The organism is Chryseobacterium lactis (genome assembly GCF_003815875.1).
GTDB lineage: Bacteria > Bacteroidota > Bacteroidia > Flavobacteriales > Weeksellaceae > Chryseobacterium > Chryseobacterium lactis.
Genome location: NZ_CP033924.1, coordinates 2191284 through 2306626, shown reverse-complemented (window position 1 = coordinate 2306626; position 115343 = coordinate 2191284). Strand labels below are relative to the sequence as shown.

At 31.8% G+C, this 115343-nt stretch carries 130 protein-coding genes and 2 tRNA genes (2 of these 132 cut by a window edge); 84 read left to right on the top strand and 48 right to left on the bottom strand.

Annotated elements, in window-relative coordinates; translation table 11 throughout:
• The 8 genes from EG342_RS10135 to EG342_RS10100 form a co-directional block, all read right to left on the bottom strand.
• Positions 1–1020, bottom strand: the 5' portion of a protein-coding gene (locus EG342_RS10135; RefSeq protein WP_103291306.1) for a hypothetical protein. It extends 105 nt beyond the left edge of the window; the window shows 1020 of its 1125 coding nt (coding positions 1–1020); its start codon is at positions 1018–1020; its stop codon lies beyond the left edge, outside the window.
• A gap of 1 nt (position 1021) precedes the next feature.
• A complete protein-coding gene (locus EG342_RS10130) occupies positions 1022–1291 on the bottom strand; it encodes a hypothetical protein (RefSeq protein WP_103291308.1) in 270 nt (89 codons plus the stop codon).
• 403 nt (positions 1292–1694) lie between these two features.
• Positions 1695–2309: a hypothetical protein gene (locus EG342_RS10125; RefSeq protein WP_103291310.1), complete on the bottom strand. Its 615-nt coding sequence runs from the start codon at positions 2307–2309 to the stop codon at positions 1695–1697.
• Between the two features lie 2 nt (positions 2310–2311).
• Entirely contained in the window at positions 2312–3247 is a 936-nt protein-coding gene (locus EG342_RS25350; protein ID WP_185126893.1) for a TM2 domain-containing protein, read from the bottom strand.
• A 254-nt stretch (positions 3248–3501) separates the two neighbouring features.
• Positions 3502–4656, bottom strand: a complete 1155-nt coding sequence (locus EG342_RS10115) for a site-specific integrase (protein WP_103291312.1) — start codon at positions 4654–4656, stop codon at positions 3502–3504.
• 549 nt (positions 4657–5205) lie between these two features.
• A complete protein-coding gene (locus EG342_RS10110; RefSeq protein WP_103291315.1) occupies positions 5206–5613 on the bottom strand; it encodes a hypothetical protein in 408 nt (135 codons plus the stop codon).
• A gap of 11 nt (positions 5614–5624) precedes the next feature.
• A complete protein-coding gene (locus EG342_RS10105) occupies positions 5625–6134 on the bottom strand; it encodes an HAD domain-containing protein (RefSeq protein WP_103291317.1) in 510 nt (169 codons plus the stop codon).
• Positions 6131–6727: a hypothetical protein gene (locus tag EG342_RS10100; protein ID WP_103291319.1), complete on the bottom strand. Its 597-nt coding sequence runs from the start codon at positions 6725–6727 to the stop codon at positions 6131–6133. Before EG342_RS10100 ends, EG342_RS10105 begins: the two co-directional genes overlap by 4 nt.
• A gap of 88 nt (positions 6728–6815) precedes the next feature.
• Here EG342_RS10100 and EG342_RS10095 point away from each other — a divergent pair, with 88 nt between their 5' ends.
• Positions 6816–7046: a helix-turn-helix domain-containing protein gene (locus tag EG342_RS10095; protein ID WP_103291322.1), complete on the top strand. Its 231-nt coding sequence runs from the start codon at positions 6816–6818 to the stop codon at positions 7044–7046.
• A 210-nt stretch (positions 7047–7256) separates the two neighbouring features.
• Here EG342_RS10095 and EG342_RS10090 read toward each other — a convergent pair whose 3' ends face one another.
• Positions 7257–7697, bottom strand: coding sequence for a JAB domain-containing protein (locus EG342_RS10090; protein ID WP_103291324.1), 441 nt, complete (start codon positions 7695–7697; stop codon positions 7257–7259).
• A gap of 122 nt (positions 7698–7819) precedes the next feature.
• Positions 7820–8227 (bottom strand): hypothetical protein, encoded by a 408-nt coding sequence (locus tag EG342_RS10085; RefSeq protein ID WP_103291327.1) that lies wholly within the window; start codon positions 8225–8227, stop codon positions 7820–7822.
• Positions 8228–8480: 253 nt separating this feature from the next.
• Between EG342_RS10085 and EG342_RS10080 the strand changes: the two genes are divergently transcribed.
• The 4 genes from EG342_RS10080 (at position 8481) to EG342_RS10065 (ending at position 16754) form a co-directional block, all read left to right on the top strand.
• Positions 8481–9674 (top strand): hypothetical protein, encoded by a 1194-nt coding sequence (locus EG342_RS10080; protein ID WP_103291329.1) that lies wholly within the window; start codon positions 8481–8483, stop codon positions 9672–9674.
• A gap of 4 nt (positions 9675–9678) precedes the next feature.
• The gene (locus EG342_RS10075) at positions 9679–11937 is read left to right on the top strand and encodes a hypothetical protein (protein WP_103291331.1); all 2259 of its coding nucleotides are present in this window, start codon (positions 9679–9681) and stop codon (positions 11935–11937) included.
• 10 nt (positions 11938–11947) lie between these two features.
• A complete protein-coding gene (locus tag EG342_RS10070; protein ID WP_103291333.1) occupies positions 11948–15172 on the top strand; it encodes an NACHT domain-containing protein in 3225 nt (1074 codons plus the stop codon).
• 88 nt (positions 15173–15260) lie between these two features.
• Positions 15261–16754 carry an SIR2 family protein gene (locus EG342_RS10065; protein ID WP_103291336.1) on the top strand — a complete coding sequence of 498 codons (1494 nt, stop codon included), beginning with the start codon at positions 15261–15263 and terminating at the stop codon, positions 16752–16754.
• 31 nt (positions 16755–16785) lie between these two features.
• Here EG342_RS10065 and EG342_RS10060 read toward each other — a convergent pair whose 3' ends face one another.
• The 9 genes from EG342_RS10060 to EG342_RS10020 form a co-directional block, all read right to left on the bottom strand.
• On the bottom strand, positions 16786–18009 hold the full coding sequence (locus EG342_RS10060) for a DUF3871 family protein (protein WP_103291339.1): 1224 nt from the start codon (positions 18007–18009) through the stop codon (positions 16786–16788).
• Positions 17987–18985 carry an AAA family ATPase gene (locus tag EG342_RS10055; protein WP_246008765.1) on the bottom strand — a complete coding sequence of 333 codons (999 nt, stop codon included), beginning with the start codon at positions 18983–18985 and terminating at the stop codon, positions 17987–17989. Before EG342_RS10055 ends, EG342_RS10060 begins: the two co-directional genes overlap by 23 nt.
• 113 nt (positions 18986–19098) lie before the next feature.
• Entirely contained in the window at positions 19099–21600 is a 2502-nt protein-coding gene (locus EG342_RS10050; RefSeq protein WP_103291341.1) for a DEAD/DEAH box helicase, read from the bottom strand.
• Positions 21601–21653: 53 nt separating this feature from the next.
• Positions 21654–22862, bottom strand: coding sequence for a site-specific integrase (locus EG342_RS10045; RefSeq protein WP_103291343.1), 1209 nt, complete (start codon positions 22860–22862; stop codon positions 21654–21656).
• Between the two features lie 396 nt (positions 22863–23258).
• On the bottom strand, positions 23259–23705 hold the full coding sequence (locus EG342_RS10040) for a JAB domain-containing protein (RefSeq protein ID WP_246008764.1): 447 nt from the start codon (positions 23703–23705) through the stop codon (positions 23259–23261).
• A 24-nt stretch (positions 23706–23729) separates the two neighbouring features.
• Positions 23730–24131 carry a hypothetical protein gene (locus EG342_RS10035; protein WP_103291345.1) on the bottom strand — a complete coding sequence of 134 codons (402 nt, stop codon included), beginning with the start codon at positions 24129–24131 and terminating at the stop codon, positions 23730–23732.
• Positions 24132–24255: 124 nt separating this feature from the next.
• Positions 24256–24504, bottom strand: a complete 249-nt coding sequence (locus tag EG342_RS10030; RefSeq protein ID WP_123868072.1) for a hypothetical protein — start codon at positions 24502–24504, stop codon at positions 24256–24258.
• 446 nt (positions 24505–24950) lie between these two features.
• Positions 24951–25235, bottom strand: coding sequence for a hypothetical protein (locus EG342_RS10025; RefSeq protein ID WP_103291352.1), 285 nt, complete (start codon positions 25233–25235; stop codon positions 24951–24953).
• 11 nt (positions 25236–25246) lie between these two features.
• Positions 25247–25849: a hypothetical protein gene (locus tag EG342_RS10020; RefSeq protein WP_103291355.1), complete on the bottom strand. Its 603-nt coding sequence runs from the start codon at positions 25847–25849 to the stop codon at positions 25247–25249.
• 104 nt (positions 25850–25953) lie between these two features.
• Between EG342_RS10020 and EG342_RS10015 the strand changes: the two genes are divergently transcribed.
• Positions 25954–26175, top strand: a complete 222-nt coding sequence (locus tag EG342_RS10015) for a helix-turn-helix domain-containing protein (protein WP_103291357.1) — start codon at positions 25954–25956, stop codon at positions 26173–26175.
• 350 nt (positions 26176–26525) lie between these two features.
• Here EG342_RS10015 and EG342_RS10010 read toward each other — a convergent pair whose 3' ends face one another.
• The gene (locus EG342_RS10010; protein WP_185126894.1) at positions 26526–26897 is read right to left on the bottom strand and encodes a hypothetical protein; all 372 of its coding nucleotides are present in this window, start codon (positions 26895–26897) and stop codon (positions 26526–26528) included.
• 533 nt (positions 26898–27430) lie between these two features.
• Here EG342_RS10010 and EG342_RS10005 point away from each other — a divergent pair.
• From EG342_RS10005 to EG342_RS09985, 5 genes are read left to right on the top strand one after another with little or no spacing between them, the layout of a single operon-like run.
• Positions 27431–27853, top strand: a complete 423-nt coding sequence (locus EG342_RS10005; RefSeq protein WP_103291360.1) for a very short patch repair endonuclease — start codon at positions 27431–27433, stop codon at positions 27851–27853.
• Positions 27854–29035, top strand: coding sequence for a restriction endonuclease (locus EG342_RS10000; protein WP_103291363.1), 1182 nt, complete (start codon positions 27854–27856; stop codon positions 29033–29035).
• Between the two features lie 2 nt (positions 29036–29037).
• Positions 29038–30954 carry an AAA family ATPase gene (locus EG342_RS09995; RefSeq protein WP_103291366.1) on the top strand — a complete coding sequence of 639 codons (1917 nt, stop codon included), beginning with the start codon at positions 29038–29040 and terminating at the stop codon, positions 30952–30954.
• Entirely contained in the window at positions 30947–32254 is a 1308-nt protein-coding gene (locus tag EG342_RS09990) for an LlaJI family restriction endonuclease (protein WP_103291368.1), read from the top strand. Before EG342_RS09995 ends, EG342_RS09990 begins: the two co-directional genes overlap by 8 nt.
• 21 nt (positions 32255–32275) lie before the next feature.
• On the top strand, positions 32276–32998 hold the full coding sequence (locus EG342_RS09985) for a hypothetical protein (protein ID WP_103291370.1): 723 nt from the start codon (positions 32276–32278) through the stop codon (positions 32996–32998).
• Here EG342_RS09985 and dcm read toward each other — a convergent pair.
• From dcm to EG342_RS09940, 9 genes are all read right to left on the bottom strand, one after another.
• Entirely contained in the window at positions 32984–33952 is a 969-nt protein-coding gene (gene dcm / locus EG342_RS09980) for a DNA (cytosine-5-)-methyltransferase (RefSeq protein WP_103291374.1), read from the bottom strand. The genes EG342_RS09985 and dcm overlap by 15 nt on opposite strands.
• Entirely contained in the window at positions 33945–34505 is a 561-nt protein-coding gene (locus EG342_RS09975; RefSeq protein ID WP_123868071.1) for a hypothetical protein, read from the bottom strand. The genes dcm and EG342_RS09975 overlap by 8 nt, the downstream gene beginning before the upstream one ends.
• A gap of 76 nt (positions 34506–34581) precedes the next feature.
• Positions 34582–35709 (bottom strand): DUF3871 family protein, encoded by a 1128-nt coding sequence (locus EG342_RS09970; protein ID WP_103291378.1) that lies wholly within the window; start codon positions 35707–35709, stop codon positions 34582–34584.
• Positions 35693–36610: an AAA family ATPase gene (locus tag EG342_RS09965; protein WP_123868070.1), complete on the bottom strand. Its 918-nt coding sequence runs from the start codon at positions 36608–36610 to the stop codon at positions 35693–35695. Before EG342_RS09965 ends, EG342_RS09970 begins: the two co-directional genes overlap by 17 nt.
• 113 nt (positions 36611–36723) lie before the next feature.
• Entirely contained in the window at positions 36724–39225 is a 2502-nt protein-coding gene (locus EG342_RS09960) for a DEAD/DEAH box helicase (RefSeq protein WP_103291341.1), read from the bottom strand.
• 53 nt (positions 39226–39278) lie between these two features.
• Positions 39279–40487: a site-specific integrase gene (locus EG342_RS09955; RefSeq protein ID WP_103291343.1), complete on the bottom strand. Its 1209-nt coding sequence runs from the start codon at positions 40485–40487 to the stop codon at positions 39279–39281.
• 350 nt (positions 40488–40837) lie between these two features.
• Entirely contained in the window at positions 40838–41092 is a 255-nt protein-coding gene (locus EG342_RS09950) for a hypothetical protein (protein ID WP_103291383.1), read from the bottom strand.
• Positions 41092–41358 carry a hypothetical protein gene (locus tag EG342_RS09945; protein ID WP_123868069.1) on the bottom strand — a complete coding sequence of 89 codons (267 nt, stop codon included), beginning with the start codon at positions 41356–41358 and terminating at the stop codon, positions 41092–41094. Before EG342_RS09945 ends, EG342_RS09950 begins: the two co-directional genes overlap by 1 nt.
• A gap of 16 nt (positions 41359–41374) precedes the next feature.
• The gene (locus tag EG342_RS09940; protein ID WP_103291386.1) at positions 41375–42097 is read right to left on the bottom strand and encodes a S24 family peptidase; all 723 of its coding nucleotides are present in this window, start codon (positions 42095–42097) and stop codon (positions 41375–41377) included.
• 161 nt (positions 42098–42258) lie between these two features.
• On the opposite strand from EG342_RS09940, the gene EG342_RS09935 reads away from it, so the two are divergent.
• The 16 genes from EG342_RS09935 (at position 42259) to EG342_RS09860 (ending at position 50568) form a co-directional block, all read left to right on the top strand.
• A complete protein-coding gene (locus EG342_RS09935; RefSeq protein WP_123868068.1) occupies positions 42259–42498 on the top strand; it encodes a hypothetical protein in 240 nt (79 codons plus the stop codon).
• Between the two features lie 6 nt (positions 42499–42504).
• Positions 42505–42702, top strand: coding sequence for a hypothetical protein (locus tag EG342_RS09930; protein WP_103291390.1), 198 nt, complete (start codon positions 42505–42507; stop codon positions 42700–42702).
• 55 nt (positions 42703–42757) lie between these two features.
• Positions 42758–43078 carry an FtsZ/tubulin family protein gene (locus tag EG342_RS09925; protein ID WP_103291392.1) on the top strand — a complete coding sequence of 107 codons (321 nt, stop codon included), beginning with the start codon at positions 42758–42760 and terminating at the stop codon, positions 43076–43078.
• Positions 43075–43272 (top strand): hypothetical protein, encoded by a 198-nt coding sequence (locus EG342_RS09920; RefSeq protein ID WP_123868067.1) that lies wholly within the window; start codon positions 43075–43077, stop codon positions 43270–43272. The genes EG342_RS09925 and EG342_RS09920 overlap by 4 nt, the downstream gene beginning before the upstream one ends.
• 107 nt (positions 43273–43379) lie before the next feature.
• Positions 43380–44519, top strand: coding sequence for a hypothetical protein (locus EG342_RS09915; RefSeq protein WP_103291394.1), 1140 nt, complete (start codon positions 43380–43382; stop codon positions 44517–44519).
• Between the two features lie 17 nt (positions 44520–44536).
• On the top strand, positions 44537–44971 hold the full coding sequence (locus EG342_RS09910; protein WP_027378147.1) for a hypothetical protein: 435 nt from the start codon (positions 44537–44539) through the stop codon (positions 44969–44971).
• The gene (locus tag EG342_RS09905; protein WP_103291396.1) at positions 44961–45833 is read left to right on the top strand and encodes a YqaJ viral recombinase family protein; all 873 of its coding nucleotides are present in this window, start codon (positions 44961–44963) and stop codon (positions 45831–45833) included. The genes EG342_RS09910 and EG342_RS09905 overlap by 11 nt, the downstream gene beginning before the upstream one ends.
• A 1-nt stretch (position 45834) precedes the next feature.
• Positions 45835–46146, top strand: a complete 312-nt coding sequence (locus EG342_RS09900; RefSeq protein WP_103291399.1) for a hypothetical protein — start codon at positions 45835–45837, stop codon at positions 46144–46146.
• A gap of 179 nt (positions 46147–46325) precedes the next feature.
• Positions 46326–46772 carry a hypothetical protein gene (locus EG342_RS09895; RefSeq protein ID WP_103291403.1) on the top strand — a complete coding sequence of 149 codons (447 nt, stop codon included), beginning with the start codon at positions 46326–46328 and terminating at the stop codon, positions 46770–46772.
• Positions 46769–46951 carry a hypothetical protein gene (locus EG342_RS09890; protein ID WP_103291406.1) on the top strand — a complete coding sequence of 61 codons (183 nt, stop codon included), beginning with the start codon at positions 46769–46771 and terminating at the stop codon, positions 46949–46951. Before EG342_RS09895 ends, EG342_RS09890 begins: the two co-directional genes overlap by 4 nt.
• A 3-nt stretch (positions 46952–46954) precedes the next feature.
• A complete protein-coding gene (locus EG342_RS09885) occupies positions 46955–47143 on the top strand; it encodes a putative quorum-sensing-regulated virulence factor (protein ID WP_103291408.1) in 189 nt (62 codons plus the stop codon).
• Positions 47140–47892 carry a hypothetical protein gene (locus tag EG342_RS09880; protein WP_103291411.1) on the top strand — a complete coding sequence of 251 codons (753 nt, stop codon included), beginning with the start codon at positions 47140–47142 and terminating at the stop codon, positions 47890–47892. The genes EG342_RS09885 and EG342_RS09880 overlap by 4 nt, the downstream gene beginning before the upstream one ends.
• Positions 47893–47894: 2 nt before the next feature.
• Positions 47895–48152 (top strand): HNH endonuclease, encoded by a 258-nt coding sequence (locus EG342_RS25680; protein WP_103291413.1) that lies wholly within the window; start codon positions 47895–47897, stop codon positions 48150–48152.
• The gene (locus EG342_RS09870) at positions 48149–48358 is read left to right on the top strand and encodes a hypothetical protein (protein WP_103291416.1); all 210 of its coding nucleotides are present in this window, start codon (positions 48149–48151) and stop codon (positions 48356–48358) included. The genes EG342_RS25680 and EG342_RS09870 overlap by 4 nt, the downstream gene beginning before the upstream one ends.
• Positions 48359–49173: 815 nt before the next feature.
• A complete protein-coding gene (locus EG342_RS25370; protein ID WP_213084024.1) occupies positions 49174–50076 on the top strand; it encodes a hypothetical protein in 903 nt (300 codons plus the stop codon).
• Between the two features lie 93 nt (positions 50077–50169).
• Positions 50170–50568, top strand: coding sequence for a hypothetical protein (locus EG342_RS09860; RefSeq protein WP_103291423.1), 399 nt, complete (start codon positions 50170–50172; stop codon positions 50566–50568).
• Here EG342_RS09860 and EG342_RS09855 read toward each other — a convergent pair.
• Positions 50555–50833 carry a helix-turn-helix domain-containing protein gene (locus EG342_RS09855; RefSeq protein ID WP_103291426.1) on the bottom strand — a complete coding sequence of 93 codons (279 nt, stop codon included), beginning with the start codon at positions 50831–50833 and terminating at the stop codon, positions 50555–50557. The two genes, EG342_RS09860 and EG342_RS09855, sit on opposite strands and share 14 nt — an antisense overlap.
• A gap of 272 nt (positions 50834–51105) precedes the next feature.
• Here EG342_RS09855 and EG342_RS09850 point away from each other — a divergent pair, with 272 nt between their 5' ends.
• The 42 genes from EG342_RS09850 to EG342_RS09645 all read left to right on the top strand — a co-directional run bounded on the left by EG342_RS09850 (position 51106) and on the right by EG342_RS09645 (position 82327).
• Positions 51106–51339, top strand: coding sequence for a hypothetical protein (locus EG342_RS09850; RefSeq protein WP_103291428.1), 234 nt, complete (start codon positions 51106–51108; stop codon positions 51337–51339).
• A gap of 97 nt (positions 51340–51436) precedes the next feature.
• A complete protein-coding gene (locus tag EG342_RS09845; protein WP_103291430.1) occupies positions 51437–51853 on the top strand; it encodes a hypothetical protein in 417 nt (138 codons plus the stop codon).
• Positions 51850–52254 carry a YopX family protein gene (locus tag EG342_RS09840; protein ID WP_103291433.1) on the top strand — a complete coding sequence of 135 codons (405 nt, stop codon included), beginning with the start codon at positions 51850–51852 and terminating at the stop codon, positions 52252–52254. Before EG342_RS09845 ends, EG342_RS09840 begins: the two co-directional genes overlap by 4 nt.
• Before the next feature lie 12 nt (positions 52255–52266).
• Positions 52267–52578 carry a hypothetical protein gene (locus tag EG342_RS09835; RefSeq protein WP_103291435.1) on the top strand — a complete coding sequence of 104 codons (312 nt, stop codon included), beginning with the start codon at positions 52267–52269 and terminating at the stop codon, positions 52576–52578.
• On the top strand, positions 52575–52994 hold the full coding sequence (locus EG342_RS09830; RefSeq protein WP_103291438.1) for a hypothetical protein: 420 nt from the start codon (positions 52575–52577) through the stop codon (positions 52992–52994). The genes EG342_RS09835 and EG342_RS09830 overlap by 4 nt, the downstream gene beginning before the upstream one ends.
• A gap of 45 nt (positions 52995–53039) precedes the next feature.
• A complete protein-coding gene (locus tag EG342_RS09825; protein ID WP_103291441.1) occupies positions 53040–53297 on the top strand; it encodes a hypothetical protein in 258 nt (85 codons plus the stop codon).
• A complete protein-coding gene (locus tag EG342_RS09820) occupies positions 53287–53760 on the top strand; it encodes a hypothetical protein (protein ID WP_103291444.1) in 474 nt (157 codons plus the stop codon). Before EG342_RS09825 ends, EG342_RS09820 begins: the two co-directional genes overlap by 11 nt.
• A gap of 2 nt (positions 53761–53762) precedes the next feature.
• On the top strand, positions 53763–54161 hold the full coding sequence (locus EG342_RS09815) for a hypothetical protein (protein ID WP_103291447.1): 399 nt from the start codon (positions 53763–53765) through the stop codon (positions 54159–54161).
• A gap of 9 nt (positions 54162–54170) precedes the next feature.
• Positions 54171–54395, top strand: coding sequence for a hypothetical protein (locus tag EG342_RS09810; protein ID WP_103291450.1), 225 nt, complete (start codon positions 54171–54173; stop codon positions 54393–54395).
• Between the two features lie 2 nt (positions 54396–54397).
• A complete protein-coding gene (locus EG342_RS09805) occupies positions 54398–54799 on the top strand; it encodes a hypothetical protein (protein ID WP_103291453.1) in 402 nt (133 codons plus the stop codon).
• Positions 54800–54865: 66 nt separating this feature from the next.
• Positions 54866–55174: a hypothetical protein gene (locus EG342_RS09800; protein ID WP_103291456.1), complete on the top strand. Its 309-nt coding sequence runs from the start codon at positions 54866–54868 to the stop codon at positions 55172–55174.
• A 67-nt stretch (positions 55175–55241) separates the two neighbouring features.
• Entirely contained in the window at positions 55242–55742 is a 501-nt protein-coding gene (locus tag EG342_RS09795) for a hypothetical protein (protein WP_103291458.1), read from the top strand.
• A 20-nt stretch (positions 55743–55762) separates the two neighbouring features.
• Positions 55763–56008 (top strand): hypothetical protein, encoded by a 246-nt coding sequence (locus tag EG342_RS09790; RefSeq protein WP_123868066.1) that lies wholly within the window; start codon positions 55763–55765, stop codon positions 56006–56008.
• Entirely contained in the window at positions 56005–56418 is a 414-nt protein-coding gene (locus tag EG342_RS09785; protein ID WP_103291466.1) for a hypothetical protein, read from the top strand. The genes EG342_RS09790 and EG342_RS09785 overlap by 4 nt, the downstream gene beginning before the upstream one ends.
• Before the next feature lie 3 nt (positions 56419–56421).
• Complete coding sequence (locus EG342_RS09780; RefSeq protein WP_103291469.1) at positions 56422–56700, top strand: hypothetical protein; 279 nt, start codon at positions 56422–56424, stop codon at positions 56698–56700.
• Between the two features lie 9 nt (positions 56701–56709).
• The gene (locus EG342_RS09775) at positions 56710–57228 is read left to right on the top strand and encodes a terminase small subunit (protein WP_103291471.1); all 519 of its coding nucleotides are present in this window, start codon (positions 56710–56712) and stop codon (positions 57226–57228) included.
• A gap of 169 nt (positions 57229–57397) precedes the next feature.
• Positions 57398–58921: a terminase large subunit domain-containing protein gene (locus EG342_RS09770; protein WP_103291474.1), complete on the top strand. Its 1524-nt coding sequence runs from the start codon at positions 57398–57400 to the stop codon at positions 58919–58921.
• Positions 58922–58983: 62 nt separating this feature from the next.
• Positions 58984–59700: a hypothetical protein gene (locus EG342_RS09765; protein ID WP_103291476.1), complete on the top strand. Its 717-nt coding sequence runs from the start codon at positions 58984–58986 to the stop codon at positions 59698–59700.
• Positions 59700–60392, top strand: a complete 693-nt coding sequence (locus EG342_RS09760) for a hypothetical protein (protein WP_103291479.1) — start codon at positions 59700–59702, stop codon at positions 60390–60392. The genes EG342_RS09765 and EG342_RS09760 overlap by 1 nt, the downstream gene beginning before the upstream one ends.
• 306 nt (positions 60393–60698) lie before the next feature.
• Positions 60699–60772 (top strand) — tRNA-Cys (locus EG342_RS09755).
• 103 nt (positions 60773–60875) lie between these two features.
• Entirely contained in the window at positions 60876–61313 is a 438-nt protein-coding gene (locus EG342_RS09750; RefSeq protein WP_103291481.1) for a hypothetical protein, read from the top strand.
• A gap of 377 nt (positions 61314–61690) precedes the next feature.
• Positions 61691–62287 (top strand): hypothetical protein, encoded by a 597-nt coding sequence (locus EG342_RS09745; protein WP_123868065.1) that lies wholly within the window; start codon positions 61691–61693, stop codon positions 62285–62287.
• Positions 62277–62546, top strand: a complete 270-nt coding sequence (locus tag EG342_RS09740) for a hypothetical protein (RefSeq protein ID WP_103291488.1) — start codon at positions 62277–62279, stop codon at positions 62544–62546. The genes EG342_RS09745 and EG342_RS09740 overlap by 11 nt, the downstream gene beginning before the upstream one ends.
• Positions 62543–63034, top strand: coding sequence for a hypothetical protein (locus EG342_RS09735; RefSeq protein ID WP_103291491.1), 492 nt, complete (start codon positions 62543–62545; stop codon positions 63032–63034). The genes EG342_RS09740 and EG342_RS09735 overlap by 4 nt, the downstream gene beginning before the upstream one ends.
• Positions 63034–64002 (top strand): hypothetical protein, encoded by a 969-nt coding sequence (locus EG342_RS09730; protein ID WP_103291494.1) that lies wholly within the window; start codon positions 63034–63036, stop codon positions 64000–64002. Before EG342_RS09735 ends, EG342_RS09730 begins: the two co-directional genes overlap by 1 nt.
• 12 nt (positions 64003–64014) lie before the next feature.
• Positions 64015–64596, top strand: a complete 582-nt coding sequence (locus EG342_RS09725) for a hypothetical protein (RefSeq protein ID WP_103291497.1) — start codon at positions 64015–64017, stop codon at positions 64594–64596.
• A 44-nt stretch (positions 64597–64640) separates the two neighbouring features.
• A complete protein-coding gene (locus tag EG342_RS09720; protein ID WP_123868064.1) occupies positions 64641–66977 on the top strand; it encodes a hypothetical protein in 2337 nt (778 codons plus the stop codon).
• A gap of 39 nt (positions 66978–67016) precedes the next feature.
• A complete protein-coding gene (locus tag EG342_RS09715; protein ID WP_103291504.1) occupies positions 67017–71996 on the top strand; it encodes a phage tail tape measure protein in 4980 nt (1659 codons plus the stop codon).
• Positions 71993–72628 (top strand): hypothetical protein, encoded by a 636-nt coding sequence (locus tag EG342_RS09710; RefSeq protein WP_123868063.1) that lies wholly within the window; start codon positions 71993–71995, stop codon positions 72626–72628. The genes EG342_RS09715 and EG342_RS09710 overlap by 4 nt, the downstream gene beginning before the upstream one ends.
• Complete coding sequence (locus tag EG342_RS09705) at positions 72591–72824, top strand: MarR family transcriptional regulator (protein WP_123868062.1); 234 nt, start codon at positions 72591–72593, stop codon at positions 72822–72824. Before EG342_RS09710 ends, EG342_RS09705 begins: the two co-directional genes overlap by 38 nt.
• 94 nt (positions 72825–72918) lie before the next feature.
• On the top strand, positions 72919–74055 hold the full coding sequence (locus tag EG342_RS09700) for a Clp protease ClpP (RefSeq protein ID WP_103291510.1): 1137 nt from the start codon (positions 72919–72921) through the stop codon (positions 74053–74055).
• Between the two features lie 17 nt (positions 74056–74072).
• Positions 74073–74462, top strand: a complete 390-nt coding sequence (locus EG342_RS09695) for a hypothetical protein (RefSeq protein ID WP_103291513.1) — start codon at positions 74073–74075, stop codon at positions 74460–74462.
• Positions 74463–74473: 11 nt separating this feature from the next.
• Positions 74474–75487: a hypothetical protein gene (locus tag EG342_RS09690; RefSeq protein WP_123868061.1), complete on the top strand. Its 1014-nt coding sequence runs from the start codon at positions 74474–74476 to the stop codon at positions 75485–75487.
• Positions 75488–75552: 65 nt separating this feature from the next.
• Positions 75553–76122, top strand: a complete 570-nt coding sequence (locus EG342_RS09685; protein ID WP_103291519.1) for a hypothetical protein — start codon at positions 75553–75555, stop codon at positions 76120–76122.
• Between the two features lie 55 nt (positions 76123–76177).
• Positions 76178–76405, top strand: coding sequence for a hypothetical protein (locus EG342_RS09680; protein WP_103291521.1), 228 nt, complete (start codon positions 76178–76180; stop codon positions 76403–76405).
• On the top strand, positions 76398–77759 hold the full coding sequence (locus EG342_RS09675) for a hypothetical protein (RefSeq protein ID WP_103291524.1): 1362 nt from the start codon (positions 76398–76400) through the stop codon (positions 77757–77759). The genes EG342_RS09680 and EG342_RS09675 overlap by 8 nt, the downstream gene beginning before the upstream one ends.
• Positions 77743–78447 carry a hypothetical protein gene (locus EG342_RS09670; RefSeq protein ID WP_103291527.1) on the top strand — a complete coding sequence of 235 codons (705 nt, stop codon included), beginning with the start codon at positions 77743–77745 and terminating at the stop codon, positions 78445–78447. Before EG342_RS09675 ends, EG342_RS09670 begins: the two co-directional genes overlap by 17 nt.
• Positions 78447–79754 (top strand): hypothetical protein, encoded by a 1308-nt coding sequence (locus EG342_RS09665; protein ID WP_103291530.1) that lies wholly within the window; start codon positions 78447–78449, stop codon positions 79752–79754. The genes EG342_RS09670 and EG342_RS09665 overlap by 1 nt, the downstream gene beginning before the upstream one ends.
• Before the next feature lie 3 nt (positions 79755–79757).
• Complete coding sequence (locus EG342_RS09660; RefSeq protein WP_103291532.1) at positions 79758–80915, top strand: glycoside hydrolase family 28 protein; 1158 nt, start codon at positions 79758–79760, stop codon at positions 80913–80915.
• A 29-nt stretch (positions 80916–80944) separates the two neighbouring features.
• On the top strand, positions 80945–81445 hold the full coding sequence (locus tag EG342_RS09655) for a phage holin family protein (protein WP_103291534.1): 501 nt from the start codon (positions 80945–80947) through the stop codon (positions 81443–81445).
• Positions 81417–81917 carry a hypothetical protein gene (locus EG342_RS09650; protein WP_103291537.1) on the top strand — a complete coding sequence of 167 codons (501 nt, stop codon included), beginning with the start codon at positions 81417–81419 and terminating at the stop codon, positions 81915–81917. The genes EG342_RS09655 and EG342_RS09650 overlap by 29 nt, the downstream gene beginning before the upstream one ends.
• Positions 81914–82327, top strand: a complete 414-nt coding sequence (locus EG342_RS09645; RefSeq protein WP_103291539.1) for an N-acetylmuramoyl-L-alanine amidase — start codon at positions 81914–81916, stop codon at positions 82325–82327. Before EG342_RS09650 ends, EG342_RS09645 begins: the two co-directional genes overlap by 4 nt.
• 21 nt (positions 82328–82348) lie before the next feature.
• Here EG342_RS09645 and EG342_RS09640 read toward each other — a convergent pair whose 3' ends face one another.
• Positions 82349–84226 carry an acyltransferase family protein gene (locus EG342_RS09640; RefSeq protein WP_103291542.1) on the bottom strand — a complete coding sequence of 626 codons (1878 nt, stop codon included), beginning with the start codon at positions 84224–84226 and terminating at the stop codon, positions 82349–82351.
• A gap of 214 nt (positions 84227–84440) precedes the next feature.
• On the opposite strand from EG342_RS09640, the gene EG342_RS09635 reads away from it, so the two are divergent.
• Positions 84441–84767, top strand: coding sequence for a hypothetical protein (locus EG342_RS09635; protein ID WP_103291545.1), 327 nt, complete (start codon positions 84441–84443; stop codon positions 84765–84767).
• Positions 84768–84818: 51 nt separating this feature from the next.
• Here EG342_RS09635 and EG342_RS09630 read toward each other — a convergent pair whose 3' ends face one another.
• The 6 genes from EG342_RS09630 to EG342_RS09605 all read right to left on the bottom strand — a co-directional run bounded on the left by EG342_RS09630 (position 84819) and on the right by EG342_RS09605 (position 88515).
• A complete protein-coding gene (locus EG342_RS09630; RefSeq protein ID WP_103291548.1) occupies positions 84819–86051 on the bottom strand; it encodes a tyrosine-type recombinase/integrase in 1233 nt (410 codons plus the stop codon).
• A 327-nt stretch (positions 86052–86378) separates the two neighbouring features.
• Positions 86379–86825, bottom strand: coding sequence for a JAB domain-containing protein (locus EG342_RS09625; protein WP_103291718.1), 447 nt, complete (start codon positions 86823–86825; stop codon positions 86379–86381).
• 43 nt (positions 86826–86868) lie between these two features.
• The gene (locus EG342_RS09620) at positions 86869–87264 is read right to left on the bottom strand and encodes a hypothetical protein (protein ID WP_103291551.1); all 396 of its coding nucleotides are present in this window, start codon (positions 87262–87264) and stop codon (positions 86869–86871) included.
• Between the two features lie 53 nt (positions 87265–87317).
• Complete coding sequence (locus EG342_RS09615; protein WP_103291554.1) at positions 87318–87716, bottom strand: hypothetical protein; 399 nt, start codon at positions 87714–87716, stop codon at positions 87318–87320.
• On the bottom strand, positions 87716–88003 hold the full coding sequence (locus EG342_RS09610) for a hypothetical protein (protein WP_103291557.1): 288 nt from the start codon (positions 88001–88003) through the stop codon (positions 87716–87718). Before EG342_RS09610 ends, EG342_RS09615 begins: the two co-directional genes overlap by 1 nt.
• Before the next feature lie 68 nt (positions 88004–88071).
• Entirely contained in the window at positions 88072–88515 is a 444-nt protein-coding gene (locus tag EG342_RS09605) for a hypothetical protein (RefSeq protein WP_103291559.1), read from the bottom strand.
• Between the two features lie 100 nt (positions 88516–88615).
• Between EG342_RS09605 and EG342_RS09600 the strand changes: the two genes are divergently transcribed.
• A complete protein-coding gene (locus tag EG342_RS09600; RefSeq protein ID WP_103291561.1) occupies positions 88616–88837 on the top strand; it encodes a helix-turn-helix domain-containing protein in 222 nt (73 codons plus the stop codon).
• A gap of 342 nt (positions 88838–89179) precedes the next feature.
• Here the strand turns inward: EG342_RS09600 and EG342_RS09595 are convergent, their stop codons facing one another.
• Positions 89180–89551 (bottom strand): hypothetical protein, encoded by a 372-nt coding sequence (locus tag EG342_RS09595; RefSeq protein ID WP_103291565.1) that lies wholly within the window; start codon positions 89549–89551, stop codon positions 89180–89182.
• Positions 89552–90050: 499 nt separating this feature from the next.
• Here EG342_RS09595 and EG342_RS09590 point away from each other — a divergent pair, with 499 nt between their 5' ends.
• Positions 90051–90578 carry a hypothetical protein gene (locus tag EG342_RS09590; RefSeq protein WP_103291567.1) on the top strand — a complete coding sequence of 176 codons (528 nt, stop codon included), beginning with the start codon at positions 90051–90053 and terminating at the stop codon, positions 90576–90578.
• Between the two features lie 121 nt (positions 90579–90699).
• On the opposite strand, the gene EG342_RS09585 is transcribed toward EG342_RS09590, so the two are convergent.
• The gene (locus EG342_RS09585) at positions 90700–90990 is read right to left on the bottom strand and encodes a hypothetical protein (RefSeq protein WP_103291570.1); all 291 of its coding nucleotides are present in this window, start codon (positions 90988–90990) and stop codon (positions 90700–90702) included.
• A gap of 249 nt (positions 90991–91239) precedes the next feature.
• Here EG342_RS09585 and EG342_RS09580 point away from each other — a divergent pair, with 249 nt between their 5' ends.
• From EG342_RS09580 to EG342_RS09565, 4 genes are read left to right on the top strand one after another with little or no spacing between them, the layout of a single operon-like run.
• Complete coding sequence (locus tag EG342_RS09580) at positions 91240–93399, top strand: sensor histidine kinase (RefSeq protein ID WP_103291572.1); 2160 nt, start codon at positions 91240–91242, stop codon at positions 93397–93399.
• A gap of 10 nt (positions 93400–93409) precedes the next feature.
• Positions 93410–94060 (top strand): response regulator, encoded by a 651-nt coding sequence (locus tag EG342_RS09575; protein WP_103291575.1) that lies wholly within the window; start codon positions 93410–93412, stop codon positions 94058–94060.
• On the top strand, positions 94038–94673 hold the full coding sequence (locus EG342_RS09570) for an HNH endonuclease (protein ID WP_103291577.1): 636 nt from the start codon (positions 94038–94040) through the stop codon (positions 94671–94673). The genes EG342_RS09575 and EG342_RS09570 overlap by 23 nt, the downstream gene beginning before the upstream one ends.
• Entirely contained in the window at positions 94670–96265 is a 1596-nt protein-coding gene (locus EG342_RS09565) for an Eco57I restriction-modification methylase domain-containing protein (RefSeq protein ID WP_103291579.1), read from the top strand. Before EG342_RS09570 ends, EG342_RS09565 begins: the two co-directional genes overlap by 4 nt.
• A 9-nt stretch (positions 96266–96274) precedes the next feature.
• On the opposite strand, the gene EG342_RS09560 is transcribed toward EG342_RS09565, so the two are convergent.
• The 8 genes from EG342_RS09560 to mce all read right to left on the bottom strand — a co-directional run bounded on the left by EG342_RS09560 (position 96275) and on the right by mce (position 102741).
• The gene (locus tag EG342_RS09560) at positions 96275–97390 is read right to left on the bottom strand and encodes a DUF3871 family protein (protein ID WP_103291581.1); all 1116 of its coding nucleotides are present in this window, start codon (positions 97388–97390) and stop codon (positions 96275–96277) included.
• Positions 97374–98285, bottom strand: coding sequence for an AAA family ATPase (locus tag EG342_RS09555; RefSeq protein WP_103291584.1), 912 nt, complete (start codon positions 98283–98285; stop codon positions 97374–97376). The genes EG342_RS09560 and EG342_RS09555 overlap by 17 nt, the downstream gene beginning before the upstream one ends.
• Before the next feature lie 93 nt (positions 98286–98378).
• Positions 98379–99608 (bottom strand): site-specific integrase, encoded by a 1230-nt coding sequence (locus EG342_RS09550; RefSeq protein ID WP_103291586.1) that lies wholly within the window; start codon positions 99606–99608, stop codon positions 98379–98381.
• A 59-nt stretch (positions 99609–99667) separates the two neighbouring features.
• On the bottom strand, positions 99668–100963 hold the full coding sequence (locus EG342_RS09545; protein WP_103291589.1) for a DUF3987 domain-containing protein: 1296 nt from the start codon (positions 100961–100963) through the stop codon (positions 99668–99670).
• Complete coding sequence (locus EG342_RS09540; RefSeq protein WP_103291591.1) at positions 100947–101192, bottom strand: helix-turn-helix transcriptional regulator; 246 nt, start codon at positions 101190–101192, stop codon at positions 100947–100949. The genes EG342_RS09545 and EG342_RS09540 overlap by 17 nt, the downstream gene beginning before the upstream one ends.
• A 102-nt stretch (positions 101193–101294) precedes the next feature.
• On the bottom strand, positions 101295–102119 hold the full coding sequence (locus EG342_RS09535) for a hypothetical protein (protein WP_103291593.1): 825 nt from the start codon (positions 102117–102119) through the stop codon (positions 101295–101297).
• Between the two features lie 87 nt (positions 102120–102206).
• Positions 102207–102280, bottom strand: a tRNA-Ile gene (locus tag EG342_RS09530).
• A 62-nt stretch (positions 102281–102342) separates the two neighbouring features.
• Positions 102343–102741, bottom strand: coding sequence for a methylmalonyl-CoA epimerase (gene mce, locus EG342_RS09525; protein WP_103291595.1), 399 nt, complete (start codon positions 102739–102741; stop codon positions 102343–102345).
• Between the two features lie 94 nt (positions 102742–102835).
• Between mce and rbfA the strand changes: the two genes are divergently transcribed.
• The 6 genes from rbfA (at position 102836) to ribD (ending at position 110031) form a co-directional block, all read left to right on the top strand.
• Positions 102836–103195 (top strand): 30S ribosome-binding factor RbfA, encoded by a 360-nt coding sequence (gene rbfA, locus EG342_RS09520; RefSeq protein ID WP_027373534.1) that lies wholly within the window; start codon positions 102836–102838, stop codon positions 103193–103195.
• A gap of 3 nt (positions 103196–103198) precedes the next feature.
• The gene (locus tag EG342_RS09515; protein ID WP_103291598.1) at positions 103199–104404 is read left to right on the top strand and encodes an ABC transporter permease; all 1206 of its coding nucleotides are present in this window, start codon (positions 103199–103201) and stop codon (positions 104402–104404) included.
• An 81-nt stretch (positions 104405–104485) separates the two neighbouring features.
• Positions 104486–106270 carry an endonuclease gene (locus EG342_RS09510; RefSeq protein ID WP_103291600.1) on the top strand — a complete coding sequence of 595 codons (1785 nt, stop codon included), beginning with the start codon at positions 104486–104488 and terminating at the stop codon, positions 106268–106270.
• A 63-nt stretch (positions 106271–106333) separates the two neighbouring features.
• Entirely contained in the window at positions 106334–107071 is a 738-nt protein-coding gene (locus EG342_RS09505) for a shikimate dehydrogenase family protein (RefSeq protein WP_103291602.1), read from the top strand.
• 74 nt (positions 107072–107145) lie between these two features.
• Positions 107146–108945 (top strand): DUF349 domain-containing protein, encoded by a 1800-nt coding sequence (locus EG342_RS09500; RefSeq protein WP_103291604.1) that lies wholly within the window; start codon positions 107146–107148, stop codon positions 108943–108945.
• Positions 108946–109008: 63 nt separating this feature from the next.
• A complete protein-coding gene (ribD, locus tag EG342_RS09495; protein WP_103291607.1) occupies positions 109009–110031 on the top strand; it encodes a bifunctional diaminohydroxyphosphoribosylaminopyrimidine deaminase/5-amino-6-(5-phosphoribosylamino)uracil reductase RibD in 1023 nt (340 codons plus the stop codon).
• Positions 110032–110088: 57 nt separating this feature from the next.
• Here ribD and EG342_RS09490 read toward each other — a convergent pair whose 3' ends face one another.
• Complete coding sequence (locus EG342_RS09490) at positions 110089–112443, bottom strand: PDZ domain-containing protein (RefSeq protein WP_103291609.1); 2355 nt, start codon at positions 112441–112443, stop codon at positions 110089–110091.
• 302 nt (positions 112444–112745) lie between these two features.
• Here EG342_RS09490 and EG342_RS09485 point away from each other — a divergent pair, with 302 nt between their 5' ends.
• Positions 112746–114779, top strand: a complete 2034-nt coding sequence (locus EG342_RS09485) for a YCF48-related protein (protein WP_103291612.1) — start codon at positions 112746–112748, stop codon at positions 114777–114779.
• Between the two features lie 98 nt (positions 114780–114877).
• On the top strand, positions 114878–115343 hold the 5' portion of the coding sequence (locus EG342_RS09480; RefSeq protein ID WP_103291614.1) for an IMPACT family protein. It continues 140 nt past the right edge of the window; only the first 466 of its 606 coding nucleotides appear in the window; it begins with the start codon at positions 114878–114880; its stop codon lies beyond the right edge, outside the window.

Genomic DNA, 115343 nt, shown 5'->3' with positions numbered 1-115343 from the left:
AAACAAATTCTCCAATTTTTCAATATAGCTATTTCTATTGTTTGTATTTAGAATAGGAAAAGCGAAATCAACAAACTTTTTGATTCCAAAATATTTCAATCCTAGAAATATCAAATAATCGTTAAACGCTTTTACACTTTTACTATTTAATTGTGACTTCACAAGGTACTGATCAATATCTGGCGAAATTTCATCAACAAAAGATATATTAACAAAAAGCTTGTAGAGTTCTTCACCTAACGAATGAAAATTGTTTCTGACAGATTCCAAGGTTTTTATTTTGCTTTTTATTGAAGCTCGATTGAATTGACTGACAGTCTTTACTCTCAACTCAATCCTAACAAAACTATTATTCTTAGCGATTTTTTTCACCAAATGTCTTCTTCTTACCTTATTTGTTCCTTTAAAAACTTCACCCTGCTGAGCTTCTCTACCTAATTTATCATAAATCGCAACTTCATATTTTTGATTTTTAAAGTTAACAGTATTTCCTATTCTTAGTGTATTTTCCATTCCTTTCATTCTTGAAACACTGCTCATAATAGAAGCTATGTTCATATTAAACCTGATATTTACTCCCAATTCCACTTGAGTAATTTTAGCCTTCCAGAATTTTTCTTTTTCAATCCCGAACTCACGTGCATACATTTCGATTATTTCAACAAAATTCAGATAATTTAGGTCAGTAAAAGGGTTTAAATTTTTGATACGAATAAAGTCTTTTCTTACATTTTGGCAAACCGACAATCTTCCTGATTTTGCGTTCAATCTTCTTTTAAAACTGATAAACTTATTCTGATATGACAGCTTTTTTATAATATTTTCTTGCTGAACAACAATTCCATGTTTTGGTAAATTACAGTTTCCAGCTTTTACCTTTTGGGACAAAAAAGAAATCATATCCGGATCAGCTTTAAAAATTTCAAATCCACCTTCCTCTCTTATTTTTATAAATTTTGTCGTTAAGATATAATCACTTAAAGAGATATTTTCAAGATAAAATTTAATTAAATCTACCATACTACTTTTTTTGTAAAAATTTTTCCAGTTCTACTCTACTCACAGAAATCCTTCCATTTCTACAAGGCTGATTAATCTTCAAACCTTTCTTTACATATCTATCGAAAGTTGATCTGCTAATCTTATAATTTTGAATGACCTCATCCACCGTTAATACATCACGTTTTTCAATAACATTGAAAAGCTCATTTTTGAGTATTGCGACTTCTTTCCTCAGTTTGTTCGAGCGGTTTAATAAGTATAAAAAACGCTTCTCATTTAGTTGTTTCATTATGAAAATTTTTAATATTTAATATAAGTAACTGAGGGAAATTCTTAATATAATGTTAACGAAAGTTAAACTTTTGTTAACAAAAAATATAAATCACTAATAATCAATAAAAAAGACGGCTATCAGCCGTCCCATCTTAGATTACATGTAATACCTTATTTTTTCTTATCGAATACTCTATTTTAAAACTTTTTCACTTGTATTACTTAATCTCTAACAGACTTAAAAGTTGTAATTTTCCCTAGTATAAAGGCTTTTTCCACTTCGGACTTCATAATGCTTTTCATGTACCTTATTACTTGTTTCTTCTTGTATTCCGACGTATGCTTTTACTTGATTATTTCAGTGCCAACGTATCATGCTTTTACTTGCTTTCTACTTGTTTTATTTTCCTTCTCAATCTTTATTTGTAATATTTGATTTTCTCAGCCTTCATAAAGCCTTCTAAGTTTCTGAAAGTAATCTTATCTAAACTATTGGTAATACTCTGAATATACGTCTTGCTATTTTTGCACTTTCTGGAAGTAAAATCAATAACATTTCCATTATTATCTTTATATATCTCGGTTTTTTCTAACTTTTCGGCTTTTACATTCATATAAGAAACATAATATTTGACTTGGTTAGCACACGTTGTATCTAACAAAAAGAAATCAAGGTTCTTCTCAGCCCCAACCAAGATTCCTTCTTCATTGAAGTAATAATCATAAGAAGTTTTGCTATCTCCAATATGTCCCCATAAATCATCAGATTTACTGATATAGACAATTTTATTATTTTTTCTGAGAATTTTATAGAACATTTCCCATTGAAGTTCAAATTCCTCCACGGGGTTATCGGTTTTACTTTGCTTTATTCTACCATCAGTTAGTTTAACATATTCGATAACTTTTGACGGTTGATTTTTTAAAGCTCCTTTCACAAACAATTTAGTCTGCTTAAGTTCGTTTTCATAAGAGTTTTGGGAATAAAAAACTGAGAAAATGCACAGATTGATAAGTACGATTAAGTTTTTCATGATTAATTGATTTTGATTGAGTCTTCTTCCAATTTTTCATTTTTCGTATTGTTGAATTCATCCTGATAGATTTCGTTCGATTTATATTTATCAGCAGAATAGTTATATGTATTTTCATAAGTAGGCTGATAGGATTCATTAATTTTAGATGATTGTTTTCTTTCTTTAAAAATTTCCTCATATTTTAGACTTTCATCTTCAAATACAACCTTTGTTAATCCCAATATTCCGTAAGCCGTGATGAGATTTTCTTTTGTATTCTCATCTCTGAATACCAATTTTCTGAGAATCACTAAATCCTCTTCATAAATGCCTATATTTTTATATCCTTTTTTTGAAATACTATTCGTAATAAAATGCTCAGAACCCTTTACGCTAAGCTCTTCACCAATAAAAATATTTTTAACCGTTTTTATGAGTTGAGGTTGGGAGATCATAATTTCATCAACAATCTTATTCTGCATTTTAGCCCTATCAGGCTTCAAGAAGAAAGCAGAAACGCTAAACAAGATGATAATACCAACGATTATATAAAATGAATAACTTTCTCCTGATTGCATTTTTTGAGTGATGTAAAGGTCGTTTACAGCCTTTTTAGAAACATTATTATCATCTGAATTATGTCCTTCATCGGGAAACATGATCGAAATATCCCGTAATATCTCTAAAGCAAGATCATTATTGTATTGTTCAACCATTTTAGGAATTCTGAAGAGGTCAATAATTGCCCAGATAAAAAATCCTCCTGCGGTAAGGATATATAATATCAGCCAACCCCATTTTTTAAGGTAGGCGTAATGCCAACCTAAAAGAAACCAAAGCAGGTAAGATATTCCTACAGATTTCTTTCGTCTTTCAAATTCGCTAATAAAGATTCGTTGTTGTTCTGAATTCAGCTCTCGAAATTTTTTCTGAATCAGATAAGAAAAGTTTCCCATGATTAATAGTCAACCGCCCAGTTCCAAAACGGTAATTTAATACATAGAAAAAGCGTGGAACTTTAAGCCAATCCGTTACAGAGGTACCGCTAAGAACCCTAAACCCAGATATGACTTATCGCCCACGCCAATAGATGACACGGGCGTAAGCCTATCGAATTTGGGTTTATAGAAGATTAGCGGTTTTCTGTAACCAATACGATAGCTTACGCTTTTATGTTAATTATATTTTTATCTTTTACAAATTTATTAATTTATCCGAAACGAACATTACTCATTACACTTTTAAGATTATTAATATTTGAATTCGTATAAATTAAAGTATTGGCAATATTTACATGTCCTAGTAGCTTACTTACAATAGGAAGTGAGATATTACAATTGTTTACCAAATAAGAAGCAAAAGTATGACGCCCAACATGAAATGTTATATTTTTATTGATCTTACACTCTTTTGCTATTTCTTTCAGAATAGAATTTCCTACTTGATTACTAACCTCTCTAAAGATTTTTGTATTGGATTTTTGACTTACCATATATTTCAAGAGTAATGTTTTTATTTGACTATTCATCGGAATATCAATATTATGCTTAGTTTTTAACATCTTCTTTGATATAATTCCCTTGTTAAAGTCTATATCTGATACTTTCAATGAAAACAGGTCAGAATACCTTAAACCTGAATAACAGGAAAGTAAAAACATATCTCTTACTGTATTAGATAAAATACTATCACTTTTAAAACCTCTAAACTTAATGACTTCCTCTTCATCTAAAAAGACAGTTTTATGCTTTGGAGTCTTGATTGTGAACATATCTTTACCATACGGCTGCTCAATTTTTGCTTTCTTATATCTGTTAGCTTCATTTATAATACATTTCAAGCACTTATGATGATTGTAAATACCTCCATCTCCTATATTCAAGTTTTTTAAATAATTATCAAATCTTGTAATAAAAGCAACATCAATATTTGAAGTAGATATTCTCGGTTGAAATGCTTTTAATCTGCTACGCAAAGTATCATACTTATACTTAGTATCATCACAAATTTTGGGTTTCTTTATTTCCATCACTGAATCGAAAATATCATAAAAACTACTATTCTTTGTCCCATTTAAAAATTTATCTATATCAGAAAATGATAATTGATACCCTGCTATAATAGTATCTGCGCAAAATTCCTCTAAATCGTTTTTTCGCTTATCAATCATCTTATTCAGATTTCCATATCCTTTACCTATTGCACGACCTGCATCCGTATCCCAATGCGAAGGATGTATTTTTTCTCCGATTGAAATTCTTTTTTTATCTCCATCTATTCTGATTTGAATACATATAGGACATTCGCCCGTTTTTTTATCAGCCTTATCAGTTCTAATGATTGCTTTAATAATTGGCTTTCTCATTTTATAATATTTAATTGTTATTCCTTATTCATACATCGGTAACAATTAAAAAATCAGCTAAGATAGATAAAAATATCGAATTATCAAATCAATTGATTGATTTTCAATTAATTACAATAAAGTTAAAATATGTTAACTTCTCGTTAATGTGATTAATTAATCTGATTTATACAACAAATTAATTATCATTTATTTGCACTGGTACAATTTATCAAAAAGAGAGAGGGGGGCGAAAAGGGGGACGATTTTGTGATGAACCATGACGAATGGTGATGAAACAAAGCATAAAAAAAGCCCCTAAAATAGAGGCTTTGTAATTTTTTGAAGAAATCTATTCTTCACTTTCGTGGTCCCACCTGGGCTCGAACCATGTACATCTGGGTTATCACCCAGTATCTCTAACCTACTGAGCACACAGTATATATAATTCAATTATCAAGAGTGCTCTTTTAAGGGTCTGCCTAAAACTATGCCTTTTAATCTAAAAACTCCTAACATAATAGAATATAATTAAGAAATCAAATTATCATGATAGGATTTGTAATAATATTACAGAGCAATATTTAAAATCTTATATGACAAGTAGGAGTCTTCTACCTTCTTTTTATTTAACAGTATTAAAGTTCCATTTTCCTTAATCTTATCAGAAACATAGTAGAAGTCTTCAGACTTATTCATGTCTTGCATCAAGAATGTGCCTTTATCTGTAGTATTAATATATTGCACGCCAAATCCTGTAGAACCTTCTGGCATTTGAAATAAGATATAATAACTTTTATAAAAAGTATCATATTCTATTGAGAGAATTTTGCCATAAGGTTTCTCAAAGAGAACTTTTTTAGTTTTAGCATCTTGTGCTACTAAATAGATATCTCCTTTCATATAGGTGATTTTATCTGTTTGAGCTTTAATAAGAATTGTAAGAAAAAACAAGAATAGTAATGTAGCTTTTTTCATGATATATAATTTTATGGTAAATTTTCTTTTGGAACTTGATATGAGTTTAAAAACTCAATAACTAGGTCTGCATCTTTTTCTGACAGCCCCACTCTATCATCTATCTGAAGAAAATGTTTCTCCTGAATATCTAGAATATCATCTTCATCATCAATAATAATAAAGTTCTCTAATCCTCCTTTTAATGTTTTGTGATAATCTCTTATCCACTTAAAGATTTCTAAACCTCTTGGAGCTAATTCAAAAGTGGTTTTGTAGTGAAGTGATTCTGTTACACCAATAACTTTTCCTGTAATACCTACTATATTAAAGAGTTCATTAATTTCTTCTATACTCTTTAGCAGCCTCCAAGCTGATGATAAGACTATCTCTGCTTTTGTATTGTCAATTATCCTATTGAGAGCATGAATATTATTGCTATCAAAATGGGAAGTTTCATTTTGATGGGTGGCTAAGTTTTTACCTCTATAGTAATCAGCATTATTTAGTACCCCATCTATGTCTAGAAAAATGATTTTCATTTCTTTTTAGTTTTAAGTTTGAATATCAAGAAAAGAAGCCCTATCATTCCTAGACTAATTAATACCCATTTGATAATCCTTTTAGTTTCATATTCTTTCTGCATCTGTTGAAGAGTTATTTCATCAGGCATTGCATAGGGATTAAGACCTTTTGCTTCTGCCATTTCTTCATACTGGCTTGGATAAGCTTTAATATTTTGAGATCCACTTCCAAATAAATCTGTATTTGATTTTGCAGTTTCCTCTATTACTGTACTACCTGAACTATTAGCTTTTTCTCTTAATTCACTCCACAACTTTTCTTTAGAAGTAGCTTCATCATTATCTTTATCCAAAGTTGAATTGTTTCCTATCTTTAATACCTGTTGATAGTTTCTAAATGATTTCACTTTTCCATCTTTAAAAGTGATCGTAGCTACTCCATTCTCTCCATAGCTCCAAACCTCTTCTCCAAAAACATCATAATCTTGAATACTATGTGGCTCTCCCTGAACTTTTTTCACATCTGATTTATTAGAACCAACATTTATATACTGCTGTGCATAAATAACAGCATTACAACTTACTAGCAGTGTTAATAATATTCTTTTCATGTTTGAAATTTTCGCATAGATACAAAATAAAACACAATGTAACGTATGCGTTCCTTTAAAATTCATAACAAAGGTCAAATTTTGACTAATGGATAGAGAGCAAGAACTTATAAAGTTTGGAAAAAGAATTAAGCAAATAAGAGAATCTAAAGATTTAACTCAAGCTCAACTTGCCCACAAGATTGGGAAAGATAGAGAGTCCATTGCCAGATTAGAAAGAGGTGGAATTAATCCTACTTATTTATACTTAATGGAAGTTTGTGAAGGACTTGAAATAAGTATGGAAGAATTAATGAAGTTTTCAACTTTAGATATTTAGCTATCTTATTTTTATTTGATTGGTCCCATACATAAGCATTAAAAATTAGCTATAATATTATATCTTAACATTAAGCATCTCATAAAATTTCTTATGATTTAGCAGATGTTTTAGATCTTATACATTCCTCTTTATCTTTACATTGTAATAGAGCCTTAATATTATCTTTTAAGTTTAAAATGAAATCTTTTAAAGCTTAATGTTAAAGATTTATAATAACCCATCATCAGCAAAACTATAATAAGATTCTTTGTTAATAATTAGATGGTCTAACAGCTTAATCTCTAAAAAACCACAAGCTAATTTCAATTTGCTTGTAATATCAATGTCAGCCTTACTTGGTGTTAAACTTGTACTTGGATGATTATGAATTAATATGATATGAGTGGATATAGATTTTAATGCTATAGAAAGAATTAACCTTATATCTACTACACTCGAAGATATGCCTCCCTTTGATAAATTATAAATACCAATAACCTTAAGTGCATTATTAAGAAACAATACTTTAGCTTCCTCACACATTTCAATAGTATCTAGATTCCAATTGTTGAGAGCTAGCATATATGAGGATTCACTAGTAGAGATAATAGTCTCTATTATGTTAGGAGAATAAGAAACTTGTATTTCTGATACCTGATGATGTTGCATAAATAAAAAGGGTTAAGTGAGTAATTAGAAAATAAAAAACTTCCAACCTCGTATTTACACATTATAGTATACAATACGAAAGTGGAAGTTTTATACAATAGAGTTATGTTAGAACTTTAAAATTAATCTGCTAGAACATGGTCATATTTCCCATTCGTAGAAAAGTTTTCCAGATCTGCCTCAAAGTTATCAGAAGAAGCTCTGTTAGCTTTTATTGAGCTAGAAGGAACAATACTTTCGGGAATATACACGAACCTATGTTGCATAATAATTGATTCTCCTGTTTCTTTGATAACATATTCATAAGGTTCACATTCTTCTTTCTGAACATTACCATGAAGCTCAGTACCAATTAATGCCTTGCAGGTTTCTTCATCAAATGTAGATGAAATAAAAGTTTTCTTTGCAGTAGCATAATACTGATTGGTCTTTTGGCTTAACACCATTTCAATACCTCCTTGAACTTCTAAGGCACAAAATGTTGTACCATCCTCTCTTTGTCTTGCTTTGTAACTGATAATTCTTACCATTGTTTTTAAATTTTTGAGTTAGATTTTTACATTTTCTAAAGAGATGTGTTCAGATTAAACTATAGTTGTAGAAAACAATTTATAGTCTGCCTGAAATTTTATTTCCTAATAAAAAAGGTATGGGGGAGTTTTCTCCAAAAATACGTGGGGGGCATTAGTCTTGAGGAGGAGTGGGTTTTTGCAGGACTTCAAAAAATTTTAAAAAAATTATTTAATATTCCTTATTTTTGAATTATTCCTATAATAAATATTGATGATTGATATAAAAATCCAAAGAAGTTTAACTTCAAAAAAAATAAAAGCTTTATATGATGATTATCTCTATGAGAAAAATTACAGTGGTGAATTTAGAATAGTACTTCCAAAAGAGATAGAAAAATATAGATTTGGTGTGCTGGCTGAATTGTTGCAATTCTTAATAACACTGAATAATAAATATATTGTAAAAGAAATTAAACTCTCAATTGATAGTGCCGAAGACTTAGATAAAGTTTATGAACAAGAGTTTATATACCCTATAGTATCATTATTCTGGAATTCTACAAAGTTTACAAATTCCAAAGGAGATACTATAAAAGATGAATTAAGAAGTTTGCAAAACGATTTTTTTATAAAAATGAATTCATTTCAAAGGCTAAAATCAAACAAATCATTATTGATTAATATTGATCATTTTTCAAATAGTAAAGGATTAGTAAAGCTTTTTGAAAATTCTAATGGTTTTAATGAAAATGAAGAACAAATAATAGATGTTATTAAGAAAATTCTTAAAAAAAATATACTAACATATAATTTTAATAATCTTACAGAATTTGAAAGTATCTTATTAGATATTGGTGCTATAATATATGAGCTAATTAAAAATACTTTTGAATGGGGTAAAACAAATAGAGATAATGTTCCAATTAATCCAAGTATACGAGGACTATACCTAAGATTTCATAGTAATATGTATGAAAATATAATTGAAGACTTTAAAGACACCCCAATTGAGGTTTTTCTAAAAGAGGAAACAATCCAAACAAAGTGCGTTACAGATTATAAGAAAATAGATTATTTAGAAATTAGTGTGTTTGATTCTGGAATTGGTTTTATAGATAAATTTCAAGATAAAGATGACTTAGACGATATTACTATATTAAAAAAATGCCTTGTTAAAAATCAAACCTCCTCTACAACAAATCTAAAGTCTAAAAAAGGTTTGGGATTAGATAGAATCTTAAAAACAATTGACCAAAAGGGATTTTTGAAAATTAGTACAGATAAATATATTGCTTATAGAAATATGATTAAAGATGAGTATACACAAGTAGACATAAATAATCTTACTGATTTAATTATTGAAGATTGGAATAATAACAATTTTAGAAGTACAAGTAATAAAAAATTATCTGGCACTTTTATAAGTATTTTATATCCTTTCAACTATTCATCATATCAAAACTAAGTAAATGAGTCAATTCTACATATACAATGCTAATCTACCATTAAATGACTTCAAGAAAGTAACTGTAATCTTCAACCCGAGTAAAGATTTTAATTACTCTAATTTAAGGGATGAGTTATATGATTTTTTTAAAAATTCAGCTCAATCAGATGGTATTATTTTCTTTTATGGTGAGGATAAAAGTGATTTTGAAAATGAACTACAGGAGAAGATTGATTTAATATTTAAAAGTATTCCTAAAGTTGAAGAAACAACTTTATCTAAAAATTTATTTTTTATTAAGTATAATGAGAATAAAATTCTAACAAGTAGTAAAAAGAAAATTGAAAAGTATATAAAAGAGATAGTACGGCAAGGACTTGTAAATATTTTTATAAAGAATGGAGGATTGGTAGAAAGTAAAGGAATCTCACACCACTTTAAATTTCCTTCGGGAAAACATTCTGCTAAATTTTTAAGAACAGCCAATGTATTATTGAATAAATCAGAAATTGATTTTATTGCAATTAACACCCTACATTTGATTTGTTCAAATGAATTTGAAAATATTTACTGTGATACTTTATCTATAAATGTAATAGGATATTCTATAATAAATTTTTTAAAAAGATTTAATTCAGATAGAGCAATAAATATAGAATCATTTAAGTCATATGATGGACTGTATAATAAAAATACAATCTTTAATACTAATTCCGTTTTTTTAATATCCGCTTCAACATCAGGAGGAATACTAGAACATATAAAGAGAAATCATAGTGAAATTAGTATAAATTCAATATGTTTTCTATTTTATCTACCATTAGAAAAGAAATCTAATGTAACAGTAGAGCAAGTGTTATGCGATTTAACATTTAACAAAGATCTGAATTATGGTATTGAAGAATATGAAATCTATAATACAAGTGTAAAACAATGCAGATTTTGTGAAAATCACTCTAAAGCGATAAATATCATTGGAGATTCATTTAGTATAGATGAACCAATTGTTGAATCAAAACAAATTACTGTTGGTTTTATAAAAAAAGAAATTAAAGATTTTGTAGAATTATTCAAGTTCAAAAATACCAATGATATAGGAACAACACTAAAAGTATCTTATGCTGAAGACACAGCAAACAGAAAAAAATACGACTTATATATTGATTATGAGAAAATAATAAACAATCTTAAGGAGTATCCTAAACATCAAGAAAAACTAGATTCTTACATACAACAATACATACCGGCATCCATAAAATATATTATTCATTTAAATGACAAAGGTTCTCAAGGATTAGCAGAATACATTTCTGATTCTATTAAACCACAAATTGGTGTTGAGCCAACAATTGTTAATCATTCTGAACTTTCTAAATATGATATTCATGAAAATACTGTTGGCTCTATTCTGATAGTAGGATCGTGTATAAGTAATGGTAAAAATCTACTGTATTTGAGTAGATATTTCAGAAATTATGCATCATTAAGACTCATATACTTTATTGGAATTAATAGAGTTAATAATCAAAAACAATATGATGAATTAAGAAGTAATATCAAATATGGGCTATACGGACCTGAAAACAGTACATTCATTGAAATAGAAAAAATTTTTTGTGACAACACAAACACAGAAACATCCTGGATCAGAGAAAGTGATTTCTTGAAGCAAATTTTAGAAGAAAGTGATGAAATTTGTAATGTTATCAAGGAAAGAATAAGTACACTTGACTCGTTTTCCAGTTCACAAGTTAAAGGAGGAAGTAATAATATTTTTTATAATAGTATTGATGGAAAAGAACTAAGGATCAGGCAGAATTCTGCTTTTTTCAATGACAACAGTTACTATCAAAATATCTGTCAATCGGACATCTACTTTACAATTTCTTGTATTTTAAATAATATGAGGACTGATAAAAATAAAGTACTTTATCAAACAAGTTTTGTAAGAAATCTACTTACTCCTCTAGTATTCAATAGATTTAACGATGGAGTTATTCAAGCTTCAATTTTAAGAGCTGCAAAAGATGAGGAATTAAATTATTCCATTAGTGAAAATACTTCTTTGGAAATGTTAAGCTTGCTATTAACTTTTTTAAAACATAAACATGAATATCAGGGAGAGGCTGTTTATGAGTTTTTGTATGCTCTTTCAATAGGAAAACTAAGGCTATTTAAACCTCATTATTTAATATTGATAGGTGAATTAAAAAATCATCAAGATGAGGTAATAAATATTTTTGAGAAAAGTATAACAAAAATATATCAAAAAAGTATTTAAGCCTTTTAGTATGAGAAACGCCTTTAGTGGTTATACTTATCAGAAACATATAACATTACTTTTATTATCTATTATGGATGCTGAAAGAAATATCTCTCGTATTGAAATTGAAGCTAAAGTTGATAACAAATTTGACGACCTTACAGTATCTATTAATAATGATATACTGTACTTTCAGATCAAAGACTTTGAAAATATTAATATAACTGACCTAATTATAAAAAGTGGAGAGCTTTTAATTAAAGGTAAACCACACAAACTTTCTACATATAAGAATATTTTATTCTTTAAACATATCGATATTATTCCAAACTCCAAAATCTTGGATTTTGATTGTTATAAATTAGATGATATTTACATAGTCTCTATGAGTCGCAGAGATGTTGATATTTATATTGATGATTTATATAATGGGAACCTAAACAGAAGATATGAAATTGAAGCCTTTTTAAATGAGCTCCTAGATGAAAGAATATGGAAAATAGACAGAATTAGTTTACCGATATTAAAAACATTTAATATAGACCTACAAGAGACCTCTGTTAATATTAGCCACAAGCTGCTAGAGTTTGAAAAGATACTTCTAATAGAAGGTAAGCCAGGTGTAGGTAAAAGTCACTTTGTGAATTCATTGACTGAATTATATCCTCAAAATATATTGTATAGATTCTGGATTGGAAATCAGGATAGAGATTATCTGGATAGATTAAAGTTTAAGAATTTCATACAAGACATATTCACAAAGACATTCAAAGATTTAAAGGATAGATCTATTTCTGATCTATTTCAAGAATTTAAAAAGAGACAAATTACTTTTATTATAGATGGTCTAGATCATGTTGAAAATTATAATAAACATGAATTAGATAAATTCATAGAGTTTATAAAAGAGTTGAAAGAACACTGTAAAGTAATAGTCCTCTCAAGGCCTTTAGTTACAGAGCTGGAATGGAAGAAACACATCTTAGAAAACTGGAATAAAAATCAAACCGAGCAGGTTTTAGATGAGTTATTCCATATTAGTGATTACAAAACCCAAAATCAAATTTTCTATTTAACACAAGGTTATCCATTACTTGTTAAGTATGTAGCTGAATTTTATAAACTGAATAAAGAACTTCCTGAAATAGAACAATTAAAAGATATTGATAGCTTTTATGAAGGGATCATTAAAAATGAGAAAGGAAAGCATTCTCTTTTATTATTCTTATGTACTGATTCTTATATAATGTTCTCAGAATTGGAAATATTTTTAGGTGAATCAAAATATTATGTTGAAGAGTTTATAAAAGAGCACCCTTACTTATTTGATATCAAATTGAATAGAGTTTCTTTATTCCATGACAGTTTCAATACATATCTCCGTAACAGATCTAATAATTACAAAAAATTAAAGGACAGTGTCAATGAAAAGGTATATAATTCAGTAACTAATTTAGAGAAAAGGTTTCTTTCAAGACTTTCATTGTTTAAATTAGAAGATAATCAGAGAAAACAGATATCAAGAAAGTTCTGTTCTATAAGTACTTTTGAACAAATTATACAGGATAATATAGACATTGAAGCAATACGAGATTTTTATTTTAATATAAGAGATAGCATGTATCAATGTAAATTCAATGATTTTGAGGTATTACATTATTATGAATTATCTTTAATTATAAACCTTTTATATAGAGATCATATTTCAACTCCTAATGGGTTTCTCTATACTTATGTAAAGACATTATTGTTTAATGGCTATACAGAAGAAGATATTACAAGTTCTGGATATTTATTTGGAATGCTTTTCTACTTAAGTACAAATAATCCTATATTACTATACAATAATGTTTCAAATGATAATTACTCAACTGAACACTTTCATAAACAGTTAAATCAAGATGTTAATGAGGAAGAATATTTCTTCATACAGCATGATAAAGCTGTTACTAAAAAGAGAATAAATGAATTATTGAAAAATAGTTTTCATTTTAAAGACTATTTAGTCCTGATAATTGAAAACTTATATATACATCAGAAAAGATATAAGGGGCTTGAAGAGCTATCTGATGCCATAGAAATATATTTAGATGGATTTGAGTCCAGAGGAGCTATTAAATTAACACCATTTTTAGACAAGTATCCCGATTCTTACTATTACGCTAATTGGTATTTAAAAGATGTAAAAGAGAACTTAATAGCCAAAGGTTATGAAGTTAGTAACATTGATAAAAATGATTATAATCATTTAACTCTAAAAGAACTTATACTAAAATATAAAGAAATAGGTAGCTTCAATTTAGGTAATAAAATCCATGAATATATTAGATTGGCATTAAACAGAAAACAACACATAGATATATCAAGTATCTCTGTGTTCTGGACTAAGTACTATAATAGAAAAGATTATACTTTTTATAGTATTCCTATGGCGTTAAAAACCTTAGAATCAAAAGAAATAGTCTCTTTGGAGGAATGTATAAAAGTAATTTCTGAAATTCAGAACATATCTGAAAAAGGATACAGTTATTTACTTGGCGAATTTATTGAGTTGTACCAGCCATCTGAAATAATACCCAAAATAGAAGCCTGTAATTTAGATCATCTTTCATTACAATGGTTTTTACTCCCTACTAAATATATTAATAGCTTCAATAATAAACTATACAATTATGCTATGAACCAACTAACAAGTTTACATAGAAGTGGAAGTATTGAAATTGGAGAAATTAAAAATGCGTTATTATCTAATAAATTAAAGGATATTGAGCTTACATTCAGCATTATTAAACTTAAAATCAGAGTAGAGAAGTCAGATGAAATACTAAAAAAGATAAATGATACCAAGCTTGTTTTTAATATTTACATAGACAATGACAAAAACAAGTATAAAAAAACAAGTGAAGAGAGATTTAAAGAAGGAGTTTTTTATATTGAAGATATTGACTTCATTAAAGACAAGAAACTATGTCCTTCAGAAGTGGCAAAACTTTCAGATGGTAGTTCCTCTTGTTTAGCTGAAATGCAAGTATTTGACATATTTGAAAAGAAAGAAGTAGCTAACCACTTTAAAGAATTATTATACAATGCTATAATAGGCAAAACAAAGAGAATAGATTACAACTATATTCTATACTATACTCCCGGAAATGTTTTATACATGATTGATAAATATGGAAATAAGAAAGATTTTGAAGCTGCAGTTAAGAGCTTTAAAAGATTTATGAAACTATCATTAGTTAGCTTACAATAATAAACAGACATATTAGCAATACTATTTTCATTAATTTAAAGTAAATAATATTATTTTTAAAACTATAACTAAACATATATAAAAACCAATGACAATTCAAGAATTTATAGCAGATTATAAAAATCATCCAGTTTTATTTATTGGTACAGGAATAAGCTTAAGATATTTAGAAAATTCTTATACATGGGATGGGTTATTAGGTAAAATTGCTTTTGAACTATCTGGTAATCAAGAATATTATCTTGATATCAAATCAAAATGTTATATTGATAATAAATTTGATTATTTAAAAATAGCAGAGTTATTAGAACATGATTTTAATAGCCATCTCCAAGAAGATAGAAATGGTAAATTCAAGGAAATAAATGATACTTTTTACAATAATATGCAAAAAGGCATACATCTTAGTCGCTTTAAAATATATATAAGTAAGACCTTTTCCACATTAAAATACAGAAGTGAGTTAGAGGAAGAATTGAAAGACTTCAAAAAGATAAGGAAGAATATTGGTTCAGTTATAACAACTAATTATGATGGCTTAATTGAAACAATATTTGAATTTAATAAACTAATTGGAAATAACATTTTATTAAGTACTCCATATGGTTCTGTTTATAAAATTCATGGATGTCATGAAGATCCATCCAAAATAATTATCACAGATAAAGATTATATTGGATTTGACAGCAAGTATGAATTAATACGAGCACAACTGCTATCATTATTTATACATAACCCTATAATATTTATGGGATATAGTGTAGGTGATGACAATATTAAAAAGATATTAAAGACGATATTTTCCTATGTTGAACCCAACTCTGAATTAGCTACTAAGATCAAAAATAACTTTCTATTAGTTGAATATGACAGAGTGAATAATAATGAAATTATAAGCGAACATGATATTGTCTTAGAAGGAGGATTAACCATTAGAATTAATAAGATAAAAACTAGTAATTTCTCTGCCATATACAATTCTATTTCTAACTTACAATTACCAATAACAGCATTAGATGTAAGAAAGGTACAGAATATTGTTAAAGAAATCTATGCTGGAGGAGATATAAAAGTTACTATAACTGAAGATTTAGATTCACTAAGAAATAGTGACAAAATCTTGGCAATAGGCTCTTCAAAGACAATTCAATATCAGTTTCAGTCAGCACCAGAATTATTAGCCAATTATTTCAATATAATAGATGAGTCAAACTCCCAAATATTAATGTTAATTGACAAGTATAAAATACAGCCAGCCCAGTATTTTCCAATATTTGGGTTTAATAGAATTAATACTGATATTGAAAGTGCTGACAGGCTTATAAGACAGCAAGAGTTAAACATTGCTGAATGTATTAGAAATATACTTCCTGCCTGCAAAAAAGTACATTCTACAATTGATAACATAATGGAAGATGAAAGTGTATCTTCTTCATATAAAACAAATTGTATGATCTGGAATACTCACGAGGGAAACCTTCCCCTTGAAGAAGTTGAACAATATTTAAGAGAAAATACGTCTACAACTGATACAAATTATAGAAAGTTGTTAAGTGTGTATGATCTAAAGAAATATAACTAAAAATAGCCCTATTAAATTAGGGCTATTATAACTAGCTCAAAAACCAATGATAATCAGAACTACCATTGAGTGCTTTCTGAACACCTTTTGAAAACTCAAAAGCATTCAAATTCCTGTCTAGGAAAGTATCTATATATGAAGACTTATTAGCCTGTGTAAAGAGATTATAGACATCCCATAAGTTTACTTTGCCATCCTCTTGCCTACAGAAATTTTTATCCTCATAATAATCTTTAGCCACAGTATTAATATGACTGTCATTAAAATTCAGTAAAGGAATATTCTGTTTCTCAGACTTAGGTAAATGCTGATATAATCTACTTCTCCCAATAAGTTGAGCAAACTGATGTTCAGAAAGAAAATCCTGCGTAAACTCTTTCATTTCCATAAGATGAAGTTCTGCATTATAACTCTGCATAGTTTCTAATGCTTTTGTGTACAAATCTTGTGAACTTCCTACTCTCATGTCCTCTAAAAATCCATCTGTGCTGATACACATGTTCATGCAAATTTGGTTCTGAAAACCTATGAAGAACTTGAACTTTTCCAAAGACTTCTTATTGTAAAGGTTCTCAAGATTATAACTACGTATTCCACCTATACAAAGAGATAGTTCATTACCATTCACAATACCAGTTATACTAGGCACTTTAATAATAAATGCCATTCTTTCATAATAGATAGTTTTCTCATGTTCAAATAGCTCTTTTACAGGTTTATGAATAGCTGAAGGAGTTCTACCCTTAATCTGATGGGAAACCCTAATTTCAGGTTCTGTAATACTTTGATGTGGAAATACTTTCTGAACTGCATTTAGAATAACCTCAATAAACTCTTGATGTGCAATAGTTTTCTCATTGTCCTTACTGAATACAGGTATAATACAATCATTCTGCAAGTGGTGTAATGTAGCTTCTGATGTATTAGCTATGATGAAAGGACTAGACTGATTATTACCATTTTTATATAGTACCAAAGGACTATGAGATATAGTCTGTACTTTAGAATCAGGCATTAAAAAAGCCTGAACCTCATTTGTAAGTTCAGGCTTAGGTACTTCATTTATTCTGCTGGGATAGAATACTTCTGTATCTTTAAAGCTCTCATTATTATGTAGGAAAATACCTCTAAGAGGTTTCTTTTCTATTGAAATAGTATTATTTACACTTCTTAGTTGTAGACCTATAGAAGCTTCTGTTGATTTAGAGCCTACCTTTATAATGTTGGGAGTTTTATTGAAATTTTGAGTGTCCATTTTTACTGAAATTATTGGGGTTATTTAAATTGATAAGTAGTGATTTCTTAGCTTCAAAATCTGGTTTTAAGCTTTCCTGATACTGCGGAAAATATCTGTATAGGGCTAATAATTCAGTAACAGATTTACAGTTCTGAATAGCCTCATATACTTCCTGTTCTATTACATGAGAAAGATTTAAACTTGGATTACTCTCATAAGGAGAAGAGCCATCAAATGCTTCTTTAGGGTCTATTTTAGACATATTCTTTCTTCCACCTGAACTTTGAGTATAGTTTTCAGAAGAATTGTTTTTTGAGCCTGAATTACACCATTTTAAAATCATTTTCCCTATATCAGATGTAATAACAAACTCAGGTTTATTCATAAATAATCCTGTCCTGTCTTTAGAAGCCTTAGCAAGATGATTTTCATTAATAAGCTCGAAGTTTATAGTTAGCTCATACTCAAAACCATCTCTGGTGATTTCTTTAGTTCCATGTTTCACAACTTGGGTTTTACCGTTGCTACCTATATCAAGGGAATAATCTATTTTCCTTCTAGTTGTTGTAATAATATGACAGCTTGATTGTAATATCTTATTAATAAAAGCTTGGTGGCGAGGACTCACGTTTGCCCAATCTTGAAATCTACCTCCTAATTTCTCATGTATTTCTAAACATCCTCCTGTACCATTCCATTCATGACTTGCAGAATCTATGATAATAACTTCAATGCCTGATTTCTCGCATAATTCAATAGCCTGGATATATCTTTCAGGGCTATAAGGTGCTTGTAAGTCCAAAACATTATAATTTCCCAGGTCTGAATATAAGGAAGCAGAGGAATTTTCTGTATCTATAACAGCTATTTTGCTCCAGTCTTGTGTCATTCCATAGGCTAATAATAAGGCTGATTTGGTTTTTCCAAATCCACTTGCTCCGGATAATCCTAATCTGAGCTTTACCTGTTGTCTTTGTGATTGTTTTAATTGCATAATAAATTGATTTAAGGTTAAATAATGAAAAATCCCTACAATTTCTGTAGGGATTTTTAGAAACTTCCAATTTCGTTTTTGTACTCTATAGGGATATATACGGAAATAGAAGTTTAAGAAATGCTAAATGCCTCTCTATCTCCATTTAGATATTGAATAAAAGGGTTTCCATCAGCATCTATTATTAAGGTTGGCATTGCTTCTTCAGGAATACTAAAATCTTCTACACTAAGAAAGTTCATTACTAAATTAGAATCTGGAAGAACCACATCCTCCTCTATTATAAAATAATACCCATTCATTGTTGAGCTTTTAAATTTTTTAGCCTTTCCTTTAAAAAAATCAACTTTCATATAATTATAAAAACCTTTAATTCTTTCAGCTTGTGAATAATTACTTCTTGTAAATAGATTCTTAAAATCAAACAGGTTTTTACTAATAACAGGGTCATAAGTAATTAAGACTTCAATCATTCTACTATACCTGTCCATTTCATCAGGTAAAATAAAATTCTCTGGTACATCATTAGGAAAGCACCTTTGACCTCTTCTAGTTGTGATTATTGAGTTCAACATTTTTTCTCTAAAATAATTTAAGTCCAAATAAGCTTGTACCACTAATTTATCACTGTCTAAAATATCATCTGGAGTTTCATTCATTTTTAAAGCATGTGATATACATGACATTAAATATTCCCCTCTAGGATAAGAAGCATCTATAACAAACCCACTAGTAGAGTAAAACTGAAAATTAAAAATCTTATTTTGGGGATAAAACTTCCTTTGGACAAAAGCTATCAGCTGTTGTTCAAAATTTTTATGAGAATCCTTAATTATCTCTTTTCTTCCAACAGAATCTTTATAGAAAACTTTATAATTACTAAATATCTCATCCTTAAGATAATTATAAAAATACTTTGATGTAGTAGTCTGAAGAAGCCACAAAAAATTTTCATCTAGATACTCTTTTAAAAATTGCTCTAATTTCCATTGAATCTTCCCTTCTTCAAAAATCAAGAGAGATTTAGCATTTGTATCTGCAAGTCTACAATTAACGAATTGATTTGTTAATGCAGAATATAAGATAAATGAAGATAAATCTCCACCAAAAAATTTATGATATTTTGGAAAATACTTTTCTCCCTCCAAAATTTTATAGTTTTTATAACTAGGAAAAGTTAGTGAAAGTTTATTTTCTCTTGATAAGGTTTGTATATGTTGCTCTTCATCTCTAACATTTTCATGAATTACTTCATCATAAAAAGTTTTAAGCAGTTCATCCTGTTGATTAAAAGAATAATATTGTACTAATCTATCATTTGAGGCTTTGTAATCCTGATGTACTTCATAGGAATCCATAAATCTTTCTTTTAATTCCTCAGACATCATTAATGTAGTCGAATCAAACTTATCAGGTGGAGGGAGAACAATATGAATTTCTCCTTTAGTTCTTTGTCTTGCTAAAGCTTGGATAATGGAATTTACTCCATCTGAAAATATTCCATAATTACTTAAATTTCCTTTTGTACCTAATGGAGGAAGAATTATGATTAAAGCATGATCTTCTTTTTCAATACTTACTCCAGATTTAAAGTTTGTCCCTACATTACATTTCTCAGGATTATACCTATTTACGAATATATCTCCAAATGAATATTTACTATCTGAAGTACAATTGTTAATCTCCCCAAAAGCATCAAACAATAACTTACCAATACCTGAATCTATATTATTACATATTTTATCTGCAAGATTTTTAGAATATGAAAGAATATCTATTTTCTTTCCTTTTCTAACTAAATCCTCAACTATTGCTTGTATACCATCATTACTTTCTGAATAACTACTTGCAGTATTAAAATGTAAAAATAATTCTGATTGCTTATCCATAAACACTTTTCTTTCAGATTCTATAATTTGAATTTTATCATCTGTAAGCTCAGCCAGATACTCTATTACAACCTTAGAAGCTTCATTGTAAGTGGCGCTTAATATAAAATTCTTATGAATGACATTTTTCCATTTCCATAAGTTGAAAATATATCTTTCTTTAAAATTATGAATGGAATCATGGATTTCATCATAGATAAAAACTACCTTTTTTCCACTTTCTTCACACATTCGCTTTAAGTAGTTTATATAGTTTCTTTTAGCTTCGCTGTTTATTAAAGATTCCTCTCCTGGATTACCTAATAAACAATTCACTGTAGCAATCTGAACCCTACTATTCCACGCATCTCTAGACATATCCTTACCAATTAGCTCATATCTATAAATATCCTCTTCGGGTATTCCTATACTAGCAGTTTTTTTATAGTATTGCTCAACTAAACTCGTAAATGGTGAAACTATGAATATTAAATAATCAGTATTATCATAATAGTCTTTTACCACTTCCATTATAGCTGTAGTTTTACCCTGACCTACTGCAGCATTAATAACTACTGTATTTTTTTCTTGCAAATCTATATTATCGATAATAGCCTGACCAATAAACCCATCATCGTTTGGACTTATTACTACTTTATCACTCACAGAAAAATCTGGAAAATCCTCCTTATTTATTTCTTTAAAATCTATAGGAAAACCATCAAAATGGCTATTAGTTGACTCCATATAAAATAATATTAAATATTTAGTAAAAATAGAACATAGTAACTAATATTAAGTTATTTCAACTTAGAATTCAATCTATTCATCTGCTCACTAACCTTTTTCTGTACTACCTTAGCATAATGTTGCTGGGTTATAGTAATTTTTGAATGCCCTAAAAGTTGTGATACAATCTCCATAGGGACATCATTAAAAAGTAATACAGTTGTTGCAAAGGTTCTTCTTGCTAGATGATGAGTAAGCCTTTTATTTATTCCAACTATATCAGCTATTTCTTTCAAATAAACATTAAACTTTTGGTTACTTAACTTAGGAAGAACTCTTTTTTCATCAACATAGTCATATTTATCAATGATTCTTTTACTTCTAGTAAACAGAGGTATTGTTAACAAATGCTGAGTTTTTCCTCTCATCATATTAATCCATTCATTACCATCAAATCCCTTTATAATATGAGATTTTTCAAGATTAACCATCTCACTATAAGCCAAACCTGTATAACAACAGAATACAAACATATCCTTAACCATCTGCAATTTTTCAGCTTTAAATTGATATTCCTCAAGCTTAGCTAATTCTTCTTCAGTTAAATAAGTTATTTCTTTTTTAATATGTTTTACTTTATAGTTAGTAAAAGGTTCCTTGTGTAAAATATCTTCTGAGAGAGCAACCTTGACAATTTTCCTGAACCTTTGTATCATCTTATTAGTAGTAGCAATAGCTAAAGACTTTTCTGTTTTTAAATAAAACTCATAATCTTGAATAAATTTCAAGTCTAAATCTTTAAAATGATAATCAGCTTTGTTGAAATGAGATTTTATAAAGTCTTTTAACAACTCTTTCGCTTGTTTAAACTTCCATAAGGTTGCTATAGAATACTCCTTCCCTATTAGTTTTTCAACTCTTATATTATGTTCTTGAAAAAGCTGAAGTATAGTTTTGTCTTGCTTAGGAATATCTCCTTTGTATTGTAAGTAAATATCGTTAATATCAAAATCATTTCCACTAACCTGTAGAAATAAAAAAGCCTGATTAATTCCATTCTTAACCAGACTTAGTGAAGTATTAATAAATGTATTTTCTTCATTAGGAGGCTTAATTAATTGTTGTTTACTATCCCATTGTTTAGAAATAATAAATAATCCTGTAGAAAAAACCTTTCTTTTTCCTGAATAGGTTAACCTACACCTCAATGGAGCTTTACCTTTTGTATTCACATTGGTTTTATCTATCACAAATAGTATATGTAATTTATTGTAATTCATTTAATTAATAAATTTTAAAGGGTATGCCTTTTTAATGATGAAGATGTGCCTTTTTATATGCCTTTTCTCCATCAGAAGGAACTATAGAAACTAGAATTATTGATAAAATGTAAGTATAAAAGACTGAACTACAGTATAGAAATAAAAAAAGCACTCAAATTGAGTGCTTTTCTGTGGTCCCACCTGGGCTCGAACCAGGGACCACCTGATTATGAGACGAAAAAAATTATTTTATATTTTATTATATCCTTTTTCATCATGTTGATTTTCAATAAAATAAAACTTATTCTTTTTTTCATTTCATTACTATATTTTGTTTTCTTCTGACAAAATGTTTCACCTATGTTTCACCTATCTATTTTAGACGATTTGCAGAAACTGCAAGAACTACAACTATTATATTAATCCTTCATCATTAAAACTCACATAATGTTCTTTTGTAATGATGATACTGTCAAGAAGAGCTATGTCAAGTAGCTTACAAGCTGTATTAAGCTTCTTTACTATAGCTAAATCTGCATTACTTGGATTAAGATTGCCACCTGGGTGGTTATGTACCAATATTAATCCAGTTGCTAAGCATTTCAAGGCTACTGATAAAATCAATCTAATATCTACCAAACTACTTGTAATACCTCCTTTGGATAGACTATAGAAGCCAATGACAGTATTTGAAGAGTTTACGAAGAGTATTTTTACCTCTTCTTGCATTTCTATTATTCCATTATCCCAGATTGTCCTGATAATATTTACTACATCACTACTCATGGTGAGCTTAGTTTCAGACATTTTGCAAGGATGGTATGTTACCTTAATCTCTGATACTGTTATTTCTGTATTCATTTTTTTTGGAGTATGTGAGGAAGCTTATTTCACATTTTTTGTAACCCCAAAATCATAAAACTTGTTTAGTACTCTTTTCTGATACATTAAGATAGTTACATCCTCTTCATCATGATAGGAAAGTTTCAGAGTTACTGAGTTAGGAAAATATACTAATAATTCTGTTAGTCTATTTTTAAGATTCTCTACCCTATTCTCTTTGTATTTCAACTCAACCCTCATAAGCCTGTCAGCATTAAAATATAAGAGTATCTGCTTAACTTTTAAGCCAAGAACTTCATTTATCTCTCCAAAGTATTCGTAAGGTACTAAGGAGAGATTATTTTCAATAAACTCATAAGGGGGGATAGATATAATCTCAAACTCGAAGTCATTATGCTCATCATCTAGCCTGAATTTTAAGTGCTCGTATATGTCATTCTTCATTTGTTTTTAGATAGTTAAAGCTAATAGGAATAGCTGATTGTTGTGTATCAAAAGATTTCTTGGTCATATTCTTTAGGAACTTATTTGCTTTGTATATCTCCTATACAACCACTTTTGATTTTAATTAAGAATAATCCCCTTCAGTTTTATTAAAGCCAAGAAAGAGGTTACCTGGGACTAAGATTTCACAATTAATCCAGTCATGAAATACCCTGTTATCATCTTCAAGAATTTGATTAACATAAGATTTCTGATAAACCTCATCGTTAAATCTGCTGTATATCTCACAAATGTATAACTTACCCCTGTTCAGTTCCCAGGTTACAATACTGTTACTAAGGAAGAATGTAGAAGTAGTTATTATGGTAAACATGCTCTTTTTAAGGTTTTCACCAAAGTCAACATTACCTGGAGCACTGTAATAGTGAATAACTTCTAATATCATGCTATCAGAACAATAAGCAAGATAATACTAATCATACTTGTAATTAATGATAGCCTGACATCAACCCTACCTGGGATGTATAATGGTGGTCTTCTAACTATATGATATTTGTACACATAGTTGTTAGCCATTACCATTGAAATCAGTAACCCTGCAACTATGAAGATTATTGCCCAATACCACTTGGTATAAAGAAACATTGTTATTGTGGGTGCTATTAAACCTGTAAGAAAGAACCAAAGATTTAATAGTACTGTATTTGTTCCTCTGTAGATAGTAGGAATATTTCCATCCTCCTCAGCAACATTTTTTGTTGCATTATGTAGGCTAAGGCTTAGAAAAGCCAAAAAACAATAAACTAAGGACATATTATACTAATGCTTTTCATTGGTGTCTTTGGCTGTGCTGTTTGTATTGATTTTCTTACCATGTTCATTATAAAATGCTATGTAGAGCTTGTTCTGTCTCTCGTTATAATAACCAACAAGATGGCTTTCTGGGCTTATTTCTTTATAATCTTCTGGTAGAACCACTTGTACAGGGTAATTGACAAGATTGTACCCTTCTATATTTGATTCTTGATAGAACTTAATCCCAAAAACTGCTAAGAGTATTCCCAGAACGAAAGTGATTGTAATTAGTAATGGCTTTGTTTTCATATTTAAAGTTGTTAAAATGTAAGCTTATTAAGGTTGGATAAAAACTTGTAATGAGGTATCATCAACAACCCAAATACCCCAAAAGATAAAGGAATGCAGATAATACTAAGAATGACTGTATTTGTCCTACTTCTGTTCTTGAATTTCTTAAAGGCAGGAGCATCAATGGTCCCCTCACTGAATTGAAGATATCTCTTGTAAAGTTTTCTAATAGGATTAAACAGTAATGTAAATATTGTTATGTAGAATCCAAAGGTTATTAAACCTGCTAATATTGTCCCTGCAAGGTATGCCCCATCAGTTAAATCATAATTACCTCTTTTGTTAATGGTATAGACCATTGTGAAGAATAGTAAGAATGTAAAGGTTAAGATATACAGAAAGAGATTAGACTTTTCAGAAATCTTTCCATACTTCTCAAGGTTGGTATTAGTTTCTTCATCAATATTTAAGGTTGGATTATCAGTACCAATGGTATTAACTTCAGAAGTCAGCATTAATTTTTTGTCGTTATTTCTTGACTTGATAATTAGATAAATAATCAAGGTTGGTATACCTAGTATAATGAATACAATTACAAGGTGTTGAAAGCTCAATGTTAAGGTTGTTATCATAGTTAAAAATGTTTAGTTAAGATTAGACAAATATATATAATTATCAAAAATGATAACTATAATATTATCATTTTTGACCACTTTTGACATTAGTTATTGTGTTGATGGAAAAAGTAGACTTTCAAATAGCTTTAGGTAAGAGGATAAGACAGCTAAGAGAAGAGAAAAAGATGTCTCAGGCTGAGCTGGCTTTGTTATGCAATTTTGAGAAGTCTAACATGAATAGAATTGAGACAGGCAAAACTTGTCCAAGTAGTTTTACTTTATATAAAATTTCAATCAGCTTAGAGGTTAAGCTCTCTGAAATCACCAATGTTATTGAATAATTCCCACATCTTTAAACATCCCTCTTAACAAAGTCAAAAGTTACTGTCATCTTCTGGTAAGAGGTTACCTGGGGACTCTGATATTATATTCAATACTCTTATAATCAACAGGCACAAATAAAAATTCAGCTATTTAATAAAATCTTACCCAGTCATTAATTATTTTTACAGTCAAAATTACCTGGGTAGATGTAAAGATAAACATCAATAAACAGGAAAAAATAGAGTAAAAGAAAAGGACAAAATTTACTTCCTTTCTTTATAGGCTCCAGGTAAATTTTGTCCTAAATAAGTCCCACTTTTTGTTTCTGTATATATACATTTTACAAGAACTGGGACTTTTAATATTTTTACTGGATAGTACTCACAAGGTTACCTGGAACTGTATAATTCTCTAAATAATTATTTGGGGCTAATTGTGAACTTTCATCAGGAGTGTATTCATACCTGTGATTCAGGGTAATAAGTTCTCCTGTTTCTTTAATGGTATATTGATAAGGTTCACATTCAACCTTGATAATATCTCCTTTCATCATAGTACCTCGAAGACTTCTGCATACAGCTTCATCAAAGGTAGCAGGTATGTAGCATTTCTTGGCTGTTGCATAATACTGACCTGTACTCTGACTTTGTATAAGTTCAATACCACTGTTGATTTCAAGGACACAAAACATAGTCCCATCTTCTCTTTTTCTTTTGGTGTAATTCGTAATCGTTACCATAGTTTTTTTGATTTTGAGTTAATTGTTAATTAATGAAACAAGACACAAACCTTTACACCACCACTATTACCTGGGGTCTAAAGGCTTAATATCTGTTATCTCTCCACAAGTGAGGGTTATTCAGGAGTGTTGTATTGTAAAAGAGAAAGATTTATATTCTCATTTTCCCATCCCAGGTTCAGGAATGGGTGAGATGAGTATAAATCAGTATGGGAAGGTACAGAGAAAGAACATACACAAGATGGTGCAGTGCTATCACAAGTAAAGAACTAAAATTGAAGCTGCAATTGTTCACAGATTTATTAATAGACCTTTGAAAATTTTCTAATTTCTGTAAAGTGGAGGGGGGAATTTTCCATTTACGAAATTGGGGGAGATTGTTGAAAGGTAGAGAAACAAAAGACAGAAAGCCTCATAAAATTTTTAGTAAAATTTTTTTATGAACTGTAAACCATATGTTCTTATACTATGGAGAGATTGAACTAAATGGATTAACTTAGTGCAAATAAAGAATTATAATAAATCTTTACATCATGGATAATTTAACACCAGAACAAAGGAGAAAAAATATGCAAGCAATTAAGAGCAAAGAGACTAAGGAAGAAGTACTGCTTGCAAAAGCTTTATGGAATTTGGGTTACAGATATAGAAAAAATAATAAAAAAATACTTGGAAAGCCTGACATAAGTTTTTCCAAATATAAAATAGCTATATTCGTAGATGGTGAATTTTTCCATGGAAAAGATTGGGAAACTCAAAAAAATAGAATAAAAACTAATAGAGACTATTGGATTCCAAAAATTGAAAGAAATATACAGAGGGATAAAGAGGTCACTGAATACCTACTATCAAACAATTGGAGAGTGATAAGATTCTGGAGTAAAGAAGTTAAAAAAAATCTTTCTTCCTGCTTAGAAATAATTCAACAAGAAATCTCAAAATTAAAGAAGAATTAAATGTTTTTAAATACACAGGCACAGCATAGTATTGAAGAATATCATGAAAAGTTAAAGGCTATAGGAGCTCTCTCGAAGCTTTTTAGTGAATCTGATAAGCCTTATATTCAGTATAGAATTGCTGAAAATATATTTTGTGATGTTTTTAATGCTGAAAATCTTGCTAGAGCTGATGGAGCATATGATGCAGTTATAAATAAATTTGGAATTGGGATTAAAACTTTCGTATTGAATGGTAATTCTAAAGTTGAAAAAGTAGCTGAATTTAATGCAGATAGTTCCCTACTTAGAACACTTAGAGGAATGGAGCTGGCAAAAAAATTGGCTGATCTAAGAAATGAAAGAATCTTAATTGCAGATAGAGCATATGATACTAACAACAGGGTTTATCATATAATTGGAAGAGATAAAGGTGTAATTAAAATCTTTGAAGACAGCTATGATCTAGTAGATAAAGAATCTATTGAAATAATTTCTGATACAGCTGTTACATTAAAATTCAAAGATACCTTTAATGAATATACTTTTAACCACTCAAAAAGTGTATTAATGAAAAGGTTTGTAGTACCTGATAATTGCCAAACTTTGGAAATTGAGATTCTTAATGATCCAATTTCTTTATTGAGAAATGCAATTGCTAATCCAAGCACTTTAATTGAAAGTATCAGTAGCTATACTGAACCAACTAATCAAATTACTCAAAATGAACTAGCTCCAGGTGAGGACTACATTATACTTCCATTATATTCTGCAAAAAGGAAAGCTTCAAGACAAAATCATATAGTTCCTGAAAAAAGCCAATTAAATCAATGGAATGCAGGTGGAAGAGCTAGAGACTATGGGGAAGTATATATACCTATACCTGCAGACATTAGAGATTTAGCACCAAACTTTCTCCCACCAAGGGAAGTTCCATTCACGTTAGTAATTCCTAGTGGAGAAGAGCTCTCTGCAAAAGTCTGTCAGGATAATGGAAAAGCACTAATGACCAACCCAAATAATGCGCTATCAGATTGGATGTTAAGAGATATTCTAAATTTAGGAGAAGGGGAAATTTTAACTTATGATAGACTTATTGAGATTGGTTATGATAGTGTTAAAATAACAAAAACAACAGATAATAAATTTTACATAGATTTTACAAAGTTAGATGAGTATGAAACATTTTTAGAAGCATTTTAATAATGAGACAAGGAGAACAAAAAAAAGAAATGGCAAATTTCTTAGCTGCTGAAAAAACTACAAGAGATATTTATTCAAATGAAGAAAATAGATATGTAATAAGATTTTCAAGTATTCAAAGGAAAAACAATAACTATTGGTTCACTATTAATAGTGATAATATTGATTCTTATAAAGAACATGAGGTAACAGCATTTATTCTTTTTGGACCCAAAGGATATTTCAATATTCCTTCATCTATTATTAATGATCTAATCAATGGATTCCATGGTGTACCAAAGGATGGAAAATATCACTTTCATATTACTCTAGATAATAAAACATTAAAGAGTACTGAAAGTAATTCTTTTGATATTAGTCAATACTTTAGTGAGCTTCCACCTATATTAAAAATATATTATGATATGTATATTATAAAGGATCCTATGGCTATACATTATTACTCATTTAAAACAACTGTTACATCAATAGATAGAGCTAGTCCAGGTGAAGATGAATTTGAATTTGGAGGAATTTATCAGCATGAAGCAATAACTAATACTGGCGATATTGTTTTTTTTAACCAACATGGTGACAATCCTGAGTGGGCTTTTGGATTAAGTGCTATTTGTATTATTACTCATGGACCCTATGCTAAAGGTTATGACACTAACAACCCAAGATATTTCAAAATTAAGTTAAAACCATTGCTTATTTTACCTAAAGTGCTTTCTAGACACGAATTCATTGGTTATTTTAATAGTTATAGCATTCCTTTTATAGGACCAATGATAAAAAATGAGCAAAATCAGGCTAACAGTAGCATAACAATAGAACAAGCCAGAAACTTAATTGGTATTTTACTTGACATCTTTCCAGAACTTGAAGATGAAATAACAACAATTTTTGGAAATAAATTTCACATTACTAATCTTAGAGCTATTGAGGGAGGATTTATGAAACTAAATACGATTTCAAACATAGAAGTAAATCCTAATTCTATTTCAGAAGACTTCCCTAAAAATCTAATATTATATGGAGCCCCTGGAACAGGTAAAAGTTATGAAATGAACAAAAGAGCAAATGAGCTCTTCCCTAATGAACTTTTATACAAAAGAGTTACATTCCACTCGAGTTATTCATATAGAAACTTTGTTGGTTCATATAAACCCAAACCTCTATACAAAGAAACAGGAGTAACAATATTTAATTCTGACAGGGTTACTATTAATGAACATAAGGTTGAACCTGTTATTGAATATACCTTTGAACCTGGACCTTTTTTAATATTGTATGAGAGAGCAGTCAAAAATCCAGATCACAATTTTTTATTACTGATAGAAGAGTTGAATAGAGCTAACACTACTGCTGTTTTTGGAGAGCTATTTCAACTGCTTGATAGAAATGATAATGGAGAGAGTGAATATCCTATTACCTTAGAAACTTCAATATATGATTATCTAAGAGGGAGAAATATTGCTGAGACTGAAATTAAAATCCCTTCAAATCTATATATATGGGCAACCATGAATAATGCAGATCAAGGAGTATTACCTCTTGATACAGCTTTTAAAAGACGCTGGAGCTTTGAACATCTAGGAATTAATAAGAGTGAAATCCATATAAATGATGTTAATATCAATATGCCTTTCCTTGAAGGCAAGCCAGAACTTAAATGGAATACTTTTAGAAGAATCATAAACCAAAAGCTTCTTGAGCTTGGAATTCATGAAGATAAACTTGTAGGTCCTTTCTTTTTAAATAAAAGAGAAATTACAAATCAGAAATCAGTTAAAAACAAACTGCTTCTGTATCTAAAAGAAGATGTTTTAAGATATAAAACTGGAATATTTAAAAGTTCTTTGAAGACCTTTTCTGAAATAGCAGAAGAGTATGATAAAGGAAATAATGTGTTTGATGAAACTTTAGCTTTTGAATAATCCTGTTATTTATATTGAACAAAAGTCATATACTAAGTCTGAATTGTTGATTTCTTTTTCAGAAGAGGAATTATTCACATTAGGCTTAAGAGGTATAATTGAGCAGAGTAATACCTATTATAAGTTTACTTTTGTTGGGGTTGTATCTGTACGAAGTGTCGCATTTGCTGTTATACCTAAAATATACACTAGAGAGCTAAAAGAGTCTGCCTTATTAACAATTAAAACTTTAAAAAGATATACAAAAACCAATAGACATCTATTTGATGGAATTGATTTTTTCAACATAGAGCCTGATAATCCTGAATGTTCTGAATTAGCAATTGCAGAGTTCTTATTAGAGGACTTTCAAAGTAATGGAATTTACACTTACAGAGATAGACTGTACGAAATAAATGGGAATGGAGACATTCACTGGGTTCATACAGTTAATGATATTGATCCAATCTATTCTTCTGGTCAGCCAGTTTATACTGATACTATAAATCACACTATAATTGAAGATATATTTAACTTAACAGCAGCTATTCAAAAGTGGGGGTTAAATTATATTTCAGAAAAATATTCAGTATTTCTAGGAATAGATCTTATTAATTTTGATTTTGATTACGAAGAGAATCTAAGTGAAATAGGAAATCCAGAGCAGCTAATAAATCATCTTCTAAAGTTATTACAAACTGTTTATACTGACAGAGAAATATATTTAATAAAATCATTAATATTCTTAATTAGAAGTAAGACTGGAGCTTTGGAAAATGATATGTCTTTGTATGGTACAAAAGCATATTCAACTATTTGGGAAGACATATGTAAGCAGATATGGAAGTACAAGCATTCAAAAAACTCTTATTTTCCAAGACCTAAATGGGATATTTTAGGTAATAATTATGAATCTAAAAGTATATTATTACCAGATATTATTATAAATGATAATGAAAATAATACCTATCTATTTGATGCAAAGTATTACAGCCTAAAATTTAAAAGCACTCTATCTGGAGAACCAGGATACAAAGACATTTTAAAACAGTTTCAATACCAACAGCATATTGAGAATAAAATAGAAAAAGCAATTGGAAACTTTTTTCTTTTCCCAGCAAATGAGGATGAATTTTCAGAACTTAAAGAAGATGAGCATGCTGTTATAATTAATAATATAATATTGATTGGAGATATTAAATACGAGTTATACCCAGGTAAAAAAATATTAATTATTTTATGTCCATTTAAAGACTGGCAGCAGATGTATCTGGAGAATAAAAGCTTAGAAGTTACAAATTTAAAAGAGCTAATTTCTTAATTTTAACTAAAACTAATACAGATGAGCAGACTTGAATTTAAAGATGGAATATACAGGATAACTAAAAAAATTCCTTTTACTGAAAATATGGTTAAAGAGGAATTTATTAGTATAGCTTTCAAATTTGCATATGAAATGGCATATGGAGAAGGGTTTCACAGAGATCATAGAAGTGGAGGAAGTTTAATTAGGACTCCAGATGAGGTTTTTGCTAACACTTTCCAAGGTAAGCTTGCAGAGTTAATTTTGGATGATGAATTAAAAAAAAATGATATTACAACTTCTGGAGTTGATTTAGGAATATTTGAAAAAGGAATATGGGATCATGGAGACATAGTTGCAAATGGCAAAAATATTAATGTGAAATCTATGGCATTCTTTGCAAATTTATTTTTACTAGAATGTAAAGACTGGGATGAAAATGGAACCTACACACCAGATGGAGGAGCATTTATATATGATTATTTTGTATGTGTCAGAATCAAACCTAACCTAAAAGATCTTTTTAAAAATGGAGATTCTGATATAGAAAAAATGTCTAAGATCTTAAATATGCAGGATTTGTATTTTGATATTCCTGGAGTTCTATCACACGAAACCTTAAAAGAAATAATCAAAAGGGAATACATACTCAAAAAAGGGGATAAACTAAATCAAACCACAATGGATGCTGACAATTATTACATCCAAAGTGGTGATTTAAAAGACATTAACTTGATGTATAATAAATTAAAGGATCTTTGACTCAAGTACATCAAAAATTTTACCTGCAAGTCTTTCAATAACAGGAACACTTACAGAATTACCTGCTTGTTTGTATAAGTGTGAATTTGCAATCTCAGGAAGCTTAAAATCATCTGGAAAACCTTGAAATCTAAAACATTCTCTTGGAGTTAACTTTCTAAAGCCAAATTCTGTTTTAACCATAGGAACATTGTGTCCTCCTGTTCCCATGTTTGCAGTAAGTGTTGGACATACATTAGATTTATTTTCCCTTACATACTGCCTTCTGAACTGATAAATAGTATCTTCTTTTGTCATAGTTTCTTCTAACATGTGATACATATATTTATCTTTTCCATAGTAAAACTTATCATCAACTTTTTCATGAATAATAAGATCTTTTATTTTCCTTTTTAAAGGGTCTTTTTTAGGAAACTGAAACTTAAAATTATCTGGGTACTGTAAAATGTTTTTATCAAAACAAACCATAAAGATTCTCTCCCTATTATGAGGAATATCTCCATAATCTTTAGTGTTTAAAACTTTTGCATCAAATGTATAACCTCTGCTTTCCAAGCTTTCTTGTATAACCTTAAAGGTATTACCATGGTCATGCCCCACTAAGTTTTTTACATTTTCTAAGAAAACTACTTTAGGTCTAATTAGATCAACAATCTCCATTATACGAAAAAAATGGTTTCCCCTATCATCTGTAAATCCTTTTCTATAACCAGCTACTGAAAAGGGCTGACATGGAAATCCTGCAGCTAGCACATCAATTTTCTTTAGCTTATTAATATCAAAAGATATAATATCATTCTCATATAGTTGATGGGAAAAATTCTGTCTATATGTTACACATGCATTCTTATCATATTCATTTGCCCATAAAATATTAAATTTTGCTTTTTTAAATCCTAAACAAATTCCTCCTATACCAGCATACAAGCTTCCTACTGTGAATTTTTTATTCATTTTCTTCTTTTACAATTAATGATAGTTCTTCAAATGAACTAAAGTTTTTTAAATGTTCAAATCCTATAAATTCAACAACTCTTTTGGCTCTTGAACCTATACCTATTGTTCTTTCTTTACCTTGAAACCTGCTTATAGTCTCCTTTCGTGCAAGTCCACATATCCATACTTCTTTTTTATCATCATAAACAAAAAAAATCACAGGTCCATCTATATCTTTCTCAACCTCTGGAGTTTTCCCATATTCACACAGTTTTAAATATACCTTAGTATTTTCAATTGTGAGTATACTCTGGATACTCTTTAGATCTAAATTATCCCAATCAAAAATTCTTTTGGTAAATAGTTTTTCAAGAGCTAAGATTGGTAAACATTTGTGAAGATTATTCTTATAATACTGCTCACCTTCAAATTTATCTCTCAGCTGATTTAAATTATTTAGTTTTAGATCATTAATCACTTTCTTTTGTATTAAATGAATGTCCCTATAAGGAATATCTATGATATGAAATAAAGATTTATATTTGAGTACATTATTTATAAAATGGATCATTAATATGATTTTTTGACTACAAATATAATCATTCATGAGGTTTAAATATGCACCAATAAAAAACTAGGAAGTAAGATCAGCTTAAAAACCAATGATAATTAGAGTTACCATTAAGTAGTTTCTGAATACCTTTTGAAAACTCAAAAGCATTCAAATTCCTGTCAAGGAAAGTGTCTATATAACTGCTCTTATTAGCCTGTGTAAAGAGATTATACACATTCCAGAGGTTAATATCTCCATCATCATTTCTGCAAAAGTTTTCATCTTCATAGTAGTCTTTAGCTACTGTACTAAGCTGACTGTCATTAAAGTTCAGACTTGGTATGGCTAATCTCTCTTTTTTAGGTAAATGTTGATACAGTCTTGACCTGCCTAAGAGCTGGGCAAATTGATGCTCTGTAAGATAACTGTGAGATAATGACTTCATAACCTCCAGATGACTTTTTGCATTGTAGTTTTGAATCACATGGGTAACTTTCTCCTGTAGTTCATGATAATTTCCAACTCTCATTTCTTCTACAAAACCATCAGAACTAACACATAAATTACAGCAAACCTTATTTTGAAAGCCAATGAAGAACTTGAATTTTTCAAAGGTTTTCTTGTTGTAAAGGTTCTCCAGGTTATAACTTCGTACTCCTCCCAAAGTTAGAGCTAATTCATTACCATTGATAGTGTCTACAATAGATGGTATTTGAATAATAAAAGCCATTCTTTCATAGTAAATGGTCTTCTCATGGTCTAATAATTCCTTAGCACTTTTGTATATGGCATCAGGTGTCCTGCCCTTGATTTGATGTGATACCCTAATTTCAGGATTGCTGATACTGTGATGTGGGAACAGCTTTAATATTGTATTCATCACAATATCTATAAACTCTTGATGGGCAATAGTCTTTTCATTGTCTTTACTGAACACAGGAATGATGCAGTCACTTTTAAGGTGGCTTAAATCAACTTGTAAGGTGTTGGCTTCAATGAATGGCTTATGAGCATAGGCAGAGCCTGTTGTACCAATAGTTGTACTGACTGTATCAGAAATCAAAAGAGGTTGAACACTTCTTGGTTCAACCTCCTTACATTCATTCATTTTGCTTGGATAAAACACCTCTGCCTCTTGGATATTTACAGCCTCCAGGTTAAGGTGACTGCTTCTTTGGACATTGTGCAGTTCCATTACTGCTGTATTATCTGTGTATTCCATTAGTTGAAAAGTTTTGAGGGTTGGATAATTTGATTAAAAATGATTTTCTGGCTTCATATTCAGATTTTAAATCTTCCTGATATTGGGGAAATTGTTTGTAAAGAGCCAAAAGGTCATTAATTGTGTTGCAATCTCCAATTTTACTAATCAGAGTGTTAATCTCATTAGCACCCAGGTAACTTTGTTTAGGCATAGAAGAGGTTACCTGGGTTGGGTTAATAGTTCCTGAATTACACCAGTCAAGAATCACCTTACCAGTTTGAGGGGTTATCAGAAACTCAGGTTTATTCATGAATAGTCCTGTTCTATCCTTACTTGCTTTAGCCAAATGATTATCATTAACTAATTCAAAATTGATAGTGAGTTCATATTCAAAGCCATCCCTAGTGATTTCTTTTGTTCCATGTTTCACGACTTTAGTCTTACCATTGCTACCAATATCTAAAGAATAATCCATCTTTCTTCTTGTGGTGGTAATGATATGACAGCTTGACTGTAATATCTTGTTGATGAATGCTTGATGCCTTGGAGTTACATTAGCCCAATCCTGAAACCTGCCACCTAATTTCTCATGAATTTCTAAGCATCCACCAGAGCCATTCCATTCATGGCTAGCTGAATCTATGATAATAACTTCAATGCCTGATTTCTCGCATAATTCAATAGCCTGGATATATCTTTCAGGGCTATAAGGTGCTTGTAAGTCCAAAACATTATAATTTCCCAGGTCTGAATATAAGGAAGCAGAGGAATTTTCTGTATCTATAACAGCTATTTTGCTCCAGTCTTGTGTCATTCCATAGGCTAATAATAAGGCTGATTTGGTTTTTCCAAATCCACTTGCTCCGGATAATCCTAATCTGAGCTTTACCTGTTGTCTTTGTGATTGTCTTAATTGCATAATAAATTGATTTAAGGTTAAATAATGAAAAATCCCTACAATTTCTGTAGGGATTTTTAGAAACTTCCAATTTCGTTTTTGTACTCTATAGGGATATATACGGAAATAGAAGTTTAAGAAATGCTAAATGCCTCTCTATCTCCATTTAGATATTGAATAAAAGGGTTTCCATCAGCATCTATTATTAAGGTTGGCATTGCTTCTTCAGGAATACTAAAATCTTCTACACTAAGAAAGTTCATTACTAAATTAGAATCTGGAAGAACCACATCCTCCTCTATTATAAAATAATACCCATTCATTGTTGAGCTTTTAAATTTTTTAGCCTTTCCTTTAAAAAAATCAACTTTCATATAATTATAAAAACCTTTAATTCTTTCAGCTTGTGAATAATTACTTCTTGTAAATAGATTCTTAAAATCAAACAGGTTTTTACTAATAACAGGGTCATAAGTAATTAAGACTTCAATCATTCTACTATACCTGTCCATTTCATCAGGTAAAATAAAATTCTCTGGTACATCATTAGGAAAGCACCTTTGACCTCTTCTAGTTGTGATTATTGAGTTCAACATTTTTTCTCTAAAATAATTTAAGTCCAAATAAGCTTGTACCACTAATTTATCACTGTCTAAAATATCATCTGGAGTTTCATTCATTTTTAAAGCATGTGATATACATGACATTAAATATTCCCCTCTAGGATAAGAAGCATCTATAACAAACCCACTAGTAGAGTAAAACTGAAAATTAAAAATCTTATTTTGGGGATAAAACTTCCTTTGGACAAAAGCTATCAGCTGTTGTTCAAAATTTTTATGAGAATCCTTAATTATCTCTTTTCTTCCAACAGAATCTTTATAGAAAACTTTATAATTACTAAATATCTCATCCTTAAGATAATTATAAAAATACTTTGATGTAGTAGTCTGAAGAAGCCACAAAAAATTTTCATCTAGATACTCTTTTAAAAATTGCTCTAATTTCCATTGAATCTTCCCTTCTTCAAAAATCAAGAGAGATTTAGCATTTGTATCTGCAAGTCTACAATTAACGAATTGATTTGTTAATGCAGAATATAAGATAAATGAAGATAAATCTCCACCAAAAAATTTATGATATTTTGGAAAATACTTTTCTCCCTCCAAAATTTTATAGTTTTTATAACTAGGAAAAGTTAGTGAAAGTTTATTTTCTCTTGATAAGGTTTGTATATGTTGCTCTTCATCTCTAACATTTTCATGAATTACTTCATCATAAAAAGTTTTAAGCAGTTCATCCTGTTGATTAAAAGAATAATATTGTACTAATCTATCATTTGAGGCTTTGTAATCCTGATGTACTTCATAGGAATCCATAAATCTTTCTTTTAATTCCTCAGACATCATTAATGTAGTCGAATCAAACTTATCAGGTGGAGGGAGAACAATATGAATTTCTCCTTTAGTTCTTTGTCTTGCTAAAGCTTGGATAATGGAATTTACTCCATCTGAAAATATTCCATAATTACTTAAATTTCCTTTTGTACCTAATGGAGGAAGAATTATGATTAAAGCATGATCTTCTTTTTCAATACTTACTCCAGATTTAAAGTTTGTCCCTACATTACATTTCTCAGGATTATACCTATTTACGAATATATCTCCAAATGAATATTTACTATCTGAAGTACAATTGTTAATCTCCCCAAAAGCATCAAACAATAACTTACCAATACCTGAATCTATATTATTACATATTTTATCTGCAAGATTTTTAGAATATGAAAGAATATCTATTTTCTTTCCTTTTCTAACTAAATCCTCAACTATTGCTTGTATACCATCATTACTTTCTGAATAACTACTTGCAGTATTAAAATGTAAAAATAATTCTGATTGCTTATCCATAAACACTTTTCTTTCAGATTCTATAATTTGAATTTTATCATCTGTAAGCTCAGCCAGATACTCTATTACAACCTTAGAAGCTTCATTGTAAGTGGCGCTTAATATAAAATTCTTATGAATGACATTTTTCCATTTCCATAAGTTGAAAATATATCTTTCTTTAAAATTATGAATGGAATCATGGATTTCATCATAGATAAAAACTACCTTTTTTCCACTTTCTTCACACATTCGCTTTAAGTAGTTTATATAGTTTCTTTTAGCTTCGCTGTTTATTAAAGATTCCTCTCCTGGATTACCTAATAAACAATTCACTGTAGCAATCTGAACCCTACTATTCCACGCATCTCTAGACATATCCTTACCAATTAGCTCATATCTATAAATATCCTCTTCGGGTATTCCTATACTAGCAGTTTTTTTATAGTATTGCTCAACTAAACTCGTAAATGGTGAAACTATGAATATTAAATAATCAGTATTATCATAATAGTCTTTTACCACTTCCATTATAGCTGTAGTTTTACCCTGACCTACTGCAGCATTAATAACTACTGTATTTTTTTCTTGCAAATCTATATTATCGATAATAGCCTGACCAATAAACCCATCATCGTTTGGACTTATTACTACTTTATCACTCACAGAAAAATCTGGAAAATCCTCCTTATTTATTTCTTTAAAATCTATAGGAAAACCATCAAAATGGCTATTAGTTGACTCCATATAAAATAATATTAAATATTTAGTAAAAATAGAACATAGTAACTAATATTAAGTTATTTCAACTTAGAATTCAATCTATTCATCTGCTCACTAACCTTTTTCTGTACTACCTTAGCATAATGTTGCTGGGTTATAGTAATTTTTGAATGCCCTAAAAGTTGTGATACAATCTCCATAGGGACATCATTAAAAAGTAATACAGTTGTTGCAAAGGTTCTTCTTGCTAGATGATGAGTAAGCCTTTTATTTATTCCAACTATATCAGCTATTTCTTTCAAATAAACATTAAACTTTTGGTTACTTAACTTAGGAAGAACTCTTTTTTCATCAACATAGTCATATTTATCAATGATTCTTTTACTTCTAGTAAACAGAGGTATTGTTAACAAATGCTGAGTTTTTCCTCTCATCATATTAATCCATTCATTACCATCAAATCCCTTTATAATATGAGATTTTTCAAGATTAACCATCTCACTATAAGCCAAACCTGTATAACAACAGAATACAAACATATCCTTAACCATCTGCAATTTTTCAGCTTTAAATTGATATTCCTCAAGCTTAGCTAATTCTTCTTCAGTTAAATAAGTTATTTCTTTTTTAATATGTTTTACTTTATAGTTAGTAAAAGGTTCCTTGTGTAAAATATCTTCTGAGAGAGCAACCTTGACAATTTTCCTGAACCTTTGTATCATCTTATTAGTAGTAGCAATAGCTAAAGACTTTTCTGTTTTTAAATAAAACTCATAATCTTGAATAAATTTCAAGTCTAAATCTTTAAAATGATAATCAGCTTTGTTGAAATGAGATTTTATAAAGTCTTTTAACAACTCTTTCGCTTGTTTAAACTTCCATAAGGTTGCTATAGAATACTCCTTCCCTATTAGTTTTTCAACTCTTATATTATGTTCTTGAAAAAGCTGAAGTATAGTTTTGTCTTGCTTAGGAATATCTCCTTTGTATTGTAAGTAAATATCGTTAATATCAAAATCATTTCCACTAACCTGTAGAAATAAAAAAGCCTGATTAATTCCATTCTTAACCAGACTTAGTGAAGTATTAATAAATGTATTTTCTTCATTAGGAGGCTTAATTAATTGTTGTTTACTATCCCATTGTTTAGAAATAATAAATAATCCTGTAGAAAAAACCTTTCTTTTTCCTGAATAGGTTAACCTACACCTCAATGGAGCTTTACCTTTTGTATTCACATTGGTTTTATCTATCACAAATAGTATATGTAATTTATTGTAATTCATTTAATTAATAAATTTTAAAGGGTATGCCTTTTTAATGATGAAGATGTGCCTTTTTATATGCCTTTTCTCCATCAGAAGGAACTATAGAAACTAGAATTATTGATAAAATGTAAGTATAAAAGACTGAACTACAGTATAGAAATAAAAAAAGCACTCAAATTGAGTGCTTTTCTGTGGTCCCACCTGGGCTCGAACCAGGGACCACCTGATTATGAGGCAATGCCCCTATACATCATGAATTATTAATCGACTGAAAGATAACCCTTTACGGAATTATTATTTTAAAGATTGTTTGTTTTTTTATTCAAAAGTTACCCGAAAAGTTACCCGAAAATTGCTTAATTTTTATCCTATTTCCGGTACATATTTGTTTCAAATCCATAGATAAAGTTTGCGTTGATTTTATATTGTGTACAAAATAATCTGATATGTTCTGCTGTGAAATGATAATAATTTCTATACTTTTCTAAATCCGGATTTTTGACCTTATGAACATAAACCGTATTAAGATTCATAACCAAGTAAGCTTCAGTTTTGAATTTGATTACCTTCGACTGTTTTAGCATATCAATAGCTTTCAACATATTTTTATCTGATTCAATCATTAGTTTACTTTGAAATTATACTTTCTATAAAACTTTGCACATTCAACAGTTTTATAATTTATTACGTCTCCATTTTTTACTCCTTGAACCTCATCACATTTAAATCTGGATTCAAGAGTTTTTGGAGATTCACCACAACCAACAATACTACATCCGGTTGACCGTGTACAATACTCTGTAACATTCCAAGTTTGAAAACAGGCTGAATCATCATCTTTACTACAACCTAAAAAACATAAGGGAATTAATATAATTACCTTTTTCATATTTATTTGCTTTTAATTATCTATGTCTTCTTTTAGCTTTTCCACTTCTACGATGTTCCACAATATTATACAAGAATGAAACTTCTTTTAAGTTCAAAATAAAATCGCTATTTCTTCCATCGCCATTATTTAGGGAGTGGCAAGTAATTTCTCCAGTTTCTATGTTATGATCTACTATTTCTTTTAACATAATCCCTTTCGTTCCGTGAGCAATTACAAAATCGTACTCTTTAAAATGTAACTTATACTGCCATAAATCCCTTTTAACCTCCCTACATATAACTATATCACCAGGATAATATTCTGGTTCCATACTATCTCCATCAACTTCAAAAGCTAAATATTTGCCTTTATATTCCTTGTCTGCTTCTACTAATACCACTGGCAAATCTTTTAAATACTCATCTGCATAATAACTATCCGTATACCCTCCTCTTGCTTTATTAGTTACCACTCTAACCTCCAAATGTGTTGGATAAATTTTTGGAATAACATCTTTATAAACTTCTTCAACAATAGCATTGCTATTTATATCATAAAGCATCCGACCATCACCATAAATTAACCAATCAATATTTAAATCTGGATACTTTATCTTTATTATAGCAAGTTTATCTGGGGAAATAGATTTTCTGATAGCATTTATATAGCCTTGTGAGGCCCCAATAGAATCAGTAAACTCTATACTCTTAATATCCTTATGATTAAGGTACTTCTTCAACCTTTCTTTAACACTCATTGCCAAATATTTAAAATTTTAACAAAACTTTAACACAAAAACAATAGCTTTGCTATTGTATATATTATAGCAATGCTATACTTTTGTATTGTTATCAGGACAAAAATAAGACAAAAAACAGACATAAAATGAGGAAGCCCGTAAATACCGTAAAAATACCTATGAAAAGTAAGTTTTCCTTGATTCCAGAAAGTGCAGAAGAAAAGAAATATATAAAAAGTCTTGAAGATCTTCTTAAAAAGAAAAGACATGGAGATTGGAAGCTTGTTTCTGAAATGATTGATATTCCTACTGCATCTGTTGAGAAAGCATTTTTCAGAGTTTATCAAAAGAATCACTTTGAAACCGTCTCTGCTCTTGAAAAAGTCATAAACAATAGAAAAGAACTTATTAAACAATAAAAAAATATGACAGAAGAACAAGCGACAGCACTTTTGTCACAACTAGAAAAAATTGAGAAGAGTGTCCTAAGAGACATATCTCATGTTAAAGCTGAAATTATAGCACTCCGGGGAAATGTGGCAATTGAACCGAAGCAACCGAAACAGAACAAGTCTACAAGGCTTGAAGAAATGGAAGCAAGAATAAGAGCTTCATACAAATAAAAAAGCCACCTGCAGCAACAGATGGCGAAATGTTCAACTATTAAAAGTCAAACAAATGAATACAGCAAATTTAACACTATTGGATCCAATCAGCCAAATAAAAAAGCAAAATATGTTAATCAACATAGAATCTGGAAATGATAGATTTTTAGATATCGATGTAACGCTTTTTGAAGATGATGAAATTTCTGTTGATGTAAATCTTGAAATTGAAATAGATCAAAACCCAGAATGGGGAAACTCTGTAAAGCATTTTAAAGTTCATTTTCTATCTGCATATGATAGTATAGAATGTGAAGATCTCCCTTTGATTCTTCGTGAAAAAAGAGAAATAGAAAACCACTTACAAAACCATCTAAACTTTAACATAGTATGAAAACAGCATTAACAATAATTCTTTTTGTCAATACTGCTTATGTATTGGCAATATCAGAAAATCAGAATCCAATAGATTTTATTTTCCCCTTATTCATCTACGTTTTCTTTGGATTCTTCCGGTACTATCATAAAGAATTTACCAACTACTTAAACAGCCCCAACCATGGAAAACACAACAATAGAAATCATTAATGATATGGGCGTGTATTATGTCAATGGTAAAAGACTGGGGCATGATCAACTATCAGGTAGAGAACTAAAAGCACTTAACAAATTTCTAAAAGATAAAAAACTTCAAAATGAACGAACTATTAAAAATTGAAACCTTAGATGTCAGCCAACTTCCAGAATTACAAGGAATGCGCGAAAAACAGCTTCAAATTGTCAAGGAAAACCCTTTCATTGAAATTATAGACAATAAAACTTTTGATGAAGCAAAGAAGGCCAGAACAACCCTTGTCACTGCCAGAACTGAAATTCAGAATCAGGACAAACTAATTGCTTCTAAAATAAAAAAGTTTCGTGAAACCGTTGCAGGGGCTAGTGAAGAACTTATTTCCATTACCCGACCACACGAAGAAAAGCAGCAACAAGAAGTTAAAAGATGGGAAGAATTGAAGGTAAAGGAAAAACAAGAAAAGTTGCGCCTGGAAGAAGAGAGAAAGAATAACATCAAGAATTCGATTAGTTGCATTATTGATGAAGCCTATATGAAAATCAATAAATGTTCTTTTGAAACCATTGAATCATTAAAAGTTGATTTTGAAGAAGGTCTTTATAAAACGGATGTTTCTCAATTTGAAGAATTTGAACTTGACTTTAATGAAAAGTTGATTCAATTCAAAAATGCCTTTTCATCTAAAATCAAAACACTTGAAGAAGCAGAAGCGCAAAGACTTGAAAACATAAGACTGCAGGAAGAAAAAGCAAAATTGGATGCTGAAAAAGCAAAAATGGAAGCTGATCGAAAAGCAGAAGAAGCAAGAGTACAAAAAGAACGCAACAAGCTGGCAGCAGAAAAAGAAAAACATGATGCAGAATTAAAAGCCAAAGAAGAAGATGCCCGAAAACTGCGAGAAGCTGAGGAAGAAAAGTTGAGAAAGCAACGCGAAGAACTGGAAGCAGAAAAAGCACATTTGGCTAAAATTGAAACTGATCGCCTTGCAAAAGAAGATGCAGAACGTAAAGAAAAGGAAGATGCAGAACGTGCTGCAAAAGAGAAAGCAGAAGCAGAAGCAAAGGCAAAAGCAGAATCGGAAAGGCTTGAAGCCTTAAAACCAGAAAAGCAAAAAGCTGTTGAGTTCTTACAAAGCTTACAATATTCAATTGCTGATCCAGAAATAAAAGACGAAAAATTAAAAGCTGAATTCATCAGATCAATGGAAAGAATTCAGGATGCAATTTCAGATGCAGTTTCTGTAATTAAAAATTTCAAATAATATAAAATCATACTACAATGTCAAACGAAAATCAAAATTCAGAACAAAAACCGGAATTATATCCAAAGAACGGTGAAATCACATTTATCATGCCTTCAACAAATGCTATTGGCGCATTAAAGAATGCTGATACTAACAGAAAGTTAACAGTTTCATACCAGAAAAAGGAAGAATGGATTGCTGAACAAGGAAAGCCAGTTGAATGTTTCTTTCTTGGGTTTAAAGAAGCAACAGACGGCAAAGGAAACACTTATTTCCTTGCAAAATTACACGATGGAGCGAAAGCCTTTGTTGCTGGTCAAACAGTTCTTGTACAGGCATTAATGAACACGCAAATCGGTCAAGGTGTTAGGATCACTTGTACTGGATCAACAAAAACAACAGGTGGAAATGATATTCCATTATTCGATGTTGATGAATTAAATATAAATCTTTTCGACAATGCTGACTAAAGATAACATTGTTGTTGATTTTGAAGCATTAAGAGCCGAACACGAGGCGGCTCTTGCTTCAATTGAGCGAACTGCAGAAGCTGAAAGGAAACGTGAAGAATGGTTCAAATCCAGACTTGGAAAGTTTACATCTTCTGATTTAGGACGGTTAATGGCAGATACTGATTATTTGAATTTAACAGATTCAAAAGTTGAAGAAATCAGAAATAAATACAAACCAAGAGGAAATGATAAATATTCGACTTCCGATTTATCAAAAGAATATGGATTTGAAGAATCATTAATAAGAAAAATTATCAAACCGGACTTCCAATTTAGCGAACATTTATCAACAGGAGCATTAACATACATTGAAGAAAAAGCCCTTGAAATTCTTACAGAAGGACAAAGTGTAAAACGATTTTCTAATGATTCAATGGATCGTGGAAATGAAAAGGAACTTGAAGCAGTTTTGATGTTTGAACAAAAGTATGATGTTAAATGTTATGCAACAGGAGAAAATCAAGAATTCGTTGAATTGTGTTCATATTTCGGAGGTACACCAGATGGTTTGATTGATGCTGATGACATGATTGAGGTGAAATGTCCTGACTGCAAAACTCATGCTTTTAGAGTTAAAAAGATCAAAAATCAAGCTGATTTCAAGGAACATGAGAAAGATTATTATTGGCAGATTCAAGGAAACTTTTTAGCAACCGGACGAAAGAAATGCTACTTCATTGATTATGATGATCGATTTACAAAGAAAGAATTACAACTCCATGTGGTCGAAATTCATAGGAATGAAGAAGACATTCAGAAAATCAAAACCCGCCTAAAAATGGCAGAAAATCAAAAACAAATCTTTTTAAACAATTGGTAAAATGGAAAACAAAAATTCTGATTTTGTTCAATTCACAAAAAAAGAATTGAAAAATGGAACTGAAACCATATCAAAAACCGAATACAAGGGATATGTTATCAGATTACGAACCTACAACGGTGCATCCATGAGTATCAGTAAAGAAAATGGAAAAGGTTTTACTGAACTATATAAAAGAAATTATTCTTTCGGATTACTTTCTAATCTACTTCAAAAAGCTAAAGATTACATTGATAATCATGAAGATAATTTAATCAGAAAATTTGAAAGTAAGAATGATAATCTATTACAAAAGGATAATAACATATCATAAATATCCTGACAATGACCAGAAAGATCAAGATTACATTTTATTTTCTACAAGTCTCAAAAAGTTTGATAAGAATGTAATTGAAGGTGTGAAGTTCAATCCAAACACCTCAATAGAAGAAAAAGAAAACTTTCTAAAACAACACTTAAAAATTAAGAAAGTAACTGTAAAAAAGATTTAATATGATTTTCGATACTTCCATACCTGAAATGAAAAAGAAAGCAATCAACAGAATTAAACACCTACTTGATAAAAAAGCAAAAATTGAAGTTTTGGAAAAGAAAAAAAACAGGACTTACAGTCAAAACAATTATCTGCATTTAATTCTTGGATGGTACGCGTTGGAATATGGCGATATGCTTGAAGAAATCAAACAGGAACACTTTAAAAAAATAGTGAATCCGGATATTTTCAAAACGGAGTTTATCAACTACCAGACGGGCGAGGTTCGCGATCGTTGGAAAAGTTCAGCAGAATTGAACACTGAAGAAATGTCTTTAGCAACTGAAAGATTTAGAGACTATTCAATTCGGACATTAAATCTATACCTGCCGGAACCGAAAGATCTTGTGCATCTGGATGAAATCAAAAATCAATTAGAACAATATCACAACAAAATTTACCTATGAAAGAAATAATTCTCAATACAATAGATGATTTATGTTCTGACTTCACTTACTATGACAGGAAAGAAGATGAACAATTAAGCATGGAGCAATTGGATGAAACTGTAAAATCAGGTGAAATCACCATTGATGAAATGGTCGAAAGATTTAGAAAAAATTTAGAAGAAACTTATACTAAATAATTTATGGAAGATACAGACATAATGCCTTACGGAATTCATAAAGGTCGGCAAATGCAAGATGTACCAGCTGAATATCTTATTTGGCTGTATGAAGAAGGAAAGTGTGCCGGACCTGTGAAAGAATACATTGAAGATAACCTTCATGTTCTTGAAACTGAAATTGAACGCAATAAAAAACAATCTAAAAAATGACAAATAAATTAGAAACCAAACATCAAGAGATAAGATTCGTCACATCAGATCTGAAAGAAATGAAAGGGATGTATCTGGCAAAAAGACTGTTAAGAACCTGGAATGAAGATTTTGTTGATGAAGATAGCGGTGAGGTTGTTTCGATCGAACGTAACGAAATAATCCTTGACATAGGAACTCTTTTAGATAATCACAATTTACAAATTGTAGACTTTCATTTAAGTTCTGGTGATATTGCCAGAGTGGATGTAAGTAATCAAAAAAGGGATGGAATATTTTCAGATGAATATCTAACCTCAACTTGGTGTGTTACTGCAGTAATCGGAGGTAAAAAGAAGAATATTTATATGTATGCCAATTCAGTATTTGTTGCATTGGATATTGCCAAAGACTTTATTGAACAATCTTATCCCGGGCACTTTGGAATTGCAGGAGTTAAAGAATTGAATAATGCTGTTCTTATCACAAATGTTTCACAGGAAAATGATGGCGAGCTGAAATTCTACATGATTGAAGTTGAAATTGAAAAGGATGAACACTCATACAACAATGGATTTATTGTGAAAGCATTAAACGCTGAAAACGGAAAAGCATTAATTGAAGCCTTTTTAACCAACAAATTCAAAGAGGAAAATGATCTTGGAGAATTTCATTTAATACTTCAATCTGCAAAAGTAATTCCGTGTGAAGCTGTCATTGATTCAGTTTTCAGTTCAAAATACCTTGATATTGAAAAAGTTGATGGGTAAAAATGGAAAAGCACACGAAAAATTATCTTGCTTTTTTTCCTTCTCATAACGGGTTCTATCATTGCGAAATCTGCCATAAACAAGCAACCGAGATTCACCACATTCAAAGAAGATCAGAGTTCGGCAGCAAAACAAAACATCTACAAGATCAAATTGAAAATCTTATTGCATTGTGTAGAACCTGCCATGAGAAAGCACACGCCAATACACTTACTAAAGAATACCTGACAGAGGTTCATCAAAAAAATATGCAAATATGAAGGTAACAGATTTAAAACTAGAACAGGAAGTGATTATTAACGGATTCCGGTACAAATACAAGGGGATTAATAAAGTTAAGCTGTCCGGTTACAAAGTTCAAAAAATAGTTTTTAAAAGCCTTGAAAACGGTCCTGATAAGTATTTTGACATTACACTTGGCCATAAGGATATTAAAACTTTGAAAATTGAACTTCCAACAAAATGAGACTATCCCATATCATCATTAGGATCTTTATTCCTAAGAAAAACAGAATACTAAAAACTCATTGGTAAGAATGAACTATATCAAAGAAATAAATTCGTTTTACGATTGGCTCGAACTAAATTCCGTTTCTGATTCTGTAATTACTTTATGGCATGCTATGATGCATATAAATAATAAGTCGGGATGGAAAGTAGAATTTACGGTGGCTATATCAACACTACAGGTGAAGACGAGTTTAAGTAAATCTTCGATAATCAGAGCTAGAAACACGCTTAAACAACTTGGCAGACTGGATTTCAAAGAGAGAAAAGGCAATCAAAGTTGTATTTACAAAGTCATTGCGTTTCACAGTGACACGCAAAATGAAACACAATTCGTTACACAAGCCGACACACAAACCGTTACGCAAACCGATACCATTAATAAACTAAACAATACTAAACCAAACTCTATTCTTTTAGAAAAAGAATCAAAACAAGGTTTTATTTCAATTGAAGAATCTAAAGAATTATTTCCACAATCAGATCTGGCAAATCAACAATCAGAAAAAAAAGAAAAAAGTTGCGCAAAAAAAGAAAAATATTTCAATCAGGCAGACTTTAAGAAAAAGCTTATTGGTCTTGGAGCATTAGAAAAACATGCTGATGATTGGATTGAGGCCCGGAAAAAGAAAAGAGCTTCATTTACAGAAAGTGTTATTGATGCTGTTCTCAGGGAATGTGAAAAACATAATTATCCATTTCCTGAAGCAATTAGGCACTGTGCAGAGAATAGTTGGCAGGGATTCAAATATCAATGGGTAGAAAAAGAACAAAATGGAAAATCAAATAGTTACAACTCAAACAACGGAGTTAACAACCGTCCAGAAAATACAATTGGCAAGGGTGGGAAAAGATCCACTGCTGCCATACTTGCCGAACGAGCTCGTAAGCAAGCTGCCGGAAACAGTTACGGCGGAAATTTCACAACCGAAACTTAGATACTGCAATGAAGCCGCACGAATGATTTTCGCAAATAAAGTGGTTTTTGAGATAGATGCTAAAATTGAAGATGATGGCAATGATGATCCGGAAGATGCTTTAAGCCCTACAAACATAGCATTAAACAGGGTTATTGACTATGCAAAGAGGTCAGATCTGACAGAAAAGGAATTCATGATTGCTATTAGTATGGCCCAGAAAGGACTGTTGCAAATTGACGGTGAGAAAGTGAGATTTTTCCGTGAGATTAATCAAGCGCATTTTGCACAATATGAAATGGGTTACATAGATTTCAAAATCCGGGATCAAAAATACCAGAATGCTAAAGATTCAATTCAAAAATTTCTCTCCCCTCCGGAAAAGAAAATGACCCCTGAAGAATACGAAGCTTTAACATTAGAAAACATTCGAAAGGATTATCACAGGTTCAAAGCTGATGGAAAAACTTTAGCTACTCCCATTTTTTACGAATTGATTAAAAAAGATAAAGGCGACCGAGTAAAATTAGTTTTTGTTGAGAATTTTTTAAAAAATTATGCTCCAGAAACTGCAGAAGGCAAACTAAGTGCAGATGGTACTGCCCTACCAAAATTGATTAAAAAAGACGCATATCTGGAATTCCAGAACGAAATGATTAAAAACTATATCATCTATTTAAAACTTCATGAATCATCAGAAGAAATATGGATGCAACATTGGAAACGATTAAATGTTAAAAATGAAACCCGTAAAGATTAAACCAGAATTAAGAAGTCTTATCCAGACTTATCAGAAAAACAGAATTGACAAGACTTTTCATCCTTACAAAAAACGAAAATCAAAATCTAAACCATGAAAAATTTAATTATTAGTTTAATTCTATCGATTCTCTTGGCATCATGTTCATCTGATATTGAAACTTTCGAATATGACCCGAAATATCTAATCGAGATAGACTTTAAATCCGGCCAAATAAAAGAAGGAGGAAAAGTTTTAAAACCTGCAAGCTCAGAGATTTCAGCTATATGTGTAAAAGCAATCAATAACGAACCTCTTCCAGAAGACTACAATGCTAAAATACTTTGTATTGGATCTGGAGGAAATAATGTCGAGTACTTTTATGTTTTTATTTCTTCTTCAACAGTAACCGGATATTTTCTAGTGTCACGTAAAGAAGACAAATATTTGACACATATCGTTAATGCATTTGAGCAAAACAGCTGTCTAAAAAGATGGATTATGAGTTCTTAGACAAGAATCCAATAGACTTAAAAATACCATCCTCTTGCTTAATAAAAAGTTCTTGTAGATTGTTTTCTGGTTTAGTTGGGTAAAAAAGTTCCCGAATATCAATATCAAAATATTCTGCAAGTTTTACAAGCATATCAGCTTTTGGAAACGTGTTTCCTTGATTTAAATTTGAAAGAGTGGTCGTAGTTATGCCTAAATCTTTTGCCACATCCTCTCCTTTCAAATTACGCTCATTAATAATGTCTTTTAATCTTAATAGTTTCATAATATTATTTTATCCTACAAAGATAGAGTATCAAAAGTTTATTTTGATAAAAAAGGTATAAATCCAAAATAAATTTGGATATTATCAAAATTTGTTTTAGATTTGAAACAACTTAATCAAAAGAATGTTTTGATTCAATAATTAAAATTTATCATTTCTACTTAAAATTTGAGCTGACCTAGGCAAGTCAATAAACTACCTATTTAAAATTTGGCTGCCTGGCGGTGGTGGATCGCTGCCGGGCTTTTATTAACAATTAATATTAATTAAAAATGGACTTAGCATTACAAGAATTAGGGTTTATAAAGGTCAAATATTATGAATATACTTTGAATGTAAATAAAGAAGTGCCTACAGATTTAATAGTTTACTTGGGTGTTTCTGATCACAATGGTAAAGTGAGTAATAATGTTTTTCTCGATCAAAGAGGAGTCTCAATATTTTTATTTGACTTTGACAAAATAGAGCAAATAGATAATCTTTTAAAAGCTTTAAAAAAAGGTTGACCACCAATAACGGTCACATGGTTATTAGTTTTTCCGGGTGGCATTTGATCATTTCCGTCACCCGGTTTTATTTTAAACAATTAAAATCAAAAATATTATGAATAAGCAACAATTATTAAACCCAAGATTTAAAGTAATAAACACTTATCCAGGATGTGAATGGGAAATTGATGAAATACTAGATAGAGATTGGGGATTGGATGGAAATGATGAAGATGGCTTTAAACATATAGTTTCAGACTTCCCCCACTTATTTAAACCTTTAAAATGGTTTGAAGAAAGAAAAGCGGATGACTTCCCAATATATGTTGAATTAATCATCGACATTCCTTATTACGGATTAAAGAAAGGACAAATTGCACCAATCTACAAAATTGATGAACATATAAATAATCATATGAATAAAGCTTCTGCAACTCTATTTGGAAAGCCGCTGATAAGTTTAGATTCCGTAGTTCCTATCGATGTTCAATTAGAAGATGGCTTTCAAGATGAAATAAATAGAATGTCATGAGAGAAATAAAATTTAGAGCAAAAACTATAATTGGTGAAAAGTTGGTTACAGGTAATTTAATGTATTGGGGTGGGGATTATCAAATTTGGGAAACCGAAAAAGACGGTGAAACGCACAACTATCAAGTAATTCCCGAAACAGTTGGCCAGTATACCGGGCTAAAAGACAAAAACGGAGTAGAGATATATGAGGGGGATATTCTTGGTATGCCAGAGCATAAACATGAAGTTTGGAGCGGTTCTGTATATTACAAAGAAGGAGGTTTTTACATTACTCCAAATGGTGCCGAATCAATTTTAAATACTTATAGGACAGGAAGAAGTATTGTTATCGGCAACATTCACTCCAATCCTGAACTACTAAACGCGTCAACTTCTGACGCCTCAAACAACAACCTTTAAAGAAAAATAACAATGAGTAGCCACCAAGAGAAACAAGAGATCTTCGACGCTTACGCGAAAAGCAAAAACTTCACAGATTGGCCATCACTTCAGCATGTTTATAAGGTTAATTTGCTTAATAAAGATGAATTCATGTTGCATGTTTTCGCTGCCTGCAATCTAGTCCAGGAGGAACAGCAGAAGAGAATAGCGGAGAAAGCCCGAATTAATTTTCACGATGGCCACTTCAAGACAGATAAGCAATTAAAATACTATCAAGCCGGAGCGGACAATCTTACAGTTGACAAAGACTCCATACTTAACTGCGAAAACTTTATCAAATGAAAGCATTAGAAGAGCTAACAGCCGATATACGGGAGAAGCTGCCGAGGCTGAAAGAATTAGGTATAGGATGTATTTTTTGCTACCCAACCTCAGAAGACATTAGTTATATTGTTACTCAGGAAGAAAAAGAAATGATCTCTTTTAATAGAGTAGAAACATTCTCACAACATAGGGTTGAATATATATCTGTAATTCAAGAAACACGATTAATTATCGGTAAAGAACCAATGCTTAACGATGTGCTGGAATGGTACGATGAGCATGTTGAAATTACCGAGAATAATGGTCAAGGATTTTATACACGCGGATTCTACGATCAATTTGAAAACTGGATCGAATGGGATATGTCAAAACCATTCCTTAAAGACCAATCCCCGGGACTAATAAACTTCCTTAACGGATTGATAAAAAAATAACGTCTTCCTGACATCAGGAAAACTATAATCTAAAAAAACAAAACAATGACAAAAGAAGAGAAAATACCATTTACTAAAAATACAAAAGAAGCGAGACAAGCTTTAGAATCGTTAGGCTTTAGACCTCTATCATTCTTTCAGGGGAAAGAATTCATTTGTGGATTAATTTCAACTATAGCTAACGCTCGCGAATCTTGGAAGGAAAAAGACTATTCAACTTTTGATATAAAAGAAGATTATCATGAAGATAATCCTTGTGACTTAGAAACCTTTATCAAAAAAATAAAAACTTATGAAAACTAAACAACAGATAATAGAAAAGGCTTGGGGACTCAATTATAATGAATTCAAAGACTTCATCGACGAAGATGGGTGGGGGAAATATCCTGATTTTCAAAAACATGAAATGACTGAAAAAATCAAGCCTTTGGAATTTAGGTTTTCTGATTTTCGTCCTTTATCCCTACATGGGATAGAAAATAACAACGGCTGGATAAAAGTAGAAGATGTTCTTCCAGATGAAGGAAGAGAGGTTGTTTGTTTTAATAAAGCTTGGATTAATGAAGATTTTAATCCAAAAGGTATCAGAATAGGTTTTTTAAATGGTTCTGAATGGACCACAGCTCATTACTGGAATTATCAAGATACCTACGTTACTATCTCACATTCATATTGTGACAATGACGAAGAATTCAGTGATGAAATAAGAGAAAGTATAGATCCCACGCACTATAGATTAATTACCGACAAACCACCAATTTACTAGCCATGACAAAAGAAGAACAACTACGTATATACTCGGCTTATCTGCCGTATAAACTGCAGGTAGAATTTAAAAGAAATATTTATCCCGCCTCTGTTGAAATTCAAACTTTGGATTTAAAAAATTTGAGTTCAGTAATATATCAGGGGAAATCTAATTCTTTTAAAATGAAGCCAATACTTTGGGACCTCTCCTATCTAACAAAAGACGAATTTAATTTTATTTGGGAAAATGAAACAGATTCCGAAAGCCTTGAACAAGCAATAGCTTTAGATGCTGAATCATTTTTAACCTGCAAATTCTCTTATGATTTTTGGCAAGAATTATTTAAAAACCACTTCAACGTCTTCGGCCTACCGGAATGCGAATACATCAACAAAGCAACTTTAACTCAAAAACAATAATACAGTGATATGGACATTCTAGTAGAATTAAAATACAAATTAGCAAATTTTGGTGATGTTATCTCCCTTAAAAATGACTTTGTTTTCACCCTATTAATGAGAATTACAGATAATTCTGGAAGAAATATAAACAATATTCTGGACGCTGTTAAATCCTATATAGGATCTGAAAAAGAAAAAATTGAAATACTTCAAAATGATGAAGAATACATTTTAATCGTATTAAAACCATAAACATGAAAAACACACTAGAAAACAAATCTCTTTTCTTCGCCTTACACTGGGGCCAGAAAATAATGGCAGTAACTGTAAATGAAAATGATGTTCGTCAAAAAGTCGGTGGAACCTATATGGACAAATATCACATTAAAAGTTGTCATTTAGAACTTAATAGTTGCCTTAAAATATCTGATGAACAAGCCTTGGAAGTTGCAAAAAGATGCTATCAATCAGAAAAATATCTGAAGGTTGAATATGGCAAAATAATAGCTTCTAATCTTCATTATGCAAAAGATAATGATACAATGGGGTACAATGCAGCAGTAAATGAATATTTAAGGGCAGAAGGTTTTGCAGTTCCATATGACGGAAAATCAGTTTTAACCCTGATCAATTACGGTTGGATAAAATTAAAATAATCCCAGTAAGGAAAACCGTAATAATATTAGTAAATCAAATTTTAATTTTAAAAACAATTTTATCAAATGACAACATTGGAATTTATTTTATCTCTTACAACAATAGCTTTTTTAGGCTTGTTTATCGTTTCACTATCGGAAATAAGAGGTTTAGCCAGGATCATAGCCAGACACAAACAATTAGAAAAGACACAAGATCAATATTTGATTAAAGTCAAGTCTGATTATGATACCCTGCTGAAGCAAGTACTTAATTTGCTAAGAAATAGTAAAGAGTACCGTATGAAAGAAGTCATGGAAGAATTCATTGAATGCTGTACCGAAGAAGTAGAAATTGAACACTATAAAGAGAAGTTCAGAGAGGCTTTAAAATAGTAATTTTTAAAAATATTTATATTGTCTTAAAAACAATAATTTAGTAAATTTGTAATACTTTACACTCATGGAAAATTTAGAATTAATGTCAATGACAAGCTTTGTGAAAATGCAAAGTGACAAAATGTTTAGTAAGATTCAAGAGAGAGTTGGGGAGCCGAAATATACGGTTCTCCAATTTATCACGGAAGTCCCAAATTATGCTGATTTCCTCACTCAAGAATTGGAAGTCGGAATGATGGTCCCAATGGATAATGAAGGGAATCTTCTTATGGAACCGCACTCTGAAGAATCTGTTGATTTTTGGAATGAAGGGTGTGTGGATGAAGGGCAGAATGCCAAATATGGAGAATGGGAGGAAGCAAAAAAGAAATGCTTATTTCTGATAGATGATTATGAAGATGGTGAAGATGTTGTTTTTATGAATAATAGAAGGTTCATGATCTCAAAAGAAACCGGCCTTTTCATTTTTGGAAAATTCTCCGCACGAACTGTTGAAGAGTTGGCAAATTGTCCGGATATAACCCTGTACCTCTCCCCTGCTGCCTTAAAAAAAATCGGAATATAAACCCATAAAAAAACAACAATATGAATTTACTTGAAATTATGGCTTTTATGGCCTCAAATGATTTAGACATTACCCGTGCTGACACCTTCGTTGAAGGTAAAAGCGTTAAGCAGGGGGCACAGATAACAATGGGTGCAGATTTGAAAGCTTTAATAAATATTCAAACTGGCAAATGTACTCCTGTATTGTTTTTTTTGAATAATGAGCAATACAAACTTCTTTCATCCGGAAATACGGACTTGGAAACCCTAAAATCAAAGCAATGAAGAAGCAGGAAAAAATACAGGAAGCCTACAGCAGCCACTGGGAGAAGGTAAAACCCTATGTGGATGAAAACGGATGGTGTGATTTCAAGGCCCTATGGGGAGACTTTGGGAACTCTAAGGGGTTGGAGGGAATAGAACTTGAAACAATGGACCCATATGATCCAAAATATTGCTATTTCAAAAGACCTGTTTCTTTAAATGGAATTAATGACAATAATGGTTGGATTAAAATTGAAAGTGAAGAAGACCTTCCAAAAGAGAAAGGTCATTATTGGGTTAAAAACAAAGTGTCAGAAAATAGAATTGATTTTGATTACATTGATTGGGACTGTGAAACTACAATTGATCTTTGGATGGAGTTCAACACCCACTATCAAAGAATACCTCAACCAAAACCACCAATATATTAATTTATGCAGGAAATAAAAATAAATGGTCAATTGGTTTTTGAAATACGTTCAAAGAACCATTGGATTAATTCTTTCCCAGGAGCTATTGCAGATCTTCCTATGTCAGAAAAATATTTGTGGGTTGACAATAATGGAAATATTGCAACGTGTGGAGAAGACTTCATGTTTGCAGAAGATGCAGGAGCATACCCCATAAAGATCTACCATGTACAAAGAACCTGTCATATTGATCCAAAGAAAGAATCATACGTTAAGAGCTTAAATGCTCATATAGGACTTTAAAATTTAAGAATGAACCTTACAGACAAACAGAAAAGATTTTGTGAAGAATACCTGATTGATCTCAACGCAACACAGGCTGCCATCCGTTCCGGATATAGTTCTGATAATGCCAGACAGATTGGATCAGAAAACTTGTCAAAACTTGACATTCAGAATTACATTTCAGAACTTCAGGAAAAAAAATCACAAGAATTGGACATTACTCAAACAAAGGTGTTGCAGGAGCTTGTGAAGATTGCGTTTGGAGACGTGAAAAATTATTTTGATGATCTTGGCCGTCTTATAAACATATCGGACCTACAAAACGATGTTTCGGCCTCAATAAAGTCTGTAACGGTTCAATCTGAAAAGACGGAGCTGCGGGGTGAAGCCTTTGTTGAATCTACTGTCAAAAAAATAGAATCATATGATAAGTTAAAGGCTATCGACACCATAAACCGGATGTTAGGATTCTATTCAAAAGACAATGAGCAAAAGAAGGGGGATTCACAAGTCACAATATTTCAATTACCAAATAACAACAGATAATTATGCACAGAATAATTGATTTTAGATTCTTACTGACACCATTTTCAACATCTATATGGGTGTTTAAGGGTAACAGAAGAAAATATTTTTATGTATTCGGGTTTAAAATAGCCGATGTAGCAAGATAGTGAGTAGTATCAACATCATACGACCTCAAGAGGGTTATCAAATGGATGCTCTTTCCTCCCCCGCTGATATTCTTATTGGCGGGGCTGCTGCAGGTGTAGGGAAAACGTTTTCTTTGCTTTTAGAGCCTATCCGTCACATCAACGTTGAAAACTTTGGGGCTGTTATATTCAGGAAAACCACCCCAATGATCAGGACCGAGGGAGGTTTATGGGATTCATCAAAAAAAATATATGGTAAAATAAGCGGGGCCGATCCCCGGGAATACACTTTGGAATGGAGATTTGAAAGTGGAGTGAAATTGAAGTTTTCCCATCTGGATCCGAATACTTATGAAATGGACTGGCAAGGTCCGGAAATTCCCCTTATCTGTTTTGACGAACTTACACACTTCTCAAGAAAGATGTTCTTCTATATGCTGTCAAGGAACCGTTCAACGTGTGGGGTAAAACCATATGTTAGAGCTACGTGCAACCCTGATCCTGATAGTTGGGTTGCAGACTTCATTGCATGGTGGATTGATCAAGATCCGAATTCTCCCAATTACGGTTTTCCTATTCCGGAAAGACAAGGTGTGTTAAGATACTTTTACAATCAGAATAATGAATTGGTTTGGGGAAGCTCTTATGATGAAGTTTACCGGAAATGCCAGGAGGATATTGATGCGCAGGTTCAGAAGTCTAAAGGATTGGTTCAGCCTAATGACTTTATCAAATCGGTCACATTCATTGCGGGATCAATATATGATAATCAGGAGTTATTGAGAGTTAACCCGGCTTATTTAGGTAACCTCAACGCACAGGATGAAGCTGAAAGGCAAAGACTTTTATTGGGTAACTGGAAGGTATCTTCCAAGGGTGATGATATTTATTCATTCAAGAAGTTCCTGGACATATTCACCAATTCTTTTGTTCCTCATGGTGAGAAGCGTATAACAACCGATATTGCAATGAAAGGATCTAACAAGTTCACCATTTGGGTTTGGTCCGGAAAGCGTGTGTTGGATTTCTTTGTGATGGATAAGTCAAAAGGTAATGAGGTTATTGACCTGATTAAGCAAGCTGCATTCTCATACAATGTTCCGGAAAGCAATATCCTATTTGACAATGACGGAGTTGGCCAATTCGTTGATGGGTTCATTCAAGGTGCTCAAGAATTCAATAACGGTTCACGGCCGTTACCAAATGATGAAACAGAAGAAATTGAAAATTATTTCAATCTCAAAACTCAGTGCTACTACAAGTCAGGTGAAGCCGTTTCAATGGGTGAATATTACATTCCTCCCGAAGTGGCGAACAAGAGATATGATGATGAAATGACATTGAAAGAAAGAATGATATGGGAAAGAAAGGCAATCAAGCGAGATAAGATTGATGATGAAGGGAAACTTCGTATAATGAAGAAAAGCGAAATGAAAAATCTTCTTAGTGGAGAAAGCCCGGATGTTCTTGATGGCTTTATGATGAATGAATGGTGGTATTATAAAGTGAATCAAATTGCACCTGTACACTCCCACTCTTCCAGAGATTTTGACAATGGTCTTGAGTTACTAAACTTTTTAGATTAAAATATTGTTTTAAAAACAATATTTTTTATTTAAATTTACACAAACATTTAATCTTACTAATTATGCTAAATCCAGAACAAGTTGAAGAAACAATCAAAGATGTTGAGGAAATGAAAGCAAAGATCCTCAAAAGGCATCAGGATAATCTAACCTTTTGTATAAGAACTGAATCGGTTTTTAATCAATATGTCAATTCCCTTTCATACGCAACCGGTACCGTCAGAAGTGAAGGCAAAGGAGCATTTAAGCCTCAACCACTAACATCAGTATTAGGTAAACAAGTTAAAACACCTGTCCCGAAAACATTACAACTTACGCCAATTTCAATTTCTGATGAAGAATCATTCAAGGAAACAATCCAGCTGCTTCATGATAATTTGCTTAACCGAGATAACATTGATTTATTAGATTCTTTAAAAGAAATTGAAATACGTGGTGTTGCAAAGGTTGCTGGTCTAAATGATTATAGAGAAGCCAAAATTGATGGTGCTTATATTGAAAAAATCAAGGAAAAGATCATTGCAAACCAAAACCTTGAAACAGAAAGAGAAGCTGCAAAAAAAGTACTTAACGAAGCCTCAACTGGTAATGTAAATCTGGACAATGAAGTGAAGACTGGTCAAACTGATCAGAAAAAGGAACAACAGATTCCGGATCCGGCTGAAACTGCAATCCAAGAATCTCAAACGCCTACTGTTGTTGCAAACCAAAACCTTGAAACAGATCAGGTTTCTAAAGGCAATAAAACGACTACAACGCCAAACCAAAACAAGAAATAATGGATTTTCACTTCAAAGGAAAAAAGTATTCATTGCCCGTTACACTTAATCAGATCACAGTTCGTCAAAGAATTGGATTTGATCAGTTATTTAGGGAAGAAATAAAGCAGCTTCACGACAATATTTTCCAGAAGGATGAAGATGGGAATGAACTGGAAGTGGATGAAATGGATATTTCTCTGATGAATGTTTCCATTGCAGTAATGAATATTTCATATTTCACGGGAATTCCGATTGAAGAAGTTGAAAATGAAATGAACATTGATGATGTAATGAAATTATATTTTTCATGTTTTCACCAGTTGTTTGAAGAGCAGGACCATATTGAGTTACAAACAGATTATTTATTTAATGACGAATTCTGGAAGATTGAGCCACCAGTCCTTTCTAATGAAAGTAAGATCACCTTCAATGAGCTGATTACTTCAAAACAGATTATTAAGCAAATGCAGGAGTTATCTGTTGGTAAATGGGAAGCCATCCCCTACCTGGCTGCTATCTATCTTAAAAAAGAAGGAGAAGAGTTTCAAGAAAGTTGGCTTTCACCTGGTAACGAAAGACTAGAATTAATGTATGATTTACCTATGGATATAACAATGGCGCTAGGTTTTTTTTTGCAGAATTCAATGAATATGTACTTGGAAACTTTAGTGTATTCACAGGAGGAAAATCAGGAGATGGACCAAATTTAGCAGCGCACTTTGAAAAATGGGGATGGGTAGCATTCTTGACATATGTTGCCGAAAAGGGAACGATATTCTACCGGAACAATGAAAAGTCAAACCTGCAAAATATAAAGGAAACTAAAGCTTATGACATTCTTATTTGGGCTTCTGAACAAAAAGATCATGAAGAGTTCATCCAGGAATATTATGAAAGTTTAAAAACGAATTAAAATAATAAAGCACTTATCGAACGGGGTGGTTAGTAAACATTCAATGATCATTTAATTTCAATAAACCCTAATCAGCACAGAAGATCTTTTAAGTGCTTTAAATGCAAAGTTGCCCGAGTGGTCTAAGGGAGCCGATTGCAACCCGGATGTTCAGCAGTTCAAATCTGCTACTTTGCTCAAACTTTTTTTCATTTGTGTGTTTTCCCGGTTGAAATAAAGTAGACCGGGTTTTACTCACAAATATTGTCTTAAAAACAACATATTTAAAAACATATTTAAAATGAATCAACAACAGCAAGATTTTGAAAAATTATTCAAAGAAAGACTTGAAGTAGTAAAATTTGAAATTCCAAAAGAGAATGCACACCATTTAATTCCCATCTGGAAAAAATTAATGGATGTAAGTTCATTATATCACTTGGATTGTGATGTTTCCATCTATGGAGGGTTATTGAACGAACTATTGAAGGAAAAGCCTGAATTTAATTTGTTCACAGTTTCTTTCTTGCTTAATGCACTTACAAGGACATCTCCAAAAGAACTGGGGATTCCTGCAAACGAATATCATGTTTATCTGTTCTATTCTGATGATCTATCAAAACAATGGAATGAATTGGTTATTCCAATCAGAACTGAACTTATGAATAAACTGCAAACACAAGCTGCCTTGCAGATGCCTAAAAACGGTAAGAATGTAATTCCATTCAAAGGAAGATAATGGAAAATAATAATCAAATCAATAAAGCCCAGTTGGGAGCCGGTTGCGTTGTAATCTTAATTATGGCTGCAGTCTGCATTGGTTTAGGAATTATCATTCATAAATATTGGTTTTGCGGATGTTAAAACCCATTCACATATTAAAAGGTTGGTTCCGGTCCTACTTTTCAGTGTCAGAAAAAATAAGAATACTTTCTGAACAAAGACTTGTAGTGTGCCGGAATTGCCCTTTTGCTGTTGAGAAATCTTTTTTAAAGTTTAGAGAGAATCAAGCAATGGAGGAAAAAACAAAGGCATGTGAAAAATGTGGTTGTCCAATCATTGAAAAAAGCCTGGTTGAAGATGAAAAGTGTCCAATGAACCTATGGAAGAAATAAAATGAATGAATTAGGATTATATCAATTATTTAAAGACATCATTACTAAATCAAAGGTAATGAGAAGATTTGTGACCGGACCAAATTATGGTGATGAACTTAATAAAGACAATGCAGGTGAAGTTCTAAAAGATTTTCTGAAGGGAATATCAGACGGAAATAAATATCCTATTTGTATAATGTTTCCACCAGTGGAACTGCCAAACTTTGACACCAATTGGAGCAAATATAGATGTAGATTATTGTTTCTTACTCCACAATATAATGATGTTAACGGAACTCAAAACAGAAACCCTTTCAATAACCTATCGCAACATACTACCGAACAGATTTGGAAGGATATGGGGGTTTGTGCCAAAGACTTCCGAAGATTCCTGAATATGTTAATTGAAAAATTTCCAGAAGCCGGTTTGAGAGAATGCACATCTATTGATATGATAGAACGTTTTTCAGGTGTTGGGAATGACAACCTTGCAGGTGTAGGATTAACATTTGAACTTGACCTATCAATCAGCTGTGATATTGAAGACTATTCTGTAGATGATATTAACAATTTTACTATAAACACAAACGAATTACACCCACATCATGAGCATTAAGAATATAGCTGCCAAAATTCCGGATGAAGTAAGAAGTCAGGTTCTACTTACAGAAAGTGACATAATTTCAAATACTGTTGCAGTTTGGGATAACTCCAATATGCAAAAATTGTTGAAGATCTGGCACACCTTTATTGAACCTGGAAAAGAAGTGACAAGCTGCCCAATTTGTTTAAGAAATATTCTTACAAACTTTAATCAAATGAAACCATTTCTTATTGAACTTGAAAATGAATATCAAAAGCTACAAAGATTATGAATGCAGAGTTACAGCGTATTTCCCAGATCTTAAATGAAGGTATTATTCAAGAATTACACCTTCAAGGACATGTTCTGTTGGATGAACTTGAGGCTACCATCAAAGGAAATGTAAAAATTAAAGAACAGAAAAACATTAGTATTCTGGAAGGCTATGCAGTAGACTATATTCAAAAAATGGAATTTGGGGTTCGCCCTTCAGAATTAGGGAGTGCATCTACCCATTTAAAAGCTTTGTATGGTTTTTATCTCAAATTAGGTTTTGACGCAAAAAGAGCATTTAAAAAAGCTAAAAGACTTCTTCCTCATCATCTACGTGAAGGTGTACCAACAGAATATTCAAGAATGCTTTCAAAAACAGGAGAAAGAAGATATTTCATCCAGGCGACTTGGAAAAAAAAAGAACGTGAAGTTGACTCTGTAATGGATAAAGGAATGGATACTCTTTTTTTTAATGAACTTGATAAACAAAAATCTGAAATAATATAATGCCAGTTACTGCAGTTACATATCAACCAGAGACAGATTCATTGAATTCTGCTTATAGACCATTTATTTTTAGATGTAAGGCTCAGATTCCAAATTCAACAACAGATAAATATATTTGTCCAGTTGTGTATTGTGATATTTATGTTGAAGGTATTTATTATAAAACACTTTCAAGAACACAATATATAAAAAATGACGGTTTGTCACCTGAATATGAATTTGATATACAAGATACAATTCAGGAATTAATGGATTATAACCTTCCCATAATGAATGGTTTTATTGTTGAAAAGTTCACTAATACAATCAAACATATATATGTCAAGTTCCGGAATGGATTTAATGACCCCAATGGTTTTATTAAAAGTGAGCAATTAGAACCAATTCAAGGTACTTCATCGACTCAACCAGTTTCTGGTGGTGGAACAAAATCAAATGAAGTGTATGGATTGAATTCTGTAATACAACATGAGGAAAGCCAAAACTTTGATGAGCTTTTAGATTCGTACAAAACAGGATTATGGGCCTATGGAACTTATCCATTGACGAAGCGCCCTATGGTTTATTTATTTTGTAAAAACGACAGTTCTCACTTCCCTATTATCTCAAATGTAGAACCAAAAGAAGTTTGTATAAAATATAAAACAGTAACTGGTGAAGTAATCACTATTTGTTCAGACAAAATCATGCATTGTCCCTTTGTTTCTAATGTAAATGTTGTTAAGAAAATAATTGGCACTACACAGGAATTTGAAATCACATGGACAAATCCAGTCATTAACAACCAATCTGCAGTCAGAATTTACTGGAAAAAACAAAATACAGCCACTTGGACCTATCAAGAATACCCGATGATGCAACCGGTAATCATATCTGTTGATTCAATTGGAGTTATGAACTTTAGATTAATGGTGATTGGAAGTTGTATTTCAAATTCATTCAACGAATTACCAGAGATAACAATTTAAAATGACTTCAATATGAACAATATATATTATATACCGGAAGGAGTAACAAACCTAAAACCATTATTTCCGCAAATTGATTGGTCAAAAATAGTAGAGTACTCCATAGTTGTCAAAGGGAATAATAGTTCTACCATAGCAGAAAGCCGCATTAATAAAGTTGATTGTTGCTGTCTTGATGATAAGGTAAGAATACATTTCATTAACTCATTTGGTGAGATTGATTCCGTAAACTTCATTCGAGTTCTTGAAGAAACTGAAACAAAATCTGAGTCGTGGGAAAAGTCTCTGAAGTTTCCTTTAGATCGATCTAAAGGAGGGAGTTATAGAAAAAATATAACCTCAAATGAAACATACGAAGTTGAAACGAGATGTTACGGTGAATCTGATCAATATTGGTTTAAAGACTTGATGAACACACCGAAATCATGGATAGAATTAAATCTTCCAAACGGATTCAAGGAAAGTATCAAAAAAGAGTTTATACCCATTGAAATTGCAGATTTGAAATTGATTACTCGTAAGAATGAAAGAAGATATGAATACATTGTTAAAATCAAGTTTACAATGAGTAATGATAATGTAACATTAAGATAATGGCAGGAGGTGACTATTTAAGACTTATTTTAGATAATGAGGAATTGGATATTGACACCAATTCTGATTTCCCTATTGCTATAGATTATCAACTGGAAGATGTTGAGAATTTCCAAGCTAAAAAAAGCAGTGAATCAACTGGAATTAAACTTCCAGCAACACAAAGTAATCAAAAAATCCTAAATACATTCCATAATACTTCAGTAGAAGATTTAACGCCTAATGAATTTTTTAAAGGAATGAGAAGAATTGTGATTGAGGCAAATGGTGATGAAATATTTATAGGAAAAGCATTACCAAAAAAAGCTTTCAGAAAGGCAAATAAGCCAACATCTTATGAAATTGATGCTTTTGGAAACAATGGTGACTGGATTATTGATATGAAGGAACTGACATTATTTGAAATATTAAAAGATTTACAATTAATATTTGATAAAAACACGATTATTAATTCTTGGAATTTTGATGGAACAGATGAGAATCTTCCATATGTATTTGCACCCGTCAAATATGCCGCTCCTTTAGATCTTCAAGACAATAATGATAAGAGTTATCATATAAAGAATTTTAGACCATCTCTATCAAAGTACTTCATTACTTACTGGGCTTTTAAAATGTTTGGATATAAAATAAAATCTGATTTTTTTGATTCATCGTTTTATCGCAGACAAGTTCTTTTGTGGACTTTTGGAAATTTCCTTACATCCGGAGGAACAAAGTATGATATACACAAGTTTTTAGCAAAAAGTGATATTGAAAGGAGATTTGAGGAAATGGATGATTTTGTTGATCTGAATGTAAGAGATACCCCAACACCGTGTTTTGATAATAACAACACTGTTCCTGGTGGAGATTATCGGGGTAATGATGAACATGGAGGTGGTACAGATATGGTTTGGCAATATAAGACGCCTCATTATGGCCCCTTAGAAGTAACGTTTTCTTTACAGCTTTTCTATGATTATAAAATAGATCTGTCTTCCATTGTAGAACTAAATGTGTTTTGGTATCAGAAAAATGCTTCGGGAATGGTGCAGAAACAACAGAATCAAATTTTTGATCACCAAGCCCCGACCGTTGGAAGTACAGAAGGAAGTGATGTTGCAAATGTATTTTTCTCAACTCTTGTTCAGCCAAATGACGAAGTAATCTGTAAAGTAAAACTAAGAGTAAAAGAAAGTAAAACAGCAACTGTTGCTAGATGTACTCTTAAGGTTGACCAATTTCAAATTGAATACTTCAAAATTCCGTTGGGAGGTAATGTTTCTTTTGATTCTTACCTGCCATTTCAAAAACATAAATTTTTAGATTTTCTAAGAGGTGAAGTTGATTTATACAATCTATCATTTCAAACAGATCCTGTAAACAAGGAAGTACTGATTGAACCTACTCATGAATATTCTATTACTCATGATCAATCACAAAAAAAGAAAGGTTATTTCAACGGCAATGTGATTGATTGGACTTATAAAGAAGATATTTCTAAAGAAAGTCATGTTGAAATCTACAACAACAACGCAAGAGAATTCGTATTTAAGTTTAAAGATGATTCTAATGATGGAGCATTGAAAATTGTTCAAGACCGGTATAAAATCACACTTGCAAGCGGTAAATATTTATTTTCTGAGAGATTTAAGGCAGAAAAAAAAGAGTATGAAAATAGATTCTATTCACCTACTATGCACTTTAATGTCGACGATTTTTCAGATGTGACAGGTCAAGCACCACAAATAATTTGTATGGTTCCAGAAAACATTTCAAATACTTCAAGTGGTGAATCTCAAAATACATTTTCGCCAAAAACAGCATATTATAAAGGTCGTGTTTCTGGTGTTGGAGGCTGGAGATTTAAGGACAATGATGGTTCAATTACAACTTATAATGATTTCCCTTATCTATTCGCTGTAAACTATAAAAAAGGTGGTGAAAATGATCCTATCCTTTCCTATACAGATGAAAAGATTGGTGATTCTGGAAGCTATGTCTTAGGTCGTGGATTAATTAAAAGATTCTTCTGGCAAAGATTAGCGATAATGAATGATGGAAGGCAACTAAACACTTACATGGATATGACAAACAAAGATGTAACAAACTGGTTTCATCGTGAAAGAATTGCCATACATGGTGAATTGTTTGAACTTATTAAAATTGATGGCTATAAGGCATTAAAAGATACTTCAACCGGATGTTTGTTGAGAAAATGGGTGCCGGTTTCTGAGAGAGAAAATAAAAATACATATCCAAGTGAAAAAAGCATTTTGACAGATGCTGTCGAAGTTTTGACTGAACCGATTAGTAACACTGACAATACAATTATTGATAAAGTATTTGACACGCAATACAACCGATTAATGTGCTTGTATACAGATATTCCGCGATAAAAATTTTTAAAGTAAAATATTGTCTTTAAAACAATAAATATGGCTAATATTACCAAAATATATGAAGTAAAACTTCAAGGGCAAGGTGTTGTTCTTGCAGACATGAAAAAGGTCAATAAAGAATTTGATGATGCGAGAAAAAGATGGAAGCAGCTTAAGGATTTGATTTCTCAAGGTGGCCTTTCTTCTGGAGATGCTACAAAGTATAAGGAAGAAATGAATCAGGCAAAACTGGAAACCGAACGCCTGAGACAGGAGACCATCCGTCTTAAAAACGAGACTTTAGCACTCAATAATGCCAACAAACAACAAACTGCAGAACAAAAAAGATCTCGTGAAGAAACCCGTAATAGCACGAGCGAATGGAAACTACTTCTTAAACAATTAAATGAAGCCAGAACTAATGCTAAAAATTTAGGGGTAAAATTTGGAATCGATTCTTCAGAATTCAAAACTGCACAGGCTGAAGTTACCGCATTAGATAGTAAAGTGAAGCAGATTGAATCACGCCTTGGCCAGTTTCAAAGAAATGTTGGTAATTATCCCGGAAATCAAATGTTGCAAGGTTTAAATAAAAATACTCTTGAATCATTGGTTAAGTCCGGTCTTGGTAATGTTATTGCCACCCAACTTAATGAGGCTAAAAATAGAGTTAGGGACCTTGATGCCGAATTGTCCGTATTGAAAAATAAACTTGATGCAGTTAAGACAAATGGAACTGGAGACCTTGAAGCTATTCAGAGAGAAATTATTGAAAACAGAAATGCAGCTTCCCAATTTTCAAGCGCAATCAATCGAATTCAAACAGATTTAAGGAATACAGGGACTATTGGGGCGCAGGTGACGAATAACCTTAAAAATTATTTTAAGAACCTTAAAGGGGAAATCACTGGCTTTTTAGTTGGATATCTTTCTTTTAATACTGCAATTGCCAAAACTCAAGAATTGGTTCAAAATACTTATGAGCTAAGTGATAGTGTTACTTCAATGGAGGTAGAGCTTCAAAAGGCTGCTGGTGGCGCTCAAAGTCTTGTTGATAAACTAGCACAACTCGACACCAGAACAAATCTAAAAGAATTAGTTAACATTGGAAATATTGCTATCAAAGCAGGAGTTGATGAAAATGATCTTGCAGGCGTTGTTTCCGGTATTGATAAGATAAAAACAGCTTTTGGTAAAGATTTCGGTGATGTTGAAACCGGTACCGAAAGTTTGGTGAAACTCATCAACGTTTTTGAAAATGGAAGAGTTACTGAGCAGCAAATGTTAAGAACTGGTAATGCTGTGCGTACGCTCGCAAATGAATCTGTTGCTTCTGTTCCATTTCTGAATGATTTTGCAAAAAGGATGGCCGGTTTAAAGGGAATATCAGAAATAACATTGCCAGCGGTTCTTGGTCTAGCCTCCGGATTTGAGCAATATGGACAATCTGCGGAAACATCTTCTACTGCATTGGTTCGAATCATTCCAAAACTAGCAAGTGATACAGAGAAGTTTGCAAAGTTTGCAAAAATGACAAAGAAAGAATTTTCTGACTTAATAAATACTAATCCAGCTGAAGCACTTATTCGTGTTGCAGAAGGAATTACTAAAGATAAGGCTGGAATTGAAGAATTGATTCAATCTCTTGGAGATTCTGAACTTGCTAAAAAAGGTGGAGCTGGGATTGTCACAGCATTAGGTGTACTTGGAAAGAACTCAGAAACATTCAGAAAAAGTATTAAAAGTGCAGGTGATGCATACAAGGATACTTCCAATATTACAGATGCTTTTGATAAAAAAAATCAAAACCTCGCTGCTGGGATGGACAAACTTAAAAAGAGTTTTACCGATATGGGTAATAATAAAAATCTACAAGCTTTTTTACGAGGTGCCATTGTCTTAATTACTGCAATTACAGGCGCAATTGGGGCTATTCCTTTGACTGGATGGATTACTTTAATAACTCTTTTAACTTTAGCTTATTGGAAAAACATTGAAGCCTTAGCAGTTTCAATTTCACAAACAATTGTTTATGCTGCCAGAACTGTTATTGGAAATGCCTTAATCACTGCTTCCAATATTCTTATCAGAGCTCAGACTTTAGCTTTACTTGCAGCCAATGCAGCATGGAGAGTATTAAATGCAACAGTAGTTCTATTTTATAGCGTAATTCCAGGATTAAGAGCCGCATGGATATCCCTTAACATTGCTATGGCTACCACGCCCATTGGTTGGATTCTAGGGGGTATAATTGCATTAGGAGGTGCAATTGCTTTACTAAGTGCAAGAACAGAATCCAGTGCTGAAAGTATGAAGAAACAAGGAAATGCAATGAAACAATCTGCAATGGACATGAAGTTGAATTCTGAATTAACCAAAAAAGTTACTGACGCAACAGTTGATACCATAGCCAAAATTGAGATCTTAACCCGTATTTTAAAGGATAATACTATTGCATTAAGCACAAAAAAAATTGCACTTCAAGAGCTAATTAATATTAATCCTCAATATTTAAATGCTCTTACTCTCGAAAATGTTAAAACAGCTGAAGGAACAAAAATTCTTGAGGCCTACCGGAAAAAGATTCTTGAAGTTGCCAGGGCAAAAGCTGTTGAATCACTTGTTCAGGAAAAGCAAAAAAAATTGGTTGAGCTTGAGATGAAGGCAACTGATGATGCCAATGCAAAACTTGAAGCAGATAAATATAAAAACAAGGTTTTTGACAGCCGATCTTGGGGTGAATTCGCTCGTGGTGTTGGTGGAATGATTGGAATTGGCCCTGGTGATGCTGAAGATGTTTATAATAATAATCTAAAGGAGAGGATTGATCTTCAAAAGCAAATAAATACTTTAACAAAAGAGCAAGTGCAAAATGTTGCCAAGGGGACAACTAATGGATTCACTGAAAATAAAGGTAGTAGTGTTCCATCAAGAACATTAGCTGCTTTAAGAGAAGAAATACAAGCTTTAACAGCTGAATTTGATGCAGCTGAAATCGGATCTAAAAGGTATAATGAACTTGACAAACAAATTAAACAAAAGCAAGCCTATCTTGATTCCCTTACCAAAACCGAAAAAAAAGCTTCAGACAAAGGGTCGAGATTAACGGGAACACAGAAAGATTATATTAGAGATCTTGAAGCTAATAAAAATAATGAATTATCAGTCTTGGAAAAGTCTTTTATGCAGGGATCTATTCAGGAAGATGATTATCTTAAAAAAAGTCTAGCAAGTAACAATAAATACTATGATGCTAAGATTGCGTATTTGAAGAAAGGAAATGCAGAAGAAAGAAAGCAGGAATCACAAGCTCAATTGGACAAAATAAAGGCTACAAAGGAAACTAATGAAAAGTTGTATAACATTACCAAAAAAAGATTTGATGATGAATTGAAAAATGAAGAGGATGCAATAGTGAAGAAAAGAGACCTTGTTATTAATTCCCCTTATTCTAATGAACAAGAAAAATTAGATGCTGAAAAATCATATTATGAAGAAAGTACAAGTATGCAGATTAGTTATAATCAGAAACTACTGGATTTACAATCTCAATATTCTAAAGGTTCCATAGAAGAAACAAATAGTTTATTTCGAGCTGTCAAAGAAAAATTAGATGCTGAGAATAAAAATAATCGTGAATACCGTATAAAAGCTACAAGAGTTTCTTTTAAAGTAGTGGATGAAACAACAGAAGATTTGGCCAACTCAAACGAAATGTTATCAGCTTCTGACAGAAAACTAGTTTTACAAAGCAAAGAGCTTAGTAATGCACAGAAAAAAATTGAACTTCAAAAAATTTCTGCACGATTGGAATTACAAAATACTAATGCGGAATTAGGAAGTGTCATTGCCAAAATAAGGCTTTTAGAACTTGAAATGCAAAAGCGTGAACTGAATAATGATGAGATGAGAGAGTTCAATAAGCTGCTAAAAGAAAGGCAAAAATTAGAGGGACAAAAGGCTGAAGCGGAACAAAATTATAAAGATTCAAAATCAACAGTCTCTTCTGGGATTCCTGGAAGTGGTGTTTCAGGACTAGCCTCATCTCTTACAAAATCTATCTCTGGCAAGGATGGAAAATTTATGATTGGTGATAAGGATTATTCTGAACAGGCAGGACTTGTCATTGCTGAATCATTTAATATAGCGCAACAGGCTATGAATGATTATTTTGACGCAGAACGTGCCAGAATTGAACAGAGTAAACAATTAGCATATGAACGTATTGACATTGAAACCCAGCAACTTCAAAGATTTGCTCAATCATCATCTGAAAGAGAAAGCATTGAACGACAAGCCAATGAGAAAAAGAAAAAAGCAGATAAGGAAGCCGGAGAGAAGTTGAAAAAAACTAAGAAAGCTGAAGCTCGAATTGCCTTTTTAGTAGAACTTGGTAACATTTGGAGTACTGTAATGCAATTAGGGCCAATCGCAGGGCCAATATTCGGTGCAATTCTATCAACACTAGCCACAGTCAGATTTGCTTCCACTATGGCTAATATAGACAAAGTTCAATATGGTTTTGGTGGACAGTTTAAAAAAAGATTTGGTACAGGTGGACGCTTGGACAATGGTTCTTACCATTCTGAAAATAACGGAATGCCCATCATTAATCCAAAAACAAATGAGGTAGAAGCTTTTATTGAAAAAGATGAAGCTATCATCAACAAAAATTCCATGAAGGACCAAAGTACATATACAGTCACCGGAACGCCCTCCCAAATTGCAAGTAAAATCAACTCCATTGGTGGGGGAGTAGATTGGGATGGTGGAGCAACAATGAAGAAATTCATGAAAGGAGGAACGTATCTGGGAAGTAATCTACAGCCCCCCATATTTAGAAGCTATTATGAAAAAGCAAGTAGTACATTCGGAAACACTGGCAACCTTGACCGACTTGATAGAATTGAACAAAGTATCGAAGAATTGGCAGCTATTCAAAAAAAGGAATCTATGAGAAAAACATATGTTGTCCAAAGAGATATTACGAACTCGCAAAATGAATCAAAAAAACAATCTGAAATCGCAACATTATGATGACATTTGAAGAATTAAAATATTTGATTATAGATAGCCAAAGGAAGATTGAAATTAACAAACTTTTCTTTCTTTTTGTAAAAGCACAGTCATACATTGATATTCTAAGAATAGTCAAGTCTGAAGGAAACTATCGATGGATATTTAATAATGGTTTCCGGGATTTAATCCAATATTTCCCAGTAGATGATTTGGAATCTGAAGGATTTTATAACCGGGAGGTAACTTTGTCAGATATGAACACAGATATTATCTTGTTGGAAAATGGTACATTAAACTTGACACAAAATAATTCTTCCCGTTGCAGGGTTATAACTTATGCTGCAAGAGCATATATTACCTTGAATAATACTTCTATGGTTGAGATAGAATCAAACAGAAGATCCGTTATCAGTGTTACAGCTAATTCATGGGCCTACGCTTACTTAACTGCCAGAGATACTTCTCAAACAACTTTAAATGGCAATGATAAAAGTACATTCATGTTCAATGGATGGGGAAACTCTTACACAACATCTAATTTACAGCCGGAATCTTACGTGAATGCAGTTTTAAATGACAGTGCCAAAATAATAACAAATACACAAAATATTAATGCAAGAAACAACGACAAATCCCAAATCATCTCTTAGTGCTGATTATAAAAATATTGCTCTAGAAATGGCAATTGCTGATTTTGATAAATTCTGTATGTATGCAGGAGTCAATCAGGTTCAATTAAAAGCCTGCATAGAACGTAAAAAAGGCCTTACCTTTGGTCAGATATCTCAAAAACTTAAAGTTCCAAAATCAACCGTAAGGAATATTTGTGAAAGGTGCTTAGTGTAAAATTAAAAACCGTGCCTGAATTTCGCACGGTTTTATTGTTTTTAAAACAATATTTAAATCTTTCAAAATATCTTTGTTACTGATAAATTAAGGCATGAAAAAGATTCCAATTTTTAATTATAAAGTTTCCAATAATGGTGAAAGACTTGATGTCTTCATTGATGGAACTATTGTGGATGCCGAAACCCAGGAGATCCTGCAAGATTGGTTTAATGATCAGACTTCAGTTTCATTCAAGTCCTTCCGTTCAGAAATTCTTGATTCTGGTTTAAAAAACATCAGAATCACAATCAATTCATTTGGTGGACAGATTGGGGATGCTATGGCAATGCATGATTTCATTCAGCAGCTTGAAAATGATGGATATGCTGTTGAAACTATTGGAATGGGAATGATCTGTTCGGCTGCTACCTATCCCCTATCGGCTGCAAAAAACTCTAAAATTTCCCCTAATTCTTGGTACATGATACACAATGTTTCCGGATTTGCCTGGGGAGACGTTAATGAGGTGGAAAAACAAGCTAAAAACTTGAGAAACTTCAATAACAGTATCAGGGATTTTTATGTGAATCTAACAGGAAAGTCCAAAGAACAGGTTGAAGAATGGATGAATGCTGAAACATGGTTTACCGGAACACAGGCAGTTGAAAACGGCTTTGTTAGTTCGACAACTGACCAAAAAGAGGAATTTAAACCTATTAACAAGACAGATTGGAATTTTAAAAATCAAAATGCATTAAATGTATTTAACTCTCTTGCCACTACTCCACCAACAGTGGAAGATCCTGAAAAATTAATTCAAAATTTAAATATGAACAAATTAACAGATGCTATTGTAAATGCATTTAAAGCACTGAATTTGGTCCCAAATGACAAAGGTGATAAAACGGACCCTTTAACAGTTGAAAACCTTACTTCAGCTTTAAACAATGCTTTGAAAGATTTTGACATGGAACCAAAAGTCCCTACTGATGAACAAGTAAGTACAGCACTTACAAATTTCTTCAAAAATGGATTTCCGGAAAACATGATTGCACAGATTACAAATGTTGTGAAAGAAAATGTTAAACCTGAAAACTTCAAAGATTCTGAAGACTTCAAAGGTTTTGAAAACAGAGTTACAAAAATTGAAGAAACAGTTGCTAAGAATATGGGACAGGCGAAGCCGAAAAATAATGGTGGAAATTCTGAATCCAAGTTTGATGCAGATGATGTTGGATTCTCTGAATAATAATAACAAACAATAATATGACTGGCTTAGAAAAAGATGTGCTACAAAATGGCCTTTGTGAGGGCTGCGAATGCACCGGTTTTGTTGCAAAACTCAACTATGTAGTTGATGCAACAGCCAAAACAGCTACGGTCACCGATGCTTCCACATTTGGCGCAGGTGATGATCTAAATGTTGCAAACATTCATGTTTACGACAAAAACGGAAAAGAAAAACACGGGCAAATTACTGCAGATGCAGGAAATGCTGTGTTAGACATTTCAAGTTTGAATTTATCAAGTATTGACATTCTGGGAACTGTGATCAGCACCAAAGGATGTAAAGCCGATTTAGGTATTTACAGTATTGGCAGTGTTGCCCTTTCTGGTCAGCTTGGAAACAAAAATAATCAAGGAGTAAGAGACTAAAAAATTAAGCTATGAACGAAAGATTTTTAGTAGGACCAAAGAGTTATTATGAAATGTTGGTGAAACCACATTTTGCAGATTTACTCCCGGATGGTTCTTTTAATGGAACTCTAAATGAGTTCACAGTAATGGATGATGTTTCCAGTAAAAGAAAGATTGTTGAGATTATGGGTAATCAAAACATTCTGAAAAGAAGGGATGCTTCATGTAATATTATTTTCTCACCAGTTGGGAAAGCTTCCATCAGACAAATTGAAACAGATGAAATCTATGGAGCAACCAAACATTGTGAAAATGAATTCTATAAAGGCTGCCTGGAAGATTTCAGAAACAAAGATCCTAAATTCAGGGATTATATCATGGACTTCTTCCTAAAAGCAATCAAGGTAGATATCACTTCCAATGCGTATTTTGGAGACATTGACAGAGCAAATGATGGGAATGGAATTTGGAGTTGGAATGTGTTTGATGGAATTTTCAAACATTATGCAAAATTTATCAGTGACGGAACAATTAAGCCTAATCAAACAACTGCATTCAATAGTGGAGATTTGACTCCGACAGATGGAAAAGAATATCTTCATTGGGCTTACAAAAATCAAGATATATTTTTAAAACACCTGCCTGATAATATGAAAGCTTTTTATGTATCTCAATCTATTTTTGATGCATATGAAGAGTTCTTAACCCTTACAGGAGGTTCAAATAACATCATGTTGTACCAAAATGGATTTAAGAAACTAAAATATAAGAATATTGATGTTTTGGTTGAAACTACTTGGGATCCAATCATGTTTGCTCTTAACAATGGTGTTGCAGCTCACGCATGTGTTCTTACAATTAGAGGAAACTTCGTTTTTGCTACTGATAATTCATATGGTGAAGCCACACCAGCAGGTGTGAAAGCTCTATTGGTTTGGTACTCTACTGATGAACTTACATGGAAGTATGCAAACTTTATGAGAGCTGGCACCGGTATCGCTTATCCAGAACACTCTGTAATTGGTATGACTAATATTGCCTAAAAAAAATTATATACAGATATTGTTTTTAATACAATATCTGTTTTTAACATTTAAAATTAATTAACATGCTTTGTGTAACACTTAAATCATATACTGTGCCTTGTACTGCCACAACAGGAGGTGTTTCAGATCTTTTTATCTTTGATCCTTCAGACTTCAATTGGACACAGGACGAAACAACAAAAAGCTATACAGCCCTTGCCTTAAGAGAGGGGGCAACAGTTGTGGGAGGTGCAAAAATGCATCTTTTGAAATTTCAAAGAAAAGAAGCAGAATTTAAATTCAAACACACCTTGAATGGATGTTCAGTAAAATATGAATATGATCTTGATGCCCAGCTTCCTAATCTATCCCAGGAATTAACAAACTATTTATCAAGCCTAGATGCTGCCGGATGTTGCTGTGGGCTTGGAATGGTTATCAGATTATATTCTGGAAAAATATTTGTTATTGGTGAACGCTATGTCAACGAAAAAACGATTCCGTACTTCGAAGTCGTCATGAATGGAACAGAAGGTGGTTCAGGTCGAAAGATGGAAGACTTCAATGGGGCTAAAGTCATGTTCAAAGCTGAATATGGAAGAATGGCAAACGAATTCTCAGGCGACATTTCTGTAATTGAGGCTTTTCAATAGGAGGTGATTCTCATAAAAAAATCTTTGACCGAACTTTTGATAAAACCTTTGAATAATGTTTACAATAAGACCAAAATATAAAAATAAAGTAGTCGGCTTTAATGGGTCGGCTGCTCCCCTTGGGGAAAGAGATGATTTTGCAGTTTTAGCGGAAATTGCTGTTAATAGTCAAGATCCTTCACTTTTGATTCTTTTTAATAAAACACCAACAGCCGAGGATGTTAAGAAATTTAAGACTCAAAAATTCATGAAAGAAGAAAAAGAAGGTGATAAGAATGAATAATTCTGTAAAAAATAAAAATACAGTAGTATCAAATGTTGCCACAATTGATGCTAAAAATCCAATTCCCTTTGAACCTTCAGGGGAATCAACTGCATTTCATCTTACAAGAAGAGTCAAGAGATATCTTCCGTTCTTAGAGCCGAAAGACAATTTTTTTCAATTGCTTTTGGAGGCAAAACTTCTTTCCCCAACTAATAATTCATGCGTAAACTCAAAAACTAACTTTTGTATTGGAAAAGGTTCATTCATTAAAGATGGATCCGAAAACAAAGAATTTGATAAGTTCAAAAAACGTGTCAATAAAAAAGGGCAAAACTTTGATAAACTGATAAAATCAGTTTTCAATAATCATTTTACTGTTGGTAACAATTTTGTGGAGATTATCCGGGGAGAAGTCGGAAATAAAAAGTTCATGTGGATTGTAAACCGTCCATATCTTGACTGTAGGTTGTCAACCCCAAATGATGATGATATATGCGAAACCGTTTTTATTTCTAAAGAATTCAGGAGAAAAACCGCCTGGACTTTAGTTGAAGACAAAGCTGTTGAACTTCCAATTTATTGTGGAGATCTGGACGATCTAAAGTGGTATAAAAGTGAATCAGGTACTGAACACTGTGTGATTCATGTGAAGAATGATTTGCCTGGATATGAGTATTACGGAATGCCAGACAATATTGCATCACTACCCTATCAAGTTTTAGAATATAAAAATGTAAGATATAATCTTGATATAATTGATAACAATCTTGTTGTTGGAGGGGTTATATTCTTAGAAGGAAATGTAACGCAGGATGAAGGTAAAAAAATCGGACAAGACATCGTTTATTCTCATACTGGAGATGGAAAAAGAGGACGTTGGACCGTTGTCACAGGTGGCAAAGGAATTACAAATTCTGCTCTTCAGCAATTCGATGCAAAAACAGATGGGTCATTTCTTGACTTAGATGAAAGTGTTGAAAGCAAAATTGTTGATTCCAATAATTGGGATACTGCTCTTTATGGTCAACAAAAAACATCTGGAATTGGAAATGGTGGTTTTGCCTATCTATCTGCAGTCTTTGAGACAAAAAATAAAACTGTTATTGAGCCAATACAAGAATTAATTATTCAGGATCTTATTCAGCCTTTTTTTGCAATTTACGATGATTGGATGGGAACAAAATTCAGCGATCTTGAACTTGGTTTCAAAACGGTTTCGCCAGCATCATTCATAGGTGAAATTGATGTTAATTCATGTCTGACAAAAGATGAAGGCCGTGAAATTCTTGGTAAACCTATCATGGAAGATAAAGCAAAGGGATCTGAATTCATTTCAACAGCAAAAAATAAAAAAGATGTACAGGCTCAATAATCTGAAAAGAAATGTTCTTATCACTCCAGATGAAGTGATTTTTCATGCTGCAACAGATCAACAGATTGCTGAGAGGCAGATCTTGCAAAATATAATTGTTGCTGAAGAACGTTGGATTGCCAACGCAATTTGTGATAAGTTCTATGAAGATTTTATTTCAAAAAAAAATGTAACCGTTACCCAAGAGAATAAAGCAGATCTGTTGCAGAAAATTAACACGTCTTTTGAACTTGATGGGCTGAATCCAATAAAAGATTCTGATCTGAAAATTGGAATGATCATCAATGCAATTGAGTTTGTTGATAATCTGTGGTATGTAAAATTGTGGGAAAGATTCCTTTGGAAACTTAGTGCAGAATGCGTTGATATGACTTCTATTGTTCCAAGTTGGTTAAGGCATACTTCAATAGGGCAACAGATGAATAATCCAAACGCAATTGGTGGTAATGGAGCATCTTCTGCCTCTGGAGGAGTAAAAGAAATAAACTTTAAACAAGCCTCATCAATTCAGGATCGCATTGATCCTTTGATTGAACGAATGCACTTATGGATATGCCAGAACAAAGAAAATTTTCCACTTTACTGTAAAGATTGTGGAGGATGTGGATGTGATGGTGAACTAACGGGAGTAGATGGAGTTTCCCATATAAGAAAAACGAATTTCATAACTAATATATACGAAGACTAATGAGTTCACAAGATTTAACTAACATCAGCATCCTTATAAAAAATGAAGTTGCTGAAGAAGGTAATACTAAACAAAGAATTGCAGGTGCTTTTGACATAGTTAATAAAGATAAGGCTGATTTGATAAACGGTCAGATCCCCTACACTCAACTGCCTCCTATGTTTTCAAGCATGTATAAAGGATACTTGAAAATTAATACAACAGCACCAAATGCGACTGGTTTATATCGGCTATTAGAAGTCGGTACATACAATAAATTAACTCCTGCCGTTGATGAAAACGGGAACTCTATAACAATAATTACCATAGATAGTGAAATTAATGAAGCATATTATGATGGTTCGGTTTGGAAGAAAGTTGAAACAAAACTTCCAAAATTAGGTGTTGCTAATGAGTTTGATCCAAATGATGATGAAAATGCACAAGCAGGAAAACAGATTACAGGATATGTTAATTTTTCGCTGAGAATTCTTACTTACACTGTGAATTTAGAGAAAGATAATTTTGTAAAGTATTCTCAATTATCAAGTACTGCAACCTTTTCTGAAGGACCAAATAGTGTTTTTGGAAAAGTTTCTATGTATAAATTGACAGGTGGTGATGTTTTATTTGGCTCCAATTTTTCAGCACTAGAAGGCTCAGATACATATGACTCTACCAAAACAAATGTGATCACATTTTGGAAAGAATACAATAAAGTAAGATATTTTGTTGAGACATTTCCTTTGGAACCAATAATTCCAGATTATGTTTCATATTACAATTTTTCAGGAAAATCTCCAAATACATTACTTACAAACATAGCTGCAGAAAGTGGAAGCTCTTTTATAGGAAATACAGGCAGATTTAAGATTAATACATCAAGCACCATGCTTACGGCTACAACAACGGCTACCGGGCTTTCAGATTCTATAGCAATCAATAAAGGAAATCTTGTTAATTACAAAGTCACGATTACAATGGCTTTTACTACATCGTTCCAGTTTGCAATTAATCGTACATCTGCTACTGATTATGCAGAGTACATAGATATTTTGCGAAACAGCCCGGCATTTCCCACGTCAACAATAAAACAAAAAACAACGGCAAATCCTTCAGGTGTCAGCTTAGGAACTACCACAGCAATTCCCGCCTCTGCGCCCAGCGGATACCCTGTAGAGATATTAGTTAATGGAAACACAGCTCATCTTACGATAAACAATCAATTTGTTTGCGACATTCCAGTTTCTGGAACAGGGAATTACTTTTCAATGATTTTCGTCGGAATTGATGATTTCATGATTGATTATAAATTAGAAGCTCTTTAAAAGATGAGTAATTATATAATTACGATAAAGAAAAAGGCCGCAAAAAAAGTAATGCGAAATATCTCCTTAAGTGACATACTTCCACCGGGCTTTCAAGAAAGTGTTTTGACTCTCGAAGCACAGATAATCAGAGATGATGCATATAGCATTATTCAAAGTGCTTTGTTGGGTGGATACGTGAATTTGCTTTGGGATAAAGCTGTCTCATTATCTAATACATTGCTAATTGAAAGCAATACCAATATTACAGCAATTAGCGGTAAGGGTGCTGTACTGAAAAATTCAGTTAACAAGCCAATGATGCGTAATAGAACGTTGAGATTTTCAGATAACAATTCTATAATTGATAGAAATATAGTTATTGATGGCGGAATCTGGAATGGTAACTCAGCAGGCCAGACGGTTAAGGGAACATCACAGTTCGGTTTTGCTAATCTGTTTTCGTGGTACGGGGTAGAGAATTTGACTTTGAAAAATCACAAAATGTATACTCCTAAAGTATACGCACAGCATGCAATTAATGTGGTCAATGGTCATATATCTGATTTTGTTGTGGATGTTGGAACTAATCCGGCAATAAATATGGACGGCGTTCACTGGGATGGATGGTGCAAAAACTGTTCAATAAAAGATGGTAATATACGAAGCTATGATGATGGAATTGGAATTAATGCGGATGATTTACTTAATGTTTCAACCTCCGAAGCTAAAGGTTTTTTTCCTGTTTCAGCCAATGGACCTGTTGAAAATATTGTCATTGAAAATATTGTTTTCAATGATTCTTTATTTGGAATTAGATTGCTTTCCGGACAGAGTAAAATAAGTAATATTATTATTAAAAACATCAGTGGTATAACAAAAAATTATTCAATAATAGTAGATAATTACTGGCAAAATCCGAATGGCTTAGATAAGCCAGGAAAAGGGAATATTGAAAATATTACAGTTGAAAGTGTTACAACTACAGTTCCTTCCTCATCAGTTGCATTTCCGATTAATCGTGCGAAAATAGTATTGTCATGTTCTATTAAAGATTTAACAATGACAGGAGTAACGCCAACTGGAACAAACTTGCCAATATTAGAAAAACTTTCACAATCATCTGATGGACAATACACCTACTCATATGATAATGTAAAATTAAATGGGAATCCAGTATAAAAGACTTTATTAACAATATAAATAAAATTATGATAGAGATTATAGGTTTTGATGATCAGGCATATAAGATCATTATTGCAAAACTTTTCATGGTATGTGGCGCCTGGATCTGCGTTTTAATTGCAATATTGATTGATTTGTATTTTGGAATCCAAAAGTCAAAATCAATAGGTGAACATACCTCTTCAGAGGGATTTAGAAGGAGTATACAGAAATTCGCTTTTTATTACTCAATGATGTTTTTTGCTTTGATTTTTGACACTCTATTTCTACCCGTCTCAATATCATTGAACATTGCTTATATCCTTAAAGTAGCACCATTATTTTCCATCCTTTGTGCTGCGGGATTAGTATTAACAGAGGCAAAGTCTGTCCGGGAAAAAGCAGATCAAAAATTAAGACGAAAAACAGACCGGTCAAATAGAGAGATTGCTTCAGGTCTTTTTGATCTGTTGAAAAATAAAGATTCGATTATTGACCTAATTAATACCGTTAAAAAAGATGAGAGCAACAATACTAGCACTGATTAGCCTTTTTGTATTAGGGTGCGGTTCCAGGACCAAAAACTTAACAAAAACAGAAGATCATACCAGATTTGAAAACAATTCAAATTTAAATGAAAGTACCTCTCTAACAAATAGTACCTCATCAGTTGCTGATGTTAGAAATTTTTTGATCAATAATGGATTGAAAATAAAATCAACCGGCCAAAATTATGAATTGAGATATGGTGATCTTGTATTTTCCGGATCCGCAGATTTGGAGTTTACTGAAAAGAAAGAAGAAACTATTATACATCATGTATATAAGATACACACAACATACATAAAGGATATTAAGTATCAAACTAAAACCTTCTTCAAAACCGATAAGACATCCAAAAACCTTAATGTCAAGAGAACTGGAGTTTCATTTGGCTCCATGGTATGGATTGTTATTTTTTCTCTTATATCCGGTGTTATTTTATGGGAATTAGCAAAACGAATAATTTTTAGAAAATGAGAAATATAAATTACTTGGTTGTTCACTGTACAGCAACACAACCAAATACGAAAATTTCCAGTATTCAAAATTACTGGAGAAATGAACTTAAATGGAAGTCTCCCGGCTATCATTATATCATAGAAGCAAACGGGAATGTAGTGAATCTACTTCCTATTGATAAAGTTTCAAATGGTGTTGCTGGTCATAATTCTGAAATAATCAATATATCATATGTAGGAGGTATTGATTTTAAGGGGAATCCAAAAGATACCAGAACTGAAGCGCAAAAAGAAGCTCTTCTGATCCTGCTTAAACAGCTAAAGAAACAGTTTCCTTCAGCAAAAATACAAGGGCACAGAGATTTCAAAGGAGTCAAAAAAGCCTGTCCTTCGTTTGATGCTAAAGCAGAGTATCAAAATATTGTTTAACTTAAAAAAATGAGATGTTTTTTATCTGTCCCGGACGAGTTTCCGGGATTTTTTATTGTAAAGCAAAATGGAATCAATATTTTTTTTAATTAAATCATAATATTGTAGAGTTCCATAATTTGTAAAATGATTTGAATCGTAGATATATGGAGTATAATCAACATTTAATTCTTTAATCGGATAATTAAGAATGTCGATGTATTTATTCCCTAAGTACTTTTTAAGGTCTGCATTTATTTTTAAATCAGTATTTATTAGTACTTTATTATATTTATAGTTTATACCATATTGGTCCCTCATGATTAATGTTGTAGGATAGTCAACAAAAAATCTTTTGCTTTGGCCAATATATAGAGTTGGTACAAAATACATTTTAAAATATTCTTCTATCTCCTTTATTTCTTTATTTGAATCACGATCTAATGGATAACCACTAAAAAAAGAAGAGACAATTATTAGGTCAATATTTTTATGATTCCGTGGAAAATACTCATCATAAAAGTAATTGAAAAGTCTTTTGGGGTTTTTGAAGATGGACTTAGAATTTTTAATTGGAAAAGTGGCATCTCCGGTGAACTGTATTAAATTAAAGTTTTGTTCTTTCGATATTAAATTAAGTGTTTTAGAGAAAGCTCCAGCATGACTATCTCCCAATAAAATGATGTTTCTCTTATTATTTTCCGGCAATTGTATATCAAAACTTTCATATTTCATTTCGTCACTCATATGATGTTTATTAATGCTGAATTGTGTCTTAACATCATCAGTGTCTTTGTATTTTGAGTTATAATAAATCAACTTAGATAATTTATCATTAAATAAATACTGTAATGGTATTTTCGAAGCAATAAAACTAATACAAAACAAAATAAATGTAAAGGACAAAATGTACTTTAATTTATCATTGTATGTTCTTTTTTCAATATAATAGTATGAAATAGTTGCAATGATTACAGATATAACCATAAACAAAATATTGTATTTAATTCGTTCGTTGACGTCAAAAAAAATTAGTAAAACATAAAATGGCCAGTGCCACAAGTACAATGAATAGGATATGTCGCCAAAAAATTTAACAATTCGATTATTAAAAAAAGGCGTTTCTATATTAAAAATTAGAATTACTGTAGTGAATAAAACCGGTAATAATGTTAAATAAGAGGGCCAAGCAAATTTATCATGATCAATAAAATAAACTAAAAATAAAAGAATACCAATACAAGAATAAACAATTTTAGATCTTATACTTTTATCTACTTTGTTATTTTTAATTAAAAACGCTAATCCGCCGATCATCATCTCCCAGGCTCTTGTGTATGGAAGAAAAAAAGAAAATGAATTATCTGTTTTATTGTGAAATAACATGAGTAAAAAAGATACTATTATCAATCCAAAGAAAAACACGTTAAATCTATTTCTTTTAGATTGATAAATTGGCTTTAAGGTCATTAGTAATAATGGGTAAACCATGTAAAATTGCCATTCTAAGCTAAGTGACCATGTATGTAAAAAGAAATTGAATTTTGAAAATTGATCAAAGTAACCAGTGTTAATATAATAAAAGATGTTTGAAAAAAATAACGAGCTGCTGTAAGCATTTTTTAAAGTGTATATGAATTGTGTGGGAACTAAAATGTATACAACAATACAGATCGTTGTGATCATTAATAACATCGCTGGAAATATTCTCTCAACCCTTTTTTTGTAAAAATTCAGTAGTTTAAAATTATCATTATCAAAACCTGATAAAATAATTCTAGTCATTAAATACCCGGAAATCACAAAGAAAATATCAACCCCTATAAATCCACCCTTGAAAAAGCCATAGCCAAAATGATAAAAAAGTACAGATAAAACAGAAAATGCACGCAGGAAAGAAATGTCGTTTCTAAATTTCATGGCTTTTAATAAATTTTTATCATGTGTATTGGCAAATATAGCATATTTAGGTTAATTTCTGTATGATTTTAAAACCATAGAAAAATTAACTTATTTCCAACATGTTAGGGAACAGAATGCTTCAACTCATTATAAAAAGGACAAAAATTAAATTTGTTACAAATTATATCAATTTTTATTTTTACAATGTTTGAAATTGTATCAATTTTGCTGCATGGAAATTAAAGGTGAAGTTATTAGTATCAATTCTGATAGAATGAGAATTCGTTTAGAAGGCAAAAGAAAATCAGAGATAGATGTTTTCCTTTCCCCCAATAGATTCAAACTACTTCATTGGCATGTGGTGGTGGTAAGATCTATTGTGCATTTTAAAATTGAAATCGAAACACAAGAAATTAATGAGATTAAGCTCGCTAAGTTGTGGCTTGATTACATAATTTTCCCCACTTCAATTAAGCCCAAACCTGAATCAAAAAGACACAAGGATGACGAGCGTCCCGGAATCGGCTGGGCTCAAAGTATTATTAACAGCAAGAAATAGATAGTTGGAATTTGGTTAGAATTAAAATAAATTTCACAAAACACTTTTAAATTAAGAAATTATTAATTCCTTCAAATCTTTATTCTTCCTATTCATTCTACCAGTTGCATATATTCCTGTTGTCTCATCTTTGGCATGATTTGCCATTCTTTTTGCCGGTGCTTCCACCTCTTTAAGTATATTATTGCTCATTTCATCAAGTATGTCAAGGAATAAATGTTTGTGAGTATAAAAATCAGCTGTTACTTTCAAAATATTTCCTTCATCATCCTTTATGTCATCTGAATCTTTTACATGTCTTTTCCATCGTCTGGAAATTTGTTTTGCGTTTATTGGTTTTTCTCCTGGAACCAATCCTGCAGAAAACAGATAATCCTCTTCATCTTGACATAGTGATAAGATTTCCTTCCAATAAGGAATGGCAGCCCTTAAAATTATCTTTTTTTCCCAGGTATATTGTTTTCCCTTTTTAATCAAAACCTTATATTCTTGATTATTCAAATCAACATGTTTCTTTTGTATTTGCATAAATTCAGTTGAGCGGCCTGCAGCATAAAAGAAAATTTTCCCATACCTGAAAAATGTGTAACATTTTGTTTGAAGATATTTATGGACACAGATCATATCCTGTTTGGTTAACACCTCCCTGATCTTTATCTCCTCTACTCTTTTTTCAACGTCATTTACCGGGTTTTCTTTGCCTGTACAGCCATATTGTTTAAGTTCTTTAAAAAGTGATTGCAAGTGGCTCCGTGAATGATTAAAAACACTATCAGTTAAATTTAAATAATCAAGGATAGTTTTAATGTGCCAAGTTTCCACATCACTTATTAATAGTTTCATGAATCCAACTTCAATAAGAATGTCATCTATATCATTAATAAGCCTTAAAACATCATTTGAATAGCCGATGGACCATCTTATAGATTTGTTTTTATGAGCTATTTTAAGCGCTTCAATCATTGGTAATTTTGGATGTAGCTTAAGAAGTTTTGAAGTCATGTATTTATGAGTAATAGGATTATAGTTCCTATTATCTAACATGTCTTCCATGATGTCTTTCTGAAGTTCTGCTTCTTCTTTCAAGAAGGAAAGATCATCACTTGAAAATTTCTTCACAAATTGAAATCCATTTGGATATCTATCAACTTGTGTAGGGTCATGAAATATACACTTCACTCTCCATTGTCGAGGAAATTTTGATTTGTTTGTGAATTTTTTATAGCCCGCTGGACTAATAAAAACACCGGTTCTTGAACAACCGTTTAAAAGATTTTTTTTCATGATGTATAAAAGTTACCCGAAAAGTTACCTTTCAGACTTTTTATACTCATGTTAAAGCTGTATAAAACACAGGAAGCCTAATGTGGCAACGGCTTCCCATGTAGTGGTCCCACCTGGGCTCGAACCAGGGACCACCTGATTATGAGACGAAAAAAGTTACTTTACATTTTATTTCATTCTTTTTCATTGTTCTGATTTTCAACAAAATAAAGATTTTTTATTTTTCATTTCTTTATAATATCTTGTATTATTCTGATAAAATGTTTCACCTATGTTTCACCCAGATATTTTTTAGTCAATTTGCAGAAACTGCAAGAACTGCAACTGTTACAACAGTCCTTCATCATTAAAACTTGTATAACTTTCTTTTGTGATAATAATACTGTCAAGGAGGGAAATGTCAAGTAATTTACAAGCTGTCTTAAGCTTCTTTACTATTGAAAGGTCAGCACTACTTGGGTTAAGATTGCCACTTGGATGGTTATGAACTAATATAAGCCCTGTAGCTAGGCATTTTAAAGCTACAGATAAAATCAATCTGATATCTACTAAACTTGCTGTAATTCCACCTTTAGACAAGTTGTAGACTCCAATCACTGCATTTGATGAATTTACAAGAAGAACTTTTACTTCTTCCTGCATTTCTATTCTCCCTTCATCCCACACTGTCCTTAGAATTGCTATTACATCACTGCTCGTAGTAAGAGTAGCTTCATACATTTTACAAGGATGATATATTACCTGTATCTCTGATACTTTTGTTTCTGTATTCATTTTTAATTTTTTTGAAGTATGTGTGGGGGGCACACAGCTTGTATTATGCTTTTTTAACTCCAAAATCGTAAAACCTGTTTAAAACCTCTTTCTGATACATCAGAATAGTCAAGTTATCCTCTTGCTGATAATAAAGTTTCAGAGTTACAGAACTGGGAAAAGAGACTGTAAATTCTTCTAATTTATTTTTAAGACTCTCAACCTTGTTTTCTTTATACTTTAGTTCTACTCTCATGAGCCTGTCAGCATTGAAGTACAATAATACCTGTTTTACCTTTGAACCCAGTATTTCGTTTATTTCTCCAAAGTACTCATAAGAGACGAGAGATAAATTGTTTTCTATGAACTCATAAGGAGGTACAGATATGATTTCAAACTCAAAATCTTGGTGTTCATCATCCAATCTGAATTTTAAGTGCTCATATATGTCATTTATCATTTTAATTGTTAATTGTTAAAAGCCACCTCTAATCCAGATGGCTGTATTATTGCTTACAAGGGCATATTCTGCTGATTATATTCTTCAAGAATTGTCTTGAACTTCACATCTTCTACGCATCCATTTTTGATTTTAATTGAGAAATAACCATCAACTTTGGTATTACCTGGAATTAGATAACCTGGAGCTAATATTTCACAGTTTATCCAATCATGAAAGACCTTATTATCATCTTCAAGAATCTGGTTTACATAAGATTTCTCATAAGTTTTATCATGCTTACTGTATATCTCACAGATATACAGCTTACCATTATTAAGTTGCCAGGCTATTACACAATTACTCAAAAAAAATGTAGAAGTTGTAACTATGATGAACATACCCTGTTTAAGACCTTTATCAATGTCAATATTACTTGGAACTGTGTAATAGTGAATAACCTCTAACACCATTACTTCTGGTCTGCAATGCTAGTTGAATCTACGTTCTTATTGATTGGACTATCTTCTTTATCATCAGTAAATGCAATGTAGAGTTTGTTCTGTCTCTTGTTGTAATATCCTAGAATATTACTTTTAGGAGTTATTTCTTTGTAGTCTTCTGGTAGAACTATCTGTACAGGATAGTTGACAAGGTTATATCCTTCGATATTTGATTCTTGGTAGAATTTAATTCCAAAGACTGCTAACAGTATTCCCAGTACAAATGTGATTGTGATTAGTAGTGATTTTAGTTTCATGTTAAACAAGATTATTTTTCATTTTGAATATTCGAAAAATTGACTTTTACAGCTAAGTTGTACAATGTTTAATTATAGTTGGTTAACCTTGCCCATTCTGAGGTGAAATATTTTGTAATTGTGTAGTTATTTTTGGAGGTATAGGTAATTTCTACTACAACTATTGGCTCTTTACTATCTTCTTTGTAGCAAAATTTAAATATCCTTTTAACAGGGTTATTAAGAAGATTTGATGGTATATATTCTTTTATATATAGACCTTGCTCAATATAAGTTCTGTCTAATTTTGCAGGATACTCAGCAAAATTATTATCCAAGACTTTTAAAACCTCTTGCTTTTCTTCCCAAAATACAAACATATTTACTTCTTTTTGGATGGGTGAGTTTTCTTTTTTTGTGTAAAAACATACAATTCCTCCTGAATTAACAAACTTATTAAACACCTCTTCTGAGGATTGTGAATAACCAATAGTGAAGAAAAATAGAATAAATAACAAATAGATTTTTTTCATTTCTATAAAAATTTAGATTTAACAAATATATTAAATTATCAAAAATGATAATGAAAATATTATCATTTTTGACCACTTTTGAAGTCAGTAATTTTTATTAATGGAGAAAATAAACTTTCAAATAGCTTTAGGTAAAAGGATAAGACAGCTAAGAGAAGAGAAAAATATGTCTCAGGCTGAACTAGCTTTACTATGCAATTTTGAGAAGTCTAATATGAACAGGATTGAAACAGGTAAAACCTGTCCAAGTAGTTTTACTTTATACAAGATTTCTATCAGCCTAGAGGTGAAACTCTCTGAAATCACAAATGTGATAGAATAATTCCCATCTTTAACCTTATCTCTCTACAGCAAACCAAAAGTTAGTGTAATCTTCCAATAAGAGGTTACCTGGATTCTTCTTATAGTATGCTCAATGAGTTTGGTATAAATGGAAACTTCAGCTATTTAATAAAATCTTACCCAGTCATTAATTACTTTTAAAGTCAAAGTTACCTGGGCAGATGTAAAGGTAAACATCAGTAAACAGGAAAAAATAGAGTAAAAGAAAAGGACAAAATTTACTCCCTTTCTTTATAGGTTCCAGGTAAATTTTGTCCTAAATAAGTCCCACTTTTTGTTTTTGTATACATACATTTTACAAAAATTAGGACTTATTGGATTTTTACTGGATAGTACTCACAAGGTTACCTGGAGCTGTGTAATTCTCTAAATAGTTATTGTGTGCTAGTTGTGAACTTTCATCAGGTGTGTACTCATACCTGTGATTCAGGGTGATAAGTTCTCCAGTCTCTTTGATAGTATACTGATAAGGTTCACATTCAATCTTGATAATATCACCTTTCATCATAGTACCTCGAAGACTTCTACATACAGCTTCATCAAATGTTGCAGGTATATAGCATTTCTTTGCTGTTGCATAATACTGACCTGTGGTCTGACTTTGTATAAGTTCAATACCACTGTTAATTTCAAGGACACAAAAGGCTGTGCCATCTTCTCTTTTTCTTTTGGTGTAATTCGTAATCGTTACCATAGTCTTTTTGATTTTGAGTTAATTGTTAATTATTGAAACAAGACACAAACCTTTACACCACCACTATTAACTGGGTTTAAAGGCTTAATGTATGTTATTTCCCCACAAGTGAGGGTTATTCAGGAGTGTTGCATTGTAAAAGAAAGATTGATACTCTACTTTAACTGCTCCAGGTTCAGTGTTGAGGTGAGATGAATAGAAATCAGTATAGGCAGGTGCAGTGAAAGTACATTCACAAGGTGATCCAGTGCTGTCACAAGTAAAGAACTAAAATTGAAGTTGCAATTGTTCACATATCTAATATAGACCTGTGAAAATTGCAAGTTCTTGTAAAGTGGGGAGGGGGATTTCCCAAATTAAAAGCCAAGTGGGGGATTATGCTAGTGCATTTGCTCTTGAATATTTTTTAGTAATAAAAATTTTTCATGATTTATAAAGTGCTATATTTGAGATGCTTCAGATTAAGCATAAAAAACATTAACCAATAAAAACAATTATTATGACATTTGACGAGTTATTAGAAACTTTTATCAATTCTGACAAGGAAGAATGGAACACAATGAGTTCGTGGGGATATGGGAGTGGTCCATCTTACAGAGACCAATTCAGTTTTTCAGAAGTATATCAAGGAGAGAACTATGTGCTAGAACATAAAGAGCATAGTAGTATGGCTTCATATATGCCAAATTTGTCGATAACTATAGCTTGGGGTATACAGGTGGGAGATAAAAATGAAGGTGTTGATAGACCTTGGGCTACAAATAATCCAGACCCAAGCCCAGGCAGGTCAAGCTATTTGGATTTTTTCTATAATAACGCCCTTGTTTTCAGAGTTGCTTATTGTATAGTGGATGGTGGCAGATGTGAAATACCATTCCCAGATTATGATGAGCATGGGAATGTTTCAGTTCCTAGACAATATCATGACTTAATAAAAAAATTCAGTGAAATAGTGAACAGGTCATTTATTTTTGATGGTTATTTCGCAAGAACTGGAATAACCATCTCAGAGGAAGAATGGAAGTAATCTAGACACTAAAATAAGAAAGGACTTTTTTAATTTTGAGAAAGTCCTTTCTATTTTTTTGAGAAGTAAAACCTTAAACCTAACTGAAAAGTAAAAGTCTGCAAATTTAACTATTGATTTATCAAGGATTACTATTTTTTAATTTTTCTTGTTCCATAAATTTTGCAGTTTCTTCAACAGCAGATTCAGGAGAATAACCCTTACTTCTTGCTTCTGCATACACACAAGCTTCAAGTGCTTCGCTGATATCTTGACTAGGAGAATCTCTCTTAATTACTATTATATCCACAAATTTTTCTAAAAATACATCCCTGAAAATGTCCTCTTCTGAAAAACTTCCATATCCTTGAGTTTTTTTTCTTTCCATTACTTCAGCTGTTTTTTGCTGAAGAGAAATCTCTAATTCATTCATAATAAAATTTTAGCTTAAGATACAAGTAACTAATCACACCACAAAATGAGAGGTAGAAGAAATATTAATTAGTGTCTAAATAATTATGGCATTTTATGAGTTCTTATTTATTTTTAAAATGCAATTCACGTCTAAAATATGAGTTAATTGTCTATTAATAAATAAAGATTAGTAGTTCATAAGTTTAGTAGAATTTTATAATTTTAGTAAACCAACTTTTATTGGTTATATTTGTTAATATTATTTAAGATGAGTAAAAATTTTTCCATAGATGCTAGATTAATTTTACAATTAGGCAGAGATAGTATTAAAAACCATACTACAGCTTTAATAGAGTTAATAAAAAACTCTTATGATGCAGATGCAACCAAAGTAGAAGTCGAAATTAAGAAAGATTACATCAGAATAGCTGATAATGGATTTGGTATGTCTGAACAAGAAATTAATGACAACTGGTTGATAATTGGTTTTTCAGAAAAAAGAGCATCAAAACAAAGTGAGAAAGGTAGAAGAAAAACAGGTGAAAAAGGTATAGGTAGAATTGCGACTGACAGATTAGGTAAAATAGTCGAAATAAAAACTAAATCAAAAAAAGACAATATTCAAGGATTAAAAATTAATTGGGAGCAATTTGATGTTGAAAAAACACCTATTGAGAATATTGAAATTGAAGAAATTGACAACCCAATACTAACTGTTCCCAAAAGAGCAGATAAAGAAATATCAGGTACAGAAATAATAATTACAGAATTAAGAGAACAATGGGATTCTTCTTCAATAGAAGAGCTGTATGATGAACTATCGTATTTTGTTACTCCTCTTGAAAATAAAAAAATTGATTTTGAAATTGATTTAAAAAATGATTACGACCAAAGCTTTTCTAAAAAAGTATCTTCAACAATAAATAAATTTTCTGAAATAGATATAGACTGTGTTTATGATGGAAATAAATTACTTTTCACGATAAAAGATAAGTATTTTAAAAAGCCTACCACTAAAATTATGGAAATTAATGAAATTTTCCAATTAGTAAATTCTAATAGTGAAACAAAAACTATTGATTGTGGTCCATTTTTTCTAACAATTTCTTTATATATTCAGAAAAGTTCATTACTATCTGGTTCAGGTTTTAAACTGACAGATCTGAGAGATTTTTTAAATAATAATTCTGGGATAAAAATTTATAGAGATGATATTGTTGTAAAACCATATGGGTTTGTAAATAGTTCACTTGGATATGATTGGTTAGGATTAGCAGAAAGAAAAGCAAGAGATCCAGCAGGGGTTAGTAGAGACACATATAAAGTTTCACCTAATCAGTTAGTTGGTGGAATTTTTATAAAAAGAGATGAGAATGAAAATATTAAAGACAGTTCCAATAGAGAAGGTTTAGTTGAAAATGCAGCTTTTAAAGAACTACAAAATATTGTGTTAGGGACTGTAATATTATTAGAATCACATAGAGTAAATATTATAAATACTCAAAAAAAAGAATCAAAGAAAAATTCTACAACAAAAAATGAAAGTATTGAACATATCACAAAAGAATTAAAGCAAGTTAAATCTGAATTAAGAAATATTGAAAAAAAGGTTGTAAATCTTGATGAAACAAGTAAAACATCACTTACAAAATCTATAGAAACTTTAGATTCTGCAATAATAGAAACAGAAGAAACATTTGAAAAACTGTTTGATGAGAAAAGAGTGTTAAATGCTCTAGCTACATTAGGTATTTCTTCTGCTGTATTTGGGCATGAAACAGAAACTGCAGTTAGTAATTTCAAACTACATTTACGAAATGCAAAAGAATATTTTGATACAGATCCTGAAATTACTAAACAACAATTAGATAAGGCTTATGAACAATCAAAATTAATTTCTGGATGGGGAGAATTTGCTTTATCTCGAGTTGAAAGAGAGAAGAGAGGAAAAAGAAAAAGAAAAATCTCCAAAATTTTAAACGAATCTTTAGATTTGATAGAGCCAGCTTTAGAAGCAAAATCAATACAACTAATTAGAGAGTTTGAAGAATTATATGCTACAACTTACACTATGGATATAGAGTCTATAATTATTAATTTAGTTACCAACGCATATACATTTTGTGTAAATCAGGACGTAAAAAGAAAAATAAGAGTTAATTTAGAGAAAGTAGTATTTAATAAAATTGCTGGATATAGGATAACAGTAAGTGATACAGGAAAGGGAATACCTAAAGAATATGAAGGGAGAATTTTTGAGCCTTTATTTAGTACTAAAATATCAGGTGATAAGAAACACAATGGGACAGGACTTGGATTAACTATCGTAAAGTCAATAGTTGATGAAATGAAAGGAACCATAGAGGTTGGTAGAGATTCTAAACTAAAAGGAGCCCAGTTTAAAATTTGGTTGCCAATAGAAATTTAAAAATTTGAATATGTATAATTTAGGATTAATAGATGATAGAGAAACTTCACGAGAAGCATTAAAACTTTCAATTAAAAGACCCATGATTGGAAAAGGTTGGGATGTCATTGACACGCCTCCATTTGCAGAGGTAAGCGATTATATCAATTGGATAAATGAAAATGAAATCTCTGTTATTGTTATTGATGAAAAATTAAATGATCAAGCTACTTCTTGCTTAGGGCATGATGTAGTCAAGTATTTAAAAACGTTTTTTAATGACATACCTATCTTTTGTATTACTGCATATCCTAGAGAAGAAAATCTTAATTCTGTATATGATTTATATTATCTTATTATTTCAAAATCTGATTTTGAAGCTAAAAGAGATGAATATGTAAATTTGATGATTAAATCAGGAGAAGATTTTTATAAAGAATTTAATGATAAAAAAAATAAAATTTCTGAATTGTCAATTAAAAAAGCCAATAATGAAATAACTGCAGGTGAAGAAAAAGAATTATCTAATTTACAGGAATTTATAAAAAATCACTTTGGCTCTGATAATAATGAAACATTAGATTCTTGGCTACAAGAATTCTCACAAGGTATAAAAGATTATGAATTAATTGCTGAAGAAATAAAAAAACATATTACAGATGATTTGGGAGAAAATTGTTAAAAATGATGCCTTAATTAATTTGAACAGATCATATAAACTTTGTAAAGAGGATTTATCTGTTGAAGCCAAACATAGGTGTGTATATTGTTGCATTCATGAAAGTAGATGGGGAGGAATAAGAAATTTTCATGTTGAACATTATAAACCTAAATCTATATTTACAGAAGATATTAATAATTACAACAATCTTTTTTATGCTTGTTCTGTATGTAATGGATTCAAAGGAAATGATTGGCCCAATGACCAACAGCCAACATTTGATGTTGCATTCTACCCTAACCCTATAGAATATAATTATTCAGAATTAATACAAGTAGATTATGAAAATGGAAATGTTAGAGGAAATAATTTTACAGCAAATTACATCATAGAAAAATTATATCTAAATAGAAGGCAATTGATTAATGAAAGAATATTTTATTGGTATAATAAAAAATTCTTAGATACTCTTCCTCTTTTTCAAGAGTATATAAAAATATTATTAAGGAATTCACAAAATGAAAAAACGAAAAAACTTTTAGAGAAGTTTTTTGAGCATCAATGCAAGATATCAAAATTGTATGCTGACTTAAATACAATGATACCATATAAAAAACAAGATATTTCTAGATGAGTATAAATAATAAAGAGACTGGTTCCTATTATACTCCAGAGATTTTAAGTGACTTTTTATCAGATCATATTCTAAATAACTTTTTCAATGAAAAGAAGACAATAAAAATTCTTGAACCTAGTTGTGGAGATGGAATTTTTGTAAAATCTTTAATTAAAAAATCAAATAAAAAAATTTCGTTTACAATCTGTGATATAAATGAAGATGAATTAAATAAGACGCTTGCTTTTGTTAGACATAACAAAACTAAGGTGGATAGAGTATTTAATGATGATTATTTAAAAAAAGACAATGAAAAGTACGACTTAGTAATAGGCAACCCCCCATACATATCTAAACAACACTTAAATACTGAGCAAATTTTAAGGATAGGGGATATTGTTAAAGCTAACGCAGGACATACAGGTGAAGTAAAAAATATTTGGCCAGCATTTTTAATTAAAAACACATTAGAATTAAATGACAATGGTGTTTTATGTTTAGTTCTGCCAGCTGAGTTACTTCAAGTTAAATATACAGAATCAATAAGAAAATATATTTTAGAAAATTTTCATAAAATTGAAATTTTTGCATTTAATGAATTAATATTTGATAATATTGAGCAAGATGTAATAGTTTTTATTGGTGTTAAGAAAAGAGCTGTCGAAAACAATAATGTTTCTTTTTTTCAAGTACAAAAGCTTGATGATCTAAAGATTCCTGATTATGCTGAAAAAAATTCAAATGTTAATAGGAAAAGATTAGATAAATGGACTAATTATATACTATCTGAAGAAGAACTAGATTTTATAATTGATGTTACAGAAAAGCTAAATTTTAAAAAAGTTAATCATTATTGCGATAAAGCAGAAGTAGGAATTGTTACAGCTGCTAATGACTATTTTATTAGCACATACGAAAAGATAGAAAATATTGGTTTAAAGAAATTTTCAAAGGAAATACTCAGGAAAAGCAATCTATTAAAAAACTCAATAATTCTTGACAAAGAAGTTTTTTCCCAGATCATTTCAGATAATAAACCTGCTTTTTTAATAGATATAAAAAGAGAAGATATTCATCATAAAGTGGTAAAAGATTATCTATCAACAGGTGTTGAACTTGAGATATCTGGGAGATACAAAATGAAGAAAAGAAATAATTGGTATGAAATTCCAAGCACATGGTCTAGTGATATTTTTTTTGTTAAAAGATGTCATTTATATCCAAAATTAATATACAATCCTGAAAACTACTTACTAACAGATTCTTTTTACAGGATTATAATGAAAAAAGAATATAATGTAGAACATTTTGTCTATTCATTTTACAATACTCTAACCTTTATTTATGCTGAGCTAGAAGGTAGATTTTATGGTGGAGGTGTTTTAGAACTCACGCCTAATGAATTTAAAAAAGTATATATGCCATATATTGATAATGGAAATCTAAATGAATTAAATCTGAAGTTTAAATCAAAAAATGACATAGAGGCAATATTGAAATTCAATGACGAGATTATTTTAAAAAACCTTAATGCAGACGAAAGAGAAAAATTAACCTCAATTTGGAAAAAGCTTTTTCATAGAAGATTAAAATCCACCCCACTAGTGTAGGGTGGAAAATTAACTTAAAAACCAATGATAATCAGAACTACCATTGAGTGTTTTCTGAATACCCTTTGAAAACTCAAAAGCATTCAGATTCCTGTCTAAGAAAGTATCTATATATGAAGATTTATTAGCCTGTGTAAAAAGATTGTAAACATTCCAGAGGCTAATATCTCCTTCTTCATTCCTACAAAAGCTTTCATCCTCATAGTAGTCTTTTGCTACTGTGTTGAGCTGACTATCATTAAAGTTCAGATTTGGAATCACTAATTTCTCTTTTTTAGGTAAGTGTTGATATAATCTTGACCTACCCAAAAGTTGTGCAAATTGATGCTCTGTAATGTTGCTGTGAGATAAAGATTTCATAACCTCTAGGTGGCTTTGTGCATTATAGTTCTGGATAACAGAAGTAACTTTCTCCTGTAGCTCGTGATAATTCCCCACCCTCATTTCTTCTACAAAACCATCAGAAGATACACAGAGGTTACAGCAAACTTTGTTTTGAAAGCCAATAAAAAACTTAAATTTTTCAAAAGTTTTCTTATTATACAAATTCTCCAGATTATAACTCCTTACTCCACCCAAAGTAAGCGCCAATTCATTACCATTAATATTATCTACAATAGATGATATCTGAATAATAAAAGCCATTCTTTCATAATAAATGGTCTTCTCATGGTCTAACAGATCCTTAGCACTTTTGTATATGGCATCAGGAGTCCTCCCTTTGATTTGGTGGCTTACTCTTATCTCTGGTGCTGTAATGTGGTGGTGAGGAAATAGCTTCATTACTGTATTAGTAACAATTTCTATAAATTCTTGGTGAGCAATGGTCTTTTCATTGTCCTTACTGAATACAGGAATGATACAATCACTTTTAAGGTGGCTCAAATCTACCTGCAAGGTATTAGCTTCAATAAATGGTTTGTGAACATAGGTGGTATTATTGGTGGTGGCAGTATTTGAAATCAAAAGAGGTTGAACACTTCTTGGCTCAACCTCTTTTATTTCATTCATTCTGCTTGGGTAAAACACCCCTGCATCTTGGATATTTACAGTCTCCAGGTTAAGGTGACTGCTTTTTTGAACATTTTGCAGTTCCATTACTGCTGTATTATCTGTGTACTCCATTAGTTGAAAAGTTTTGAGGATTAGACAATTTGATTAAAAATGATTTTCTGGCTTCATACTCTGATTTTAATTCCTCCTGATAACCTGGGTACTGCTTATATAGAGTCAAAAGTTCAGTCAAGGTATTACAATCTCCAATTTTACTTATCAGCTCACTTATCTCTATTGGCTCCAGGTAACTCTGTACAGAAGTTGCAATAGTTGCAGTTTCTGCAATTCCTGCATTACACCAGTCTAAAATCAATTTACCAGTTTGAGGGGTTATCAGAAATTCAGGCTTGTTCATGAACAGTCCTGTTCTGTCTTTACTTGCTTTAGCCAAGTGGTTATCATTAACTAGCTCAAAATTAATGGTTAATTCATACTCAAAACCATCTCTGGTAATTTCTTTAGTTCCATGTTTTACAACTTTAGTCTTGCCATTACTGCCAACATCCAAAGAATAATCTATCTTTCTTCTTGTTGTGGTGATGATGTGGCAACTTGACTGTAAAATTTTGTTGATAAATGCCTGGTGTCTTGGGGTTACATTAGCCCAATCCTGAAATCTGCCACCTAATTTTTCATGAATTTCCAGACATCCACCTGAACCATTCCACTCATGACTGGCTGAATCTATGATAATAACTTCTATTCCTGATTTTTCACACAGTTCTATGGCTTGAATATACCTTTCAGGACTGTAAGGTGCTTGTAAATCCAGTACATTATAACTGCCCAGGTCAGAATACAGGGAAGCTGAGGAGTTTTCTGTGTCAATGACTGCTATTTTACTCCAGTCCTGTGTCATTCCATAGGATAATAATAGTGCTGATTTGGTCTTTCCAAATCCAGAAGCTCCTGACAATCCTAATCTGAGCCTTACTTGTTGTCTTTGTGATTGTTTTAATTGCATAATGGTTTGTATTTAAAAAGTTAATATTTTCTTTAATTTTTATTAAGTTAAAAATGAAAAAAGGTTAATCTCAAATTGAAACTAACCTTTCAACTATATATTTAATAGTGTTCTGTTTGCTTTATCCAATTCTTCATTATCAAACTCTTTCAGATATGTCATGGTTATTTGTACATTGGAATGCCCCATCAGTTCAGAAATCAAATCTGTGCTTGTTCCTTTCTTTTTAAGGATAGTTGCAAAGCTGTGTCTTGCTACATAAGAGGTTATGTGAGATTCAACACCTGCAATCTTCGCTATTTCTCCTAACTTCTTATTATAACGTCCTAGAACTTTATGTTTTCTGTGTTCAATTTGCTTAGGTGTCATATTATCACTCAACAATATTGGAAAAACATAAGAAGTATTTTTAGTCTTGTCGATATAGAAATCAATAATTTTCTGTGTTGTATCAACAACTTCTATACTAAATTTACCTTTGGTTTTGGCTCTGGTATAGTATATTCTACCATTTACTATATCTGATTTTTTAAGGTACATCATATCTACAAAGTTCATCCCTCTTGTGTAAAATGAGAACATAAAGTAATTGTATGCTTCCATAAGATGAGGAAACTGTGATAAATCAACATCTTTCAACTTTTTAAAATCTTCAACTGTTAATGCTCTTTTGTTGGGTTTTGCTCTAAGCTTGGAAATTTTATAGTATTTAAAAGGATAAATGTCCTGAGAGATAATTTTCCTATTAATAGCCTTATTAAATACTGCTCTTATCTGTCTCATCTTAAAAGCCATTCCTCCATTGTCATTTCCTCGTGAACGCATATAGACCTCATACTTTTCAAGAAATTCTGGGGTAACATCTTTAAACTTAAGGTTTGTATTTTCAGCATAGCTAAGTATAAATTTCGCTAAAGATTCTTTGGCTTCTTTGTAGGCTCTTGCATTCCCTAATCTATTAGACAGCTCCAATTCTTCAATAATCTCATTAGTAAAGACAAAAAAATTTTCATTAGTATCTGGAATACCTCTGAACTTTTGCTCAAATTCATTTAATGTAAAATCTTCATCATTTATCTGAAAATTCCTGATGATACTAAAAGCATGTTGCTTAAGTTTTAAAATAAGTTCATTTTCTATTCTCAGATTAGGATGTGGCTTTATAAATTGTTCACTTATAAAACGTTCTTTAAAGCCTTTAAGATTCAAAGAAATTTCCTTTTTCTTTCTATTTTTTGTTATGCGTAGGTAAACCAGATGCTGACCATCAGACAAAGGCTTACTACCCATGACAACTTTTATGGTTGCGTGGTTATTCATCATTGTAAAAATTAATTGATTAAAAGCCTGTCTTGTCTTTTAAGACAGGCTTTGGAAAACTATTAGAATCTTTTGTAGACTCCTCTGGATATTTTTTTGATAATTTTCTTCCTTGTCCATTGACTTAGTTTATCATCTATCGTCCTAATGGGAATTCCTAATTCAGTTCCTTTTTCTAAAATTTGTTCTCTTGTGAAATTCTGCTCAACAGAGTATAACAGTTCTTCATCATTTTCTGACAATCCATACTGGTCAATATTCTTAAAATTAAACAGAGAATGTTCGAAATAAACCTCCATTAGTCTTAAAGAGAGTATAAAGTCTTTGTTACTACAAGTAAGTTTCGATAATTGAGATAAGTCGTCACATTCTCTGTAAACAGAAAAAATCATACAAATTCTAAAAAATATTAATCCCAGCCTATGTAGATTAGAAATAAAGCTTGAGGACACCTCACCATTTCTTAATAAATTAATTTGCTTATTTCTGAAATATTGGTCAAAATATTGCTGTTGACGTAAAGTGAGTTCGAATTTAAGCTGACTTTCTCTATCTTTTAAACTTTTGTAAATCTGCAATACCTTTTCTGATTGGTTTCTAATCAGTTCATTAGTATCATCATTTCCATCAATAAAAGGGTTTCTAAAATCTATAACTTCGTCAAAAGAATAAACGATAAACCTAGATAAAAGTCCATTTTCTTTCGAATTTATTAAAGATTTCAACTGAGCTGGTGTACCACTTAATACTATTGATAATCTTGGACTCTTGACACTTATATATAAACCATCTCCTTTCCTACTCATTGACATAGGCTCGTGATGAAAACTTTTACGAAGCACATCAGAATAATTACCCCAGTCATTACTCAACATATTTCCCATTGTGTCTGCCTCTGACTCAATTATAAGTATTCCATCTTCTATTTTATTCATAAAATTATAGAGTTCTGCACTACTTATATTTGCTGGCACAATTTTTAAAATTATGTTATTACCAGATTTAGTTTTTTTTGATTGTTCTTCCTCTACTTCATCCTGTTCGTATTTATTCCATTGATTTTGGCTACCATCAAGCAAATAATCATGTATTTTTTCAATCAACATTCTAGCTTTCATCATCACTCCTTTGCCTGATGCAGGTGGGGCGCTTATAATGGTAAAAATATTTGCATAGACTATGGTACTATGATAGTAGCCAAATACATTTGGAGTGACACTGCTTAAAGCTCCTAAAGCTGAAGTAAGAACTATATCCTTCTCTCTGCCTGAAAAATTATCAGTCACTTTTTTAAGGATGTCTGGCAAACTTTTATATACTTTATCAGGTATCAATGGATTATTAATATTTTCTTCCACTTGTTCTCATTTTGTCGATTATACTTTCTTCTAAACTCGTAATAGATTTCACTTCATTCTGCATCATCCAGTTCTCCAAATCTTCTTTTCTAAAGTAGACTTTACCATTGTTAGGTTTGAAGAAGTTGATTCTGCCTTCTGATGTCAGTTTATACAAGAGTGACTTGCTGACGTCCATGAATAAAACAGCTTCCTTAAAGCTTAAAATCTTTTTCTCAATGTTCTCCATTGTAATAGATTTAATGTTGTGGTAGCAAATGTAAAGAGATGAAAAGCACCTTGTAGTCAAGGTGTAAGAGCATGTAAGATGTGATGTAAGAAAAGTGTAAGATTATTTCTTTTTTAAAGTCTGTAAATCAACAAATTGAAGAATATTTTCCAGCATCTTTTTTTCTTCTGGTTTTTTCTTCAATCTCGTAGTTGCAGTATAGTAGTTTTCAGAGGTTATAAATACCTCATCATCGCTTCTTGTAACAAACTTTCTACTACTTACGATATTTCGTATATCCATATTACGAAATAACCTGGATATGATCTCTAAATAACCTACCATTATAGGTGTAGATGTTTTGAATTTAATGTAAGATGTAGAATTTTCTTTTGTTAAGACTTCAATAAATGTATCTATGTCTGTATCGAAAATACCAGAATTAACAGATAAACGATATAGCTTTTTCAAGTTAGGAAGTGTGCCTATATATCCAAAGTTACTGTCTGGAGTAAATTTACTGTTTTGCTTTAAGGTTATTGTTATTGAATATCTTCGTAATAAGTATTGTTTAAAACTTTTAAAACTTCTCGTCACTTCTGGATAATCATCAAGAAAACTTTGGTAGGTAGTAACTATATATCTAAAAGATGTTTCAACATATTTCGAGAGCTTGGGAATATCTTCTGTTGGCGTAGAAAGAATAGTTGTATCAAAATTGTCCCTAATATAGCTGAATACTTTATAATACTCACCTAAAATATGGCTTTTTAATGGAAAAAACTCGTCATTCCTCCAAACACCTTCATCTATAAATAGACAGTTACCTGGAACACTTCCTATTTCATCAAGAAAGTCCTCATAAAATTGATTTTTGAGTGTCTCCAAGTTTGGGCTTGTAAAGAAATTTTCTAAAGGTTTAAGAAATAAATCTTGACGTTTATTCATTTTTCAAAAATATGAAATGTTTCACCTATGTTTCACCCAACAAAACAAAAAAGCACCTACATTTCTGTAAGTGCTTGATTCTAAAAGTGGTCCCACCTGGGCTCGAACCAGGGACCACCTGATTATGAGTCAGGTGCTCTAACCAACTGAGCTATAGGACCTCAAAACTTGGTTAAATTTTGTGTTTGCAAAAATAGTAAAATTTCTTTCACTACAAAATTTTTTATTGCTTTTCTTGGCAAAGTTCTACCAGCACACCGTTTGTAGACTTCGGATGAAGGAATACAACTAATTTGTTATCAGCACCTTCTTTCGGTTCTTCGGAGATAAACTGAAATCCTTCTTTTTTTAATCTTTTTACTTCTTCCAGAATATTTTCAACTCCAAAAGCTAAATGATGAATGCCCTCCCCTTTTTTATCGATGAATTTTGAGATGGGACTTTCAGGATTACTAGCTTCCAGTAACTCAATTTTACTTTCTCCCGTTTCATAAAAAGAAGTGACCACCCCTTCCCTTTCCACAGTTTCATGTTTGTAGGATTCCTTTCCTAATAATTTGGCGAAAAGCTCGTCAGAGACTCCTAAAGACTTTACGGCAATACCGATATGTTCTAGCTTCATATACTGCTAATAATTATAATTAATCGTAAATTTGATACTGTGGCTGAATTTCAGAAGTATCAATTCAAACAAAAGTACTAAATTTGCACAACTTATGGAAAGTAACAGACAAAGAAAAGTAGCACAGATCATTCAGGAAGACTTCGCAGAGCTTTTCCGCAAACAGGCTTCAGAGAGTAAGCAGAGTATATTAGTGAGTGTTTCAGACGTAAAAGTAACGGCAGATTTAGGGATTGCTAAAATCTATTTAAGCATTTTCCCACAGGAATTCCGTACAGCTGTCATGAAGGAGATTGAAGAAAACAAACCTCAATACAGAAATTTCATTGGCCAGAAAATGGCAAAACAGGTACGTATTATTCCTCAGCTTAACTTCTATCTGGACACCGCTCTTGATGATGTTGAAAAATTAGAAAGAGAACTAAGAGGCGAAGGTGACAATCCTGTATTATAGATCTTGAAGAATATTGCATTTTACATAGCATCCAGATACCTTTTGGCTAAGAAAGGCAGCACTGCTGTTACGTTCATTACGTGGCTGGCTGTGGGTGCCATGACGGTTGCTGTGGTTGCAATGTTCGTTATTATTTCAGTTTTTTCCGGACTTGAAGATTTGAATAAGGATCTTATTTCTAATCTTCATGCGGATCTTACCTTAAAAAGTACATCAGGAAAAACCATTAAAAATCTGGATAAAGTAGCCGCTACTTTATCCAACAACAAAGAAATAACCAGCTTTTCACGCGTTATTGAAGAGAAAGTATATGTCAGCTTCAATGGCAAAGGTGATATTGCCTTTTTAAGAGGAGTGGATTCTGCGTACATCAAAGTCAATCCTATTAATAAAGATGTATTCTACGGAACCTATCCGAGTTTTAAATATTCAAACGAAGTATTGATGGAAAACAGCCTGGACAACAGGTTATCGATTCCCATCGACTCTTCCAATCATTATGCAACTGTCTTTATGCCGAAACCGGGAACCGGGATCATTAATAAAGAAGAAGATATCTACAACAAAAGAGATATTTCAGTAACAGGCGTTTTTCCAGGGAAAGATCAATTGGATAACTACATTATTTCTCCTATTGAACTTACTGAGGAACTATTGAGTCTGCCTAAAAAATCAGCGTATCAGATTGTTATTAAATTAAAAAATCCGGAAAATGCAGATGCTGTAAAGCAAAACCTTCTTTCTTCTCTTGGAAAAAATATCGAAATAAAAACCAAAGAAGAGGAAAATGCTGCTTTCTGGAAAATGATCAATACTGAAAAACTATTCATCTACCTTATTTTTGCGCTTGTCATCTTTATCACCACCTTCAATCTTGCAGGAGCTATTATTATTTTGCAGCTTGACAAAAAAGAACAGGCAAAATCTCTTATTTCACTAGGCTTTCCTTTAAGCCATCTAAGAATGACCTATTTCTATACTGGAATTCTTATCGTTATTTCGGGAGTCATTACCGGTTTAATATTCGGAACAGCACTTTGCTATTTCCAATTGTACACGGAATTTTTCAGAGCTAATGAAGTTCTTCCTTTCCCTGTAAAGATTGTGGGCAAAAACTATCTTATTGTAGCCCTTACGGCATCTGTATTTGGAATCGCTATTTCATGGTTCTTTTCAAAGATCAGCAAGGAGTATATTACTAAAAATTAACATAGAACGTTTACACATTTCATATAATTAATCCGTTACGGTTTCATTTTTTTGTACCTTTACGCCCCAATTTTAAAAGAAATGAAACGAATTTTATCTTTTTTCTTATTAAGCTTTGCATTTATCCATGCATTAGCGCAAATTCCTCCGGGTTATTATAATAACGCATCCGGATTAACAGGAGCTCCTCTTAAAACGGCTCTAAAAAACATCATAGAAAATGGACATGTAGATCATGGATATGATGGACTATGGAATGGTTACACCACAACAGATCGTGATTATTTCTATGAAAACGACGGAACTGTTCTGGACATCTACTCTGAAAATCCTACAGGTCCTGATCCATACAATTTTACACCGGGACTTAAGAAATGTGGAAATTACAGCAACGAAGGTGATTGCTATAACCGTGAGCACGTTATTCCTCAAAGTTTGTTTAGCTCAGCTTCACCAATGGTAGCAGATATTCACTTTATTCGTCCTACTGATGGAAAAGTAAATGGAAAGAGATCAAACTTTCCATACGGAAAAGTAGGAACAGCTTCTTTTACTTCACAAAATTTTTCAAAACTTGGTAATTCTGTTTCTCCGGGATATTCGGGTACTGTATTTGAACCCATCGATGCCTTTAAAGGAGATATTGCCAGAATGATTTTTTATTTTGTAACAAGATATGAAGCTAAACTTTCAGGATTTACATCCGGAGGAATGCTAGGAGGTTCTGCATTTCCAGGTTTACAGCCTTGGGCGCTTCAGCAGTATTTAGCATGGCACGTCATGGATCCTGTATCTCCGGAAGAAATAGCAAGAAATAATGCTTCATACACCTACCAGGGAAACAGAAACCCATTTATTGATCACCCGGAATATGCTACTCAGATCTGGGGAGATCCGATTGTGGATACTACGCCTCCAACAGCGGCTACCAATGTGGTTGCCAGTAACCCTACATCAAATTCAGTTGCATTAAACTGGACTGCAGCAACAGATAATATCGGAGTAACGGCTTACGATATTTATGCAAACGGAACTCTAAAAACGACAGTAGATGGAACATTAACTTCCACTACAGTAACAGGATTATCTCCGCTTACACAATATACGTTCTATATTATTGCTAAAGATGCTTCAGGAAACCCTTCCCCACAAAGTAACAATGCCGTTGCAACTACACTTGACGGTCCTGTGGGTGGAAGCTGTGGAACAGAAGATTTTGAAACGATCTCAGGTGCTGCAAACACCTACATGACAGCAACATGGACTAATAATACGATTACATGGATTGCCACAGATGCAAGAGTTGATCAGACAATCAACGGGAAAGCAATAACCATCAGAAATGGTAATTTAACAAGTTCAACCCTAGCCGGTGGAATTCAGAGTTTAACATTAACTACTCAGTTAAAATTCGCTGGAAGTGATGGTACGATTAATGTCTTTATCAATAATGTGAATGTAGGATCGGTTCCTTATAGCGCAACAGCAACAACTACTACGATTAACAATATCAATGTAACCGGAAATATCGTTATTAAATTAACGAATTCATTAGCGACAAACAGAGTTGCTCTGGATGACTTAAGCTGGACATGTTATAACGGTTCATTAGGAACAGTTGACGCTCAGAAAAATAAATCAGAGTTTACCATCTACCCTAACCCGATTAAAAACAATGAATTATTTGTAAAAGGAGAAAACCTTAGCAAGATTTCAAAGGCCGACATTTATGATCTTTCAGGAAAATTAATTGAAACGATTGCAAATCCTTTCAAAGCTTCCAATAAAATCAATCTTAAAGGCTTGACAAAAGGAGTTTATATCTTGAAAACTGACAATTTCTCTACGAAGTTCATCGTAGACTAAGTCTTAAAAAATATTTCACTTTAAAAGACCGGATTTGTCCGGTCTTTTTTTTATTTTTGATCTATGGATTCTAATAAAAAATTAGGACTGATAGGACGAAATATTTCTTATTCTTTTTCTAAAAAATTCTTCGAAAACAAGTTCCAAAAGCTTATGCTTAAGGATTTCTCTTACGATATCTTTGACCTTAATGAAATTGATGAAGTGGAAAATCTTTTTTCATCACCTGAGCTTTTAGGATTCAATGTAACCATTCCTTTTAAAGAAAAAATCATTAACTATCTTGATGAACTGAGTGACGAAGCTGAAAAAATTGGTGCCGTGAACTGTGTTCTTATTCAAAATGGAAAAAAAACAGGATATAATACGGATGCTTTTGGCTTTGAAAAGACGCTTCTTTTACATAAAAAACCAACTCAGGACAAAGCATTGATTTTAGGAAACGGAGGTGCTGCAAAAGCGGTAAAATATGTTTTAGATAAACTTAATATCCCTTCAAAAACCATTTCCAGAAGTACAGAAATTAACTTTGAAAATCTGGATAAGGAAACGGTTCAGGAACATAAAATCATTATTCAGTGTACTCCCGTAGGAACGTTTCCAAACACTGAAGATTGCCTGGATTTCCCGTTTGATGCACTTACTTCAGAACACCTGGTTATAGATCTTATATACAATCCAAATTACACTCAGTTTATCCTTAAAGCCTCTGAAAAAGGAGCAAAAACAGTGAACGGTTATTATATGCTTGAACAGCAAGCAGAAAAAGCCTGGGAAATTTGGAATTTTCAAAAAAAATAACATAAATTAGTGCTTTAATTGGCTTTACGGCTATATTTGAAGGATATTAACGCCACTCACATAAAAGATTTGCTATGATTACAGAAAACAATCTTTCTGAAAACGAAGAAAAAAATTCTAACGAAGTACCTCAAGAGACATCAGAAAATACAAATTCTCCTGATGCAACTCACCATGATGATGATGCAGAACACCTTGAAGAGCATGATGATGTTGAAATTTCTTTAGCAGATGCTTTAAAGGAAATGGAAAAAATCATTAACACTCCCAACGCCGGTGAGAATTTCAAGAAATTCAATGTGCTGAAGGAAAAAGCAAGTCATTTTATTCATGATGAAGTGGAAGACAAAAAACATGAATATGTAGAGGCAGGAAATGCTCCTGAAAATTTCAGTTATGAGCATCCGTCTCAAACTAAATTTTCTGCTTTAGTCAATATCTTCAGAGAAAAACATGATGACTTCCAGAAAGGTCAGGAAGAAGAGCAGAAGAAAAACCTTGACCACCGTCAAAGTATTATTGAAAGACTTAAAAATCTTTATACCAATTCTGAGCCGGGGGTTAATCTTTTCAGATCAATCCGTGAGATCAAAGAAGACTGGTCAAAAGCCGGACAGGTTGCCAAATCTGAATTCAAAATTCTTAATAACAACTATTTCCACCATTTGAATCAATTTTATCAAATGCTGGATCTGAACAAAGAATTTTTGGAACAGGAATACAGCCACAACTTAGAAAAAAGACAACACATTATTGCCCGTGCGCAAGAACTGGAAAATGAACCGGTAATTCAAAAGGCTTTGAATGAGTTGCAATATCTTCATAAGCTTTGGAAAGAAGAAGCTGAGCCTGTAGCAGAAGAGTTCCGTGAAAAGACATGGGAAGAGTTCAAAGAAATCTCCAACAAAATTCACGAAAGAAAATCTGAATTATCTGCAGTGATCGAACAGGAGCAAAATACCAATCTTGAGAAGAAAAATCAGATTATTGCTGAAATTAAAAAGCTTTCAGAACCTTCTGAAACTCCTAATCACAATTACTGGCAAAACTCCATCAAAAGAGTGGAAGATCTGCGTTCTGATTTCTTAAAGACAGGAAGTGTTCCAAGAAAATTATCCAACCAAAACTGGAATGATTTCAAAACAACACTTCGAGGTTTCAATACTACCAAGAATAATTATTACAAATCATTAAAAGGTTCTCAGCAGGCTAACCTGGAAGAAAAATTAAAATTGATCCAGACTGCACAGGACAATATGAACAATGAAGAATGGGATATTGCTGTTCCGTTATTCAAAAAACTTCAGGAAGACTGGAAGAAAATCGGCCACGTTCCAAAGAGCATGACTAATAAAATCTGGGATGAATTCCGTGATGCCTGTAATGCATTCTTCAACAATTACAGAGAGAAAAGCAATACTTCTACAGATAACTGGAAGGAGAATTACAAAAATAAAAAAGCGCTTCTTGATGAATTGAAAACGGTAAGTAATGACGAAGGAAGCATCGAAAAAATTGAACAGATCAAAACGTCATGGAATAACATAGGAAAAGTTCCAAGAGATAAAATTTCGATCAACACTGAATTCAACAAGACTTTAAGAGAGAAATTAAAGATCAATAAGATCAACGAACTTGAATTAAAAGAAGAAGGTTTATCTGAAAACCAGCTTACCGATAAGGCAAGAAAGATCAAAAATCAAATCTCAGATCTTGAAGGAGAAATTGTAAAGTTGGAAAACAACCTTGCCTTCTTTACCAAACCGTCAAGAGAAAATCCTTTATTAAAGGATACTTACAATACAATCGATGAGAAAAAAGCTCATCTGGAAACATTAAAACAGAATCTCCACAATATTATTACCGGAGATTAATTCTTAATACAACAAATAAAGGCGGAGCAAAGCAATTTGTCTTCGCTTTTTCTTTTTAAAGATATGAACAACGACGAACTTTATATTCAAAGATGCATTGAGCTCGCTCAGAAAGCGTTAGGAAAAACCTATCCTAACCCGCTTGTAGGCAGTGTAATTGTCCATAACGGAAAAATCATCGGAGAAGGCTATCATCATAAAGCAGGAGAAAATCACGCAGAAATTAATGCAATAAATTCTGTGGAAAACAAAGAACTGATCCCCGAATCTACTATTTATGTTTCGTTGGAACCTTGTGCTCACTATGGAAAAACACCACCTTGCGCTTTAAAAATTAAAGAGCTAGGATTCAAAAAAGTAGTGATAGGTGCCATGGACTCTCATGATAAAGTGAATGGAAAAGGCAAGAAAATCATTCACGATGCAGGAATTGAGGTTATTTCCGGGATTCTGGAAAAAGAATGTATAGAATTGAATAAGCGTTTTTTCACCTATCATGAAAAGAAAAGGCCGTATATCATTTTGAAATGGGCAGAATCCGCTGATGGATTTTTAGATAAAGACTCTAAACCTACAGCTATTTCAAACACTTTAGTGAATCAGTTTGTTCATCAGTTAAGAGCCGATGAGCATGCTATTTTAGTAGGAACTCAAACTGCGTTGAATGACAACCCAAGTTTGACCGTAAGAAATACTGAAGGGATAAATCCTGTCAGAATTTTAATTGATTTCGATCTAAAGATTCCTGAAACTTCTGCAATTTATAACAAGGAGGCAAAAACATTGATCTTTAATTCTATCAAAGAAGAAACTCGAGACCATGTTCAATTCATAAAAATCGGAAAAGAAAACTTCTTGCCTTATTTGATGAATGCTCTGTACAAAGAACAGATTCAATCTGTTATTATTGAGGGAGGTCGCTTTACGTTGCAGCAATTTATTGATGCTGATCTTTGGGATGAAGCAATTGTTATTAAAAACGAAGGATTGGAATTAAAAAATGGAACAAAAGCTCCGGAATTTAATCATACAGCTTATAAAACAGAACAATTCAGAGATAATTTGGTTTCTTTTTTTAAGCTTTAATAATTTCATTTTTAAATGACAATATAAAAATCTGTCTCACACCATTGAGGCAGATTTTTACTGTAAAAGCAGATCCACTTCCAATGGATGCTGATTCCGAATCACCTCTACTTTCAATTTTCCTTTCCACTTTGAAACCTGGTAAATATTCATAAGATCGCTAAGTTTTTTGACAGGCGTATTATCCATCGTTCTGATAACATCCTTTTCCAATAATCCGGCTTTTTTTAACAGACTATTTTCTTCCAATTTAAGGATTACAACTCCATTCTCATCAGGTAAACCGTAAGCAGATCTTTCTCCTAAACCATCAATTGATTTCAATGTTGCATTCAGGAAATTACCTGTTGTTATTTTTTGATCATCACTTGAATTTTCAATTAATGCAGGAAACTCCGGTTGAGTAGCCATTTTTTTTAATTCAGGAATCTGAACACCAAACTTATCCATTGCAAAATTTTTAAAGCCGATAGCTAAAGCCTGAGAATTATTATTCACCTTATAATCTCCACTCTGAGGATTAATAAAATCAACACTGCCAAAAACACTGTGTAAATCAGTGCCTCTCTTTTGTGCAGCCTGTAAAGATTCTTTATCAGGTAAAAGATTATAGTCAATATTATTCCCCCAATCATCAATCTGAATGGGAGCATAGGGGGTCATTACAATATTATGAAGAAAGCTGTCTTCACTATTTTTAAACCAAACATGCGGATGAAAACTGTTATTAACCATAATATTATTTTCTACTCTTCGTTTAAAGCCTTCACGAAGCTTAAGTCCCCCATTGAGAAGTACATTATTATAAATAGAATAATTGGAAGAACCATCGTCAAGATCGATATCCCAACCATGATCACAACGAAATCTGTTATTCCGGATAACAGTAGTCTGCCATGCATCGAGTAAAATCAATTCCGGATGTTTGCTCGTAATACTATCCATATATTTTCTGGAAGGACTCCAGTAACGATCTCTTCCCCACGAGTTGAAAGCACCGTGATCTCCGGTCTCCAGAACAGTATTGAAAACATCATTGAATTCTAAGATATGTCCGCCAAAAGCGCCGTCACCAATATTAATCCCAGCTCTGGGCGTATTGTATATACTATTGTATCTAACTGCAATCTGCGAGGCAATATCAATCTGTATCCCTGCAGATTGTTTTTCAATCCGGCCAATATCATGAATCAGATTATTTTCTGCGATACATTGCTGGGGATAATGATCAGATTTAGGACCGGGGATTTTATCCAATTGCTCATAGGGAACACTATCTTCATATCTGAAAGAAGGAGAACGAACGGCATCAGTTTCACCAACAAAAGAGATCCCACTGGCACCTGCTCCAATGATATAATTGCCCCGTATCAGATTTCCTTTATTATATCCGCTTAACATAATGGCATTACCTCCCACATCTATAAACTGACAACCTGTTATCCGGATATTCTGAGTATTATTCAGAAAAAGACTTCCTCCTCTGTAGATAGTCCAATCGCTCCTGAGAAGAGGTTCCTTTGTTTGCATAAAGCTCCGTTCATTATGCAGGAAGCTCAGATTTCTAATTTCTATGTTTGATAGTGGGTTTCCTTCACCGCCTTTGATTTCAATACTATTTTTAAAACGGGAAACTTCTATTTTAGATCCTAATAAATCTGAATCCTTGAACGGATAGTAGTAGAGCAATTTCTTTTCCTTATCCAGAAACCATTCTCCGGGAGCATTCAACTCTTCAAATATATTTTCAACAAAGCGGAATTGTTTATGCAATGGAGATGGACGATTATTTTGCCACCCACCTTCTAATTTTAATTCTCCTTTTTCATCAAACCCTACAATTCTATAATGAAGACCTCCCCACTCTCCTGAATGCAGGCCATGAACATAGCCACCTGTTGGATTCTTCCATCGTCTGATCCGCTCAGGATTTATAGCGTCTGCTGAAGTTCCATTGAAAACACGGGCTGTAGCATCATAATCAGGATAACGAGCCAGTATCTGTAGCTTTCCATTTACAAAAAATCTTTCAAAGCCAGCATTTTGAGGAACCGGTGTCACATATATTCCATTTTTATAAGGTTTCCAATCTGTTGTTAATAGTTCGCCTGCACTTATATAAGCACGTTCATCCGCGTAAGAACTAATAAGAAGAGATTTTGTTTTTACAATCTTGTGATCCAGTATAATTGGTTTTTGGAGATAATAAGTTCCTTCTCTGAAATAGATGGTCACAGCCTTTCCAGCAGCTTTTTCAATTTCCTGTATAGCCCGCTCAGGAGTTCTGAAAGGTTGGGTGATACTCCCTTGACTATTGTCATTACCATTTGTAGAAACATACAGCTGAATCTGCGCCTTTGAAAAAAGAAGCGTAAACATACTGAGTAAGAGACCAAATAAATTTCTTTTCATAGAAATCATAGATATAGCCGGCAGAGATTTCTTTTCTGCTTTTTTCTGTTAAAAACAGGTTTAATGTAGTCAAATATCTGATGCAAAACAGAAATCGATTACTCTTTCTTTACAAAAATGAATACACGACACACAACCAACCAAAACACTGTAAAACAAACACATAAAACATTATATCCGAAAATATTTTTCTATAAGAATGCATTTAAAAAATGATATAGATCTGTTTTTTACCTCTATATATTTCCACAAAACATTCATTCATCCTGAATTTATATATTTGCTAAAAATAATAACCTTATATGAACAAGCTCTTTAGTGTTCTTTTTTTGAGCATAATTTCTATTCTTCAATCGCAGGAATGGAAATATTTAACTCCTGTAAAGGGGTATTCTATAATCAAAAATTTAGAAGTTACCCCAAATCAAACTGTATACATCGTAGACAAAGACAAGGCTGCCTCTTCATCCAGAGATAGCGGAATTACGTGGCGAAAACTTTTCAGATCTGGATGCTTAGACATTCAAATGCTTAACGATAATGTAGGTTTCGTTTTAAAAGATTATCAGATTTTCAAAACTACAGATGCTTTTGCTACTTCCACACCATACCCTGTAAGTAGTGATTTCTTGAAAAACATGTATTTTGTTAATGAATCTGTTGGTTTCGTCTGTGGTAATACAGGTGTAATTTATAAAACAACCAATGGAGGAGTCAGCTTCACCTCCGTATCTCTTTCTATCAATACAACCTTAAATGATGTTTTCTTTATCAATCCGAACATAGGATTTGTAGCTGGAGAAAATGGCACATTATACAAGACGACCAACCAGGGAGCAACCTGGATCCCAACTCCTCTAAATACAACCGGAATTGACAAAATCCTTTTCATTAATGATAATGAAGGGTATGTTACAGGAAATAGCGGAGGAATTTTCAAAACAACAGACCAGGGAAACACCTGGATAGCTTTAAGCACCAATACCCAATCCCGCTTGTATGATATTAAATACAATACTGGAAAATTATATGCTGTAGGCAGCGATAACAGGTTATTAAAATCTTCAGATATGGGACAGACCTGGACACAGCAAAGACTGATTGACGCCTTCCCTTATAACAGTCTCTATTCTATAGGATTTGTAAATGGCAATATTTTGGTAGGCGGTGATGCTAATATTTATAAATCGACCAATGGTACAAACTGGACTATCCAGGTGCCGGGGATATATCAATCTAACTTGAAAAACATATCTTTCGGTAATGATGACAAAGGAGTTATCGTAGGAAATCAAACTGGCTATAGTGTAGTATATTATACTGAAAATGGAGGATACAACTGGACCAACAAAAAAGCAACCTTCACTCTGGATGCTTTCAAAGGTGCACATATAAGAGAAAACGGCAAAGGAGTCCTTATTGGTAATGGAAACCATTCTTTCACATCAGATTTTGGTAAGACGTGGGATAATTCAAACATAATCAATCATCCCACATTTGTATCTCCTTACTGGCTTAAAAGTAATGGTGATGTCTTATTAGGAACTGCATCCCCCTATGTTTCACCCAACAATGGAATACACTTATTTACAACATCTAATACCTCTTATTTTACACTAACTGATAAGGTTGAAACAATCCAATTTTATAATGATATGATTGGCTATGCCGGAACATACCAAAAGCTTTATAAAACAACAGACGGAGGAATAACATGGAATAACATTTACAATGTACCAACATCAATAACTTATATCAATATTATTAATATAAACAAGATACAGATAGGCACAGATAATGACATGCATTATATTAGTAGTAATGCCGGTTCTACCTGGACTGAAAATACAGATGATGATCAATACCATTATATTAGTGACCTTATAGGCTATCGCATGGATTCCGGTTGGGACATATACAGAACAGCAGACGGAGGCCTAACATCGCAACTTGTTGTTCCGAGTACTAACTATTTTAATTTTAATCTGGTAACAATTAATGACATAAAATTTTTTAAAAATAAAATTATTGCTGTTGGAACAACTTCAGATATTTTCATCGTGGAATTCCCTGATCAAACTCTTGGAACCAATGAAAATGAAAAAGCAAAAGATAGTCCAAATAATCAGATATATCCTAATCCTACAACAGCTTCGGTTTTCTTTAAAACACCAATCACTTTAGACAAAGTTCAGGTTTATGATGTACAGGGAAAAATAATGACATTTATAAAAGAGAACAACGGAATTAATATCTCACACTTGGAGTCTGGAACTTATTTTATCAAATTTGAAACCAATGGAAAATGGTTCACACAAAAAATCCTAAAAAAATAAATATTCATGGAAGCCATCAAAATTTGATGGCTTCTTTATTTATATGCTAAAAATTAATAAAGCATTTAATACTTTTGCATGACAAAGCCGGAACCAGAATGACGTTTGAATACAAAACCATAGAAAAACCTATAGAAAACACTTTAATAAAGGAAAAGGGAAGCAAGTTCATCGGATTTGCCTTTCCTGTACATCATGAAACTGAGTTAAGGGCTGCATTGGAAAAGATCAGAGAAGAACATCCAAAGGCCACTCACCATTGTTATGCTTTCAGAATAGGGTTAAATGGGGAGAATTATCGGGCGAATGATGACGGTGAACCTTCCGGAAGTGCAGGGTTACCGATTTACAATCAGTTACTGGCTCATGAAATTACCAATATTCTGGTTATTGTTGTTCGTTATTACGGAGGAACAAAACTCGGTGTTTCAGGTTTGGTGAAAGCTTACAAAGAATCTGCAAAGGTTACTCTGGAAGAAGCCAATATCATTACAAAAGAATTGGAAACAGAAGTTGAAATTCAATTCAATTTTAATCAACAAAATACCATTTTCACTTTACTTT

What these genes read in the sequence shown, in the direction of transcription:
- EG342_RS10130 (WP_103291308.1), bottom strand. Translation starts at nt 1,291, where the DNA reads ATGAAACAACTAAATGAGAAGCGTTTTTTATACTTATTAAACCGCTCG.
- EG342_RS10125 (WP_103291310.1), bottom strand. Translation starts at nt 2,309, where the DNA reads ATGAAAAACTTAATCGTACTTATCAATCTGTGCATTTTCTCAGTTTTT.
- EG342_RS25350 (WP_185126893.1), bottom strand. Translation starts at nt 3,247, where the DNA reads ATGGGAAACTTTTCTTATCTGATTCAGAAAAAATTTCGAGAGCTGAAT.
- EG342_RS10115 (WP_103291312.1), bottom strand. Translation starts at nt 4,656, where the DNA reads ATGAGAAAGCCAATTATTAAAGCAATCATTAGAACTGATAAGGCTGAT.
- EG342_RS10110 (WP_103291315.1), bottom strand. Translation starts at nt 5,613, where the DNA reads ATGAAAAAAGCTACATTACTATTCTTGTTTTTTCTTACAATTCTTATT.
- EG342_RS10105 (WP_103291317.1), bottom strand. Translation starts at nt 6,134, where the DNA reads ATGAAAATCATTTTTCTAGACATAGATGGGGTACTAAATAATGCTGAT.
- EG342_RS10100 (WP_103291319.1), bottom strand. Translation starts at nt 6,727, where the DNA reads ATGAAAAGAATATTATTAACACTGCTAGTAAGTTGTAATGCTGTTATT.
- EG342_RS10095 (WP_103291322.1), top strand. Translation starts at nt 6,816, where the DNA reads ATGGATAGAGAGCAAGAACTTATAAAGTTTGGAAAAAGAATTAAGCAA.
- EG342_RS10090 (WP_103291324.1), bottom strand. Translation starts at nt 7,697, where the DNA reads ATGCAACATCATCAGGTATCAGAAATACAAGTTTCTTATTCTCCTAAC.
- EG342_RS10085 (WP_103291327.1), bottom strand. Translation starts at nt 8,227, where the DNA reads ATGGTAAGAATTATCAGTTACAAAGCAAGACAAAGAGAGGATGGTACA.
- EG342_RS10080 (WP_103291329.1), top strand. Translation starts at nt 8,481, where the DNA reads ATGATTGATATAAAAATCCAAAGAAGTTTAACTTCAAAAAAAATAAAA.
- EG342_RS10075 (WP_103291331.1), top strand. Translation starts at nt 9,679, where the DNA reads ATGAGTCAATTCTACATATACAATGCTAATCTACCATTAAATGACTTC.
- EG342_RS10070 (WP_103291333.1), top strand. Translation starts at nt 11,948, where the DNA reads ATGAGAAACGCCTTTAGTGGTTATACTTATCAGAAACATATAACATTA.
- EG342_RS10065 (WP_103291336.1), top strand. Translation starts at nt 15,261, where the DNA reads ATGACAATTCAAGAATTTATAGCAGATTATAAAAATCATCCAGTTTTA.
- EG342_RS10060 (WP_103291339.1), bottom strand. Translation starts at nt 18,009, where the DNA reads ATGGACACTCAAAATTTCAATAAAACTCCCAACATTATAAAGGTAGGC.
- EG342_RS10055 (WP_246008765.1), bottom strand. Translation starts at nt 18,985, where the DNA reads ATGCAATTAAAACAATCACAAAGACAACAGGTAAAGCTCAGATTAGGA.
- EG342_RS10050 (WP_103291341.1), bottom strand. Translation starts at nt 21,600, where the DNA reads ATGGAGTCAACTAATAGCCATTTTGATGGTTTTCCTATAGATTTTAAA.
- EG342_RS10045 (WP_103291343.1), bottom strand. Translation starts at nt 22,862, where the DNA reads ATGAATTACAATAAATTACATATACTATTTGTGATAGATAAAACCAAT.
- EG342_RS10040 (WP_246008764.1), bottom strand. Translation starts at nt 23,705, where the DNA reads ATGAATACAGAAATAACAGTATCAGAGATTAAGGTAACATACCATCCT.
- EG342_RS10035 (WP_103291345.1), bottom strand. Translation starts at nt 24,131, where the DNA reads ATGAAGAATGACATATACGAGCACTTAAAATTCAGGCTAGATGATGAG.
- EG342_RS10030 (WP_123868072.1), bottom strand. Translation starts at nt 24,504, where the DNA reads ATGTTTACCATAATAACTACTTCTACATTCTTCCTTAGTAACAGTATT.
- EG342_RS10025 (WP_103291352.1), bottom strand. Translation starts at nt 25,235, where the DNA reads ATGAAAACAAAGCCATTACTAATTACAATCACTTTCGTTCTGGGAATA.
- EG342_RS10020 (WP_103291355.1), bottom strand. Translation starts at nt 25,849, where the DNA reads ATGATAACAACCTTAACATTGAGCTTTCAACACCTTGTAATTGTATTC.
- EG342_RS10015 (WP_103291357.1), top strand. Translation starts at nt 25,954, where the DNA reads ATGGAAAAAGTAGACTTTCAAATAGCTTTAGGTAAGAGGATAAGACAG.
- EG342_RS10010 (WP_185126894.1), bottom strand. Translation starts at nt 26,897, where the DNA reads ATGGTAACGATTACGAATTACACCAAAAGAAAAAGAGAAGATGGGACT.
- EG342_RS10005 (WP_103291360.1), top strand. Translation starts at nt 27,431, where the DNA reads ATGGATAATTTAACACCAGAACAAAGGAGAAAAAATATGCAAGCAATT.
- EG342_RS10000 (WP_103291363.1), top strand. Translation starts at nt 27,854, where the DNA reads ATGTTTTTAAATACACAGGCACAGCATAGTATTGAAGAATATCATGAA.
- EG342_RS09995 (WP_103291366.1), top strand. Translation starts at nt 29,038, where the DNA reads ATGAGACAAGGAGAACAAAAAAAAGAAATGGCAAATTTCTTAGCTGCT.
- EG342_RS09985 (WP_103291370.1), top strand. Translation starts at nt 32,276, where the DNA reads ATGAGCAGACTTGAATTTAAAGATGGAATATACAGGATAACTAAAAAA.
- dcm (WP_103291374.1), bottom strand. Translation starts at nt 33,952, where the DNA reads ATGAATAAAAAATTCACAGTAGGAAGCTTGTATGCTGGTATAGGAGGA.
- EG342_RS09975 (WP_123868071.1), bottom strand. Translation starts at nt 34,505, where the DNA reads ATGATCCATTTTATAAATAATGTACTCAAATATAAATCTTTATTTCAT.
- EG342_RS09970 (WP_103291378.1), bottom strand. Translation starts at nt 35,709, where the DNA reads ATGGAATACACAGATAATACAGCAGTAATGGAACTGCACAATGTCCAA.
- EG342_RS09965 (WP_123868070.1), bottom strand. Translation starts at nt 36,610, where the DNA reads ATGCAATTAAGACAATCACAAAGACAACAGGTAAAGCTCAGATTAGGA.
- EG342_RS09960 (WP_103291341.1), bottom strand. Translation starts at nt 39,225, where the DNA reads ATGGAGTCAACTAATAGCCATTTTGATGGTTTTCCTATAGATTTTAAA.
- EG342_RS09955 (WP_103291343.1), bottom strand. Translation starts at nt 40,487, where the DNA reads ATGAATTACAATAAATTACATATACTATTTGTGATAGATAAAACCAAT.
- EG342_RS09950 (WP_103291383.1), bottom strand. Translation starts at nt 41,092, where the DNA reads ATGATTGAATCAGATAAAAATATGTTGAAAGCTATTGATATGCTAAAA.
- EG342_RS09945 (WP_123868069.1), bottom strand. Translation starts at nt 41,358, where the DNA reads ATGAAAAAGGTAATTATATTAATTCCCTTATGTTTTTTAGGTTGTAGT.
- EG342_RS09940 (WP_103291386.1), bottom strand. Translation starts at nt 42,097, where the DNA reads ATGAGTGTTAAAGAAAGGTTGAAGAAGTACCTTAATCATAAGGATATT.
- EG342_RS09935 (WP_123868068.1), top strand. Translation starts at nt 42,259, where the DNA reads ATGAAAAGTAAGTTTTCCTTGATTCCAGAAAGTGCAGAAGAAAAGAAA.
- EG342_RS09930 (WP_103291390.1), top strand. Translation starts at nt 42,505, where the DNA reads ATGACAGAAGAACAAGCGACAGCACTTTTGTCACAACTAGAAAAAATT.
- EG342_RS09925 (WP_103291392.1), top strand. Translation starts at nt 42,758, where the DNA reads ATGAATACAGCAAATTTAACACTATTGGATCCAATCAGCCAAATAAAA.
- EG342_RS09920 (WP_123868067.1), top strand. Translation starts at nt 43,075, where the DNA reads ATGAAAACAGCATTAACAATAATTCTTTTTGTCAATACTGCTTATGTA.
- EG342_RS09915 (WP_103291394.1), top strand. Translation starts at nt 43,380, where the DNA reads ATGAACGAACTATTAAAAATTGAAACCTTAGATGTCAGCCAACTTCCA.
- EG342_RS09910 (WP_027378147.1), top strand. Translation starts at nt 44,537, where the DNA reads ATGTCAAACGAAAATCAAAATTCAGAACAAAAACCGGAATTATATCCA.
- EG342_RS09905 (WP_103291396.1), top strand. Translation starts at nt 44,961, where the DNA reads ATGCTGACTAAAGATAACATTGTTGTTGATTTTGAAGCATTAAGAGCC.
- EG342_RS09900 (WP_103291399.1), top strand. Translation starts at nt 45,835, where the DNA reads ATGGAAAACAAAAATTCTGATTTTGTTCAATTCACAAAAAAAGAATTG.
- EG342_RS09895 (WP_103291403.1), top strand. Translation starts at nt 46,326, where the DNA reads ATGATTTTCGATACTTCCATACCTGAAATGAAAAAGAAAGCAATCAAC.
- EG342_RS09890 (WP_103291406.1), top strand. Translation starts at nt 46,769, where the DNA reads ATGAAAGAAATAATTCTCAATACAATAGATGATTTATGTTCTGACTTC.
- EG342_RS09885 (WP_103291408.1), top strand. Translation starts at nt 46,955, where the DNA reads ATGGAAGATACAGACATAATGCCTTACGGAATTCATAAAGGTCGGCAA.
- EG342_RS09880 (WP_103291411.1), top strand. Translation starts at nt 47,140, where the DNA reads ATGACAAATAAATTAGAAACCAAACATCAAGAGATAAGATTCGTCACA.
- EG342_RS25680 (WP_103291413.1), top strand. Translation starts at nt 47,895, where the DNA reads ATGGAAAAGCACACGAAAAATTATCTTGCTTTTTTTCCTTCTCATAAC.
- EG342_RS09870 (WP_103291416.1), top strand. Translation starts at nt 48,149, where the DNA reads ATGAAGGTAACAGATTTAAAACTAGAACAGGAAGTGATTATTAACGGA.
- EG342_RS25370 (WP_213084024.1), top strand. Translation starts at nt 49,174, where the DNA reads ATGGAAAATCAAATAGTTACAACTCAAACAACGGAGTTAACAACCGTC.
- EG342_RS09860 (WP_103291423.1), top strand. Translation starts at nt 50,170, where the DNA reads ATGAAAAATTTAATTATTAGTTTAATTCTATCGATTCTCTTGGCATCA.
- EG342_RS09855 (WP_103291426.1), bottom strand. Translation starts at nt 50,833, where the DNA reads ATGAAACTATTAAGATTAAAAGACATTATTAATGAGCGTAATTTGAAA.
- EG342_RS09850 (WP_103291428.1), top strand. Translation starts at nt 51,106, where the DNA reads ATGGACTTAGCATTACAAGAATTAGGGTTTATAAAGGTCAAATATTAT.
- EG342_RS09845 (WP_103291430.1), top strand. Translation starts at nt 51,437, where the DNA reads ATGAATAAGCAACAATTATTAAACCCAAGATTTAAAGTAATAAACACT.
- EG342_RS09840 (WP_103291433.1), top strand. Translation starts at nt 51,850, where the DNA reads ATGAGAGAAATAAAATTTAGAGCAAAAACTATAATTGGTGAAAAGTTG.
- EG342_RS09835 (WP_103291435.1), top strand. Translation starts at nt 52,267, where the DNA reads ATGAGTAGCCACCAAGAGAAACAAGAGATCTTCGACGCTTACGCGAAA.
- EG342_RS09830 (WP_103291438.1), top strand. Translation starts at nt 52,575, where the DNA reads ATGAAAGCATTAGAAGAGCTAACAGCCGATATACGGGAGAAGCTGCCG.
- EG342_RS09825 (WP_103291441.1), top strand. Translation starts at nt 53,040, where the DNA reads ATGACAAAAGAAGAGAAAATACCATTTACTAAAAATACAAAAGAAGCG.
- EG342_RS09820 (WP_103291444.1), top strand. Translation starts at nt 53,287, where the DNA reads ATGAAAACTAAACAACAGATAATAGAAAAGGCTTGGGGACTCAATTAT.
- EG342_RS09815 (WP_103291447.1), top strand. Translation starts at nt 53,763, where the DNA reads ATGACAAAAGAAGAACAACTACGTATATACTCGGCTTATCTGCCGTAT.
- EG342_RS09810 (WP_103291450.1), top strand. Translation starts at nt 54,171, where the DNA reads ATGGACATTCTAGTAGAATTAAAATACAAATTAGCAAATTTTGGTGAT.
- EG342_RS09805 (WP_103291453.1), top strand. Translation starts at nt 54,398, where the DNA reads ATGAAAAACACACTAGAAAACAAATCTCTTTTCTTCGCCTTACACTGG.
- EG342_RS09800 (WP_103291456.1), top strand. Translation starts at nt 54,866, where the DNA reads ATGACAACATTGGAATTTATTTTATCTCTTACAACAATAGCTTTTTTA.
- EG342_RS09795 (WP_103291458.1), top strand. Translation starts at nt 55,242, where the DNA reads ATGGAAAATTTAGAATTAATGTCAATGACAAGCTTTGTGAAAATGCAA.
- EG342_RS09790 (WP_123868066.1), top strand. Translation starts at nt 55,763, where the DNA reads ATGAATTTACTTGAAATTATGGCTTTTATGGCCTCAAATGATTTAGAC.
- EG342_RS09785 (WP_103291466.1), top strand. Translation starts at nt 56,005, where the DNA reads ATGAAGAAGCAGGAAAAAATACAGGAAGCCTACAGCAGCCACTGGGAG.
- EG342_RS09780 (WP_103291469.1), top strand. Translation starts at nt 56,422, where the DNA reads ATGCAGGAAATAAAAATAAATGGTCAATTGGTTTTTGAAATACGTTCA.
- EG342_RS09775 (WP_103291471.1), top strand. Translation starts at nt 56,710, where the DNA reads ATGAACCTTACAGACAAACAGAAAAGATTTTGTGAAGAATACCTGATT.
- EG342_RS09770 (WP_103291474.1), top strand. Translation starts at nt 57,398, where the DNA reads ATGGATGCTCTTTCCTCCCCCGCTGATATTCTTATTGGCGGGGCTGCT.
- EG342_RS09765 (WP_103291476.1), top strand. Translation starts at nt 58,984, where the DNA reads ATGCTAAATCCAGAACAAGTTGAAGAAACAATCAAAGATGTTGAGGAA.
- EG342_RS09760 (WP_103291479.1), top strand. Translation starts at nt 59,700, where the DNA reads ATGGATTTTCACTTCAAAGGAAAAAAGTATTCATTGCCCGTTACACTT.
- EG342_RS09750 (WP_103291481.1), top strand. Translation starts at nt 60,876, where the DNA reads ATGAATCAACAACAGCAAGATTTTGAAAAATTATTCAAAGAAAGACTT.
- EG342_RS09745 (WP_123868065.1), top strand. Translation starts at nt 61,691, where the DNA reads ATGAATGAATTAGGATTATATCAATTATTTAAAGACATCATTACTAAA.
- EG342_RS09740 (WP_103291488.1), top strand. Translation starts at nt 62,277, where the DNA reads ATGAGCATTAAGAATATAGCTGCCAAAATTCCGGATGAAGTAAGAAGT.
- EG342_RS09735 (WP_103291491.1), top strand. Translation starts at nt 62,543, where the DNA reads ATGAATGCAGAGTTACAGCGTATTTCCCAGATCTTAAATGAAGGTATT.
- EG342_RS09730 (WP_103291494.1), top strand. Translation starts at nt 63,034, where the DNA reads ATGCCAGTTACTGCAGTTACATATCAACCAGAGACAGATTCATTGAAT.
- EG342_RS09725 (WP_103291497.1), top strand. Translation starts at nt 64,015, where the DNA reads ATGAACAATATATATTATATACCGGAAGGAGTAACAAACCTAAAACCA.
- EG342_RS09715 (WP_103291504.1), top strand. Translation starts at nt 67,017, where the DNA reads ATGGCTAATATTACCAAAATATATGAAGTAAAACTTCAAGGGCAAGGT.
- EG342_RS09710 (WP_123868063.1), top strand. Translation starts at nt 71,993, where the DNA reads ATGATGACATTTGAAGAATTAAAATATTTGATTATAGATAGCCAAAGG.
- EG342_RS09705 (WP_123868062.1), top strand. Translation starts at nt 72,591, where the DNA reads ATGCAAGAAACAACGACAAATCCCAAATCATCTCTTAGTGCTGATTAT.
- EG342_RS09700 (WP_103291510.1), top strand. Translation starts at nt 72,919, where the DNA reads ATGAAAAAGATTCCAATTTTTAATTATAAAGTTTCCAATAATGGTGAA.
- EG342_RS09695 (WP_103291513.1), top strand. Translation starts at nt 74,073, where the DNA reads ATGACTGGCTTAGAAAAAGATGTGCTACAAAATGGCCTTTGTGAGGGC.
- EG342_RS09690 (WP_123868061.1), top strand. Translation starts at nt 74,474, where the DNA reads ATGAACGAAAGATTTTTAGTAGGACCAAAGAGTTATTATGAAATGTTG.
- EG342_RS09685 (WP_103291519.1), top strand. Translation starts at nt 75,553, where the DNA reads ATGCTTTGTGTAACACTTAAATCATATACTGTGCCTTGTACTGCCACA.
- EG342_RS09680 (WP_103291521.1), top strand. Translation starts at nt 76,178, where the DNA reads ATGTTTACAATAAGACCAAAATATAAAAATAAAGTAGTCGGCTTTAAT.
- EG342_RS09675 (WP_103291524.1), top strand. Translation starts at nt 76,398, where the DNA reads ATGAATAATTCTGTAAAAAATAAAAATACAGTAGTATCAAATGTTGCC.
- EG342_RS09670 (WP_103291527.1), top strand. Translation starts at nt 77,743, where the DNA reads ATGTACAGGCTCAATAATCTGAAAAGAAATGTTCTTATCACTCCAGAT.
- EG342_RS09665 (WP_103291530.1), top strand. Translation starts at nt 78,447, where the DNA reads ATGAGTTCACAAGATTTAACTAACATCAGCATCCTTATAAAAAATGAA.
- EG342_RS09660 (WP_103291532.1), top strand. Translation starts at nt 79,758, where the DNA reads ATGAGTAATTATATAATTACGATAAAGAAAAAGGCCGCAAAAAAAGTA.
- EG342_RS09655 (WP_103291534.1), top strand. Translation starts at nt 80,945, where the DNA reads ATGATAGAGATTATAGGTTTTGATGATCAGGCATATAAGATCATTATT.
- EG342_RS09650 (WP_103291537.1), top strand. Translation starts at nt 81,417, where the DNA reads ATGAGAGCAACAATACTAGCACTGATTAGCCTTTTTGTATTAGGGTGC.
- EG342_RS09645 (WP_103291539.1), top strand. Translation starts at nt 81,914, where the DNA reads ATGAGAAATATAAATTACTTGGTTGTTCACTGTACAGCAACACAACCA.
- EG342_RS09640 (WP_103291542.1), bottom strand. Translation starts at nt 84,226, where the DNA reads ATGAAATTTAGAAACGACATTTCTTTCCTGCGTGCATTTTCTGTTTTA.
- EG342_RS09635 (WP_103291545.1), top strand. Translation starts at nt 84,441, where the DNA reads ATGGAAATTAAAGGTGAAGTTATTAGTATCAATTCTGATAGAATGAGA.
- EG342_RS09630 (WP_103291548.1), bottom strand. Translation starts at nt 86,051, where the DNA reads ATGAAAAAAAATCTTTTAAACGGTTGTTCAAGAACCGGTGTTTTTATT.
- EG342_RS09625 (WP_103291718.1), bottom strand. Translation starts at nt 86,825, where the DNA reads ATGAATACAGAAACAAAAGTATCAGAGATACAGGTAATATATCATCCT.
- EG342_RS09620 (WP_103291551.1), bottom strand. Translation starts at nt 87,264, where the DNA reads ATGATAAATGACATATATGAGCACTTAAAATTCAGATTGGATGATGAA.
- EG342_RS09615 (WP_103291554.1), bottom strand. Translation starts at nt 87,716, where the DNA reads ATGGTGTTAGAGGTTATTCACTATTACACAGTTCCAAGTAATATTGAC.
- EG342_RS09610 (WP_103291557.1), bottom strand. Translation starts at nt 88,003, where the DNA reads ATGAAACTAAAATCACTACTAATCACAATCACATTTGTACTGGGAATA.
- EG342_RS09605 (WP_103291559.1), bottom strand. Translation starts at nt 88,515, where the DNA reads ATGAAAAAAATCTATTTGTTATTTATTCTATTTTTCTTCACTATTGGT.
- EG342_RS09600 (WP_103291561.1), top strand. Translation starts at nt 88,616, where the DNA reads ATGGAGAAAATAAACTTTCAAATAGCTTTAGGTAAAAGGATAAGACAG.
- EG342_RS09595 (WP_103291565.1), bottom strand. Translation starts at nt 89,551, where the DNA reads ATGGTAACGATTACGAATTACACCAAAAGAAAAAGAGAAGATGGCACA.
- EG342_RS09590 (WP_103291567.1), top strand. Translation starts at nt 90,051, where the DNA reads ATGACATTTGACGAGTTATTAGAAACTTTTATCAATTCTGACAAGGAA.
- EG342_RS09585 (WP_103291570.1), bottom strand. Translation starts at nt 90,990, where the DNA reads ATGAATGAATTAGAGATTTCTCTTCAGCAAAAAACAGCTGAAGTAATG.
- EG342_RS09580 (WP_103291572.1), top strand. Translation starts at nt 91,240, where the DNA reads ATGAGTAAAAATTTTTCCATAGATGCTAGATTAATTTTACAATTAGGC.
- EG342_RS09575 (WP_103291575.1), top strand. Translation starts at nt 93,410, where the DNA reads ATGTATAATTTAGGATTAATAGATGATAGAGAAACTTCACGAGAAGCA.
- EG342_RS09570 (WP_103291577.1), top strand. Translation starts at nt 94,038, where the DNA reads ATGATTTGGGAGAAAATTGTTAAAAATGATGCCTTAATTAATTTGAAC.
- EG342_RS09565 (WP_103291579.1), top strand. Translation starts at nt 94,670, where the DNA reads ATGAGTATAAATAATAAAGAGACTGGTTCCTATTATACTCCAGAGATT.
- EG342_RS09560 (WP_103291581.1), bottom strand. Translation starts at nt 97,390, where the DNA reads ATGGAGTACACAGATAATACAGCAGTAATGGAACTGCAAAATGTTCAA.
- EG342_RS09555 (WP_103291584.1), bottom strand. Translation starts at nt 98,285, where the DNA reads ATGCAATTAAAACAATCACAAAGACAACAAGTAAGGCTCAGATTAGGA.
- EG342_RS09550 (WP_103291586.1), bottom strand. Translation starts at nt 99,608, where the DNA reads ATGATGAATAACCACGCAACCATAAAAGTTGTCATGGGTAGTAAGCCT.
- EG342_RS09540 (WP_103291591.1), bottom strand. Translation starts at nt 101,192, where the DNA reads ATGGAGAACATTGAGAAAAAGATTTTAAGCTTTAAGGAAGCTGTTTTA.
- EG342_RS09535 (WP_103291593.1), bottom strand. Translation starts at nt 102,119, where the DNA reads ATGAATAAACGTCAAGATTTATTTCTTAAACCTTTAGAAAATTTCTTT.
- mce (WP_103291595.1), bottom strand. Translation starts at nt 102,741, where the DNA reads ATGAAGCTAGAACATATCGGTATTGCCGTAAAGTCTTTAGGAGTCTCT.
- rbfA (WP_027373534.1), top strand. Translation starts at nt 102,836, where the DNA reads ATGGAAAGTAACAGACAAAGAAAAGTAGCACAGATCATTCAGGAAGAC.
- EG342_RS09510 (WP_103291600.1), top strand. Translation starts at nt 104,486, where the DNA reads ATGAAACGAATTTTATCTTTTTTCTTATTAAGCTTTGCATTTATCCAT.
- EG342_RS09505 (WP_103291602.1), top strand. Translation starts at nt 106,334, where the DNA reads ATGGATTCTAATAAAAAATTAGGACTGATAGGACGAAATATTTCTTAT.
- EG342_RS09500 (WP_103291604.1), top strand. Translation starts at nt 107,146, where the DNA reads ATGATTACAGAAAACAATCTTTCTGAAAACGAAGAAAAAAATTCTAAC.
- ribD (WP_103291607.1), top strand. Translation starts at nt 109,009, where the DNA reads ATGAACAACGACGAACTTTATATTCAAAGATGCATTGAGCTCGCTCAG.
- EG342_RS09490 (WP_103291609.1), bottom strand. Translation starts at nt 112,443, where the DNA reads ATGAAAAGAAATTTATTTGGTCTCTTACTCAGTATGTTTACGCTTCTT.
- EG342_RS09485 (WP_103291612.1), top strand. Translation starts at nt 112,746, where the DNA reads ATGAACAAGCTCTTTAGTGTTCTTTTTTTGAGCATAATTTCTATTCTT.